This window comes from Achromobacter sp. GQ309 (assembly GCF_059759315.1).
In genome coordinates this window covers 397,739-513,081 of the sequence record NZ_JCAXDP010000004.1, presented here as the reverse complement: position 1 = coordinate 513,081, position 115,343 = coordinate 397,739, and the positions used below count along the sequence as shown (strand labels likewise).

Annotated in this window: 95 protein-coding genes, 1 pseudogene and 1 riboswitch (2 of these 97 running past the window's edge); of the genes and pseudogenes, 40 read left to right on the top strand and 56 right to left on the bottom strand. The window is 66.6% G+C overall.

Features of this window, described 5'->3' with window-relative positions; genetic code table 11:
- A protein-coding gene (hemL, locus tag AC6CIE_RS15555) for a glutamate-1-semialdehyde 2,1-aminomutase (RefSeq protein ID WP_498092751.1) crosses the window boundary here: on the top strand, positions 1-785 show its 3' portion. Its footprint begins 493 nt before the window's first position; 785 of the gene's 1,278 nt are visible here — the last part of the coding sequence; its start codon lies off the left edge, out of view; the stop codon is at positions 783-785.
- 35 nt (positions 786-820) lie between these two features.
- Here hemL and AC6CIE_RS15550 read toward each other — a convergent pair whose 3' ends face one another.
- Positions 821-1,564, bottom strand: a complete 744-nt coding sequence (locus AC6CIE_RS15550) for a lytic transglycosylase domain-containing protein (protein WP_175139624.1) — start codon at positions 1,562-1,564, stop codon at positions 821-823.
- A 271-nt stretch (positions 1,565-1,835) separates the two neighbouring features.
- Here AC6CIE_RS15550 and AC6CIE_RS15545 point away from each other — a divergent pair, with 271 nt between their 5' ends.
- Entirely contained in the window at positions 1,836-3,623 is a 1,788-nt protein-coding gene (locus tag AC6CIE_RS15545) for a flagellar assembly protein A (RefSeq protein ID WP_498092749.1), read from the top strand.
- A gap of 155 nt (positions 3,624-3,778) precedes the next feature.
- On the opposite strand, the gene AC6CIE_RS15540 is transcribed toward AC6CIE_RS15545, so the two are convergent.
- From AC6CIE_RS15540 to AC6CIE_RS15515, 6 genes are read right to left on the bottom strand one after another with little or no spacing between them, the layout of a single operon-like run.
- Positions 3,779-4,597, bottom strand: coding sequence for an SDR family oxidoreductase (locus AC6CIE_RS15540; RefSeq protein ID WP_498092747.1), 819 nt, complete (start codon positions 4,595-4,597; stop codon positions 3,779-3,781).
- 12 nt (positions 4,598-4,609) lie between these two features.
- The gene (locus AC6CIE_RS15535; protein ID WP_498092745.1) at positions 4,610-5,218 is read right to left on the bottom strand and encodes a cysteine hydrolase family protein; all 609 of its coding nucleotides are present in this window, start codon (positions 5,216-5,218) and stop codon (positions 4,610-4,612) included.
- Complete coding sequence (locus tag AC6CIE_RS15530) at positions 5,218-5,751, bottom strand: aromatic-ring-hydroxylating dioxygenase subunit beta (RefSeq protein ID WP_105237233.1); 534 nt, start codon at positions 5,749-5,751, stop codon at positions 5,218-5,220. The genes AC6CIE_RS15535 and AC6CIE_RS15530 overlap by 1 nt, the downstream gene beginning before the upstream one ends.
- Complete coding sequence (locus AC6CIE_RS15525) at positions 5,742-7,091, bottom strand: aromatic ring-hydroxylating dioxygenase subunit alpha (protein ID WP_175139629.1); 1,350 nt, start codon at positions 7,089-7,091, stop codon at positions 5,742-5,744. The genes AC6CIE_RS15530 and AC6CIE_RS15525 overlap by 10 nt, the downstream gene beginning before the upstream one ends.
- Positions 7,092-7,100: 9 nt before the next feature.
- Positions 7,101-8,345 carry a dienelactone hydrolase family protein gene (locus tag AC6CIE_RS15520; protein WP_175139630.1) on the bottom strand — a complete coding sequence of 415 codons (1,245 nt, stop codon included), beginning with the start codon at positions 8,343-8,345 and terminating at the stop codon, positions 7,101-7,103.
- 32 nt (positions 8,346-8,377) lie between these two features.
- Positions 8,378-9,568 carry an ABC transporter substrate-binding protein gene (locus tag AC6CIE_RS15515; RefSeq protein WP_498092743.1) on the bottom strand — a complete coding sequence of 397 codons (1,191 nt, stop codon included), beginning with the start codon at positions 9,566-9,568 and terminating at the stop codon, positions 8,378-8,380.
- A gap of 289 nt (positions 9,569-9,857) precedes the next feature.
- Here AC6CIE_RS15515 and AC6CIE_RS15510 point away from each other — a divergent pair, with 289 nt between their 5' ends.
- The gene (locus AC6CIE_RS15510; protein ID WP_498092741.1) at positions 9,858-10,844 is read left to right on the top strand and encodes an AraC family transcriptional regulator; all 987 of its coding nucleotides are present in this window, start codon (positions 9,858-9,860) and stop codon (positions 10,842-10,844) included.
- A 764-nt stretch (positions 10,845-11,608) separates the two neighbouring features.
- Here AC6CIE_RS15510 and AC6CIE_RS15505 read toward each other — a convergent pair.
- From AC6CIE_RS15505 to AC6CIE_RS15425, 17 genes are all read right to left on the bottom strand, one after another.
- On the bottom strand, positions 11,609-12,016 hold the full coding sequence (locus AC6CIE_RS15505; RefSeq protein WP_175125933.1) for a RidA family protein: 408 nt from the start codon (positions 12,014-12,016) through the stop codon (positions 11,609-11,611).
- Positions 12,017-12,065: 49 nt separating this feature from the next.
- On the bottom strand, positions 12,066-12,506 hold the full coding sequence (locus AC6CIE_RS15500; protein ID WP_191578240.1) for an acyl-CoA thioesterase: 441 nt from the start codon (positions 12,504-12,506) through the stop codon (positions 12,066-12,068).
- A gap of 25 nt (positions 12,507-12,531) precedes the next feature.
- A complete protein-coding gene (locus AC6CIE_RS15495) occupies positions 12,532-14,172 on the bottom strand; it encodes an AMP-binding protein (RefSeq protein ID WP_279975160.1) in 1,641 nt (546 codons plus the stop codon).
- A 62-nt stretch (positions 14,173-14,234) separates the two neighbouring features.
- Complete coding sequence (locus tag AC6CIE_RS15490; protein ID WP_175186077.1) at positions 14,235-15,404, bottom strand: acyl-CoA dehydrogenase family protein; 1,170 nt, start codon at positions 15,402-15,404, stop codon at positions 14,235-14,237.
- A gap of 2 nt (positions 15,405-15,406) precedes the next feature.
- Entirely contained in the window at positions 15,407-16,264 is an 858-nt protein-coding gene (locus AC6CIE_RS15485; protein WP_175139634.1) for an enoyl-CoA hydratase family protein, read from the bottom strand.
- A 42-nt stretch (positions 16,265-16,306) separates the two neighbouring features.
- Entirely contained in the window at positions 16,307-17,098 is a 792-nt protein-coding gene (locus AC6CIE_RS15480) for an SDR family NAD(P)-dependent oxidoreductase (protein WP_498092739.1), read from the bottom strand.
- Positions 17,095-19,446 carry a bifunctional salicylyl-CoA 5-hydroxylase/oxidoreductase gene (locus AC6CIE_RS15475; RefSeq protein ID WP_279975156.1) on the bottom strand — a complete coding sequence of 784 codons (2,352 nt, stop codon included), beginning with the start codon at positions 19,444-19,446 and terminating at the stop codon, positions 17,095-17,097. Before AC6CIE_RS15475 ends, AC6CIE_RS15480 begins: the two co-directional genes overlap by 4 nt.
- Before the next feature lie 1,160 nt (positions 19,447-20,606).
- Positions 20,607-23,183: a sensor domain-containing protein gene (locus AC6CIE_RS15470; protein ID WP_239216081.1), complete on the bottom strand. Its 2,577-nt coding sequence runs from the start codon at positions 23,181-23,183 to the stop codon at positions 20,607-20,609.
- Positions 23,184-23,222: 39 nt separating this feature from the next.
- The gene (gene siaD / locus AC6CIE_RS15465; protein ID WP_175125940.1) at positions 23,223-24,020 is read right to left on the bottom strand and encodes a biofilm regulation diguanylate cyclase SiaD; all 798 of its coding nucleotides are present in this window, start codon (positions 24,018-24,020) and stop codon (positions 23,223-23,225) included.
- The gene (siaC, locus tag AC6CIE_RS15460; protein ID WP_175139020.1) at positions 24,017-24,394 is read right to left on the bottom strand and encodes a biofilm regulation phosphoprotein SiaC; all 378 of its coding nucleotides are present in this window, start codon (positions 24,392-24,394) and stop codon (positions 24,017-24,019) included. Before siaC ends, siaD begins: the two co-directional genes overlap by 4 nt.
- Positions 24,395-24,431: 37 nt before the next feature.
- Positions 24,432-24,971 carry a biofilm regulation protein kinase SiaB gene (gene siaB, locus AC6CIE_RS15455; protein ID WP_056564586.1) on the bottom strand — a complete coding sequence of 180 codons (540 nt, stop codon included), beginning with the start codon at positions 24,969-24,971 and terminating at the stop codon, positions 24,432-24,434.
- A gap of 23 nt (positions 24,972-24,994) precedes the next feature.
- A complete protein-coding gene (siaA, locus tag AC6CIE_RS15450; protein WP_217469468.1) occupies positions 24,995-26,980 on the bottom strand; it encodes a biofilm regulation protein phosphatase SiaA in 1,986 nt (661 codons plus the stop codon).
- A 319-nt stretch (positions 26,981-27,299) separates the two neighbouring features.
- Positions 27,300-28,004 carry an ABC transporter ATP-binding protein gene (locus AC6CIE_RS15445; protein WP_175125965.1) on the bottom strand — a complete coding sequence of 235 codons (705 nt, stop codon included), beginning with the start codon at positions 28,002-28,004 and terminating at the stop codon, positions 27,300-27,302.
- A complete protein-coding gene (locus AC6CIE_RS15440; RefSeq protein ID WP_498092736.1) occupies positions 28,004-28,861 on the bottom strand; it encodes an ABC transporter ATP-binding protein in 858 nt (285 codons plus the stop codon). Before AC6CIE_RS15440 ends, AC6CIE_RS15445 begins: the two co-directional genes overlap by 1 nt.
- Entirely contained in the window at positions 28,858-29,820 is a 963-nt protein-coding gene (locus tag AC6CIE_RS15435) for a branched-chain amino acid ABC transporter permease (protein ID WP_175125944.1), read from the bottom strand. Before AC6CIE_RS15435 ends, AC6CIE_RS15440 begins: the two co-directional genes overlap by 4 nt.
- A 2-nt stretch (positions 29,821-29,822) precedes the next feature.
- The gene (locus AC6CIE_RS15430; protein ID WP_063953921.1) at positions 29,823-30,743 is read right to left on the bottom strand and encodes a branched-chain amino acid ABC transporter permease; all 921 of its coding nucleotides are present in this window, start codon (positions 30,741-30,743) and stop codon (positions 29,823-29,825) included.
- Positions 30,744-30,928: 185 nt separating this feature from the next.
- Positions 30,929-32,092, bottom strand: a complete 1,164-nt coding sequence (locus AC6CIE_RS15425) for an ABC transporter substrate-binding protein (RefSeq protein ID WP_175125945.1) — start codon at positions 32,090-32,092, stop codon at positions 30,929-30,931.
- Positions 32,093-32,330: 238 nt separating this feature from the next.
- Between AC6CIE_RS15425 and AC6CIE_RS15420 the strand changes: the two genes are divergently transcribed.
- From AC6CIE_RS15420 to AC6CIE_RS15390, 7 genes are all read left to right on the top strand, one after another.
- On the top strand, positions 32,331-33,224 hold the full coding sequence (locus AC6CIE_RS15420) for an alpha/beta hydrolase (protein WP_175125946.1): 894 nt from the start codon (positions 32,331-32,333) through the stop codon (positions 33,222-33,224).
- Positions 33,225-33,235: 11 nt separating this feature from the next.
- On the top strand, positions 33,236-33,730 hold the full coding sequence (locus AC6CIE_RS15415) for a MarR family winged helix-turn-helix transcriptional regulator (protein ID WP_056564603.1): 495 nt from the start codon (positions 33,236-33,238) through the stop codon (positions 33,728-33,730).
- Positions 33,731-33,790: 60 nt separating this feature from the next.
- The gene (locus tag AC6CIE_RS15410) at positions 33,791-34,831 is read left to right on the top strand and encodes a hypothetical protein (protein ID WP_175186019.1); all 1,041 of its coding nucleotides are present in this window, start codon (positions 33,791-33,793) and stop codon (positions 34,829-34,831) included.
- A gap of 142 nt (positions 34,832-34,973) precedes the next feature.
- Positions 34,974-36,200, top strand: coding sequence for a bifunctional glutamate N-acetyltransferase/amino-acid acetyltransferase ArgJ (gene argJ / locus AC6CIE_RS15405; protein ID WP_175125949.1), 1,227 nt, complete (start codon positions 34,974-34,976; stop codon positions 36,198-36,200).
- 6 nt (positions 36,201-36,206) lie between these two features.
- Entirely contained in the window at positions 36,207-37,073 is an 867-nt protein-coding gene (locus AC6CIE_RS15400; RefSeq protein ID WP_175125950.1) for an ATP-binding protein, read from the top strand.
- A complete protein-coding gene (locus AC6CIE_RS15395) occupies positions 37,066-38,028 on the top strand; it encodes a Nudix family hydrolase (protein ID WP_498092734.1) in 963 nt (320 codons plus the stop codon). Before AC6CIE_RS15400 ends, AC6CIE_RS15395 begins: the two co-directional genes overlap by 8 nt.
- Positions 38,029-38,224: 196 nt before the next feature.
- Positions 38,225-39,643 carry an amidase gene (locus tag AC6CIE_RS15390; RefSeq protein WP_498092732.1) on the top strand — a complete coding sequence of 473 codons (1,419 nt, stop codon included), beginning with the start codon at positions 38,225-38,227 and terminating at the stop codon, positions 39,641-39,643.
- Between the two features lie 39 nt (positions 39,644-39,682).
- On the opposite strand, the gene AC6CIE_RS15385 is transcribed toward AC6CIE_RS15390, so the two are convergent.
- The 7 genes and pseudogenes from AC6CIE_RS15385 to AC6CIE_RS15355 form a co-directional block, all read right to left on the bottom strand.
- Positions 39,683-41,221 carry an efflux transporter outer membrane subunit gene (locus AC6CIE_RS15385; RefSeq protein WP_367351380.1) on the bottom strand — a complete coding sequence of 513 codons (1,539 nt, stop codon included), beginning with the start codon at positions 41,219-41,221 and terminating at the stop codon, positions 39,683-39,685.
- A complete protein-coding gene (locus AC6CIE_RS15380; protein WP_498092730.1) occupies positions 41,218-44,331 on the bottom strand; it encodes a multidrug efflux RND transporter permease subunit in 3,114 nt (1,037 codons plus the stop codon). The genes AC6CIE_RS15385 and AC6CIE_RS15380 overlap by 4 nt, the downstream gene beginning before the upstream one ends.
- A complete protein-coding gene (locus AC6CIE_RS15375; protein ID WP_218342219.1) occupies positions 44,328-47,426 on the bottom strand; it encodes an MdtB/MuxB family multidrug efflux RND transporter permease subunit in 3,099 nt (1,032 codons plus the stop codon). Before AC6CIE_RS15375 ends, AC6CIE_RS15380 begins: the two co-directional genes overlap by 4 nt.
- Before the next feature lie 12 nt (positions 47,427-47,438).
- Positions 47,439-48,704: an MdtA/MuxA family multidrug efflux RND transporter periplasmic adaptor subunit gene (locus AC6CIE_RS15370; protein ID WP_218342220.1), complete on the bottom strand. Its 1,266-nt coding sequence runs from the start codon at positions 48,702-48,704 to the stop codon at positions 47,439-47,441.
- A 133-nt stretch (positions 48,705-48,837) separates the two neighbouring features.
- Positions 48,838-49,590: a cell division protein ZapD gene (gene zapD, locus AC6CIE_RS15365; RefSeq protein WP_175125956.1), complete on the bottom strand. Its 753-nt coding sequence runs from the start codon at positions 49,588-49,590 to the stop codon at positions 48,838-48,840.
- Positions 49,587-50,280: pseudogene (coaE, locus tag AC6CIE_RS15360) on the bottom strand (dephospho-CoA kinase). The gene zapD and the pseudogene coaE overlap by 4 nt, the downstream one beginning before the upstream one ends.
- A gap of 116 nt (positions 50,281-50,396) precedes the next feature.
- Positions 50,397-51,245, bottom strand: a complete 849-nt coding sequence (locus AC6CIE_RS15355; RefSeq protein ID WP_498092857.1) for a prepilin peptidase — start codon at positions 51,243-51,245, stop codon at positions 50,397-50,399.
- A 202-nt stretch (positions 51,246-51,447) separates the two neighbouring features.
- On the opposite strand from AC6CIE_RS15355, the gene AC6CIE_RS15350 reads away from it, so the two are divergent.
- Positions 51,448-52,236 carry a copper resistance protein NlpE N-terminal domain-containing protein gene (locus AC6CIE_RS15350; protein WP_175139033.1) on the top strand — a complete coding sequence of 263 codons (789 nt, stop codon included), beginning with the start codon at positions 51,448-51,450 and terminating at the stop codon, positions 52,234-52,236.
- A 245-nt stretch (positions 52,237-52,481) separates the two neighbouring features.
- On the opposite strand, the gene AC6CIE_RS15345 is transcribed toward AC6CIE_RS15350, so the two are convergent.
- The 4 genes from AC6CIE_RS15345 to AC6CIE_RS15330 form a co-directional block, all read right to left on the bottom strand.
- Positions 52,482-52,847: a response regulator transcription factor gene (locus tag AC6CIE_RS15345; RefSeq protein ID WP_498092728.1), complete on the bottom strand. Its 366-nt coding sequence runs from the start codon at positions 52,845-52,847 to the stop codon at positions 52,482-52,484.
- A 183-nt stretch (positions 52,848-53,030) separates the two neighbouring features.
- Positions 53,031-53,885 (bottom strand): pantoate--beta-alanine ligase, encoded by an 855-nt coding sequence (panC, locus tag AC6CIE_RS15340; RefSeq protein WP_498092726.1) that lies wholly within the window; start codon positions 53,883-53,885, stop codon positions 53,031-53,033.
- 35 nt (positions 53,886-53,920) lie between these two features.
- Positions 53,921-54,811, bottom strand: coding sequence for a segregation and condensation protein A (locus AC6CIE_RS15335; RefSeq protein WP_063956906.1), 891 nt, complete (start codon positions 54,809-54,811; stop codon positions 53,921-53,923).
- A gap of 17 nt (positions 54,812-54,828) precedes the next feature.
- Positions 54,829-55,017 (bottom strand): DUF3460 family protein, encoded by a 189-nt coding sequence (locus AC6CIE_RS15330; protein ID WP_056564661.1) that lies wholly within the window; start codon positions 55,015-55,017, stop codon positions 54,829-54,831.
- 99 nt (positions 55,018-55,116) lie between these two features.
- Here AC6CIE_RS15330 and AC6CIE_RS15325 point away from each other — a divergent pair, with 99 nt between their 5' ends.
- Both AC6CIE_RS15325 and glpK read left to right on the top strand, forming a co-directional pair.
- Entirely contained in the window at positions 55,117-56,571 is a 1,455-nt protein-coding gene (locus AC6CIE_RS15325; RefSeq protein WP_175139036.1) for a DHA2 family efflux MFS transporter permease subunit, read from the top strand.
- Positions 56,558-58,084 (top strand): glycerol kinase GlpK, encoded by a 1,527-nt coding sequence (gene glpK, locus AC6CIE_RS15320; RefSeq protein WP_498092724.1) that lies wholly within the window; start codon positions 56,558-56,560, stop codon positions 58,082-58,084. Before AC6CIE_RS15325 ends, glpK begins: the two co-directional genes overlap by 14 nt.
- A gap of 184 nt (positions 58,085-58,268) precedes the next feature.
- Here the strand turns inward: glpK and AC6CIE_RS15315 are convergent, their stop codons facing one another.
- Both AC6CIE_RS15315 and AC6CIE_RS15310 read right to left on the bottom strand, forming a co-directional pair.
- The gene (locus tag AC6CIE_RS15315) at positions 58,269-59,624 is read right to left on the bottom strand and encodes an IS110 family RNA-guided transposase (RefSeq protein ID WP_175139658.1); all 1,356 of its coding nucleotides are present in this window, start codon (positions 59,622-59,624) and stop codon (positions 58,269-58,271) included.
- A gap of 1,180 nt (positions 59,625-60,804) precedes the next feature.
- On the bottom strand, positions 60,805-64,419 hold the full coding sequence (locus AC6CIE_RS15310; protein WP_498092722.1) for an indolepyruvate ferredoxin oxidoreductase family protein: 3,615 nt from the start codon (positions 64,417-64,419) through the stop codon (positions 60,805-60,807).
- Positions 64,420-64,646: 227 nt separating this feature from the next.
- Here AC6CIE_RS15310 and mutY point away from each other — a divergent pair, with 227 nt between their 5' ends.
- Complete coding sequence (gene mutY, locus AC6CIE_RS15305; protein ID WP_239216100.1) at positions 64,647-65,729, top strand: A/G-specific adenine glycosylase; 1,083 nt, start codon at positions 64,647-64,649, stop codon at positions 65,727-65,729.
- A 77-nt stretch (positions 65,730-65,806) separates the two neighbouring features.
- Here the strand turns inward: mutY and AC6CIE_RS15300 are convergent, their stop codons facing one another.
- Positions 65,807-66,631: a helix-turn-helix transcriptional regulator gene (locus tag AC6CIE_RS15300; protein ID WP_239216102.1), complete on the bottom strand. Its 825-nt coding sequence runs from the start codon at positions 66,629-66,631 to the stop codon at positions 65,807-65,809.
- Positions 66,632-66,797: 166 nt separating this feature from the next.
- Between AC6CIE_RS15300 and AC6CIE_RS15295 the strand changes: the two genes are divergently transcribed.
- Positions 66,798-67,568 (top strand): class I SAM-dependent methyltransferase, encoded by a 771-nt coding sequence (locus AC6CIE_RS15295; RefSeq protein ID WP_239216104.1) that lies wholly within the window; start codon positions 66,798-66,800, stop codon positions 67,566-67,568.
- Position 67,569: 1 nt separating this feature from the next.
- On the opposite strand, the gene AC6CIE_RS15290 is transcribed toward AC6CIE_RS15295, so the two are convergent.
- From AC6CIE_RS15290 to AC6CIE_RS15275, 4 genes are read right to left on the bottom strand one after another with little or no spacing between them, the layout of a single operon-like run.
- On the bottom strand, positions 67,570-69,120 hold the full coding sequence (locus tag AC6CIE_RS15290; protein ID WP_239216106.1) for a mannitol dehydrogenase family protein: 1,551 nt from the start codon (positions 69,118-69,120) through the stop codon (positions 67,570-67,572).
- Complete coding sequence (gene manD / locus AC6CIE_RS15285) at positions 69,108-70,319, bottom strand: D-mannonate dehydratase ManD (protein ID WP_175125173.1); 1,212 nt, start codon at positions 70,317-70,319, stop codon at positions 69,108-69,110. The genes AC6CIE_RS15290 and manD overlap by 13 nt, the downstream gene beginning before the upstream one ends.
- Positions 70,320-70,370: 51 nt before the next feature.
- The gene (locus AC6CIE_RS15280; RefSeq protein ID WP_498092720.1) at positions 70,371-71,408 is read right to left on the bottom strand and encodes an L-idonate 5-dehydrogenase; all 1,038 of its coding nucleotides are present in this window, start codon (positions 71,406-71,408) and stop codon (positions 70,371-70,373) included.
- The gene (locus AC6CIE_RS15275; RefSeq protein ID WP_498092718.1) at positions 71,408-72,130 is read right to left on the bottom strand and encodes a FadR/GntR family transcriptional regulator; all 723 of its coding nucleotides are present in this window, start codon (positions 72,128-72,130) and stop codon (positions 71,408-71,410) included. Before AC6CIE_RS15275 ends, AC6CIE_RS15280 begins: the two co-directional genes overlap by 1 nt.
- Before the next feature lie 182 nt (positions 72,131-72,312).
- Here AC6CIE_RS15275 and iaaH point away from each other — a divergent pair, with 182 nt between their 5' ends.
- Positions 72,313-73,767, top strand: coding sequence for an indoleacetamide hydrolase (iaaH, locus tag AC6CIE_RS15270; protein WP_498092716.1), 1,455 nt, complete (start codon positions 72,313-72,315; stop codon positions 73,765-73,767).
- A 33-nt stretch (positions 73,768-73,800) separates the two neighbouring features.
- Here the strand turns inward: iaaH and metH are convergent, their stop codons facing one another.
- Entirely contained in the window at positions 73,801-77,574 is a 3,774-nt protein-coding gene (gene metH, locus AC6CIE_RS15265) for a methionine synthase (protein WP_498092714.1), read from the bottom strand.
- Positions 77,575-78,021: 447 nt separating this feature from the next.
- Here metH and AC6CIE_RS15260 point away from each other — a divergent pair, with 447 nt between their 5' ends.
- From AC6CIE_RS15260 to AC6CIE_RS15235, 6 genes are all read left to right on the top strand, one after another.
- On the top strand, positions 78,022-80,067 hold the full coding sequence (locus AC6CIE_RS15260) for a TonB-dependent receptor (RefSeq protein ID WP_175125168.1): 2,046 nt from the start codon (positions 78,022-78,024) through the stop codon (positions 80,065-80,067).
- Positions 80,068-80,241: 174 nt separating this feature from the next.
- Positions 80,242-81,120 carry a helical backbone metal receptor gene (locus tag AC6CIE_RS15255; protein ID WP_495603303.1) on the top strand — a complete coding sequence of 293 codons (879 nt, stop codon included), beginning with the start codon at positions 80,242-80,244 and terminating at the stop codon, positions 81,118-81,120.
- Positions 81,121-81,259: 139 nt separating this feature from the next.
- Positions 81,260-82,063 (top strand): thiazole synthase, encoded by an 804-nt coding sequence (locus tag AC6CIE_RS15250; RefSeq protein ID WP_175125167.1) that lies wholly within the window; start codon positions 81,260-81,262, stop codon positions 82,061-82,063.
- Positions 82,060-82,902 carry a bifunctional hydroxymethylpyrimidine kinase/phosphomethylpyrimidine kinase gene (gene thiD, locus AC6CIE_RS15245; protein ID WP_175125166.1) on the top strand — a complete coding sequence of 281 codons (843 nt, stop codon included), beginning with the start codon at positions 82,060-82,062 and terminating at the stop codon, positions 82,900-82,902. The genes AC6CIE_RS15250 and thiD overlap by 4 nt, the downstream gene beginning before the upstream one ends.
- Before the next feature lie 158 nt (positions 82,903-83,060).
- The gene (locus AC6CIE_RS15240; RefSeq protein ID WP_056327622.1) at positions 83,061-83,741 is read left to right on the top strand and encodes a protein-L-isoaspartate O-methyltransferase family protein; all 681 of its coding nucleotides are present in this window, start codon (positions 83,061-83,063) and stop codon (positions 83,739-83,741) included.
- A gap of 80 nt (positions 83,742-83,821) precedes the next feature.
- A complete protein-coding gene (locus tag AC6CIE_RS15235; RefSeq protein WP_175186039.1) occupies positions 83,822-85,153 on the top strand; it encodes a TolC family outer membrane protein in 1,332 nt (443 codons plus the stop codon).
- Positions 85,154-85,647: 494 nt separating this feature from the next.
- Here AC6CIE_RS15235 and rfaE2 read toward each other — a convergent pair whose 3' ends face one another.
- The 6 genes from rfaE2 to ubiE all read right to left on the bottom strand — a co-directional run bounded on the left by rfaE2 (position 85,648) and on the right by ubiE (position 91,558).
- Positions 85,648-86,136 (bottom strand): D-glycero-beta-D-manno-heptose 1-phosphate adenylyltransferase, encoded by a 489-nt coding sequence (gene rfaE2 / locus AC6CIE_RS15230; RefSeq protein ID WP_218342237.1) that lies wholly within the window; start codon positions 86,134-86,136, stop codon positions 85,648-85,650.
- A 19-nt stretch (positions 86,137-86,155) separates the two neighbouring features.
- Positions 86,156-87,034 carry a ferritin family protein gene (locus AC6CIE_RS15225; protein WP_175125163.1) on the bottom strand — a complete coding sequence of 293 codons (879 nt, stop codon included), beginning with the start codon at positions 87,032-87,034 and terminating at the stop codon, positions 86,156-86,158.
- Positions 87,035-87,215: 181 nt separating this feature from the next.
- A complete protein-coding gene (gene ubiB / locus AC6CIE_RS15220; protein WP_175125162.1) occupies positions 87,216-88,769 on the bottom strand; it encodes a ubiquinone biosynthesis regulatory protein kinase UbiB in 1,554 nt (517 codons plus the stop codon).
- Between the two features lie 3 nt (positions 88,770-88,772).
- Positions 88,773-89,411 (bottom strand): ubiquinone biosynthesis accessory factor UbiJ, encoded by a 639-nt coding sequence (locus tag AC6CIE_RS15215; protein WP_175125161.1) that lies wholly within the window; start codon positions 89,409-89,411, stop codon positions 88,773-88,775.
- A gap of 182 nt (positions 89,412-89,593) precedes the next feature.
- Positions 89,594-90,604 carry a Tim44 domain-containing protein gene (locus AC6CIE_RS15210; protein WP_175125160.1) on the bottom strand — a complete coding sequence of 337 codons (1,011 nt, stop codon included), beginning with the start codon at positions 90,602-90,604 and terminating at the stop codon, positions 89,594-89,596.
- Between the two features lie 177 nt (positions 90,605-90,781).
- Positions 90,782-91,558: a bifunctional demethylmenaquinone methyltransferase/2-methoxy-6-polyprenyl-1,4-benzoquinol methylase UbiE gene (gene ubiE / locus AC6CIE_RS15205; RefSeq protein WP_498092711.1), complete on the bottom strand. Its 777-nt coding sequence runs from the start codon at positions 91,556-91,558 to the stop codon at positions 90,782-90,784.
- A gap of 162 nt (positions 91,559-91,720) precedes the next feature.
- On the opposite strand from ubiE, the gene phoB reads away from it, so the two are divergent.
- The 9 genes from phoB (at position 91,721) to serA (ending at position 100,910) form a co-directional block, all read left to right on the top strand.
- On the top strand, positions 91,721-92,419 hold the full coding sequence (gene phoB / locus AC6CIE_RS15200) for a phosphate regulon transcriptional regulator PhoB (protein ID WP_006227196.1): 699 nt from the start codon (positions 91,721-91,723) through the stop codon (positions 92,417-92,419).
- Between the two features lie 12 nt (positions 92,420-92,431).
- Complete coding sequence (gene phoR, locus AC6CIE_RS15195; protein ID WP_175139426.1) at positions 92,432-93,739, top strand: phosphate regulon sensor histidine kinase PhoR; 1,308 nt, start codon at positions 92,432-92,434, stop codon at positions 93,737-93,739.
- A gap of 53 nt (positions 93,740-93,792) precedes the next feature.
- Positions 93,793-94,485, top strand: a complete 693-nt coding sequence (locus tag AC6CIE_RS15190; protein WP_175139427.1) for a heavy metal response regulator transcription factor — start codon at positions 93,793-93,795, stop codon at positions 94,483-94,485.
- Positions 94,485-95,873: a heavy metal sensor histidine kinase gene (locus AC6CIE_RS15185; RefSeq protein ID WP_498092855.1), complete on the top strand. Its 1,389-nt coding sequence runs from the start codon at positions 94,485-94,487 to the stop codon at positions 95,871-95,873. The genes AC6CIE_RS15190 and AC6CIE_RS15185 overlap by 1 nt, the downstream gene beginning before the upstream one ends.
- A gap of 118 nt (positions 95,874-95,991) precedes the next feature.
- Positions 95,992-96,432, top strand: a complete 441-nt coding sequence (locus AC6CIE_RS15180) for a cupredoxin domain-containing protein (protein ID WP_239216425.1) — start codon at positions 95,992-95,994, stop codon at positions 96,430-96,432.
- Position 96,433: 1 nt separating this feature from the next.
- Positions 96,434-98,155 (top strand): copper resistance system multicopper oxidase, encoded by a 1,722-nt coding sequence (locus tag AC6CIE_RS15175; protein WP_498092709.1) that lies wholly within the window; start codon positions 96,434-96,436, stop codon positions 98,153-98,155.
- On the top strand, positions 98,156-99,103 hold the full coding sequence (locus AC6CIE_RS15170) for a copper resistance protein B (RefSeq protein WP_498092707.1): 948 nt from the start codon (positions 98,156-98,158) through the stop codon (positions 99,101-99,103).
- Positions 99,104-99,144: 41 nt separating this feature from the next.
- Positions 99,145-99,603 carry a DUF411 domain-containing protein gene (locus AC6CIE_RS15165; protein ID WP_498092705.1) on the top strand — a complete coding sequence of 153 codons (459 nt, stop codon included), beginning with the start codon at positions 99,145-99,147 and terminating at the stop codon, positions 99,601-99,603.
- A 107-nt stretch (positions 99,604-99,710) separates the two neighbouring features.
- The gene (gene serA / locus AC6CIE_RS15160) at positions 99,711-100,910 is read left to right on the top strand and encodes a phosphoglycerate dehydrogenase (RefSeq protein ID WP_498092703.1); all 1,200 of its coding nucleotides are present in this window, start codon (positions 99,711-99,713) and stop codon (positions 100,908-100,910) included.
- Positions 100,911-100,967: 57 nt separating this feature from the next.
- Here the strand turns inward: serA and AC6CIE_RS15155 are convergent, their stop codons facing one another.
- Positions 100,968-101,843 carry a LysR family transcriptional regulator gene (locus AC6CIE_RS15155; RefSeq protein WP_343738849.1) on the bottom strand — a complete coding sequence of 292 codons (876 nt, stop codon included), beginning with the start codon at positions 101,841-101,843 and terminating at the stop codon, positions 100,968-100,970.
- A 151-nt stretch (positions 101,844-101,994) separates the two neighbouring features.
- Between AC6CIE_RS15155 and AC6CIE_RS15150 the strand changes: the two genes are divergently transcribed.
- Genes AC6CIE_RS15150 through AC6CIE_RS15135 form a run of 4 tightly spaced genes read left to right on the top strand, consistent with a single transcriptional unit; the run spans position 101,995 to position 104,955 of the window.
- Positions 101,995-102,426 (top strand): VOC family protein, encoded by a 432-nt coding sequence (locus tag AC6CIE_RS15150; protein WP_105237171.1) that lies wholly within the window; start codon positions 101,995-101,997, stop codon positions 102,424-102,426.
- Between the two features lie 24 nt (positions 102,427-102,450).
- The gene (gene pxpB / locus AC6CIE_RS15145) at positions 102,451-103,185 is read left to right on the top strand and encodes a 5-oxoprolinase subunit PxpB (protein WP_414631968.1); all 735 of its coding nucleotides are present in this window, start codon (positions 102,451-102,453) and stop codon (positions 103,183-103,185) included.
- Positions 103,182-104,174 (top strand): 5-oxoprolinase subunit C family protein, encoded by a 993-nt coding sequence (locus AC6CIE_RS15140; RefSeq protein ID WP_498092701.1) that lies wholly within the window; start codon positions 103,182-103,184, stop codon positions 104,172-104,174. The genes pxpB and AC6CIE_RS15140 overlap by 4 nt, the downstream gene beginning before the upstream one ends.
- A 13-nt stretch (positions 104,175-104,187) precedes the next feature.
- Positions 104,188-104,955 carry a LamB/YcsF family protein gene (locus tag AC6CIE_RS15135; RefSeq protein WP_498092699.1) on the top strand — a complete coding sequence of 256 codons (768 nt, stop codon included), beginning with the start codon at positions 104,188-104,190 and terminating at the stop codon, positions 104,953-104,955.
- Between the two features lie 14 nt (positions 104,956-104,969).
- Here the strand turns inward: AC6CIE_RS15135 and AC6CIE_RS15130 are convergent, their stop codons facing one another.
- Together AC6CIE_RS15130 and AC6CIE_RS15125 are read right to left on the bottom strand one after the other, a co-directional pair.
- Positions 104,970-105,641: a GntR family transcriptional regulator gene (locus AC6CIE_RS15130; RefSeq protein ID WP_498092697.1), complete on the bottom strand. Its 672-nt coding sequence runs from the start codon at positions 105,639-105,641 to the stop codon at positions 104,970-104,972.
- 159 nt (positions 105,642-105,800) lie between these two features.
- Positions 105,801-106,439 (bottom strand): trimeric intracellular cation channel family protein, encoded by a 639-nt coding sequence (locus AC6CIE_RS15125; RefSeq protein WP_056564767.1) that lies wholly within the window; start codon positions 106,437-106,439, stop codon positions 105,801-105,803.
- A gap of 224 nt (positions 106,440-106,663) precedes the next feature.
- Here AC6CIE_RS15125 and AC6CIE_RS15120 point away from each other — a divergent pair, with 224 nt between their 5' ends.
- A complete protein-coding gene (locus AC6CIE_RS15120) occupies positions 106,664-107,527 on the top strand; it encodes a universal stress protein (protein ID WP_105237166.1) in 864 nt (287 codons plus the stop codon).
- Positions 107,528-107,584: 57 nt separating this feature from the next.
- Here AC6CIE_RS15120 and AC6CIE_RS15115 read toward each other — a convergent pair whose 3' ends face one another.
- The 4 genes from AC6CIE_RS15115 to AC6CIE_RS15100 form a co-directional block, all read right to left on the bottom strand.
- Complete coding sequence (locus AC6CIE_RS15115) at positions 107,585-108,865, bottom strand: muropeptide transporter (protein WP_414631322.1); 1,281 nt, start codon at positions 108,863-108,865, stop codon at positions 107,585-107,587.
- Positions 108,866-108,953: 88 nt separating this feature from the next.
- Positions 108,954-109,568, bottom strand: coding sequence for a methionine biosynthesis protein MetW (gene metW, locus AC6CIE_RS15110; protein WP_175125146.1), 615 nt, complete (start codon positions 109,566-109,568; stop codon positions 108,954-108,956).
- Positions 109,565-110,824, bottom strand: coding sequence for a homoserine O-succinyltransferase MetX (gene metX, locus AC6CIE_RS15105; protein ID WP_175139434.1), 1,260 nt, complete (start codon positions 110,822-110,824; stop codon positions 109,565-109,567). Before metX ends, metW begins: the two co-directional genes overlap by 4 nt.
- Positions 110,814-110,895: riboswitch (SAM riboswitch) on the bottom strand. It overlaps the preceding gene by 11 nt.
- Before the next feature lie 26 nt (positions 110,896-110,921).
- The gene (locus AC6CIE_RS15100; RefSeq protein WP_498092695.1) at positions 110,922-111,677 is read right to left on the bottom strand and encodes a GntR family transcriptional regulator; all 756 of its coding nucleotides are present in this window, start codon (positions 111,675-111,677) and stop codon (positions 110,922-110,924) included.
- A 182-nt stretch (positions 111,678-111,859) separates the two neighbouring features.
- On the opposite strand from AC6CIE_RS15100, the gene AC6CIE_RS15095 reads away from it, so the two are divergent.
- The 4 genes from AC6CIE_RS15095 to AC6CIE_RS15080 all read left to right on the top strand — a co-directional run.
- On the top strand, positions 111,860-112,141 hold the full coding sequence (locus AC6CIE_RS15095) for a UxaA family hydrolase (RefSeq protein ID WP_056327564.1): 282 nt from the start codon (positions 111,860-111,862) through the stop codon (positions 112,139-112,141).
- 28 nt (positions 112,142-112,169) lie between these two features.
- Positions 112,170-113,345 (top strand): UxaA family hydrolase, encoded by a 1,176-nt coding sequence (locus AC6CIE_RS15090; RefSeq protein WP_175125143.1) that lies wholly within the window; start codon positions 112,170-112,172, stop codon positions 113,343-113,345.
- A 158-nt stretch (positions 113,346-113,503) separates the two neighbouring features.
- Positions 113,504-114,517 (top strand): Bug family tripartite tricarboxylate transporter substrate binding protein, encoded by a 1,014-nt coding sequence (locus AC6CIE_RS15085; RefSeq protein WP_175186047.1) that lies wholly within the window; start codon positions 113,504-113,506, stop codon positions 114,515-114,517.
- Between the two features lie 37 nt (positions 114,518-114,554).
- On the top strand, positions 114,555-115,343 hold the 5' portion of the coding sequence (locus tag AC6CIE_RS15080; RefSeq protein WP_498092692.1) for a hydroxyacid dehydrogenase. Its footprint extends 147 nt past the window's final position; the window shows 789 of its 936 coding nt (coding positions 1-789); its start codon is at positions 114,555-114,557; its stop codon lies off the right edge, out of view.

Here is a 115,343-nt window from a genome sequence, read left to right as displayed (position 1 = left end):
CGGCAGGCGTGCCGCCGGAATTCGTGTCGCACACGCTGACCCTGGAATACAACAATCTGGATGCCGTGCGCGAAGCCTTTGCGCAGCACGGCGCCGACATCGCCTGCATCATCGTGGAGCCGGTCGCCGGCAACATGAACCTCATCAAGCCGGCGCCCGGCTTCCTGGAAGGTCTGCGCGAGGTCTGCACGCAGCACGGCGCGCTGCTGATTTTCGACGAAGTCATGACGGGCTTTCGCGTGGGACCGCAAGGCGTGCAGGGCCTGACGGGCGTCAAGCCCGACATCACCACGCTGGCCAAGGTGATCGGCGGCGGCATGCCGGTGGGCGCCTTCGGCGGCAGCGCCGAAGTCATGAAGCACATCGCCCCGCTGGGCGGCGTCTACCAGGCCGGCACGCTGTCCGGCAATCCGGTGGCCGTGGCAGCGGGTCTGGCCACGCTGCGACTGATCGGCGCGCCGGGCTTCTACGAGAATCTGTCGGCGCAGACCGCCAAGCTGGCGCAAGGCTTGCAGGAACGCGCGCGCAAGGCCGGCCTGCCCTTCTCGGCGGACTCGGTGGGCGGCATGTTCGGCATCTACTTCAGCGACAGCATCCCGGCCTCGTTCGCGCAGGTCTCGGCCTGCGACACGGCGGCATTCAACCGCTTCTTCCATGCCATGCTGGACAACGGCGTGCACTTCGCGCCGTCCGCGTTCGAAGCGGGCTTCGTGTCGGCCACGCACGACGACACCGTCATCCAGGCCACGCTGGATATCGCGGACAAGGTGTTCGCAGAGCTTTAAGCGGTTGTCCGGAGCGGGCTTCGCGCCCGCTTGCTTCATGGCGCCTTGTACTGCTCGTACAGCGCCGTCACATTCTTCACATAGGCCTGGGTTTCCGCGTACGGCGGCACTGCGTCGTACTTGCGCACCGCGCCCTCGCCCGCGTTGTACGCGGCCAGCGCAAGATCCAGGCGGCCCGGATACCGGTCGATCAGCCGGCGCAGGTGGCGCGATCCGGCCTGCACATTGGTCGCCGGATCCACCAGCGCGCGTTCCACGTCATCCACCGACAGCAACGGCGCCGCCGTGGCCGGCATCAATTGCATCAGGCCCAGCGCGCCCTTGGGCGAGCGGGCATCGCTGCGAAAGCCCGATTCAATGGCGATGACGGCCGTCAGCAACGCCTGGTCGACTCCCGAATCCAATGCAGCGCGGGCGATCAGGTTGTCGTGCTTGGTCGTGGGTTTGACGGTGCTCCAGCGCAACGCCGGTTCGGCGGGCGCGCGTGTCACGCGGCGGGCGCCGTCACCGGCTTCCGGCTCACAGGTCAGGCACAATTTCTCGGCGCCGCCGCGGAGCGCGGTTCTTGCTTGCGCGCGCTTGTAGTATTTACCGGTGCCGGTTGGCACCTTCATCGTGCGCCAGACGCCGAACGGATCCTTGTAGCGGTAGGTGTCGGCGGCCTGCACGGGCGCGGCGGCCGCCAGCGCCAGAGCACCCGTCGCCAGCGCCGCCATCCCGCCGGCGCGCGCCAGGATGGCGCGCGTGGCCGAAAGAATGGAGGAAGGTGGTTGGGACATGGGACGGGGCTCCGGCGGCGTCCTGAGACGCGTTGGCGAGCCCTTATGCTGCTTGCGCCATCCCGGTCCTGTCTTTCCTGCCGATGATCTAGATCGCGATGGCGCGCACGTTTCCCAGGGAAAATCGGGGACGCGACTAGGCCATGCGGCCGATAAATTTTGGCTGTTACCGTCGGTAAAGATCGTCCCGGCAAAGAATATGACGTAATATTTCGTTCAATTACCAAATGATTGGACCGGCCGCTCGTGCCGGAATCGGAGAGAGGGTGAAATGGGCGCAGAAAACTTGCTCCAGTTGATACTGGATGCCGACACCAACGTCCTGACGGCGGTGTATACGCCGCCACCTCGTCCCGAATCCGCCGTCGCCGACGGCGCACCCGGCACAGCGAAAGCGGAAGGCGGCGACCCTGCCGATGCACCGGCTGGTTCACCGTCCTCCCAGACCAATGCCCAGACCGCCGACGAGGATGCCGACGTTGCGGTTGCCGACGAGGCCGACGCCCCGCCGGTCAACACCGACCTTCCGACGTGGGACGTGCTGGTCGCCGCCGCGGCCGCGCAAGGCTGGGGCCCCGATGCGCTCGACAATCACGCCATCGTCGCCTTCATCGACCTGTGCCGCACGGCCACCGAGCCCGTCCAGAGCCCCGTCGGCAAGGTCGTGGACGGCAGCTTCGACATCGAGCTGAACGCCACCCTCATGGCGGCAACGCTGACGCTGCACCCGCCCAAGGGCGGCAAGCCCATCACGCTGGAAGCGGTGCGCCAGGCCCTGGCGGATCAGGGCATCGTGCATGGCGTGCTGGACGGCGCGCTGGCCGAGGCCGTGGCGTTGGGACGCGCAGAAACCATCCTGGCCGCGCAGGGCACGCCGCCCACGCGCGGCACGCCCACCCGCTTTGAAAGCCTGCTCGACCGCCTGAAGCCTCGCGCCGAGGACATCGACGAATTGGCGCAGGTGGATTACCGCGATCTCGGCAGCCTGCTGCTTGTGTCGCCCGGCACGCCGCTCATGCGCCGCTTTCCGCCGCTGCCCGGCGTGGACGGCACCAACGTGCTGGGCGAGCCCGTGCTGCCCGACGAGTTGCCGGACACCCCGTTTTCCAAGGAACTGTCCGGCGTCGAGATCGATCCGGAAGATCCGCTGCTGCTGCGCGCGGCCATTTCCGGCACGCCGACGCTCATCACCCACGGCGTGCAGGTCAACCCCATGGTGGAGGTGGACGCCGTCAACCTGTCCACCGGCAACATCAACTTCGAAGGCTCCCTGCAGGTGCGCGGCGACATCGCCGCCACCATGGAAGTGCGCGTGACCGGTGACGTGGTCGTCAACGGCACGATCGAAGCCGCGCTGGTCGAGGCCGGCGGCAGCGTCACCGTCAAAGGCGGCATCATCGGCATGGCCGAAACCGTGCACGACGCCTCGGGAACGCCGCGCACCGCGCACATCGTCTGCGGCGGCACGCTGCGGGCCAAGTTCATCGAGAACGCCGTCATCAGCGCGGGCCAGGACATCGATGTCGAACGTGAAATCCGCCAGTGCAGCATCGCCGCCGGCGGCAGCGTGAACGTCGGCCCGCCCAACACGCAGCAAAGCGCCATCACGGGCGGCGAGACCCGCGCGCTGCTGGCAGTGCGCGCCGGCACCATCGGCTCGCCCGCGGGCATTCCGACGCTGGTGCAGGCAGGCCTGGACCCGCACGCCGACATCAAACGCTCGGCGCTCACGCGCAAGCGCCTGAAGATGAACGAGGAAAAGGCCAAGCTGGAACAACTGCTGATGTTCCTGCAGGCGAACCCGCAACGGGCCACGGGCGACGTGGTCGAACGCGCGCGCAACACGCACACCAAGCTCATCGGCGACCTGGCCGGGCTGGAAACCGAGGAAGCGCAACTGGCCCGCGACCTGCTGCCCCAGCAGAACGCCACCATCGCCGCCACGCGGCGGTTCTGTAGCGGCACCAAGATTCAGCTGGGCAACAAGATGCAGGAGTTCCTGGAAGACCAGGTGGGCGGCAAGGCTGGCCTGGAAGAAGGCGAGATCGTGATTCGCTGATGGGCGCGCGAGGGCGTTGGCAGCCGCGCAGCCCTCGTGCGGAACGGACATAGCACCCAATCGGGGGGCTGCCCCCTGCGGCTTTCCCCTCCGACCGGCTTAGGACTAAGTCGGGTGTCTGACACCCTCTCAGGCGACCCTCTCAGGCGACCCTCTCAGGCGCGGACGTCCGGCATCAATTCCTTGAACCACACGCGCGGCGAGATGCCGCGGTCCGGGCCCAGGATCGAGAAGCCGCCGTCCACGGGAATGTCGACGCCCGTCATCCACGATGCCGCGTCGGAGCACGCAAAACACACAGCAGCCGCGATCTCCTCGCCGGAACCCACGCGGCCCAGCGGATGAAAATGCGCGCCCACCGCATCGGCTGCCTGGCGCGATCCGCCCGACAGCTGTTCCACCGACGGCGACCAGGTCCACGCTGGCGACACGGCCAACACACGCACACCGGCCGGCGCCAATTCCACCGCGAAATTCTTCGTGATCTGCAGCAGCGCCGCCTTGGACGCCGGATACAGCGCGCGTCCGGCCGCGCCGAACTTGCCGCCCGTGCTGCCCAGATTCACGACCACGCCGCCGCGGGGCAGATGCGCAGCCGCCAGCTGCGTGAAGATCGCCGCCGACACGAGGTTCGTGTCCAGCGTCCGATGCCATTCCTCCCGCGACGATGCCAGCCCGCGGTCCGCATACTGGCAGGCGTTGTTGACCAGGAAATCCAGCCGGCCAAAGCGCGCCAGCGCGGCGTCGATGCAGGCCTGGATCTGGGCGTCCTCACCGATATCGGTTTCGCAGAACAGCGCGCGGTCGCCCAACGCCCTGGCCAGCGCCTCGCCTGCCTCGGCGTTGCGGCCGACCAGCACGACATTGGCGCCCGCCGCCGCCAGGCCGCGCGCGATATCCGCGCCCAGGCCTTGCGTACTGCCGGTGACGATGGCGGTCTTGCCCGCCAGGCCGGGAAAGCCTGAAAAATCCATGTGTATTCCTTGTCAGTTTGGCGCGGCGGCCCAGCGTACCGCGTCGTGCACCGAGCCCGTCTGCGCGATCAGCCGCATGCTGGCCAGCGACGCCTCGTGCACCGCCGGATCGGCCGACGCGCAGGCATTTTCGGCCACCATCACCGAGAAGCCGATATCCGCGGCATGGCGCACCGTGCCCTCAACCACCGAATGCGTCGCCACGCCCGCCACCACCAGCCGCCGCGCGCCCAGCAGCCGCAGGGTTTCCTCAAGCGGCGTGCCGTAGAACGCGCTGATGCGCGTGTGCTTGACGACGAACTCGCGCGCGCTGCCCGCCAGCGGATGCAGGCCATCGTAGAACGCGCTGCCCCACTGCCCTTCCGGCACCGCGCCGATCGTGGCCACGTTGCGGAAGATCTCGCAATTGGGCAGCAGGTCTGCGTAGTCAGGACGAAACGCGATGCGCACGTGCACGATGGGCAGCGCGTGCGACCGCGCGCCCTCCAGCAATGCCGCGGCGTTGTCCAGCAGGCGCTGGCGCGCTCCGCTATCGGCATCCAGCCCGACGCGGATCTTGCCATCCGGATGCAGCACATCGTTCTGATAGTGCAACGCCAGCACCGCCACGTCCGCGTTCATCACACAAACACCTCGAACGCGTCGTGCGCATCGTCGCAGTTCACGAGGTCCACGCGCTTCATGCGGATGCGCCAGCCATCGCCCTCGGCGGCCAGCTTGTGCGTATAACGGCCTGCAAGCTGGCGCGGCTGCCGCTTGCGCCATTCGGTCATCTGAAAGACCGAGTGCACCACCAGGTTGCCGGCCGCATCCACACCCTCGACCTGCACGCCGCCCACCAGCCGCACGCTGCGCGTTGGCGGTTGCTGCGACCAGTTGCGCGGATGCTCCAGGCGCCGGATGCGCACGTCGCGCAGCATGCGGTCTTCCCAGAAGATCGAGATGAAGTCGTACGGACTTTCCTGGCCATGCTTGCGCGGCATCCAGTACATGCCGTCCTCGGTCCACAGCGCCTGCCACTCGTCATAGCGCCGTTCGTCCAGCAACCGCGCCTCGCGGTACAGGAACTGCGCGATGCGATGGTAGGCGTCGGCGGGCACGTCGGCCGGCGCAAGATTCGCGGTGCCGACGTCGAAATCCAGATCTAGCAGCATGCGCCGTCTCCCTTGGCCGTGGCGTCTGCGCTGGTCCCGGCGCCCGCCTCCATGTAAGCCTTCCACGCGCGGAACTGATTGCGCATGGGCAATTCGCTGGTACCGTTCACGGACACCATGCCGTCGGGCTCGACGCGGTCCGTGCCGTGATAGCGGTGCATGCTGACCCAGTCGCCGCCCCGCGTCGCGTTGCCTTCCTGGCAGCGGTTGTAGAGCTCGATGTCGTCCGGCATCACGTTGGACGACGGCGAATTGATGACGTTGGCGTACAGCATCGCGCGCTTGAACACGCCCTCCGGCGCGCCCTTGCAGCGAAACGTCTGGATCTCGATCAAGGTGCGATCCACCGCCACCGGCCGGATCACGCGGAACTGCTGGAACACCGTGTGGGGCGAGCCGCTGCCGTAGATCACGGTGTTGTGGCGGTTCATCCCCAGGATCTCGCGAGCGCGCTGCTCGCCATAAGCGCCGGTCAGCGACTCGAAGTGCGCGCGCGACACCGGATCGCGTTCGGCGGCGCCCGGATTGAAGATGCCCTCCATGTAGCCGTGGCCGTTGTCGTAGGCGCGCAGCTCCAGCTTCTCCCAGAACTCGTAGGGCTCGCCGTTGCCGTCCATGATGTGCAGCTCGAGCGGCATCTCGCCCATTTCCTTGGCCTCGTCGCGCGCCGCCGCATACGACGATTCATGCGTCACGCGCGCGTGCATCGTGTCGTGCAGGTTCTCGTAGAACACCTTCCAGTTCGACCGCTGCATCACGCGGAAGATGCCGCCCGCGACTTCCACCTCGCCCACCGGCGAACGGTCGCACAGGTTGTCGATGGACGAGCGCACGCCGCCCAGAAAATCCACAAGCGGCTGCCCTTCAGCGGATTGGCTCGCGAACACGAAGCCGCGGTAGCTCTCGACGCGCGGCAACCGCCGCATCGAGAACGACGGATCCGTGGGATCGTACGACGTGCCTTCCAGCCCTTGCTTGAGCGGCACCCCCAGATGGCTGCCGTCCAGCTTGAACGTCCAAGCGTGGTACGGACAACGGAAAAACTTGCCCGCACAGCCTTCGCCGTCGGCCACCACCTTCGCCCCTTTGTGCGGACAGCGGTTGTACAGCACGTGCACGCGCCCATCGGCCGCGCGCACCATCAGCACGTCCTGATCGCCCAGGCGCGTCGTGTGATAGTCGCCCGTCTTGGGCACCTGGCTTTCGTGGCCCACGTAGATCCACGCGCGGCCGTAGATGCGCTGCATCTCAAGGTCGAAGATCGCCGGATCGGTGTACAGGGCCCGGTGCACGCTGTCGCCGCGCACCAGCCCCGCCAGTTGTTCGTCGGTATATGGCATGTCGTCTCCCTACTTGTTCGCGCTGTCCTTCCAGCGCGCCATCAGCGTGTTGGAAGGCAGGGTTTCGTCCAGCAGCTTGGCCGCCGTCTCGCGGCCCGCGGTGGGCAGACCGGCCGGATCCAGCAGGCCCACCTGCACCAGCACGCTCGCCTGATCCCAATAGATGTGCTCGTGATAAAGCTTGTCGCCGCGGAACTTCACGATGGCCACCAGCGGGATCTCCACATACTTGCCCGTCGGCGCGACGCCCGGCAGCATCCAGTCGATCTCGGTCGTGTGGGTAAAGCAGAACAGCAGCTCGTCCACGATCTGCGTCGCGCCCACCGTGCGCGACAGCGGCACCAGCCGCGTGTCCGGCGGGTTGCTGTTCACGAAATGATGCTGATAGAAGCGCGACAGCTCCTTGTAGCCCACGCCGCCCGTCATCGTCGGGATGTGGTTGACGTAAGGCTCGGCCACCATTGTCGCCATCGTCGCCGCCACGTCGCGCGTGCCGAATTCATATTCGCAGTGCTTGTCCCACAGATACGAATAATCGAACTCCGGCCCGATCGTGCGCTGCAGCGCCGCCATGCTGCGCTGGTGCGCCATCAACGCCGACGGCTTGTCGTAGTGATCGCCGCCCGTGCGTGCAAACGCATGGTCCACGCCGGGATACACGTACAGCTCCACGCCCGGCTTGCCGCCCAGCGCTTCCAGGATGCGCTTGCGAGCCTCGGGCGGACAGAACCCGTCCTGCTCGGCAATGTGCAGCACCAGGCGGCCACGCAGATTGCCGGCTTCCTCAAGGCTGTCCTCGATGCCCACGCCGTAATATCCCACCGCCACATCCGCGTCCGTGCGGCACGCCGCCAGATAAGCCAGCTTGCCGCCCAGGCAATAGCCCAGCACGCCAGCGCCGCCCTCCTGTTCGGGCAGCTCGCGCAGCACCGCCAGCGTCGACGCAATGTCCTTGATGCCCAGATCCACGTCAAAGCCCTTGTACAGCTCGAACGCGCGCGGCATGTCCGCCGGCCCGTCCGTCAGCTGGATGCCCGGCTGCTGACGCCAGAACAGATCCGGCACCAGCACCACATAGCCTTCCTCGGCCAGCAGTTGCGCGCTGCGCCGCATGAAATCGTTGACGCCGAAAATCTCCTGGCACAACACCAGGCCCGGGCCTCGGCCCGAGGCCGGCACCGCCAGATAGGCGCCGAAGGACTTGCCATCGTGCGAGGCGATCGTCACCTCGCGCGTCGTAATGCGTTCAGTCATGCGTATCTCCTGTATTGCAAAGCTGCGGCGGCCTACTTCATCTGGCACGCGGCGGCGAAGGGATCCTGGTATTGCGTCAGCACCGTGCCCGACAGCTTGTTCGACAGCTTGCCGCTGGCGTCCGCCTCGACCACGCGCAGGTAATAGTTCTGCACCGGGTACTGATTGCGGTTGAACTTGAAATCGCCACGCACCGACTTGAAGTCCGCACGCCGCAACGCCGGACGCAGCGCCTGGGCATCCAGCTTGCCGCCCGTCTGGCGCACCGCGCTGTCCAGCAGCATCGCCGCGTCATACCCCTGCGACGCATACAGCGACGGGCTGCGGTTGTAGGTCTTCTTGAAATCCTCAACGAACTTGCGGTTGGCCGGGTTGTCGAGTTCGGCCGCCCATTGCGCCGTATTGCGCAGGCCCTTGATCGGCGCGCCCACTGCCGCGATCGTGTCTTCATCCCCGGAAAATCCCGGCGCCAGCAGCGCGATGTCCTTGGACAGCCCCGCGCCGTTGAACTGCTTGATGAAATTCACGCCCATGCCGCCCGGCAAAAAGAAAAACACCGCGTCCGGCTTGCTGGCGCGCAGCTGCGTAATCTCCACGCCATAGTCCAGCTGGCCGAGCTGCGTGTAGATCTCCTCGGCCACGCCACCCTTGTACAGACGCTTGAAGCCGTTCAGCGACTCGCGCCCGCCCGGGTAATCCGGCGCGATCAACGCCACGCGCTTATACCCCTGATCGGCCGCGTACTTGCCCATCGCCGCCGGAATGTCCTCGTTCTGCCAGGCCACCGCAAAGAAATTCGGATTACAGCCCGCGCCCGCATAGTTTTCCGGGCCCGTATTGGTGCTGAGATAAATCGTGTCCGACTGCAGAATCGCCGGCATCACAGGCAGCAGCACATTCGAAAACACGATGCCCGTCATCACGTTCACGCGGTCACGCTTAAGTAGACGTTCCACCGCCTGACGCCCGGTATCCGCCTTCTGCTGGTCATCGGCCACCACCACTTCCGCCGCCAACCCGCCCAGCTTGCCGCCTGTATGCTGCAGCGCCAGATTGAAGCCGTCCCGGATCTCGTTGCCCAGCGCCGCGCCCGGCCCCGACAGCGTCGTCAGCAGCCCCACCTTCACCTTGTCGGCCGCCGACGCCACACCCGGCGCGCCCACCGCAGCGCCCATGCAAACCAATGCCGCCAGCGCGCGCCGGCTCCATCCATTTCGATTCATGTGCCACCCCGTATTCGCCGCCAGCCACGCTGGCGGAAAGCTGACAGAACCCGTCTGCCGTCGGTACACGCATGCCGCCGATCCAAGTCGCCCAGCTTACGCGCCGCGGCGCCTCCATTCCAACAGGCCCGCCCACCGTGCACGCGCCTCCCGGCAAGATTAGGCCCGCGCCCACCCGCGCTCTATCCGAATTCCGCCAGGCTTATCCGGGATTCACTTAATTCCCAATGAAGCGCGATTCCATTACGCTGCCCGCAGATACGGGATCGGTCCCGTCCCGGAGGCTTCCATGCACGGCTGGTCCCGACTAGAGCTGGCGCCCTTGCTGAAACGGCGCGTCTTCAGCTCCACGCAACAGGATGAGACCCGCGCCCGCGTGTCCGAAGCCCTCAAGGACCACCGCCTCACCTGGAAAGGCGGCCGCGTCGACGCCGAACTGAACCGCGGCCGATTCGGCTCCCTCACCGTCTGTACGTTGCGCTACGGCGCCGAAGTCCACATCGAACCCGACCGCCTCCAGGACTTCATGCTGGTGCAGGTCCCCCTACGCGGCCGCGCCCGCATCGAATGCGGCGACGAAGGCGTCAACGCCGACCCCGACTGCGCCGCCGTCATCGCCCCCAACCGCCGCCTTCGGCTGCACTGGGAAGCCGGCTGCGAACAACTGCTGCTAAAGATCCCAAGAGGCAAACTGGAAGCCATGGGCCAACGCGCCTTCGGCGACGCCGCCGCCCGCCCCCTGGATTTCAGCCCCGCCCTGCGCCTGGACACCCCCATCGGCGCCGCCTGGCGCAGCATGATGGGCAGCCTGATCCACTTGCTGCCCACCTTGGACGACGGCGCCCGCCGCCCGCCCGCGGCGTGGCTGGAGCACCTGGAAGACACGCTGGTCCTGCACCTGCTCTACAACCAGCCCAATACTTGGCAAAACCACGCGGGCCAACCCAACACGGTCCCGCGCCGCCTGAGCGTCGCCGAGGCCTTCATGCGAGACCGCCTGGGGGCTCCTCTAACGCTGAACACCATCGCCCGCCACGCTGGGGCGAGTGCCACCGCGCTGACCCGGCTTTTTCAGGAACACCGGAATACGACGCCGATGAATGCGCTACGCGCGTTTCGGCTGGACGCGGCGAGGAGCCGGCTGAAAACGCAGCCGGATGCGAGCGTCACGGAGGTGGCGCTAAGCGTGGGGTTTGGGCATCTGGGGAGATTCTCGGAGTATTACCGGGAACGGTTCGGGGAACTGCCGAAAGAGACGCGACGCGCGGGCGGGTGATCCCGGATTGCGGTGTATGACACCCGAATCTGCCTTAAGCGCTTGTAGTGGTGTCTGACACCGGAATCTGTCCTACGTGCCTGCGATAGGCGTCCGACACCGGCATCAGCCCTACGCGCGCCGCAAGCGCGCAGCGCAGACCCGTGGACGCAAGACACAGCGTAGGCCCCACCAGGCCGCCCGCGCGGCCGACGTGGGGCGGGCACCGCAAGACGCTTCATGCCCGAGCAACCGCAGCCAAGAACCTCAAGAACTCAATCCCCCCCGCCGCCCGACAAGCTGAAACCTCCCGAGCCCGGCGTGGCGGCGGTCTGGGGCGCGCGGGGCGTGTAGATGCGCCCGAGGGAATCTGAAGGCAGTCGCCGAAGGCGACAACGAAGATGACGAAGGGGCAGTCCGGAGCGAAGGCTCCGGACCGCAATCGTAGCCCCGCGCGCCCCAGACCGCCGACGCGCCGGGCGTCTTAAAAACCGCGACCGACGCACCATCGGCCAGTGTCAGACCTCGAGCTAACAGCCCAACGCACTGCGCGCGGTGTCAGACACCCGAATCAGTCCTACGCATCGCGCACGGTGTCAGACACCCGGCGAATACCGCCGCGCAATGACGACTTTCTCATGCGGGTGTCAGACACCTGACTTCAGCGGCATGCTCACAAGAAAATCCGCCCCACAAGCACCGAAGGCCCGCCGCCCTCGCCCCCCGGTGCCGGCCGGGAAGCAAATGCGGCGAACCTTCGATACACCGTCAAACCAAATAAACCCCTACTGCGCAGGCACCACCGCAGTCACTTCAATTTCAACCTTCGCGCGATCCTCCACCAGAGCGGCAACCTCCACCGCCGTCATCGCCGGAAAATGCCGACCGATCAACTCCCGGTAGTGTTTACCAATGCCCGGATAAGCAGCGACGTACTCCTTCCTATCCGTCACATACCAAGTCATCCGCACGATATGCTCAGGCTTCGCCCCACCCTCGGCAAGAATCTGCACGATGTTCAGCAGCGCCTGACGCACCTGGTCCGCGAAGTCATCGGACTCGAACTGCTGCTGCCCGTTCCATCCCACCTGTCCGCCCACAAACACGATCTTGCTGCCCACCTGCATCTCGGTCAGCACACCATTCGAATAGCCCCGGGGCGCCATCCAATCCGGCGGTTGCAGAATCTTCATAACGTCTCATCCTATTGATCAAATAAACAAACCACAGGGTGGCGCCCGCTTATGCCGCGGTTGCCAGAAAATGCTGCATGCGTTCCCGCAGATCCGCAGGCAGCGGCATCGACTTCATCGTCCGCAGATCCACCGTCACGATCGTCAGCGTCGCCGACAGCCGCAACTGCCCGTCCGGCCCTTCAAACCGCACCAGCGCCTTGAACGATGCACCACCAATGCGCTGCACCGACAGCGTCTGCCGCAGTTTCTCGTGCCACCGGCTCGGCGCGCTGAAATCGCACGTCACCGACGCCATCGGCGTACCGATGTGCCGCTCCACATGCAGCGCATGAAACGGCAACCCCATTCCCTTGTCGAACCACTCCTCGACGAAATCATTGATCATCTCGAAATAGCGCGGATAGAACACGATCCCCGCCGGATCGCAATGGCGGAATCGGACTTCTACCTGACTCACAAAAGGAGCCGTCGTAATGGGTGCTGCCATGATGTTTCCTTGAAGCCTGCGATGCCTATGCCATCTTGCGCAGCGCAAACCGCTGCAACTTGCCCGTCTCGGTCCGCGGCAACGTATCCACGAACTCGATCGCGCGCGGATATTTGTAGGGGGCAATATTCGCCTTCACGAACGTCTGCATCGCCGTCACCAGCTCTGCGCTTGGCGCAAACCCCGGCTTCAGCACCACAAACGCCTTCACCACCTGACCGCGCTCGTCGTCCATCGCGCCCACCACCCCGCACTCCGCCACCGCCTCATGGCGCAGCAGAGCGTCCTCGACTTCCGGACCCGCGATGTTGTAGCCCGCCGACACGATCATGTCGTCGTTGCGCGCCTGGTAGAACAGATAGCCGTCGTCATCCTGCACGAACGTATCGCCCGGCAGATTCCAGCCGTCTTGCACGAACCGGCGCTGGCGCTCGTCCGCCAGATAGCGGCAGCCCGTCGGCCCCTTGATCGCCAGCCGACCCACCGTCCCGTTCGGCACCGGCTTCATCTCATCGTCAACGATCTGCGCCACATACCCCGGCACCACGCGGCCAATCGCACCGCGGCGCACCGACTCCGGCGGGCTCGACACGAACACGTGAATCATCTCCGTGCCGCCGATGCCGTCGATCATCTCGATCCCCGTTGCGTCCTTCCAGAGCTGACGCGTCGCATCCGGCAGCGCTTCGCCCGCCGACACGCTCTTCTTCAGCGACGACAGATCGAACTTGCCCACCAGCGCCGCCATCTGGCGGTAGAAGGTCGGGGCCGTAAACACGATCGTCGCGCGGAACTCCTGGATCAGTTCCAGCAGGCTTTCGGGCGACAGCTTCTCGGCCAGCACCGTGCTCGCGCCCACTCGCAGCGGGAAGCACAACAACCCGCCCAGCCCGAACGTGAACGCCAGCGGCGGCGTGCCGCAGAAAATGTCATCCGGCCCAGGCTTGATCACATGCTTCGGGAAAAGGTCGCACATCGCCAGCACATCGCGATGAAAGTGCATGCAGCCCTTCGGCGAGCCCGTCGTGCCGCTGGTGAACGCGATCAGGCACACATCGTCCGCCGCCGTATCGCACGCCTCGAACGTGTCAGGCTTGCCGGCCGCCAGCGCGTCCAGGGCATCGGCCGCCGAATCGTTGAAGTACATCACCTGCGCCAGACCCGGGCAGTGGTTCTCGTGATCCGGCTGCGCGCAGAACTGCGCCTCGTCCTTCAGGCGCACGTCGCACAGCACCGCCTGGATCTGCGCCTTCTCGATGATCTGCTTCAGTTCCTTCGAACGCAGCAGCGGCATCGTCGGCACCGTCACCAGACCCGCCTTGATCGCCGCCAGCCACGAGGCCGCCATCATCGGATTGTTCGGGCCGCGCAGCAGCAGGCGGTTACCCGGTACCAGCTTCATGTCCTCGGTCAGCACGCGCGCGATGCGGTTCGTCAGCGCGGCCAGTTCGCCGTAGGTCATCGTTGCCGGCTTGCCGTCCTGGCGCCAGCGCAGCGCCACGCGATCGCCGTGGCCTCGGCCGACCATCGCGTCAACCAATTCCACCGCGCAATTGAAACGCTTTGGATAGGCCACGTCGGGGCCGTCCAGCAGGAACTCAGGCCATTGTTCGCCCGGGGGCAGGTTGTCCCGGGCAAAGGTGTCGATGTGGGCGGATACTTCCATGAAAATTCCCCTTGGCTGTGCGATGCGGTTTACGTTGCAAAAAGCAGGCGCTCGATGGCCCTTTATGCCTTCAGCAATTCACGGGCGATGATCAACTTCTGCACTTCCGTGGCGCCTTCGTAGATACGCAGCGCTCTGATTTCCCTGTAAAGCTTCTCCACCGGCATCCCCGACACCACGCCAGCGCCGCCGAACATCTGCAACGCCCGGTCGATCACCGTCTGCGCCGACTCCGTCGCCGTCATCTTGGCCATCGCCGCTTCGCGCGTGGTGCGTAGCTTCTGCACGTCGCGCATCCACGCGGCGCGGTACGTCAGCAGCGCCGAGGCGTCGATGGCGGTTGCCATGTCGCCCAACGCGGCTTGCGTCAGTTGCAGGTCGGCCAGCGTCTGGCCGAACATGCGGCGCGACTTGGCGCGCGCCAATCCTTCATCCAGCGCCCGGCGCGCAAACCCCAGCGCCGCCGCCGCCACCGACGCGCGGAAGATGTCCAGCGTCATCATGGCCAGCTTGAAACCTTGCCCCGCGTCGCCCAACCGGTGCGTCACCGGGATGCGGCAGTTGTCGAACGTAATGGTCGCCAGCGGATGCGGCGCGATCAGGTCGATGCGCTCGGCCACCTCGAACCCCGGCGTGTCCGCATCCACCACGAACGCGCTGATGCCCCGCGCGCCGGGAGCTTCGCCTGTGCGCGCGAACACCACATAGAAGTCGGCGATGCCGCCGTTCGAAATCCACGTCTTGGCGCCATTCAGCACATAGTGATCGCCATCCAGCTTCGCCTCGCAGGCCAGCGCCGCCACGTCCGAGCCCGCATCGGGCTCCGACAGCGCAAAGGCCGCAATCGCCTCGCCGCGCGCCACGCGCGGCAGGTAATGCTGGCGCAGCGCATCCGAGCCCATCAGCGAAATCGCGCCGCTGCCCAGGCCCTGCATCGCAAACGCAAAGTCCGCCAATCCTTCATGCCGGGCAAACGTCTCGCGCAGGATGCACACCGCGCGCGAGTCCACCTCCGGCAGCGCGCCGCCCCACGCCCCATCCGGGCCGCCCGCCACCGCGTAGCGCAGCCAGCCGGCCTGGCCCATGGCCTTGACCAGCTTTTTGCATGCCGCATCTGCGTCGTGATGGTCCACGTCGCCCAGCGACTGCTCGCACCAGGCGTCCACGTCATGCGCCAGCTTGCGATGCGCGTCGTCGAAAAAGGGCCAGTCCAGCCAGCTCGCGTCGCGCATCATCAGTTCCCCTCGAAAACGGGCTTCTGCTTGGCCACGAAGGCCTCGTAGGCGCGATGAAAATCGCGCGTCTGCATGCAGATGGCCTGGGCCTCGGCTTCGGCCTCGATGGCTTCGTCCACACCCATGTTCCATTCCTGGTGCAGCAGCTTCTTGGTCACGCCGTGTGCGAAGGTCGGACCTGCGGCCAGTTGGGCCGCCAGCGTCTGCGCCGCTTCCAGCAGCTTGCCGGACTCGTGCAGCGCATTGAAAAACCCCCAGCTCGCGCCCTCGTCGGCCGTCATCGCGCGGCCGGTGTACAGCAGTTCCGAAGCACGGCCCTGACCGATCATGCGCGGCAGCAACGTGCACGCGCCCATGTCGGCCCCCGCCAGCCCCACGCGGGTAAAGAGGAACGCGGTCCGAGCGGCGGGCGTGCCCAAGCGCATATCCGACGCCAGCGCCACCATCGCCCCCGCGCCCGCGCACACGCCGTCCACGGCCGCCACGATGGGTTGCGGGCAAGCGCGCATGGCCTTGACCAGATCACCCGTCATGCGCGTGAAATCCAGCAGTTCCGGCATGCTCATCTTCGTGAGCGGGCCGATGATCTCGTGCACGTCGCCGCCCGAGCAGAAATTGCCGCCCGCGCCCGTCACCACCACCACCTTGATGTCGGTGGCATACACCAGCGACCGGAAGAAATCGCGCAGTTCCGCGTACGAATCAAACGTCAGCGGATTCTTGCGCTCGGGACGGTTCAGCGTAATGGTGCCGACCTTGCCGTCGTCCGACACCTGCCACAGGAACGTCTTCGCCTGGTGGCCGGCGATGGGACGCTTGTGATGCTTCATGGTGTGCTCTTCGGGCTGGGTGCTCATGGTGTCTCCGTTCATGAATGCTGGGTGGATGGAACGCCGGCCTCAGCCGGTCATCACTTCGCCGCCGTCGACGGCGATCGCCTGGCCGTTGATCGAAGCGGAGGCCGGCAGCGCCAGCCACGCGACCGTCTCGGCCACTTCCTCGGGCTGCACCAGGCGGCCCTGCGGATTGCGCTCCGCCAGTTTCAGGCGGGCGGCTTCCGGCGTCATGCCGGTCTTCTCGACAATGTTGGCGACGGCGCCGCGCACGATGTCGGTCTCGGTATAGCCCGGGCAGACTGCGTTGACCGTCACGCCCTTCTGCGCCGTTTCCAGCGCCAGCGACCGGGTCAGCCCTATTACGCCGTGCTTTGCAGCGCAGTAGGCGCTTACATACCCATAGCCGATCAGCCCTGCGGTGCTGGCCACGTTGATCACGCGGCCCCACTTTTCCTGCAGCATTCCCGGCAACGCCGCCTGGATGCAATGGAAGGTGCCCGTCAGGTTGACGGCCAACATCTGGTTCCACAGCGCGGCGTCCGTGCGGTCAAAGCGCTGGCTGACCGCCTGCCCCGCGTTGTTCACCAGGATCAGCACCGGGCCGAACTCGGACTCGGCCTGCGCGAAGGCCGCACGCACCGAGGCTTCGTCGGCAATGTCCGCGCTGACTGCCTGCACCTGACCCAATCGGGCCAGGTCGTCGGCGGCCGCGTCCAGCGCGCCGCCATCGCGGCCCAGCAGCGTGACGCGGGCGCCGCGCTGAAGCAGCGCCCGGGCGGCTGCCAGGCCGATGCCGCGCGCGCCCCCCGTCACTAGGGCGTGACGCCCGGCGAGCGGCAGCGATTGTGCGTTCATTTGATATCCAGTTGCGCCATCGCGGCGGCGCGTTCGAAGTTGGTCTCAAGCTGGCGCTTGCCGGCGAAATACTGGCTCGGCCACGACACATCAACATAGCCCACGCGCGCCGCTTCGCGCAGCGTCCAGGAGGCGTCAGCCAAATGGGGACGTGCCAGCGCGCAGAGGTCTGCACGGCCCGACGCGATGATGCCGTTGGCGTGATCCGCCTCGAAGATGGCGCCCACCGCAATCGTCGGGATGCCGGCTTCGTTGCGGACGCGGTCGGCAAACGGCGTCTGGAACATGCGGCCGTACACCGGCTTTTCTTCCTTGCTGACCTGACCGGACGAGCAATCGATCATGTCGGCGCCCGCCGCCTTGAAGTGACGCGCGATCTCGACCGCATCGTCCGCGGTGATGCCGCCTTCCACCCAATCGCTGGCCGAGATCCGCACCGACATCGGCTTGTCCTCGGGCCACACCGCCCGCACCGCATGGAACACCTCCAGCGGGAAGCGCAGCCGGTTTTCCAGGCTGCCGCCGTATTCATCCTCACGCCGATTGGTCAGCGGCGAAATAAAGCTGGACAACAGATAACCGTGCGCGCAGTGCAGCTCCAGCCAGTCGAAGCCCGCAGCCGCCGCGCGGCGCGCCGCCGCCACGAAGTTGTCGCGCACTTCGTCCATATCCGCGCGCGTCATGGCGCGCGGCGTCTGCGACACGCCTTCGATGTACGGCAGGGCCGACGCCGACACCAGCGGCCAATTGCCCTCTGCCAGCGGATGATCGATCTTCTGCCAGCCGAGCTGCGTCGACCCCTTGCGGCCCGCATGACCCAACTGCATGCCGATGCGCGCATCGCTGTTGCCGTGCACAAAGTTAACGATGCGGGCAAACGCCTGCTGCTGCTCGTCGTTCCACAGCCCCGGGCACCCCGGCGTGATGCGGCCATCGGGCGACACGCAGGTCATTTCCACCATCACCAAGCCGGCGCCACCCATGGCACGCGCGCCCAGGTGAACCAGATGGAAATCCCCCGGCACGCCGTCCGTGCACGAATACATGGCCATCGGCGACACCAGGATGCGATTCTTCAGCCGCACGCCGCGCACCTGATAAGGCGTCAGCATCGGAATCGCCGGACGCCGGCCCTCGGGCGTGGCCGCGCCGGCGCGTTCCGCGATCCAGCGCTCAAAGCCTTCCAGCCAGGCCGGATCGCGCAGGCGCAGGTTCTCGTGCGAAATGCGCTGCGAACGGGTCAGCAACGAATACGCGAACTGCTCGGGTTCCAGGTCGGCGTAGCGCTCGACGTTCTCAAACCATTCGGTGGAGTTGCGCGCGGCGTTCTGGATCTTCAGCACCTCGACGCTGCGCACTTCCTCGTAATGATGCAGCCCGGCCTCGACGCTGCCTTCCGCGCCGCTCAGGCAACGCGCCAGCTCGATCGCGTCTTCCAGCGCCAGCTTCGTGCCCGACCCGATGGAAAAGTGCGCCGTGTGCGCGGCATCGCCCATCAGCACGACCGGCACGCGGCGCTCGCCACGGGCGGTGTCCAGCTTGTTCCAGTGGACCCACGTATTGCAGATGACACGCGGGAAACGGATCCAGATCGCCGAACCACGCAGGTGCGACGCATTGCTGATCAGCGGATTGCCGTCCAGCCAGGGCGCAAACAACTTCTCGCAATAGGCGATGCCCTCTTCCTGGCTCATCTGCTCGATGCCCGCAGCCTGCCAGGTTTCCTCCGGCGTCTCGACGATAAACGTCGACATGCCGTCCTCGTATCGGTAAGCATGCGCCTGGAACCAGCCGTGCTCGGTCTGCACGAAGGCAAAGGTGAAGGCGTCGAAGACCTTCTTGGTGCCCAGCCACACGAAGCGGCAGCGGCGCTGGTCGATGTCGGGATGGAACGTATCGGCGTACCGGGTGCGAATCTGGCTGTTGATGCCGTCCGAGGCAATGACGAGATCGGCGTCGTACTCACGGGCGATGGCCTGGTCGTCCTGGACGAAGTTCTCGAACACGAGCTTCACGCCCACGTCTTCGCAACGCGCCTGCAGGATGTTCAGAAGCTTCTTGCGCCCAATGCCGATGAAGCCGTGGCCGCTGCTGCGGATGGTGCGTCCCTTGAAATGGATGTCGATGTCATCCCAATGGTTGAACGCATCGCCAATGGTTTGCGCCGATACGGGATCGGCCTCACGCAAATTCTGCATGGTGGCGTCGGAGAAGACCACGCCCCAGCCAAAAGTGTCATACGGACGGTTGCGTTCGATGACGGTGACTTCGTTGGCGGGGTTCTGCAGTTTCATCAGCAGACCGAAATACAGGCCGGCGGGACCGCCGCCGATGCAGACTATCTTCATTGCCGTATACGCTCCAAGTACGCGACAGTCGCTCTGTGGTGCTGGAGCGGAAGCCGCAGATATTTAGGTCTGGATAGTTTAGGCTTGAAATATATATCGGAAGTGGTGGGTGTGCAAATGAGGGAAAGTATTTAGTGATGCTGGAGGGGAGGGGAAATGGGGACGATTGGAGGTCGGGTGTAGAGGCGGGGTATAGGTGTGGGTGCAGAGGAGCGTACGGGGTGTCGTTGAGGCCGCTTTGACCGTTGGTTCTGGGTTGGCGGTTGCTGCGTTCTTCTCCCGCCCCTCGGCACGGGCGACAGGGGGCCGAGCGCCCACGATTGCGGTCCGGAGCCTCCGCTCCGGACTGCCCCGTCGTCATCTTCGTCCGCCTTCGGCTCCCTTCAGATTCCCTCGGGCGCATCGACGGCGCTCGGCCCCCTGTCGCCCGCACCGAGGAGCTGCGGTGTGCATAATTCGGGGCGCTGCTAGAGCCGTGGTCAGGGACGAGTCTTGCGGGGCCCGCCGAGTCGCGGCCGCGCGGGCGGCCACGATCGGCATACGCGTTGTGGGTCGTCGTGGAGGTAGACGCTTCCGCGCTTGCGGGGAGCGGGGTTCTAAAGCTCCAGCATCACCGTGGGGAGGGCCGTGATGGGCGGCGCGGCGACGGTTCGCCACAGCCTGCCGACCGGTTCGCGCCGCCCATCGGGCACGTGAGTTCAAGTGACGATGAATGGCGGCCGGAGTGCTTCTTGGTGTCTGACACCCGATTTAGTCTTACGAGTCCACTGGTGTCTGACACCCAAACGCTACCTACTCGCGAAGCGTCATCACCACGCCGCAAGACGCCGCGTAAGTCTCCGGAGGCCGCCCGCGCGGCCGAACGGAGACGGGCAACGCAAGATGCTTCTGGCCCGAAGTGCTCTGCGCAAAAATGCCAAGCACGCCGACCGCCCCCGCTGCCTGAAAACTCGAATTGCCAGAGTCCGGTGCGGTGGCGTCCCGGGGTGCGCGGGGCGTCGATAAGCCCGAGGGAATCTGAAGGGAGCCGAAGGCGGACGAAGATGACGAAGGGGGAGTCCGGAGCGAAGGCTCCGGACCGCAATCGTGGCCCCGCGCGCCCCGGGACGCCACCGCGCCGGACGCCTCAAGAACTCAACCCGGCAAAGGAAGCGAACCAATCACCCCCGGGCCCGCAACCACTCCTCAAGATCCCCCGCAGGCAACGGCGGCGAAAACAGAAACCCCTGCCCCGCCGCGCACCCTTGCTCGATCAGAAACCGCCGCTGCTCTTCGTTCTCAACGCCCTCAGCCACAACCGGCAGACTCAAGCTTTCCCCGATCCGAATCACAGCGCTAGTCAACGCCCGAGCCGCATCATCGCTCTCCAGCCCCTGCACGAAACTGCGATCCAGCTTCAGCTCATCCACGATCAGGCGCCGCAAATGCCCCAGGCTGGAATATCCAGTCCCGAAGTCATCCATCGACAGCCGTACGCCCAACCGATGCAGTTCAGCAATCGTGCGCAACGTCCCGGCCGTGGCATCCAGAACCACGCCCTCGGTAATCTCCAGCATCAAATCCGCAGGCGCCAACCCGAACTCAGCCAACGTCGCCGCAATCATCCGCGGCAGGTTCAGATTGTGGAAATTCGTCGCCGACAGGTTCACCGACACCGAAGGCACTCGCAGACCGTTATTGCGCCAGATCGCCAATTGCGAGCAAGCCTCGCGCAACGCCCAGTCGCCCAGATCTCCGATCAGACCGCACTCTTCCGCCAGCGGCACAAACCGCGCCGGCGAAATATCCCCCAGCGTCGGATGGCGCCAACGTGCAAGCGCCTCCACCCCGTACAGGCTGCCGTTCTTCAAGCCAACCTGCGGCTGATAGTGCAAACGCAACGCCTTCGCTTCCAACGCATCCCGCAGCGCCGCTTCCAGCGCCAACCGTTCCTGCGCCTGACGATTCATCTCCGCGCTGAAGAACGAAATGCGATTGCGCCCCGCCGTCTTCGCCTGGTACATCGCCATGTCCGCATGGCGCAGCAGCGTATCCATGTCCCGGCCGTTCTCCGGGAACACGCTGATGCCGATGCTCACCGACGGGTTCAGCGTGATGCCGCCCACCGAGAACGGCTGCGCCAGCGCCACCAGGATATGTTCCGCCGCCGCAGTCAGACGGCCATGTTCGAACTCCGGCATCAGCATCACGAACTCGTCGCCGGAAAGCCGGCCCACGATATCCGTCGCCCGCGCCAACCGGCGCAGACGCTGCGCCACATCCCGCAGCAGCGCGTCTCCGATCGGATGACCCAGCGTATCGTTCACCTGCTTGAAGCGGTCCAGATCCAGGAACAGCACCGCCACCCGCTTACGCTCCGGCTCCGCCCGCGCAATCGCCTGCTCTGCCTGCGCCAGCAGCAGATTGCGGTTCGGCAGACCCGTCAGCTCGTCATAGAACGCCAATTGCCGGATGCGGGCGCGCGCTTCCTCGCGTTCCAGCGCCAGCGCGCACAGGTACACGCACACGTCCACCAGGCGGTGATGGAAATCATCAGGCAGCCGGCGCTCGCGGAAATAGAAACCGAACGTCCCGATCACCCGGCCATCGCTCGACTTGATCGGCGACGACCAGCACGCCTTGTATTCTTCCGGCAGCGGCAGATGGCGGTAATCGTCCCACAGCGGGTCTGTTGCAATGTCCGGCACGATCACCGGGCGCCCCAGAAACGCCGCCGTGCCGCAGGCGCCCACCTGCGGGCCGATCGGCACGCCTTCCAGCGCGTCCGAATAGCCCTGCGGCAGGCTCGGCGCCGCCAGCGGGCGCAACAGGCCCGCATCGTCCACGCGAACCACCGACGCCGCCACTTCCGGCGCCAGGCGCTCCACCTCGCGGCACACCATGTTCATGACCTCGACCACCGAGGCCTCGTTCACCATCGCCTGCAGCACCCGGCGCTGCAGCACCTCGTGCACCTTCGTCGGCGTAATGTCCGTCAGCACGTCCACGATATTGACCAGCGTCCCGCGCTCGTCGAACACCGAGTTGGCCATCACCGACACCCACAGCGGCTTGCCGCCACGGTCATAGACCAGCACGTCCTTGTGGTAACCCTCGCGACAGGCCACGCGGCGGTGCAGTTCCTCGCGCGTGCCGCCGTCCGCGCGGCCGCCGGAGAGCAGTTCGCCCAGATCCTGGTCCAGCGCATCGCTACGGGAAAAGCCGAGCATCCGCTGAAAGCCGTCGTTCACGTAGACGATGCGGCCATCGGAACCCGACACCGCCACCGCGTTGCCCGTTTCGTTGATGCCCAGCATCAGCAGGCGGATTTCTTCCTGGCGCTCCGCGTCCGCGATCGACTTGCGCGAAATCACCGTCACGCGGCCCACCTCGCCCGCGTCGTTCAGCAGCGGCAGGTAGGTCGCCTCGATCCACAGCGAGCTGCCATCCTTCTTGCGGTAGCGGCAGGTGCCCGAAAAGTGCTGGCCGCGGCGCAGCCGGTCCCAAACCTGTTCGCCGCTGCGCGTACCCTTGCCTTCGTCCATGCTGTCGCACAGCAGCTCGTGGCGCAGCGTCAGCGCCTCTTCGCGGGTGTAACCCACCGCGGCCAGGAAATTGGTATTGCCGTTCAACAAGGAGCCGGCTGCGTCGAAATCGAACAGCAGCAAGGCGCGGTCCATCGACGTCAGATAATTGCCCACATGCCACGCGGCGCCTTGGGGGTTCGACTGCGACCCGCCAAGATGAGAATCAAGCATAAGGGGCTCCAACCCGGATAACAGCTGTTCCGGTTTCATTCAGCGCCTCGGAAAACCAAGGGCGACGCGATCGCGTCCGTCCTGCTTGGCCAGATACAACGCCTGATCCGCCCGGCTGAGCGTCTCCGAAAACGTTTCGCCCAACTGGTGATACGCCATGCCGATACTGACCGTCAGCCGCAGGACTTCGTCGCCGGCCGGCATCGCCAGCCCCCGCACGTCGCTCACCAGGCGGTCCATGACCGCCTGCGCCGCGTCCGGGTCCGTATGGGGCAGCAGCACGAGGAACTCCTCGCCGCCCCAGCGGCCGCACAGATCGTATTCGCGCAGGCTTTCGCCCAGCACGCCGGCCAGTTCGACCAGCGCGCGGTCGCCCGTCTCGTGGCCGAATCGGTCGTTCACGGCCTTGAAGTGATCCACGTCCAGCATCGCGACGACAAAGCTGTCGCCGCTGCGCGCAGCGCGCTGGACTTCCTGCTTGATCATCTCCATCAGCGCGCGCCGGTTCAACAGGCCCGTCAGGGGGTCGCGGCTGGACGTTTCCTCGAGCGCGCGGTTCAGGTCGCGCATCATGTTCTGGTAGTGATCCGAGATCCGCGCGATGCGGGTCAGGCGGCGCAGCTGGCGGTCGAACTGGTCGCACAGGCCCAGTTCACGTTCGTGCGCCATGCTTTGATAGGCGTCCGAAAGCTGCGTGACGCGCTGAATGCGCGCCATCTGTTCCTCGGTGTGCCGCCAGAGCGCTTCCAGCGCGTCGCGCAGCGGATGGCCGGCATGCGCCGGATCCGCCAGCAGCTCGGCGATACGCTGATCCAGTTCGGCGGCGCCCGGTTTCATTGGCGGCCAACCACCGAGAACGGGAACGTGCAGTCTTCCTTGAACTCTTCAGCCAGTTCGCCCACGCGCTCGTTGCGCATGTCGTAGAACCAGGTGACGCCGACCTCGCGGCCCTTGCGGTGCGCGGCTTCGAGCACATCGAAGATGTCCATGACGGACTTGATGCTGCTGGTGTTCAGGTACAGGAGTTCCAGCTCCAGCTTCAGCGGCGTGTCGCGATCCTGCAGGTACGTCTCGACCCATTCAATGACCGGGCCGAACAGCTCGAAGGAATTCTCGGGATAGGAGTCGCCGCGCATCGCCAGCACGCCGGCGGCAGCGTCGGCGGTGATGGCGGGCGTGGACTGGGTCCCGGGAATGTTCAGGTCTTTCATCAAATACTCCGAAAATAATCCTGTTGAGCGCGCGTCCTCAGACCACCACGCTCAGGCTGAAGAAGGCCTTGCCCGGCTGTGCAGCGGGGGTCAGGCTGGCTTCCAGCGGCGCGCCGGCGCGGCGCGCGATGTCAATGAGGCCCAGGCCCGCGCCCGACGCGACGCCCTGCGTACGCGGCTTGTGCAGTTGGGCCTTGTATTCGGCTTTCAGGGCCGGCTTGTCCAGCGCGGCCAGTTCCTGGATGCGGGCGACCAGGCTGTGGCCGTCTTCCGCGCTGACCAGATTGCCCGCCGACACCACGTAGCGGCTTTCGTCGCGGCGGCCGATCACCACCGTGGCGGAGGCGTCCGCGTCGCCGTTCTGCGCGGCGTACTGGCGGATGTTCTGGATCATCTCGATGTAGACCGAGAACACGTCCATGGCTTCAGCGGGCCGGACGTGCTCGGCGTTCAGGTAGTTCTTCAGCGCATTGCCGATTTCCTCGATCAGGCTGCGCGAGATCGGCCCGTTGAAACACAGCAACGTGCGGTTCTGGTCGAATCGCGCGCCCAACGCGTAAAGATCGGAGGCATTCATGGAGGGTACCGCCTTGATAACGATTATTCGAAACGGAAAGACAGCAAGGTGATGTCGTCGCGCTGGGGCCGGCCACCTTGGTACTCGGCGAGCGCCTGGCTGAACGCGGCCGCCTGTTCGGTTAACGGCCGGCGCGCGTGTGTCTTGAGCATGTCCGCAAAGCGCGTATTGCCAAAACCGAACCCATGCTCGCCGCCCGCCTGATCCAGAAAACCGTCGGTCGCCAGGTAATACGTCCAGCCCGGCTCCATCTGCAGCGTGTTGTTCTCGTAAACCCCCATACGCTTGTCGCCCAGCGCACGCCGGCCGCCGGGAACCTCGTGCAGGTTTTCGCCGTCGCTTGCGTACAGGCTGATCTTCGCGCCTGCGTACAGCAGCCTGCCGGCTTGCCGGTCAATATATACCAGCCCCGCATCGGTATTGGTTGCCAGGGCCCGGGGCAACTGCGCGTCGGCCAGCATGGCCCGGATGGCGTTGTCGGTACGCGTCAGAATGCCCGCGGGATCGCCCGGTCCGACCTCGGTGATCGCCAGATCGATCGCCGCACGCGCCAGCATCGTCATCAGCGCGCCGGGCACGCCGTGACCCGCGCAGTCCATGATGCCCAGCAGGCAGTTGGCGCCGTCCTCGCGGAACACGTAGAAATCGCCGCCAACCACATCGCGCGGCTTCCACAGCACGAAATGGTGGGCGCCCAGCGACTGCGTCAGCTGGCGATCCGGCAGGATCGCGCGCTGGATCAGGCTGGCGTAGTCGATGGAGTCGCCGATCTTCTTGTGCGCCGCGGCCATGGCGCGGTTGGCGTCTTCCAGTTCCGAGGTGCGTTCGCGCACCTTGGTTTCCAGTTCGGCCGTGTGCTTGCGCACCTTGTCGGCCATCACGCCGAACGCCCGGCTCAGGTCGCCGATCTCGTCCTGGCCGCCCGGCGGCAGGCGCACGTCGTAGCTGCCGTCCGCGATTGCCCGCGCGGACTGCTGCAGGCGGCGCAAGGGGCGCAGCATCAGGCGCTCGATGGCGTAGCCGAAGCACAGCAGCATCGCCGCAAACAGCACCACCAGGCCGATCGCGGCCGGCCACAGCCATCCCGTGTCCAGCACCCGGGCCGCGCCCAGGTCGACCACGGTCAGCACGTGCCAGTGCAGCTCGGGCATGTACGCCACCGAAACCAGCTGGCGCACGCCGTCCATCTTGACCCAGGCCGATTGCACCGACTGCGGGTCCGCCTGCGCGGCATGCATGGCCGACAACAGCTCGGCGCGGCCTTCGCCCTGATCCAGCAGGCTGAAGACCATGCCCTTGCCGCCCGCACCGCCCGCGCCCGAGTTGTAGGCGATCAGCGCGGGGTTCATGTGCGCCTGAATCGCGCCCTCCTCGTCCACGATGATGGGCGTGACGCCGGGCTGGCCGCTGTTCACGAATTCCTTCAGGAACCCGCCCACGTCCAGACCGGCGCCCGTCAGCCCCATGACCGTCTCGCCGTCGCGGATCTGTACGTTGATCCAGACCTTGGTGGTCTTGAGCTTCAGGTCCGGATTGACGTTGATGTTGTAGCGGGCGGGCGACTTGATCGTGGCGTAGAACCAGCCGTCGTCGGCCGCGCTGGGGCTGAGTGTGTAGCGCGGCGTCTCCGACAACGGCTTGTCGTCGTTGAAGTAGTAGTTGCCGGAACTGGCGCTGGCGATGAAGTACGCGCCGCCGAGCAGATCGCGCCGGTAGCCGTCGGCCTCGCGGAAGAACAGCTCGCGCGCGGCGGGATCGTTTTCATTGCGGAGCCAGCGGCGCGTGACCTCGCTGTCGGCCAGGCGCTGCGACAGCGCCAGTTCGCGCGACACGGGCGCCAGGATGCGCTGGCGGTTCAGTTGCGTGAAGTTGTCGGAAAAGGCGCGGCCAAAGTGCTCGCGGACGCCGTCCAGCACCTGCCAGCCAATCAGCGCGGCCGGCGCCAAGGCGACCAGGCACGCCAACAGCAGCGCCATCAGTGATTTCCTGCGCAATCCCCATTTCGCCATGCAAAATCTTCCTGACAACTTGATGCGATGCCACGCGCGAAAAAGGGGACGCAGATAGGACGCGCTGACCTTACGAGGCGCCGTACCCGTGCTTCGCCCCGCCTTTTGAGCCATGAGCCTGAACGCCGGCGCCCCGTGCGGGCAACCGGCGCGGCTAGTGTAGATGCCAGGGGGGTTTATTGATACAGGTGCAAACGTCTGGATGCGTTCGAGACACCTTAAGTTTCACCGCAGCAATATATATCGTGATTTATTGCGTTTTATATCAGCGGCTGTTACGCCTGGCAGGTCCGAATTGCAGCTTTATTACGACACGTTGTTAGACGCCCAGATAGCGTTCCCAGAGGCTGCGGTCGGCGTCCAGGGCCTGCGAGTCCCCGGTCCACACCACTTTGCCGCGCTCCAGGATGACATGGCGATCCGCCAGGCTGAGTAACCTTTCGACATATTTGTCGATCACCAGGATCGTCTGGCCGGCCTGACGCAGACGCGCCAGGCAGTTCCAGATCTCTTCCCGGATTTTCGGGGCCAGCCCTTCGGTGGCTTCGTCCAGAATCAGCAGCCGGGGATTGGTCACCAGGGCGCGGCCGATGGCCAGCATCTGCTGCTCACCGCCCGACAACTGGTTGCCCATGTTTCGGGCGCGTTCAGCCAACCGGGGGAAGAGTTCGAAGACGCGATCGGGCGTCCACGGTTCGCCGATCTCCGGGTTGCGCCCGGCCACGAAGGCCGTCAGGTGTTCGCGCACCGTCAGATTGGGAAAGCACTGGCGCCCTTCCGGGACGATGGCGACGCCGGCCCGCGCGATGCGGTCCGGGCTCCATCCGCTGATGTCCTGCCCCGCGAAATGGATCTTGCCGCCGCGCAGCGGCAACTGGCCGAACAGCGTACGCAGCAGCGTCGTCTTGCCCATGCCGTTGCGGCCCAGCAGCGTCACAACCTGCCCCGCGCCAATCTCCAGGTCCACGCCAAACAGCACCTGGCTGGCGCCGTAGCCGCTCTTGGCTGATTCGATGGTCAGCATCATGCGGTCTCCTCGTCGCCCAGGTAGGCCTGGCGCACTTCGGGGTTGGCGCGGATCTCGTCCGGCGTGCCCGAGGCAATCACCCGCCCGTACACCAGCACGGACAGGCGGTCGGCCAGACGGAACACCGCCTGCATGTCGTGTTCAACCAGCAGCATGGCGGCGCGTCCCCGCAAGGATTCGATCAGTTCGGTCAGGCGGACGGTCTCGTCGGGCCCCATGCCTGCCATGGGTTCGTCCAGCAGCAGCACTTTGGGCCGGGCGGCAAGCGCCAGCGCGAATTCCACCTTGCGCTGCTCGCCGTGCGGCAGCGTGCCCGCGGCGCGGTCGAGCAGGCTGGCGTCGATGGCGCATTCGCGGGCCAGCTCGCGCGCCTGTTCGTACAGCGCCGATTCCGCGGCGCGCGGCTTCCAGAAGCGGAAGCTGCTGCCGGCGTGGGCCTGCACGGCCAGCACCAGGTTATCCAGCACGCTGGACTGCTTGAAGATGTTGGTGATCTGGTAGGACCGCGACAGGCCCGCCGCCACGCGCTGGTGCGCGTTCATTGCGGTGACGTCGCGGCCGTCGACTTCCAGAGTGCCGGCGCCGGCGGACAGCGTGCCCGACAGCAGGTGGATCAGCGTGGACTTGCCCGCGCCGTTGGGGCCGATCAGGGCATGGATCTCGCCCGGCGCCAGCGACAGCGATACGTTGTCGGTGGCCACCAGCGCGCCAAAGCGCCGGACCAGTCCGCGCGCCTGCAGGGCGTGCGTCACCGGGGCGTGTGTCCCCGCGGGTTGTGTCCCCGAGCGGTGCGTCCCCGCGGGTTGCGTCCTATTCGCGGCTGCGCCAGTCGTGGCATTCATCGGATTGCTCATGAGCCCACCTTGCCGGATTGCGGCGCAGCGCGCCCGCTGAACAGCGGCCCGAACAGGCCGACCAGGCCGCGCGGCGCGCCAAACACCACGCAGAGCAGCAGCACGCCCAGGGGCAGGTGCCAGTATTCGGTCCACAGGCGCAGCACTTCTTCCAGCGTCAGCATCACGACCGCACCGGCCACGCCGCCATAGCGCAGGCCGATGCCGCCCACCAGCACCATGATCAGCAGGTTGGCCGACTGGGTCCAATGCATCAGGCTGGGCGAAATGAAGAGGTTGTGGTTGGCCAGCAGCGCGCCGGCCAGCCCCGCTGCCGCACCGCTCAGCGTGAACGCCATCAGCTTGATGCGATACACGGGATAGCCCATGGACTCCATGCGCGATTCGTTCTCGCGGATGCCCTGCAGCGCCATGCCGAAGCGCGAGGCGACGACGTGACCGAAGGCCCACATCAGCAGCGCGAACAGCGCCAGCACCAGGTAATAGAAGCTGACATCGTGGGCCAGGTCGATGCCCGGCAGGGTGGAATACCCCGGCAGGTTCAGGCCGTCCTCACCGCCGTACTGGCGCAGCGAGATGAAGATGTAGAACAGCATCTGCGCGAACGCCAGCGTGATCATGATGAAGTACACGCCTCGTGTGCGCAGCGAGATCGCGCCCGTGATGCAGGCCAGCACGCCGGCCAGCAGCATGGCCACCGGCCAGGACACCAGCGCGGACGTGACGCCCGACATGGACAGGATGCCCACCGCATAGGCGCCCGCGCCGAAGAACGCGGCGTGACCCAAGGCCACCATGCCGCCATACCCCAGGATGAGGTTCAGGCTGGTTGCCGCCAGCGCGTAGATCAGCACGCGCCGCACGAAGGAAATGTAGAAGTCCAGGCCCAGCATGGGCGCGACGAGTGGGAACACCGCCAGCGCGGCCAGCAGGACCACGGTCCAGATCTTGGTTTTCATGGTCAGCCCCGCGCCGGAAAGAGGCCAGAGGGCCGGAACACCAGCACTGCCGCCATCAACACGTAGATGGCGATGGCCGCCAGCGTCGGACCGACGCTGGAGGCCACGGCCGGCGAAAACACCTGGCGCAGCAGCATCGGCAGGAACGCCCGGCCGGCGGTGTCGACCATGCCGACCAGCAGCGCGCCCACGAAGGCGCCCCGGATCGAGCCGATGCCGCCGATGACGATGCACACCAGCACCAGGATCAGGATTTCTTCGCCCATGCCCACCTGCACCGAGGTGATCGGCCCCAGCAGCGCACCCGCCACCGCGGCCAGCATCGCGCCCAGCACGAACACGCCCAGGAACAGCAGCGGCACGCGCACACCCATCAGCGTGGCCATCTGGCGGTTCGACGCGCCGGCCCGCACCAGCACGCCCGCACGGGTCCGCGTCACGAACCAGTACAGGCCCGCGGCCGCGGCCACGCCGAAGACGATGATCATCAGGCGGTAGGCGGGATACATCAGGTCGGGCAACAGGCGCACGGGACCGGACAGCATCGCGGGCATGTTCAGCATGACCGGCGCCGGACCCCAGATCATCTTGACCAGGTCATTGGCGATGAGGATGACGGCGTAGGTGCCCAGCACCTGGGCCAGGTGGTCGCGCAGCGCCAGGCGGCGGATGAGCGAGAGCTCCAGCACGATGCCGACGATGCCCGTGGCAACCGCCGCCACAAGAACCGCGGCGGTGAACGAGCCGGTGCGTTGCATGGTTTCGGCGGCGACATAGGCGCCAGCCATATAGAGCGAGCCGTGAGCCAGATTCATGATGTCCATGATCCCGAACACCAGGGTCAGCCCGGCCGCAATCAGAAACAACATCAACCCAAACTGCAGACCGTTCAGCAATTGCTCGACGATCAGCGTAAACGTCATGAAAACTTCCCCCTTGCCGCGCGCCGCCGAAGGGCCCCCGCGATCAATTCACCAAAGCTATCCCACCTGCATCAGCGACGCATCCCCGCGCCCAAGCCGCCGCCCCCAAGCGGGGTCGCGCGGATCCGGCTTCGCCGGTCCGCTGCGACGCCCCCTGGGGGGAAGCGCGCAGCGCTTCGGGGGGATCAGAGCTTGCAGTCGCCTACGTACACGTCCTGGTACTTGTCGAAGACCTTGCCCACCAGCTTGTTGGTGATGCGGCCGCTGCCGTCTTTCTCGACGACGCGCAGGTAGTAAGCCTGGATCGGGTAGTGGTTCTTGCCGTAGGTGAAGCTGCCGCGCACCGAGGGGTAGTCGGCCTTTTCCAGCGCCTTCACGATGGCATCACGGTCGGTGGCCTTGCCGCCGGCCTGCTTGACGGCGGCGTCCATGGCCATGATCACGTCGTACGCCTGGGCGGCGTACACCGACGGGTAACGGCCGTTGTATTCCTTGCGGAAGGCCTCGACGAAGGCCTTGTTCTGCGGCACGTCCAGGTCATGCGCCCATTGCGCCGTGTTGTACATGCCCAGCATGGGGTCGCCCACGGCCTGGATCACGTCCTCGTCGGCCGAGAAGCCCGGGCCGATCAGCTTGACGTTCTGCGACAGGCCGGCGGACACGAACTGCTTGACGAAGTTGATGCCCATGCCGCCCGGCAGGAAGATGTAGACGGCGTCCGGCTTGGCGGCGCGGATCTGCGCGATCTCTGCGGCGTAGTCGATCTGGCCGAGCTTGGTGTAGACCTCGTCGCCCGGAGCGGTCTTGTAGCCGCGCTTGAAGCCGGTCAGCGCATCCTTGCCGGCCGGGTAGTCCGGAGCCATGATGAACATCTTCTTGAAGCCGCGGTCGGCCGCGACCTTGCCGGCCGCTTCGTGGAAGGCGTCGTTCTGGTACGACGTGCCGAACCAGTAGTTGTTGCACTGGGCGCCGGCGAACTGGCTGGGACCGGGGTTGTTGGACAGGTAGGGCACCTTCGCGGCGAACAGCGCGGGGCCGACGGCCAACGCGACGTTCGAGCCGATGGGACCCGTGAAGAAGTCGACCTTTTCGCGCTGAATGTAGCGCGTGACGAGCTGGCGGGCCTGGTCCGGATTGCCGCCCATGTCGGTTTGCAGGAATTCCGCGGGCTGGCCGCCCAGCTTGCTGCCCAGTTGCTTGATGGCCAGGTTGAAGCCGTCGCGGGCTTCGGCGCCCAGCGCCGAGAACGGGCCCGAGATGTCGTTGGCGATGCCGACCTTGACGGTGTCGGCCTGTGCCAGGGCCGGAATCAGGGCGGCGGCAGCCAGGAAGGAAGTGATCAAACGCATGGTGGTGTGCTCCGTGCGCGAGCCCGCGCAGAGGGTGTTCTTTTTGAAAGTGCGATGCGAAAGACTTCTATGCCCGGCCCGCTGGCGCGATGGTCGCCGCCGTCAGACCGGTGCCTGCAGAACGTATGCTCTGCAACGCCCCAATCCCCTTATGCAGCACAGGGAAAACTGGCGTGGTTCATAGTTTAGGTTTAAAGTAATCGGCAAAACAAGTCTAGGGTTTTTACCACCTGCCGCCATGGTCACCCTCTACCGCAACTACGATCGCGCCGAACTGGACGTCCAGTACAACGCTCGCGCGACAGTACCCGACATCCAACCGATACTCAAGAAATACGCCGAGGACAGCGCCACGGCGCGCAGCACGCTGGAATGCGCGCTGGACGTGCCTTTTGGCGATCATCCGGATGAACTGCTGGACATATTTCCAGCCGCGGCCGGCAAGTCCGGCGCGCCCGTCTTCGTGTTCATACACGGCGGCTACTGGCGCCTGTTGTCCAAAAACGAATCCAGCAACATGGCGCCCGCGTTCACGCAGGCGGGCGCGGTGGTGGTGTCGGTGAATTATTCGCTGGCCCCCGCCGTCACGCTGGACCGTATCGTGGACCAAAACCGGCGCGCGCTGGCCTGGATTCACCACCACATCGCCGAGTACGGCGGCGACCCGTCGCGCATCCACATCTGCGGCAGCTCGGCGGGCGGTCATCTGGTCGGCGCCCTGCTCGCCGGCGGCTGGCATGCCAGCTACGACGTGCCGCCCGGCGTCGTCAGGGGCGCCGCGCCCCTGTCGGGCCTGTTCGACCTGCGCCCGCTGGTGCACACCCACATCAACGAATGGATGCGCATGAGCGAAGCCGATGCCATCCGCAACAGCCCCGCCTTGCATTTGCCGCAGGCGGGCTGCCCGCTGGTGGTCAGCTACGGAGAATCCGAAACCGACGAATTCAAGCGCCAGAGCGATGATTATCTGGCCGCATGGCGGGCGCGCGGTTTTCCCGGTAGGTATGTACCAATGCCAGGCACCAATCATTTTGATATTGTCCTGACGCTCAACGATCCGAACAGCCCGCTGACCCAAGCCATCTTCGAACAGATGGGTCTGGCGCCCTCTTCACCCCCGCATTCCCGGTAATCTTCCGAGCCATGACCGATACCCCCGACCTGGAATCCCGCGCCGCGCCCGACGACCATCACGCGCTGCGCCTGTGGCTGCGCATGCTGACCTGCGCCAACCTCATCGAAGGCGAGATCCGCAGCCGCCTGCGCAACGACTTCGACACCACCCTGCCGCGTTTCGACCTGATGGCGCAGTTGCAGCGCGCCCCCAAGGGCATGAAGATGGGCGAGCTGTCGCGCCACATGATGGTCACCAACGGCAATATCACCGGGATCACCGACCAGCTCGAAAAAGAAGGCCTGGTGGTGCGGACCAAGGTCGAGTCCGACCGCCGCAGCTCGCTCATCAAGCTGACGCCGCAAGGCAAGAAGAGCTTTGCGCGCATGGCCCGCGCCCACGAGAACTGGGTCAAATCCATGTTTGCCGAACTGCCCGAGGCCAGCCGCAACGCCCTGTTCCAGGCGCTGGGCGAACTGAAGCTGCAGGTGGTGGCCACGCGCTCGGCGGCGGCCCGCGACTGAGGGCGGACCAGGACTTTTTCGCGACGGTCCGGCCTGCCGGATTGGCGCATAATTGCCGCCATGATTCCGGTTTCTCTTCCTGGCGGTAATTTCTATGTGCTGATGGCGGCTTCGCTCGCCTGCCTCGCCACGCTGTTCACCTGGCTGGCTGCACTGGCCACCTCGCCCGGTGCGCGAGACTGGCTGTCCGGCCACCGGCGCGCCGGCACCGTCCTGATGGCCGTGCTGGCCGTCATCGGCGCCATCTTCCCGTATCAGCAGTTCAGCCAGTGGTTCTCGGTCCAGCGCGAAGCGCAGGCCGACGATGCGCGCAAGACGGTGCTGTCACAACCCACGCAACTGGCCGGCGTCCAGATGCCCACCGGCACCACGCTTCGGCTTGCCACGCCCGGTGAACTGGCGTCATTCGACCGGGCCGTCTTTCCCGAATCCCACCCGGCAGACATTAACGGCGTCGCCGCGACGCGCCTGTTCCGTTACCCCGCCACGCCCAAGCAGCCCGAAACCCTGTCCGCCGAGATCGCGCGGGACCAGGCGCTGGAAGGCTGGCTCTGCGCGCACGGCCATCGCATCGAATTCGTGGTGCAAGGCGGGCATCCGCAGTTTTCCAGCTGCCACCTTGCCATCGGCAATACGCTGGACCAGCAACCGGTGCCCGCGGGCGCTTGGCTGAAGGTCGACCCCGCCGCCCGCGGCACGCCGCTGGACAAGACCGGCACGGCGCCCCGCTGGCTGCTGCGCACCGAAGGCAGCGACGCCCTGACCGTCGCCGGGATTCCCTTGCTGAAGGTCGACCTGCAACTGGACGCGCAGCGCCGGATGCTGGGCTTCGAGGGTCTGGCGGCGCGCGACACCGTCCTGGGCGAAATGACCTACCCGCCGGGCACGCGCGTACTGGCCGCCAACCCGCGCCTGCAGGGCGCCCAGCCCGGCGATCTGCTGTTCTCGCCGTCCCGTGGGCGCTCGGCGCGCCGGGCCGGCGGCGAAGACGTCCCGGCCGGCAAGTCGGTGCTGCAGGCGCCCGACGGCACGGTGCGCAGCGTGCTGAGCAACCGCGAAGCCGGCGTGCTGGACGTGGCCGCCATGCGCATGGCTCCCTGAGGCCGGCGCCTGGGGCCGCCTCCCCTCGGGTTGCCGAGGGGACCGGCCACCCCCGCCGGATCCGGTGGGATAATACGAACCTTTCCCGCGCGCCGCCGTGCCTGGCGGCGGTTCCGTCCCGCTCACACCAAGAGACGAAGTCATGGCCGTTAATCTGCAGATCCCCTCCGAGTCCGAAATTTTTCCTGTTGCCGGCGTAGAAATCGGCGTCACCGAGGCCGGCATCCGCAAGGCCAACCGGCGCGACCTGACGGTGTTCCGCCTGGCCGAAGGCACCAGCGTGGCGGGCGTCTTCACGCGTAACCGCTTCTGCGCCGCCCCGGTGCAGGTCTGCCAGGCCCACCTGGCCGCCGGCGGCCCGATCAGCGCGCTGGTCATCAACACGGGCAACGCCAACGCCGGCACCGGCGAAGAAGGCCTGAAGAAAGCCAAGGACACGTGCGACGCCCTGGGCAAGCTGCTGGGCGTGCCCGCCGCGCAGATCCTGCCGTTCTCCACCGGCGTCATCCTGGAACCCCTGCCGCTCGACCGCCTGGTCGCCGGCCTGCCCGCCGCCATCGCCGACCTGGCCGCCGACCACTGGTCCAGCGCCGCCCACGGCATCATGACCACCGACACGCTGCCCAAGATTTCGTCCGCCAAGGTGCAGATCGATGGCAAGACGGTCACCTTCACCGGCATCAGCAAGGGCGCGGGCATGATCCGTCCCAACATGGCCACCATGCTCAGCTTCCTGGCCACCGATGCCGGCATTGCCCAGCCGCTCCTGCGCAAACTGGCCGTGGAAATCGCCGATGCCTCGTTCAACCGCATCACGGTCGACGGCGACACCTCCACCAATGACTCCTTCATCATCGCCGCCACCGGCAAGTCGGGCGTCAACGTCAACAGCGAATCCGACGCCGCCTACGCCGCCGTGCGCGAGGCCCTGACCGCCGCCGCGCTGGAACTGGCCACCAAGATCGTGCGCGACGCCGAAGGCGCCACCAAGTTCATGACGATCCGCGTCGAAGAAGCCGGCACCACCGAGGAAGCCCTGAAGGTCGCGTATGCCGTGGCGCACTCGCCGCTGGTCAAGACCGCGTTCTTCGCATCCGACCCCAACCTGGGCCGCATCCTGGCCGCGGTCGGCTACGCCGGCATCGACGACCTGGACGTGTCCAACATCCGCCTGTGGCTGGACGACGTGCTGGTTGCCAAGAACGGCGGCCGCAACCCCGACTACCAGGAAGCCGACGGCCAGCGCGTGATGAAGCAGGCCGAGATCTCGGTGCGCATCGCGCTGGGCCGCGGCCAGGTCAGCGACACGGTCTACACCTGCGACTTCTCGCACGAGTACGTGTCGATCAACGCCGACTACCGCTCCTGATCGACCATGACGGCTAACGAGTTCACCACGCTGATCCAGCGCGCCGAACGCGTGCTGGCGCAGCTGGAGGCCTTCCTGCCTCCCGCCCCGCCCGATATCGACTGGACCGCCCACGCGTTCCGCTGGCGCAAGCGCGGCGCGCGCGGCTGGCTGGACGCCGTGCGCCACGTGGCGCGCATCGACATGCAGGACCTGCAGCACATCGAGCGCCAGAAGGCCACCATCGACCGCAACACGCTGCAGTTCCTTGAAAAGAAGCCCGCCAACAACGTGCTCATGACCGGCGCGCGCGGCACCGGCAAGAGCTCGCTGGTCAAAGCCATGCTGGCCGCCTACGGCGACCGCGGCCTGCGCCTGATTGAAGTCGACAAGTCCGACCTCGGCGACCTGGCCGACATCGTCGAACTGGTCGCGGCGCGGCCCGAACGCTTCATTGTGTTCTGCGACGACCTGTCCTTTGAAGAAGGCGAGGCCGGCTACAAGGCGCTCAAATCGGTGCTGGACGGATCGGTGTCGGCCTCGGGTGACAACGTCCTCATCTACGCCACGTCCAACCGGCGCCACCTGATGCCGGAATACATGAGCGAAAACCTGCAGGCCAAGCACCAGCCCGACGGCGAAATCCACCCCGGCGAAACCGTCGAGGAAAAGATCTCGCTGTCCGAGCGCTTCGGTCTGTGGCTGTCGTTCTACCCGTTCAAGCAGGACGACTACCTGGACATCGTGTATCACTGGCTGCGCGAGCTGGGCTGCCCTGAGCAGCACATCGAACCCTCGCGCACCGAGGCGCTGCAATGGACCATCGAACGCGGCTCGCGTTCGGGCCGCGTGGCGTATCAGTTCGCACGCGACTGGGCGGCCCGCCATGTCTGAAAAGATCGTCGACGTGGCCGCCGGCTTGATCCTGCGCCCGGACGGCAAGCTTCTGCTGGGCCAGCGGCCCGAAGGCAAGCCGTGGTCCGGCTGGTGGGAACTGCCGGGCGGCAAGCTCGAACCCGGCGAGACCGTGCTGCAGGCGCTGGCCCGCGAGCTTCAAGAAGAAATCGGCATCCGCGTCACGCAGTCGCGCCCGTGGGTCACGTACGTGCATGCCTACCCGCACACCACGGTGCGCCTGGCCTTCTGCCACGTCACCGGCTGGGAAAGCGAGCCCCAAAGCCTGGAAAATCAGCGGCTCGAATGGGTGGATCCGGCCAATGCGGCCTCGGTGGGCGACCTGCTGCCCGCCACCCTGCCTCCGCTGCGCTGGCTGCAATTGCCCACCACCTACGGCATCAGCGCCATCGGCTCGCGCGCGGGCATCGCGCCGTTCCTCGGCCGCCTGGACGCCGCGCTGGCGCGCGGCGTAAAGCTGGTGCAGTTCCGTGAACCGCAATGGCCGGACGGCGTGGGCGCCAGTTCGCTGCACGAAGTGCTGCAACAGGTCATCAAGCGCTGCCGCGCCGCCGGCGCGCGCGTGCTGGTCAACAGCATCCATCCCGTTGCATGGTGGAAAGAAGCCGACGGCGTGCACCTGCGCACGGCAGACGCGCTGCGCCTGACCGCCCGTCCGGAATTGCCCCGCAACGCGCTGGTCGGCGTCTCCGCGCATGACAACGCCCAGGTCGTCCACGCCCGCGAACTGGGCGCAGACTTCGCCGTGCTGGGCCCCGTGCTGGAAACGTCCAGCCATCCCGGTGCGCCGACGCTGGGCTGGGAAGGGTTTGTGGAAGGCAACCGGGATGCCGGCATACCGGTGTTCGCGCTGGGCGGTCAATCCACCCAGACCGTCTCGCAAGCCTTGCGCCACGGCGCGCACGGCATCGCCGGGATCCGCGGCGTGCTCTGACGCGCATCGCACTTCGCCTGGCCGTCCGACGGCCCATGCCCCGCATGGGCCGTTTTGTTTTTGACTCGCGCGGGAAAGCGCGCATAGACCAAACCCCCGCGCCGATGCACCCTACATGCCGAGACCGGCCGCCATCACGCGGACGGGGTTGCATGCGCCTGGCAGACAGACGCATGGCATCGCATCGAGGGAATCCATGTCTGACATCGCATTTGCCACCCTGGCCGATCTGGCGGATGGCCTGGCACAGGGCCGCTACAGCTCGGTGGAATTGACGCGCCACTTCCTGGACCGCATCGACCGGGCAAATCCCACGTTGGGCGCTTTCATCAGCGTGGACAACGCGGGTGCACTGCGGCTGGCCGAAGCCGCCGACGCGCGGCGGCGCGCGGGCTACGGGCTGCTCAGCCCGCTGGACGGCGTGCCGGTGGCGGTCAAGGATTTGTGCGACATCCAGGGCCACATCACCACGGCGGGGTCCGAGGCCTGGCGCGAACGCCGCAGCGGCGTCACCGCCACCGCAGTCACGCGGCTGCTGGACGCGGGGATGGTGATGCTGGGCAAGACCCATATGGTGGAATTCGCCTTCGGCGGCTGGGGCACGAATCCTGTCATGGGCACGCCGCGCAACCCCTGGGACCTGGAGCGTGCGCGCGTGCCCGGCGGCTCATCCAGCGGATCCGGCGTCGCCGTGGCGGCCGGCCTGACGCCTGCCGCCCTGGGATCGGACACCGGTGGTTCGGTCCGGATCCCGGCCGCACTGAACGGCATCACGGGCCTGAAGACCACGCGCGGTCTCATCAGCCTGCACGGCGCGGTAGCGCTGTCGACCACGCTGGACACCTTGGGCCCGCTGAGCCGCGACGCCCGCGACGCGATGCTGCTGACCGCACTGATGGCCGGCCACGACACTCAGGACCCGTTGACGTTCGGCATCCCCGCGTTCGACTACCGGGAGCCGGCCGGCGGCGCGCAGCCTCTGCGCGGCGTACGCATCGCAGTGATGCCGACGGCACAGCATCCCATCGCCGTGGACGCCGACGCGCTGTCGGCGCTGGACGACGCGCGCCGCGTGCTCGCCGCGCTGGGTGCGGATGTGGCCGAGACGCCCCTTCCCTTCGACTTTCGCGAGATGATGCAGCGCAACGGCCAGATCATCTCGGCCGAAGCCTACGCGCTGCATCGCGGCTACATCGAGGACCCTGCCAAGCCCATCGGCCAGTATGTCCGCGCCCGCGTGCTGTCGGGCAAGGGGATCTCGGCCGCCGACTACATCGCGGCATTGCAGGCGCACGCGCAGGCGCGCCGCGACTGGTTGGACTGGATGCAGGAGTTCGACGCCGTGCTCACGCCAGCCGCCCCGTTCGGCGCGCGTCCGCTGACCGAGGTGGACGAAGCGGCCACCCCGCTCGCGGCGTTCACCCGCCCGGGCAATTACATGAATGCAGCCGGGTTGGCGCTGCCCGCGGGCTTCACCAGCGACGGCTTGCCGCTAGGCGTGCAGTTGCTGGGCAAGCCCAACGCGGAAGGCGTGCTGGGCAAGATCGGCATCGCATTCCAGGCGGTCACCGAATGGCACCGCCAGCGGCCGGATCTGAAGGCGGTTGGCTTGTAAGGCCACCGCCTGGCGCAGGGGCGCCGGCCCCGCGCCAGGTTACTGCGCCGGCGTTTGCGCGGCAGGTGTTTGCGCGGCGGACGTCTGCGTCACGGCCGGCCCGGCGCCGTCAGCACGCGCCGTCTCGACCGGCAGTCCTTCCCAACCGCCACCCAGCGCAACGATCAGATTGACGCTGGCCACCAGCCGGTTGCCCAACAGGCTCAGCGCATTGCGCTCGCTGCTTAGCGCGGTGGCGTCCACCACGGCCACGCTCAGGTAATCGACCAAGCCCGCCTTGTACTGGTTCTGGATCAGACGCAGCGATTCGCGCGCCGATTCCAGTGCGCGGCGCTGCACGATCTGCTCCTGCTCCATCACGCGAAGCTGGATCAGGTAGTCCTCGACCTCGCGCAGGCCGGTCAGCGCCGCCTGCCGATAGGCCGCAGCCTGCGAGTCGTACGAGGCACGGGCCTGCTCGACCTGGGCCTCGCGCGCACCGCCGTCGAAGATCGTCAGCGCCAGCGCCGGTCCCAAGGACCAGAAGCGCGCGGGCGCCGTCAGCAGTTCCGCGAATTCGCCATTGCGAAAACCGCCGTCGGCCGACAGCGTCAGGCTGGGGAACCACGCGGCCTGCGCCACGCCGATCTGCGCGTTGGCGGCTGCGGCGCGGCGTTCGGCGGCGGCCACGTCGGGACGGCGCTCGAGCAGCTCGGAGGGCAGGCCCACCGGAATCTGCGGAAGCCGCAACGTGAACACCGCGGGCGGCAGGCTGAACTGCGAAGGCGCCTGGCCCATCAGCACCGCGATCGCGTGCTCGTACTGGCCGCGCTGCCAATCCAGGTCGATGGACTGCGCGCGGGTGCTTTCAAGCTGCGTGCGCGCGACGGCCACGTCGGCCTGTCCCGCGACGCCGACTTCGTAGCGGTTCTGTGTGAGCTGCAATGACTTTTCGTACGCGGCCACGGTGGCGTCAAGCAGGCGCTTCTGTTCGTCCAGCACGCGCAGTTGCAGATAGGTTTGCACCAGCGCGGCCTGCGCGCTCAGGCGGGTCGCGCCCAGGTCGGCCAGGCTGGCGGCGGCGCTGGCTTCAGAGGACTCGACGCTGCGGCGCACCCGGCCCCAGACGTCCAGTTCCCAGCTGACGCTGCCCGTCAGGGAATACTGGTTGGACACGTTGCTGCCGGAACCCGTCGACGAACCGCTCTGCCCGCCGTTGCCGCCTCGGGTCATGCCCGCCCCGGCGCCCACGGTGGGGTAGAAGCCCGAACGCGCGCCGCGCACCAGACCGAGCGCCTGGCGGTAGTTCGCCTCGGCCTGCGCGATGGTCTGGTTGGACGTGTTCAGCCGGTCTACCAAGCCATTGAGCGTGGGGTCGTCATAGACCTTCCACCACGCGCCGCGGTCGGCGTCGTCGCGCGGCTGGGCCGGCTTCCAGCCGGGCACCTCGACCTGGCCTTCCTTGTAGGCCGCGCCCACGTCCAGCGCCGGGCGCTGATAGTCGGGCCCGACCGCGCAGGCGCCCAGCAGCGCGCAAAGCGCGAGCGTGGCCGCGGCGCGGGCAAGAGTGGCGGAGGAATACGGCTTGGTACGGATCATGTGTGTTCTATGGAAGCGGAATTCCCGCCCCGCGAAGCGCGCCGGCGCGCGGCCCACAGGCGGAAGCGGTCCAGATAAAGATAGACCACGGGCGTGGTGTACAGCGTGAGGATCTGGCTCAGCACCAGGCCGCCCACGATGGTAATGCCAAGCGGCTGGCGCATCTCGACGCCGACGCCGGTGGCCAGCACCAGCGGCAGCGCGCCGAAGATGGCCGCCATCGTCGTCATCATGATCGGACGGAACCGCGTGAGGCACGCCTGGAAGATCGCGTCGCGCGGCGTCATGCCGTGGTGGCGTTGGGCGTCCAGCGCAAAATCCACCATCATGATCGCGTTCTTCTTGACGATGCCGATCAAGAGAAACACGCCGATCAGCGCAATCAGCGTGAAGTCGTATCGCACCAGCAGCAGGGCCAGCAGCGCGCCCAGCCCCGCCGACGGCAGCGTGGACAGGATGGTGAGCGGGTGGATGAAGCTTTCGTACAGAATGCCCAGCACGATGTACATGGTGACCAGCGCGGCCAGGATCAGCCAGGGTTGCTGCGCCAGCGTCTGCTGCAACGCGGCGGCGGTGCCCTGAAAGCCCGCCTGGATCTGGTCAGATGGCAAGCCCAGGCGCGCCACGGCATTGTCGATCGCGGTGGTCGCCTGCCCCAGCGACACGCCGGGCGCCAGGCTGAACGAGATGGTGTCGGCCACGAACAGGCCCTGGTGACTCACGCTGAGCGGCGCGTTCGCGTTTTCAAGCTTGGTGAACGCCGACAGCGGCACGCGGGCGCCGTCCGCGGTGATGACCTCGACCTGGCGCAGCGATTCGATGTCCTGCGCGAACTTCGGGTCCACGCCCAGCACCACGTGATACTGGTTGAGCGGCCCGTACATGACCGACACCTGGCGCTGGCTGAACGAGTTGTTCAGCACCGTGGAAATGGTGGCCATACTGATGCCCAGCCGCGTCGCGGCTTCGCGGTCGATGACCAGGTTGATCTCGCGGCCGCGGTCCTCGACGTCGGCGTCCACGTCGGTGATCTCCGGAATCTTGGCCATCGCCTGCTGCACCTTGGGCATCCAGGTGCGCAGCAGTTGCAGATCGCCCGACATCAGGGTGTAGTCGTACGAGCCCTGGCTTTGGCGGCCGCCGATGCGGATGTCCTGCTGCGACACGAGGAACAGGCGCGCGCCAGGCATGTTCTGCAGCTTGGCGCGCAGGCGATTGATGACGACGTCGGCCGAAACCTGGCGCTCGCCCAGCGGCTTGAGCTGGATCTGCATGAAGCTGCTGTTGCTGCCGCCGCGCCCGCCCGCGTATCCGGTCATGCTTTGCACGGCCGGGTCGTCCAGCACCACCTTGCGCAGCGCTTCAAGCTTGGGCAGCGTGGCCTGGAACGACGTGCCCTGGTCGACACGGAAAAAGCCAAGCAGCTGACCCGTGTCCTGCTGCGGGAAAAAGCCCTTGGGCACCACGGTGTACAGATAGACGTTCAGGCCCACGGCGATCGCCAGCGTCAGCATCATCAGGCGGCCGTGCGCCAGCGCCCAGCCCAGCGAGCGGCGATAGCCGTCCTGCATGGACTGAAAGCCCCGTTCGGTCCAGCGCGCCAGCCGGCCCGGCGGCTTGGGATCCTTGGGTTCGGGCCGTAGCAGGCGCGCGCACATCATGGGCGTGAGCGTCAACGACACCACCAGCGACACCAGGATGGCGGCGGACAAGGTGACGGCAAACTCGCGGAACAGACGCCCCACCACCCCGCCCATCAGCAGGATGGGGATGAACACCGCCACCAGCGACAGGCTCATCGACAGCACCGTGAAACCGACCTCGCGCGAGCCGCGCAAGGCGGCGCGCATCGGCGACATGCCGTTCTCGACGTGGCGCATGATGTTTTCAAGCACCACGATCGCGTCGTCCACCACGAAACCCGTGGCGACGATCAGCGCCATCAGCGAGATGGTGTTCAGCGTGTAGCCGCACAGGTACATGATGCAGAACGTGCCGATCAGCGACACCGGCACCGCGACGCTGGGAATGATGGCCGCGCGCCAGCGCCGCAGGAACAGCAGCACCACCAGCACCACCAGCCCGACGGCGATGATGAGCGTCAGCTCGGCCTCGTGCAGCGACGCGCGGATGCTGGGGGTGCGGTCCTGCGCGACCGTCATGTTGACGTCGGCGGGCATCAGCGCCTGCAGCACGGGCAACTGCGCGCGCACGGCGTCTACGGCTTCGATGATGTTGGCGTCGGCCTGCCGCCGCACGACCATCAGGATGGCGTTGCGGTCGTTGAAAAAGCCGGTCTGATACAGGTCTTCGACCGAGTCTTCCACCTTGGCCACATCGGACACGCGCACCGGCCGGCCGTCGCGCCAGGCGACGATCAGCGGCCGGTATTCTTCGGCCCGGCTGAGCTGGTCGCTGACCATGATCTGCCAGTGGTAGCGGTCGTTTTCCAGTACGCCCTTGGGGCGGTTGGCATTGGCGTTGGCCAGCGTGGCGCGCAGTTCGTCCAGCGACACGCCCTGGTTGGCCAGCGCCCCGGGCAGCACCGTCACGCGCACCGCCGGCAGTGAGCTGCCGCCCACCGTGACCTCGCCCACCCCGTCCACCTGCGACAGCTTCTGCGCCACGATAGTGGAGGCCAGGTCGTACAGCTGGCCCTGGCTGAGCGTGTCGGACGTCAGCGCCAGCGTCAGGATCGGCGCGTCCGACGGATTGGACTTGTTATAGGTGGGATTGCTGCGCAGGCCGGTCGGCAATAGCGAACGCGCCGCGTTGATCGCGGCCTGCACGTCGCGCGCCGCGCCGTTGATGTCGCGCGACAGGTCGAACTGCAGCGTGATGCGCGTGGAGCCCTGCGAGCTGCGCGAGGTCATTTCCGTGACCCCCGCAATGCTGCCCAGCGAGCGTTCCAGCGGCGTGGCGACGCTGGATGCCATGGTCTCGGGACTGGCGCCCGGCAGGCTGGCCGACACGGAAATAGTGGGGATGTCCACCTGCGGCAGCGGCGCCACGGGCAACAGAAAGAACGCAAGCATGCCGGCCATCACGACCGCCAGGCTCAGCAGCGTGGTCGCCACCGGCCGGACGATGAAGGGGGCCGACAGAATCATCGCGCGTCTCCGGCGGACGGCGCACCCGCGCCGCGCCAACGGCGGGACATGCGATCGAACATCAGGTAGATGACCGGCGTGGTGAACAGCGTCAGCACCTGCGACAACAGCAGGCCGCCGACCATCACCAGGCCCAGCGGCTGGCGCAGTTCAGCGCCGGTGCCGGTGGACAGCATCAGCGGCAAGGCGCCGAACAGCGCGGCCAGCGTGGTCATCAGGATGGGCCGGAAGCGCAGCAGCGCGGCCTCGTGGATGGCCTCGCGCGGCGCGAGTCCCCGCTTGCGTTCGGCGTCCAGCGCGAAGTCGATCATCATGATCGCGTTCTTCTTGACGATGCCGATCAGCAGGATGATCCCGATGATGCCGATCATGTCCAGTTCCGTGCCGCTGATCAGCAGCGCCAGCAACGCCCCCACGCCCGCGGACGGCAGCGTGGACAGGATGGTGATGGGGTGGATGTAGCTTTCATAGAGCACGCCCAGCACGATGTACATCGTGACCACGGCCGCCAGAATCAGCCACAGCGTGCTGGACAGCGAATTCTGGAACGCCAGCGCCGCGCCCTGGAAGCGCGTTTCGACACTGGACGGCATGCCGATTTCGGCTTCGGCCGCCTTGATGTTTTCCACAGCGTCGGACAACGAGGCGCCGGGCGCCAGGTTGAACGACACGGTCACCATGGGGAACTGGTCAAGCCGGTTCACGGCCAGCACCGTCCGGCCTTCGCTGATGTGCGCGACCGACGACAGCGGCACTTGCGCGCCCGTGGACGTGGGCACGTGGATCTGCCCCAGCGCGCTGGGCGACATCTGGAACTGCGGCAGGACTTCCAGCACCACGCGGTACTGATTGGACTGCGTGAAGATCGTGGAGATCAGCCGCTGGCCGAAGGCGTTGTACAGCGTCTCGTCGATGACGGCGGCGGTGATGCCCAGCCGCGAGGCCGCGTCGCGGTCGATCTCCACCCACGTCTGCAGCCCGTCGTCCTGCAGGTCGTCGGCCACGTCCATCAGGCCCGGCACGGCGCGCAGACGCTCGACCAGCTTGGGCGTCCATTCGCTCAGCACCTTCAGGTCGGGGTTGGACAGCGTCATCTGGTACTGCGTGCGGCTGACGCGGTCTTCGATGGTCAGGTCCTGCACCGGCTGCATGTAGACGGTCAGGCCGTCCTGCTTGTTCAGGCTTTCCTGCAGACGGGCCATGACGGTGCGCAGATCGCCATTGCGCTCGGCCTGGGGCTTCAGCGAAATCTGCATGCGGCCGGCGCTGAGCGTGGCGTTGCTGCCGTCCACCCCGATGAAGGACGACACGGCCTGCACGTCGGGATCTTCCAGCACCAAGCGGGCCGCCGCCTGCTGGCGCTGGGACATGGCGGTGAACGAAATGGACTGCGGCGCCTGCGTGATGGCCTGGATGAGGCCGGTGTCCTGCTGCGGGAAGAAGCCTTTGGGCACCACCAGGTAAAGCAGCACGGTCAGCGCAAAGGTGGCCACCGCCACGATCAGCGTCAGCGTCTGATGGCGCAGCACGACCTGCAGCATGCGGTCATAGCCGGCGATGATGCGGTCGATGAAGGCGCCCGTGGCCTGATGAAAACGCCCGTGCTTCGTTTCGGATTCGGCGCGCAGCAGGCGCGCGCACATCATGGGGGTCAGCGTCAGCGACACCACCAGCGAAATCAAGATGGCCACCGCCAGCGTGATCGCAAATTCGCGGAACAGCCGGCCCACGACCTCCGTCATGAACAGCAGCGGAATCAGCACGGCGATCAGCGACAGGGTCAGCGAGATCAGCGTGAAGCCGATCTGCGATGCGCCTTTCAGCGCGGCCTGCATCGGCTTTTCGCCTTCTTCGATGTGGCGAGCGATGTTCTCGATCATGACGATGGCGTCGTCCACCACGAAGCCGGTGGCGATAGTCAGCGCCATCAGCGTCAGGTTGTTGATCGAGAACCCGGACAGATACATGATCCCGAAGGTGCCCACCAGCGACAACGGCACGACGACGCTGGGAATCAGCGTGGCCGTCAGGCTGCGCAGGAAGATGAACGTGACCATGACCACCAGCCCGACGGCCAGCAGCATTTCAAACTGCACGTCGGCGACCGAGTCGCGGATGGTCTGCGTGCGGTCCGACACCACCGTCACGTCCAGCGTGGCGGGCAGCGCGGCGCGCAACTGCGGCATCAGCGCCTGGATACGGTCGACCACGTCGATCACGTTGGCGCCGGGCTGGCGCTGGATGTTCAGCAGGATGGCGGGTTTGTCGCCGGCCCACGCGGCCTGGCGGGTGTCTTCGGCGCCTTCGACCGCGCGCGCCACGTCGGCCAGCCGCAGCGGCGCGCCGTTCTTGTACGCAATGATCAGGCTGTTGTAGTCGGTGGGCGACTTGAGCTGGTCATTGGCGTTGATGGTGGTGGAGCGCTGCGGACCGTCCAGGTTGCCCTTGGGCTGGTTGACGTTGGCGCCGACGATGGCGGTGCGCAGGTCGGCCAGCGACAGGCCATTCGCTGCCAGCGCCTGCGGATTCACCTGGACGCGCACGGCCGGGCGCTGCCCGCCCGCCACGCTGACCAGGCCAACGCCCGGGATCTGCGACAGCCGCTGCGCCACGCGCGTATCGACCAGGTCGCGCACCTGCGGCAGCGGCATGGTGGGCGACGTGATCGCCAGCGTCAGCACCGCCGCGTCGGCCGGGTTGACCTTGTTGTAGGTGGGCGGCACCGGCAGGTCGGACGGCAGCAGGTTCGACGCCGCGTTGATGGCCGCCTGCACCTGCTGTTCGGCCACGTCCAGCGGCAGCGTCAGGTTGAATTGCAGGGTGATGACCGAGGCGCCGCCCGAACTGGTGGACGACATCTGGTTCAGGCCGGGCATCTGGCCGAATTGCCGTTCCAGGGGTGACGTGACCAGCGATGTCATGACGTCGGGACTGGCGCCGGGATACAGCGTCACGACCTGGATCGTTGGATAGTCGACTTCGGGCAGCGCCGAAACCGGCAGGAAACGGTAGGCGATGAGGCCCGCGATCAGGATGGCCACCATCGACAGGGTGGTGGCCACGGGGCGCAGAATGAAAAGGCGCGACGGGCTCACGGCGTTCTCGGCTTACTTGGACGCGGGCGTGGTGCCGGCCGGCGCCCCCGCGCCCAGCGTCTTGTCGCGGGTGGCGGGAATGACTTCGGCGCCGCCCAGGATTTCCACCTTGGCGCCAGCGCGCAGGCGGTCGGTGCCTTCCGTGACGACGCGGTCACCCGGCTTCAAGCCTTCGTTCACGGCGACCATGCCGCTGTTGATGGCGCCCAGCTTGACCTGGCGCACCGCGATCGTGTTGTCGTCCTGCACCAGGAAGACGAACGCGCCGGCCGAGCCCTGCTGGACCGCCGCCGTCGGAATGGCGGTCACGTCCTTGCGGGTCAGCACGTGCAGGCGCACGTTGACGAACTGGTTGGGGAAAAGCGCGTCGTCGGCGTTGTCGAAGCGGGCCTTGAGCTTGAGCGTGCCGGTGGTCACGTCGATCTGGTTGTCCAGTGTCTCGAGCGTGCCGGTTGCGATGCGGCGGGTGTCGGCGCGGTCGTAGGCGTCGACCGTCAACGTCTTGCCGGCAGCAAGTTCCGCGCGCACTTCGGGCAACTGCGTCTCAGGCAGGGTGAAGACGACGGAAATCGGCTGAGTCTGGGTGATGACGACCAGACCGTTGGTGTCCGCGCTGGACACGAGATTGCCGCGGTCCACCTGGCGCAGACCCAGACGGCCGCTGATCGGCGCGGTGATGCGCGCGTAATCGAGTTGCAGCTTGGCGTTGTCGACATTGGCCTGATCGCTCTTGACCGTGCCTTCGTACTGGCGCACCAGCGCGGCCTGCGTGTCGACCTGTTGGCGGGCAATGGAATCCTGCTTGAAGAGGGCCTGGTAGCGCTGCAGGTCGCGGCGGGCGTTTTCCAGCTGGGCCAGGTTCTGCATCTGCGTGCCGCGCGCCTGGTCCAAGGCCACCTGGAACGCACGCGGGTCCACCTGCGCCAGCAGGTCGCCGGCCTTGACCTGCTGCCCTTCCTGGAAGGCGACGTCGACGAGTTCGCCGCTGACGCGGCTTCGGACGGTGACGGTGTTGTAGGCGGTGACGGTGCCCAGCGAGCGCAGGAAGATGTCGATGTCCTGCTGGGCGGCGGTGGCGATTCGCACCGGCACCGGCAAGTTGGCCATGGCCGCCATGGGAGGCCGGCCGCCGGCACGTCCGCCGGGACCACCCTGCTTGGCCGAGGGCCGGAGCACCAACCACGCGATCGCCGCCACAACGAGGAGCAGCAGACCCAAGCCGACCACGCGGCGACGGCTCCAGCGGGAGGGTGGGGATACAGGACGGCTATCGGACATGGAAACGGTTCCGGCACACTCGGAAGGAAAGCCGTATTGTCTACTAGACCGTCCCGATTTCGGCCCTGATGACCGTCATGCTGAAACTACCCGCAACAGGAATCCGGGCAGCGAAACCCTGCGTAACTTCAGCCTAAGAGCTACAGAGGGTCATCTGGAATGACACATCACGGGCCACCTGCTGGGGTTTGAACTCCCCGTCCTGGGTGGAAAAACGTATCCAGATCATGTACTTATTGGCGCTGATCTCGGGGAAGACGCCGTGGGTGGGGTCCACCCAGACGCGCAGCAGCTGGAACTGTTTGCCGCCCAGCATCTGCTGATAGGCGCCCTGCTCGGCCACGATGTCGGTTTTGCGTCCGGACTCGCGCAACAGGCGCAGCGCCAGGGTCAGGCCATCGTAAAGGGGAATGAAGGGAGACACCCACGCCTGCAGGTCCGCGCAGCGCGCGGCCTCGGGCTTGTTCTGCCAGGCATAGTACGAAGGCATGTCGACCTGCGTGGCGCTGCCGGGCACCGACAGTCGTCCGCGCAGGCTGGTCAGCCATTCGTTCTCGCGCAGCGACTGGCCGGTCTTGCCAGGGGCAGCCAGCGCACTGGCCACCTTTTCCATTTCGCGCAGCATGCCTTCCAGCGCGTCCTGCGCCACGCCGGGATGGTCGCGCAGCCCGACCAGCGCCAAGCGCTGGCGTTCGAGGTCTTGCAGGACCGCGCCTTTCACGTCGGTGCGTTCGCACGCGTCGAGCAGATCGAAAAGGGAGGTGACGGCAACCTGATGCTGGCGTGAGTCACCCTCGCGAGCAAAGAAGAAGAGCCTGTCGAACAGGTATTCCAGCCGCAGATAAGCACGGATGCGCTCGTTGAAGGGATATTCGTAAACGATCACGCTTTTTTACAGGCCCTATCAAGTGGTTGGCCGGCGGGCCAAGAATTTTCAGGGGTGCCGGCAGCCGCTGGCTTACCGGCCCGTGGTGGTCGCCAGCGCCAGCCAGCGGTCATGCAGGGTCATCGCCCGCGCGCGCAACTGTTCCGGTGTTGTCGTTGCGTCGTTGAGTATGACGTCGTCCGCGACCTCCAACCGGCGTGCCCGCGCAGCCTGTGCCGCCATGATACGCCTGATGTCCTGCTCCGTCAGCCCGCTGCGCTGCTGCACGCGAGCGACCTGCGTTTCGGGATCGCAATCGACCACGCAGATACGATCCACGCGGTCACGCCAACGGTCCAGGGACTCAACCAATAGCGGCACCACAAAGACCAGATACGATCCGCGCGCGGCCGCCGCCTGCCGCTGCGTTTCGCGGCCGATGGCCGGGTGCAGCACGGCCTCCAGCCGCCGCCGCACCTGCGGATCGGCGAACGCCTGCGTGCGCATCCACGCGCGGTCCAGCGCGCCGTCGGGCGTCAGCGCCTGCGGTCCGAACTCGTGTTCGATCGCGGGCATGGCAGCGCCGCCGGCGGCGGTGAGCGATCGCGCGATCTCGTCGGTGTCGACCAACGCCGCGCCCCACTCCGCCAGCATGTCCGCCACGCGGGACTTGCCCGAGCCGATGCCGCCCGTCAGACCAATGTTGAACATGCTGCCTTTCCTTTGTCTCTTGCTTAGTGCCGTTGCATGGCCGTCGATGCCGGCGGCCCTCGGCTGGCCGATCATCGTGACCGGCCGTCCTGACTGGTCGTCCTGACTGGCCGTCCCTAGTTCATGAACTGCCACATGCCTTGTTCGCCGCCCAGCAGCAGCATGACCAGGCCGGCCAGCGCCAGGTACGGCCCGAAGGGCAAGGGCTGGCCGCGGCTGGCGCGGCCGGTGAGCGTCAGCGTTCCGCCGATCAGCACGCCCACCAGCGACGCACTGAGCAGCAACATCGGCAAGGCCTCGACACCAAACCACGCGCCCAGCGCGGCCAGCAGCTTGAAGTCGCCTTGCCCCATGCCTTCGCGCCCGGTCAACAGGCGGAACACATGAAAGATAACCCACAGGAAGAGATACCCGGCTGCCGCGCCGACCACCGCCGTCTGCACGCTGGTGAACGCATCAAACAGGTTCACCAGCAGGCCCGCCCACACCAGCGGCTGCGTCAGAACGTCGGGCAGCAACGTCGTTTCGAAGTCGATCCATGCCAGCGCCACCAGCATGGCCGACAAGCCCATGGCCGCCAACGCGATCGGCGTCGCGCCAAAGCGCAGCGCGCAGGCGGCGAACAGCGCGCAGGTCAGGAGTTCAATGACGGGATAGCGCCAGCCGATGGGCGCGTGGCACGCCGCGCACCGGCCGCGCAGCAGCAGCCAGCCGAGCACGGGAATCCGGGCCATTCTTTCGATGGGCGCCTCGCAGGCCGGGCATTGCGAGGCCGGCGACAGCAGGCCATAGTGTCCGGCGGGCCGCGGCTTGCCGGCGGCGTCCAGGCACTGCGCGTGCCATTCGCGCTCCATCATGCGCGGCAGCCGATGGGTCAGCACCGTCAGCCAGTTGCCCACGAACAGGCCCGCCAGCGCCGCCGCGCCGATGAAGACGCCAAAGGGTAGATCAAAGACGTGCCACATCGGCGTCATCGCCCCTTGCGGTCCGGACGCGCCTGCCCATCCGACAAACCGGCGATGGCGCAAGGAATGAGGAGCCGCGCGCGGCCGTGTCGTAATTTGTGCATAAAGTGCCGGGATGCCCGGGAACGGCTAAGGGGAACGTATCGAATCTTCGCATAAGTGCGTAAAATCGGAGACAGACTCAATTCACGGATAAGCTGCCATGGCCGCGCGCGTAGAAATCGTTTCCCGCTCCCGCAAACTCAGCGTCATGGGGCTGCTGCTAGCGGGCACCGTGATCGCCGCAACCGGCTGCGCCAAGCAGAAAGCTGAAGGCTATTACGACCTGCCGGCCGAAAGCACCGTGACCGACGCCCAGTACCAAGGTTCCGGCGCCGGCTACCGCACCGTCATTCGCGCCCCGTCGCAAGTGCAGATCGAGCTCAAGCCCGACGCGCGCCGTCAACAGAACCAGAATCAGCAGGCGGTTGCTGCCGGCCAGACCACCGAAGACGGCCAGTCCGTGCCCGAAGGCGCAGAAAGCGGTGCCGGTGGCTCCGGGGGCGCCGGCGGCTCGGCGCCCGCCCCCGTGGCCCCTGCCCCTGCGGCCAACGGCATCACCCACAGCCTCGTTCCGCAGCCGCAAACCTACATGGGCACGCTGCCGTGTTTTTCGCCCGCCATGCAGTGCACGGCCCAGCGCGTGACGCTGACGCTGGCGCCCAATGGCCGCTGGCGCGGCCGCACCGCCTACCTCGACAACGATCCCAAGAAGGGCCCGCCCGTTTCCGAGCAAGGCTGCTGGGACGCCACCGAAGAACGCCCGCCGCGCGTCATCCTGATGGACGGCCAAGGCAATGTCCGCGTGGAATTCGTGGTCGCAGCCAACAACGTGCTGCGCGTGCGCTCCATTGGCGGCCAGACGCCCAACCTGAACTACAACCTGACCCGCCAGCCGGATCTGGACCCGATCGACGAACTGGCCAGCGCCGCAGCGCCCAAGTGCCCTTGATCGAAGGGATGTCCGCCCACGGCGCTTGAGCGCCGCAGGGCGAACACCGCAGCACCCCATCCGGGCCTGACGAACACCTTGTTCGTCAGGCCCGAATTCTTTTGCCGGCAGCCATTGGGCCCGGTGAAAGGCACGCGCGACGGAAAGCGGCTGCCCCCACGGCAGCACGCTATGGCGGAGGATTTTGGCTGCGAAGCACGCCTTGCCTTACGTGTGCGCACAAGACCGCCGGCACCAAATCGCCATCAGGGCGGAACATCGGGTTTTACCGGGCAGTCGCCGTATTCGCTGGCGGGCTCGTGCAATGCCTGGGCTGGCGCGCCAGGGCGGACGAAAGGCGGCATAGTGCGGGACGGCCAGTGCGCGCCCGGAACGGGCGATGCGCCGGACTGCCCGTGCGCACACAGCCGGCAGGCAAGTTGCATGGCGTTGCGGGCGCCGAGTTTGGCGAAGATGCGGGCGCGGTGGGCTTCGACCGTGCGCAGGGAAATGCCCAGGTCGATGGCGATGACCTTGTTGGCGCGCCCAGCCGCCACGTAGTCAACAATCTGGCGTTCGCGGGCGGTCAGGGCTGAAAGGGCGGCGTCGAGTTCGGGGTGAGGAAAGGGCATGGAAGCTCGTTTGCAATGTAGGATTGCAAACAGTCTGCCCCGCCGGCCGGGCCGCCGTAAGCTGGCAATTCTGCTAGGGGCTGATGAAAACGCCTCGCCTCAATTGCCCTATCAAGCGCCTGTACCAGGCGCCTTGCACCGAGCGCCCCGCATCGCGCGCCCGGATGTCACCGCCACGCCGCTTCAGGCCGTGTAGACCAATTCCAGATTGTCGATCAGTCGCGTGGCGCCCAGCTTGGCCGCGGCCAGCACGACGACGGGTTCGCCCGCCTGCAGGTCGGCGGCCTCGGGGCGCTTCAAATCGCGCTGGCGGCGCAGGGCCACGTAGTCGACCTTCCAGCCGCGCTGCGTCAGCCGCTGGGCCGCGTCGTTTTCCAACGCAGCAGCATCGCGCTCGCCCTGGGCCAGGCGGCGGCCGATCTCCTGAAGCTCGGCGTACAACGCCGGCGCCTCGGCGCGCTCGTCGTCGGTCAGGTAGCGGTTGCGCGACGACAGCGCCAGGCCATCGTCCGCCCGCACGGTTTCATGCGCCAGCACCTCGACGGGCAACTGGAACTGGCGGCACATGTTGCGCACGACCATGAGCTGTTGGTAGTCCTTCTTGCCGAACACCGCCACGCGCGGCTGTACGCAGGAAAACAGCTTCAGCACGACGGTGCTGACACCGGCAAAAAAACCGGGACGGAACTCGCCTTCCAGGATGTCGCCCAGGTCATCGGGCGGCTGGATGCGGAAATTCTGCGGCTCGGGATACATCTCGCGCTCGTTCGGCGCGAACAGCACGTAGACGTCGCGCGCCGCTTCAAGCTTTTCGATGTCGGCGGCCAGGGTACGCGGATACTGGTCGAAGTCCTCGTTCGGGCCGAACTGCAGGCGGTTCACGAAGATGCTGGCCACGACGGGATCGCCGTGCTGGCGCGCCAGCTTCATCAGCGACAGGTGGCCTTCATGCAGGTTGCCCATGGTGGGCACGAACGACACGCGGTTCTGTCCGCGCAGGTGATCGCGCAATTCCTGGATGGTGTGTACGACTTTCAAGGGAATCTCCGGGGTGGGCAGGAGCCCGGTCAGGATCAGGCCGCGACGGCTGCCACGCTGGTGTACGCCAGGCGGACGTAGATGGGCGCATAGGGCTCGGCCTGCGTGATTTCCAGCAGCGATTCGCGCGCCAGTTCGAGCATGGCGATGAAATGCACGACGACGACCGCGGCGGGCGCGCCCTCGCGGACGCGCTCCATGAAGAGGTCGCCGAATTCCATGAAACGCACGTCGTTCAGGCGGCGCAGGATGTGCGTCATGTGATCGCGCACGGACAGTTGCTCGCGCGTGATGTGGTGATGCTGGTTGAGCTTGGCCCGCTTCATGATGTCGGCCCAGGCCGCGCGCAGGTCGTCCACGCTGACGTCGGGCAGCGCGCGCTCGACGCTGAGGTCGGCCACGGCCTGGCTGCTGACGAAATCGCGCCCCAGTTGCGGCATCTTGTCGAGCTTCTGGGCGGCCAGCTTCATCTGCTCGTACTCGAGCAGGCGGCGGACCAGTTCGGCGCGGGGATCTTCGGGCTCTTCGCCAGTGTCGGTCTTCTTGACCGGCAGCAGCATGCGCGACTTGATCTCGATGAGCATGGCCGCCATCAGGAGGTATTCGGCGGCCAGTTCCAGATTGGTGATGCGGATCTGGTCCACATACGACAGATACTGCCGCGTGACATCCGCCATGGGGATGTCCAGAACGTTGAAGTTCTGCTTGCGGATCAGGTAAAGCAGCAGGTCCAGCGGCCCTTCGAACGCCTCGAGGAAGACTTCCAGCGCATCGGGCGGGATGTACAGGTCCGTCGGCATCTGGAACAGCGGCTCGCCGTACAGACGCGCAAACGCCACGCTATCGATGGTGTCGGGCGTGCTGTCGACGGACGGTTCCACTAGCTTGGCCAGGGCATCGCCTGGCACCGAGGGGTTCTGAACCATGTTTGCCGAGAAGGGTATCAGTCGGCCTGATACACGTACGGCCTTTGCGCCACGCGTGCCGCGCGGAAGCCTTCGAGCAGCTCTTGATCCTGCGGTTTGTCCCAGAGGCGGGCGCGTCCCTCGCGCTGGCGCTCTTCGGTGCCAGGGTGGGATTTCTTGAAGTCCTTGAGGAACTGGGTAATCTCGGATTCGTAGTTGGTCGCCATGACGCCAATTTCATTAGGTTGCAGATGTCTCGAGTTTACTTCACGGCGGCCATATCCCCGGCGTTACAATCGTCAGGCTTCCACCGCAGCCCGCCCGACATGTCCGCAGAATCCGCCGCCGCAGCCAATCCCGCTCCACCGTCAACCCCGGATGCGGTGCGCGCGGCGCGCATGATCCCCTTCATCGTCGGCTGCGCGCTGTTCATGCAAATGTTGGACGCGACGGTCGTGGCGACCGCCCTGCCCGCCATGGCACGAGCCCTGGGATCCACCCCGGTGCGGCTCAATGTGGCCATCACCTCGTACCTGTTGGCCGTCGCCGTCTTCGTGCCCATCAGCGGCTGGGCGGCTGACCGCTACGGCGCCCGGCGCGTATTCATTACCGCGATCGGCCTGTTCACCCTCAGTTCCGTCGCCTGCGCCATCTCGCAGGACCTCCCCCAACTCGTATTGGCCCGGATCGTCCAGGGCATGGCCGGCGCCATGATGGTGCCGGTGGGCCGCATCATCCTCCTGCGCACCGTCCCCAAGCAGGATCTGCTCAAGGCCATGTCCTTTCTGTCGATCCCGGCACTGCTGGGACCGGTGATCGGACCGCCGCTGGGCGGTTTCATGGTCACGTATATGTCGTGGCACTGGATCTTCCTGATCAACATCCCGATCGGGTTCCTGGGCATCTTCCTGGTGCTGCGGTACGTCACCGAAATCCGCGAAACCGGCACGCCGCGGCTCGACTGGATCGGCTTTCTGCTGAGCGCCGGCTGCCTGGCCACCCTGGTCACCGGCTTCGAGGCCATCGGCCGCGACGTGATGCCGCTGCCCATGCTGCTCGGCCTCATCGCCGTTGGCATCGTGTGCGGACTGCTGTACGGCGTGCACGCACGGCGCACCGAACATCCCATCATCGATCTGTCCCTGATGCGGATTCCCACGTTCGCCATCTCCACGCTGGGCGGCAACCTGTGCCGCTTCGCGGTCGGCGCCACGCCGTTCCTCCTGGCCATGCTGCTGCAGGTGGGTTTTGGCCTTTCGCCGTTCTCGGCCGGCCTCATCACTTTCGCCAGCGCCGCCGGCGCGCTGCTGATGAAGTTCGTGGCCACGCCCATCGTGCAACGCTTCGGCTTTCGCCGCGTGCTGACCTTGAATGCGCTACTGACGGGCGGTTTCATCATCGTCTGCGGCGCCTTCAACCCGGCCACGCCCGTATGGCTGATGATCGCCATCCTGCTGGTGGGCGGCTTCTTCCGGTCGTTGCAGTTCACGGGGGTAAATACGCTAACCTATGCCGACATCCCGCCCGCCAAGATGAGCCGCGCCAGCAGCTTTTCGGCCATGGCCCAGCAATTGGGCATCACGCTGGGCGTCGGGGTGGCCGCGGTCACGTTGAACATCAGCATGTCGCTGCGCGGCGCCGAAACGCTGGCCATCAGCGACGTGGTTGCCGGCTTCATCGTCATCGGCCTGCTGTGCATGGCATCGACTTTCTCCTTTAGACGCCTCGACCCGCTGGCCGGGGCACACCTGAACGGCGCGAAAAACAGTGACGACGAATGAATTTGTCCTAGCCCTGGACCAGGGCACGACCAGCTCCCGGGCCATCGTGTTCGACCGCGACGGCGTGGTCCGCGGCGTCGGCCAACGTGAATTCCGCCAGCACTATCCGCGTCCGGGCTGGGTCGAGCACGACGCCAACGAGATCTGGCACAGCCAGCTCGACGTCGCCCGCGAGGCCTTGCGCAACGCGGGCGCGGCGGCGGCAGACATCGCCGCCATCGGCATCACGAACCAGCGCGAGACCACGCTCATCTGGGAACGCTCGACCGGCCGCCCGCTGGCCCGCGCCATCGTCTGGCAGGACCGCCGCACGGCCCCGATGTGCGACCAGCTCCGCCAGGACGGCCACGGCGACTTCCTGCAGGCGCGCACGGGCCTGGTCGTCGACGCCTACTTTTCCGGCACCAAACTGGCCTGGCTGCTGGACCACGTGCCCGGCGCCCGCCGCCTGGCCGAACGCGGCGAACTGGCCTTCGGCACCATCGACACCTGGCTGATCTGGCAGCTGACCGGCGGCGCGGTACACAGCACCGACCCCAGCAATGCCTCGCGCACGATGCTGTTCGACCTGCACACGCAGGACTGGAACGACGACATCCTGGCGCTGCTCAACATCCCGCGCAGCGTTCTGCCGCAGATCGCGCCCAGCAGCGCCATCGTCGGCGAGGCGCTGCCGGAATGGCTGGGCGGCTCCGTGCCCATCGCGGGCGTGGCGGGTGACCAGCAGGCCGCGACCTTCGGTCAGGCCTGCTTTACCCCGGGCATGGCCAAGAACACCTACGGCACCGGCTGCTTCATGCTGATGAACGTGGGCGACAAGCCCGTTGAATCGCGCAACAACCTGCTGTCCACGGTCGGGTGGGGCCTACCTCAAGCGGGGCAGGACAAATGGAAGCCGGCGTACATGCTGGAAGGCGGCGTCTTCGTGGCCGGCGCTGCGGTTCAATGGCTGCGCGACGGGTTGGGCATCATCCAGCGCTCCGAAGAAATCGAATCCCTGGCCGCCAGCGTCTCGGACACCGACGACGTTTTCATGGTCCCGGCCTTCGCCGGTCTGGGCGCACCGCACTGGGATCCCTACGCGCGCGGCACCCTTGTTGGCCTGACTCGCGGCACCACACGCGCCCACATCGCGCGCGCGACGCTGGAATCCATCGCCCTGCAAAGCGCTGAACTGCTGACGTGCATGAATGCGGACAGCGGCATCGCTTTGACGGAATTGCGCGTCGACGGCGGTGCTGCCCGCAACGATTTGCTGATGCAGATGCAGGCTGACATTCTGGGCGTTCCGGTTGTCCGCCCCCGGGTTCCCGAATCGACTGCACTCGGCGCAGCGGGCCTCGCCGGCCTGGCTGTAGGCTTCTGGTCGGGTCCGGATGAATTTGCATCGAAGTGGCAGGCTGAACGCACGTTCACGCCTGCGTGGCCTCAGTCCGTGAGAGATGCGCGGATGAAGCGGTGGCGGCAGGCAGTGGAGTTGTCTAAGGGGTGGTCGGCAGGGGCGGCTAAGTAAGGCAATCGGTCGTTGTTTGGCGTTGGTGTCAAACCTCGTTGTGCGGGGAGCCGGTTCTCCGTAGGTCGCCCGACGCCGCGGTCACCGGGGAGGCGATCGCCCACGATTGCGGTCCGGAGCCTTCGCTCCGGACTGCCCCGTCGTCATCTTCGTCCGCCTTCGGCTCCCTCTCAAGAAACTCCTCCTAAGCTGTTGATATTTCATTGGCCTTTTCTGGGGTGGCCAACGGTACCAAGCTGTAGCCCATGGTCTCTGCGCGCTTTGTCAGGTGGTGCAGGACGCGTTGGCGGTGGCGTTCTTCGTAGTACAGCTCGCCTTGGTCCACGTACTCGGCCCCTTTGGCCAACAGGGTGTAAATCAGTCGAGCCAACTTGTGTGCGGCTGCGGTGATGGCGCGCCGCTTATCCAGGCGGGCGCACAGCCTTCGGTAATAGGCGCCTAAGGCGGACTGGCTGTGGCGCAGCGCCATGGCCGCCAGACGTAGGGCTTGCGCAGCGCGGTTCGGTGAGCGTTTGGTGGCGCCGTTCAGAACCTTGCCCCCGGAGATGCGTGTGCCCGGGCACAAGCCTAGCCACGAAGCGAAGTGCTTGGCCGAAGGGAAGCGGCTCATGTCCGGGCCGACCTCGGACAGGACGGTGAAGGCGGTCATTTCGTCGATGCCGTTGATGCGAGTCAGGTCCACGCCGCACATGGCAAATAGATGCGTGCGCAGATCGAAGGCCATGGCTTTCTTGGGCCAGCGGCGCTGCGACTTACCCGGATCGCCGTCATGGCGGTGCAGTTTTTGCAGTTCAGCCTGGATGTGCTGGTTGCATTCATTGAGCAGTTGTTGATAGGTGTCGTACAGGGCCAGCGCTTGCCGCAGCGCGAACAGGTGCTCATGACGCCAGTTGCCTTGCAGCGCGGCAGCGATGTCGTCCTCGCTGGCCTTGACCTGACGCTTCTTCAGGCGGGCCAGCACGTGCGGATCGCGCTCGCCGTCGACGATGGCGCGGATGATGGCCTGTCCGGTGACCCCGACCACGTCCGACAACACGTGCGTAAGCTGGATGTTCATCTGGGCCAGCGCCTTCTGCATGTGCTGCACGTGACGAACCTGCGAGGCCAGCAGCATCTCGCGCTGGCGCGAGAACTCGCGCAGGACGCAGATCTCGTCAGAGGGACGGAAGGCGCCGGCCAGCAGGCCATAGCTCATGAGCTGCTGCAGCCATTGGCAGTCCAGCACGTCGGACTTGCGGCCCGAGACGTTCTTCACGTGCCTGGCGTTGACCAGGTAAACGGTGAAGCCCTGGCTATCGAGCAGCTCGTAAAGCGGGATCCAGTAAACGCCGGTGGACTCCATGGCCACGGCGGTGATGCCGCAGTCCTTGAGCCATTGCGCCAGGCGATACAGGTCGGCGGTAAAGCTCTTGAACTCGCGGACAGGTTGTTCGTCGCGGTCGCTGGGGACAGCGACGAAGTGGCTGGCTGATCCGATGTCGATGCCTGCGGCATCGGGATGGGCCAGGCTTAGGGTTGCATCGGACTTGCGAGGTGACATGGCTTGCTCCATCATCGCTAACGGAATGCCGCCAGGCATGGGTACGTCGTTGTACTCACTCTCTCAAACGGGATGCACGCGCTAAGCGTGTGCTCACCAATGTCGGTGACGTCACCCGGGGCCATGCTTCAGTACGGGCGTGGGCTAACACGCACCACTGGAAGGTCGGTCTTTACCTGAGCGGCATTCCACCTTGCCACAGTGCGGCCACGAAGACAGTTTCTTCGTCACGGGTGTCGTGCAGGACGACTATTGAGCTTCAGATTCCCTCGGGCGCATCGACGGCGCTCGCCTCCCCGGTGACCACGACGCCGTGCTACGAGGGTCTTTGGTATGAGGCGCTACAAGACCTGTGGTCAGGGCAGGAGATCTGCGGGGCCGCCGGAGTGCTGCCGCCCGGGCGGCGGCACCCCGGCATCGGGTCGGTGGGTCGTCGTGGCGGTATTCGCTTGCGCGCTGGTGACGGCTGGTTTGCTAATGGCCGCCGTCACGGTAGGTGGAGCCGTGATGGGCGGCGCGCGTCGGACACGGAGGTTCAACTAACGGTGATTGCCATCTCCGCCTGCACCCGGCCAGAGCGCCTGCCGCTGCCGGTGTCTGACACCCTCGGGAGACGTTCTTGGTATGACGCTAATCTCACTTGGGTGTCAGACACCTGGGGCTGAAGCAGCCACACGCGAAGCGTCATCGCTACGACGCAAGACGCCGCGTAAGTCACCGGAGGCCGCCCGCGCGGCCGAACGGTGACGGGCGCCGCAAGCTGCTTCTATCTCACACGAATGCGTGCAAGAACCTCAAGAACCCAATCCGCCCCAGCGCCCGTAAAGCTTCCACAGTAAAGCCCGGTGCGGCGTCGGCCTGGGGCGCGCGGGGCGTGTAGATGCGCCCGAGGGAATCGGAAGGCAGTCGCCGCAGGCGACAACGACGATGACGACGGGGAAGTCCGGAGCGAAGGCTCCGGACCGCAATCGTAGCCCCGCGCGCCCCAGGCCGACGACGCGCCGGGCGTCTCAAGAACTCCACCCTCGGCATTACCACGGCTCCGGGGAGGCGTCTCAAGAACTCCACCCTCGGCAACAACGCGGCACCGCGAGGCGTCCCAAGAACTCAACCCCGGCAATAACACGGCACCGAGAGGCGTCCCAAGCACTCACTGCCCGGCAACACCAATAAAGCACCATCAAGCCGCCCGAACCCCAATCGCCACCACCCTCGCAGTAAACCCCTTCAACAACTCCTCCCGCATCGCCTCGGCCCGCACCATCGACGCCTCCTTCACGTGCCCGTACCCGCGGATCTCCTCCGGCACGCTAGCCAACGCTACCGCCTTATCCAGATTCCCGCGATTCAACTTCCCCAGAATCGCCGTCACAGTCTCCCGATACTCCTTGATCAATTCCCGCTCAGCCCGCCGCTCCTTCGTATACCCGAACGGATCAAGCCGAGACCCCCGCAAGACCCGCATCCTTGCCAGCACCCGAAACACCTTCAACATCCCCGGCCCGTAAGACCGCTTCACCAGATGCCCATCCTTGTCCCGCCGTGCAAACAAAGGCGGCGCCAGATGAAAGCGCAGTTTCCAATCTCCCTCGAACTGCTCGCCCACCCGCTTCAAGAACTCCCCATCCGAATACAACCGAGCCACCTCGTATTCGTCCTTGTAGGCCATCAGCTTGAAGTAATACCGCGCCACCGCCACCGCCAGCCGGTTCGTGCCCGTCGCCTCCCGCTCTGCATGCAGCACCTTGTCCACCAGATCCGTGTACTGCTTGGCATAGTCCGCGTCCTGATACTGCGTCAGGAACGCCTTGCGCACCGCCACCATCTGCGCCAACTCACTGGCCGGCTTCCTTAGATCCACCACCGGACTTGCCGCCCGCGGCCGCGTGATTTCGATGATGTCTTCCGGCTGCGCGGCAGGCACACCCCCATTGGCCATCAAACGCGCCACCGCCGCGGGTTCATGCGCCGCGCGCCGTCCCCACGCAAAGGCTGCGAGATTGTTCGGCACCTGTTGGCCGTTCAGCTCGATCGCCCGCAGCAGCGCCTCGCGCGACAGCGGAATCCAGCCCTTCTGGAATGCGTAGCCCATCATCAGCGGATTCGAATAGATCGCATCGCCCAGCAGCACCACCGCCATGGCTGCGGCATCCACCGCGTCAAGATTCTCCTTGCCGCAGGCGCTCTGCAGATCTGCCGTCAGGTTCGCCCCCGGCAATGTCCAGCCCGGGTTCGACACGAATGCGGCCGTCGGCGCCGTATCGCTGTTCAGCAGCACATGCGTGCGTCCTGGACTCACGCGCGCCATCGCCTCCGCGCTCGTCGCCACCACCAAGTCGCCCGCGAGCAGCAGATCCGCCTCGCCCATCGCCACGCGCGTGTTCAGCAGATGGTCCGGCGAGCCCGCCAACACCACATGCGAAAACACCGCGCCGCCCTTCTGCGCCAGTCCCGCCATGTCCAGCACCGAACAGCCCTTGCCCTCCAGGTGCGCCGCCATGCCCAGCAGCTGCCCGATCGTCACCACGCCCGTGCCGCCCACCCCCGCGATGAAGACGCCATAAGGCACATCCAGACTGCGCAAACGAGGCGCCGGCACATCCTCGTCCGGCGCGCCGCCCGATTGCGCCAACGCGGGCGGCTTCTTCAGTTTGCCGCCCTCTACCGTCACCAGGCTCGGGCAAAAGCCCTTCAGACAGGAGAAGTCTTTGTTGCAGCTCGACTGGTTGATCTTGCGCTTGCGCCCGAACTCGGTCTCCAGCGGCTCCACCGACAGACAGTTCGACTTCGACGAGCAATCCCCGCAGCCCTCGCACACCCGTTCATTGATGACCACGCGGCGCGCCGGGTCCGGATAGGCGTTGCGTTTGCGGCGGCGGCGCTTTTCGGTTGCGCAGGTCTGGTCGTAGATCAGCACCGACACGCCGGGATGCTCGCGCAGCTCGCGCATCACCGCGTCCAGCTCGTCGCGATGGCGCACGGGCACGTCCCGCGCCAGGTCGGTCACGTCCACATACTTGCCGGGATCGTCCGTCACCACCACGATCTTCTCGATGCCCTCGGCCGCCACCTGGCGCGTGATCATCGGTACGCTGATCGGGCCGTCCACCGGCTGCCCGCCCGTCATCGCCACCGCGTCGTTGAAGAGGATCTTGTACGTGATCGGCGCCTTGGCCGCCACTGCTGCCCGAATCGCCAGCAGCCCCGAATGAAAGTAGGTGCCGTCGCCCAGGTTCGCGAACACGTGCTTTTCCTCGGTGAACGGCGCCTGCCCCAGCCACGGCACGCCCTCGCCGCCCATCTGCGTGAAGACGTCGGTGCTGCGGTCCATCCATCGCACCATGTAGTGGCAGCCGATGCCCGCCATGCCGCGCGAACCTTCCGGCAGGCGTGTCGACGTATTGTGCGGACAGCCCGAGCAGAACCACGGCTTGCGCTCTTCGACCACGCGCGGGCGCGCCAGCGCCGCTTCCCGCGCACGGATGAATTCCACCCGCGCCTCGATCCCGGCGCGCACGTCGTCCGGCAACGCGAACCGCAACAGGCGCGCCGCGATGGCCTTGGCGACCATCGCGGGCGAGAACTCGTAATGCGCCGGCAGCAGCCAGTTGCCCTGCGGCACGGACCACTCGCCGCCGTCCTTGTCGTCAAACTTGCCCACCACGCGCGGAATCTTCTTGCCGCTGCCGATCCAGCTGAACAGTTCCCCTTTCAGCTGATATTCCAGCACCTGGCGCTTTTCCTCCACGACCAGGATCTCGTCCAGCCCTTCGGCGAACCGCTGCGTGCCGGCGGACTCCAGCGGCCACACCATGCCCACCTTGAAAAGACGCAGGCCGATGCGCCGGCACACGTCTTCGGACAGGCCCAGGTCCGAGAGCGCCTGGCGCGTGTCCAGGTAGGCCTTGCCGGACGTCATGATGCCGAAGCGCGCATCGCGCTGTGGCACCTCCCAGAGTTCGCGGTTCAGCCCGTTGGCGCGCGCATAGGCCAGCGCGGCGTACAGCTTGTAGTCCAGCAGCCGCGCTTCCTGCTGCAACGGCGTATCGGGCAACCGGATGTTCAGGCCGTCCGGCGGCAGCTGGAAGTCCTCGGGCAGCACGATGCGCACGCGGTGAGGGTCCACGTCGACCGATGCCGACACCTCCACGATGTCGGTGATGCACTTCATGCCCACCCACACGCCCGCGTAGCGGCTCATCGCCCAGCCGTGCAGGCCGAAATCCAGCACTTCCTGCACGCTGGACGGGAACAGCACCGGAATCATGCAGGCCTTCAGGATGTGATCGCTCTGGTGCGGCAGCGTCGAGGACTTGGCGGGGTGGTCGTCGCCCGCCACCACCAGCACGCCGCCGTGGCGCGCGGTGCCGGCTGCATTCGCATGCTTGAAGACGTCGCCGCAACGGTCCACGCCAGGACCCTTGCCGTACCACATGCCGAACACGCCGTCGTACTTTGCGCCGGGAAAAAGGTTCACCTGCTGCGTGCCCCACACCGCCGTGGCCGCCAGGTCTTCGTTGATGCCGGGTTGGAACTCGACGTGGTGCGCCTTCAGATGGGCGGCGGCCTTCCACATGTTCTGGTCGACGCCGCCCAGCGGTGAACCCCGATAGCCCGATACGAAGCCCGCCGTGTTCAGCCCTGCCTGCGCGTCGCGCACGCGCTGCATCATGGGCAGCCGCACCAGCGCATGGATGCCGCTCATCCACGCGCGGCCGGATTGCAGGGTGTATTTGTCGTCGAGCTGGACGGATTCAAGCGCCGCGCGGACGGCGGGCGTAAGGGGGGCATTCATGTCTACTCCAACATCGGATGCCCCCACCAGCGTCGCGCCTCTTGCCAGAACGCACGCGGGCCAACAAGGGCCGTGAAAGTGAAGTCCTGATGCGTTCGCGCCTCTGCGGGCGGAATCGCGCTTGCCGCACCCGCCGCTCCGAAAAAACGGGGCCGGCTGGCGTTAGTCCTTTCGGTTGTAACCCCTGGCCCTCGGGCGGGCAATAGGGCGATGCGATAATTGCCGGCATGGACTTCGCCCCTCGCATCGTCGCCTGGCAGCGCCAGCATGGCCGCCACGATCTCCCCTGGCAGAACACCCGGGATCCCTACCGGATCTGGCTTTCCGAAATCATGCTGCAGCAGACGCAGGTGGCCACCGTCATTCCCTATTACGAGCGCTTTCTGCAACGCTTTCCGGACGTCGCGGCGCTGGCCGCCGCCTCGCAGGAAGACGTGATGCCCTATTGGGCCGGCCTGGGCTACTACGCCCGCGCCCGCAACCTGCATCGCTGCGCGCAGGAGATCGTGCGCGACTGGAACGGCCGCTTTCCGCCCACCGCCGAGGCCATCGCTACGCTGCCGGGCATCGGCCGGTCGACTGCCGCGGCCATTGCCGCGTTCTCCAACGGCGAGCGCTCGCCCATCCTGGACGGCAACGTCAAGCGGGTATTCACACGACACTTCGGCATTGCCGGGGATCCCGCCAAGCGCGAGGTCGAGCAGCGTCTCTGGGCGCTGGCGCATGCGCAGGTGGACGCAGCGCCCGGGTTGGACATGGCGGCCTACACGCAGGGGCTGATGGATCTGGGCGCCACGCTCTGCACGCGCGGCAAACCCGCCTGCGACAGATGTCCGGTGGCGGAGACCTGTGTTGCCCGCCGCGAAGGTCGACAGGCCGAACTGCCCACGCCCAAGGTGCGCAAGGCGATCCCCGAACGCGAGACCTGTATGTTGGTGCTGCGGCACCAGGGCGCGTTCCTGCTGCAACAGCGTCCCGAACCCGGCATCTGGGGCGGGCTGTGGAGCCTGCCGGAGTTTGATGCGGCGGGTGATCCCGACACCGCGTCGCGCGCGCTGGGGCTGGAGCCGGAACAGCGCTTCGAGTTGGCTGCCTTCGCCCACACGTTCACGCATTACCGCCTGCACATCCGGCCCTGGCTTGTGCCGGTGCGCGCGGTTGCCCTGCGCGAACCGGCGTTGCCGGAACGCTGGGTGCCTGCAGACAAGCTGGGGATGATGGCGCTGCCGGCGCCCGTCAAGAAACTGCTGCAGGGGCTGGTTGATGCCGGGATGCAGGACAGCCTGTTCGGCGAGGAAAACGCGGCGTAGCGATTCGGCGGGTTAACCGGTGTGAGCTTGAGCGGTGTCAGACACCGGTCAAACTACGACGCCGCCTCATTGAGGTTTCAGACACCCGCCCCGCTCAGCAGCATCACCAGCTTCAAATCCGGATGCGTCGCCAGCCGGAACGTGATCTGCTGGTACGCCAGCTTGCCGCGCTGCGGATGCTGGAATTCGCGCAGGCCGCCTTCGCGTTCCACCACGGCGTGCCGCGTCCACCAATGCGAGAAAACCACGCTTTGCCGGCTCAGGCTGTCCAGCAGCGCCAGCACCGCCGGTTCGTCCAGATGCGCGCCCGCGTCGGCGCGAAATTCAGCCACCACGCGGCGGGCGCGTTGGTCCCAGTCGACCACCAGTTCACGCGCCGCGGGATCCAGGAAGATGTAGCGCAGGAGGTTGGGCTCGGGATCGCGCTCGGGCCAGTGGTCGAACAGGTCGACCAGCGGCGCGTTGCAGGCCAGCACGTTCCAGGCGCGGTCCAGCACATAGGCGGGCGCGTTGATCGCGTTCACGCATTCCTGCAGCGGGCCCGGCGCGCCGCCGGCGTCGTCGCGGGCGTGCTGCGGGTCGGCGCAATCAGCAAGATCGAAGAGGTACGCACGCTCGGCCCGCGCCAACTGCAGCACGCCCGCGATGCGCGACCACACCGAGGGCGAGACCGACACCTCGCGTCCCTGCTCGATCCATGTGTACCAGGTGACGCTGATTCCACACAGCTGCGCCACTTCCTCACGCCGCAGGCCGGGCGTGCGGCGGCGCGATCCCTCGGGGAGACCCGCCATCTGCGGCGTGATGCGCGACCGCGCGCTGCGCACAAATTCGCCCAGCGCGTGACGGCGCAGATGCGAGCCTTCGTGGCCGGGGGTGACGGGCTGGGGGGAAGTGTTCATACCAGGATGAGTAATGGGCTTGTACGTGTATACGGGCCCGCCTATCTTAGCGCCTGCATCCTTTCGCAATCCCGAAAGGAATTCCGACAACGATCTCGACAGCATTCCCGGCAACATTCCGGCCAGGATTCCGCCCCCAACAGCCTTTCCGACACGAGGACCCCTCATGACCGCCAGCTCGCACGACGCCGCCGTCGACCGCCAATTCAGCCCCCGCGCCGCCGCCTACCTGACCAGCGCCGTCCACGCCCAGGGCGAAGACCTGCTGCAAATGGCCGCGGTCGCCGGCCAGCACCCGGACGCGCGCGTGCTGGACCTGGGCTGTGGCGGCGGGCACGTGAGTTTTCACGTGGCGCCAAAAGTGGCGCATGTGACCGCCTACGACCTGTCGCAGCAGATGCTGGACGTCGTCGCCGCCGAAGCCGCCAAGCGCGGGCTCGCCAATCTGGTGACCTGTCAGGGCAAGGCCGAGTACCTGCCTTTCGGCGACGCCGAATTCGACCTGGTGATGTCGCGCTATTCCACGCACCATTGGCAGGACGCCGGCCGCGGCCTGCGCGAGGCTTTCCGCGTGCTCAAGCCGGGCGGCATTGCCGTCTTTGCCGACGTGGTGTCGCCGGGCGAACCGCTGCTGGACACCTGGCTGCAGACCATAGAAGTGCTGCGCGACACCTCGCACGTGCGCGATTACTCGGTGGCCGAATGGACCCGCATGCTGACCGAAGCGGGCTTCACGCTGCAGGAACTGGCGCCGCGCCGCCTGCCGCTGGAGTTTCAGTCGTGGGTCACGCGCATGCGCACGCCCGACACGCTGGTGGCTGCGCTGCGCCACATGTTCGGCATCGCGCCGGACGTCGTGCGCGCGCATTTCGACGTGCGCGAGGACGGGTCTTTTACGAGCGACACGGCGACGATTGTGGTGAGAAAGCCGGGCTGAATCAGTCCACTCTCGACGGCTCCATCGCGGCCAGCGCCCCCACCACGCCCAGGCTGCGCAGCAACTGCGCAGCCGCGCCCACCGCCCGCACAAACCGCGGCTCCTGGCCGAGGTCACCGAACACCGGCTCAAACCCCGTCATGACGCCCGCCCACGCCAGCATCGCCGCGGGCCCCTCGCCCGCCTGCTCCGCCGCCCGTTCGGCCTGCTCATACCGATGCGCCAGCGCTTCGGCCAACGGGTCCTGGACCTCATAGACACGCCCGGCCTCATCCTGTCCGCGCAGGAAAAGCAGCCACCCGGCCACGGCCAACGCAAGACCCGGCATTGGCGCATCCGCCGCCAGCCGGTCGCGCACCGTCCCCAGCAGCCGCTGCGGCAACTTCTGTGAGCCGTCCATCGCAATCTGCCGCGTCTGATGCCTGAGCGCCGGATTGGCGAATCGCTGCAACAGGCCTTGCCGGTACTTCTCGATATCCAGCCCCGGCAACGGCGGCAGCGTCGGTTCGATCTCCTGGCCCATCAGCGCGCCCAGGAACCGCCGCATGCCGGGCCGCGCCATCGCCTCGTCCACGGTGGCCCACCCCGCCATCACCGACAGATACGCCAGCGCGGAATGCGCGCCGTTGACCATGCGCAGTTTCAGCGTCTCGAACGGCGCGGCGTCCATCACGAAACGCGCACCGCCCGCGGTCCAGTCCGGCCGGCCCGCCGCGAAGCGGTCTTCGACAACCCATTCCAGATAGGGCTCGGCCACCACAGGCCACGCATCGCGCACGCCCAATGCCGCGGCGATCTCGTGCCGATCCGCGTCCGTCGTGCGCGGCACGATGCGGTCGACCATCGAGCAGGGAAACGCGCACGCCGATGCAATCCAGTCCGCCAACGCCGGGTCGACGCGCGCCGCGAACGTCAGCACCAGCGCCCGCAGCAAGTGGCCGTTGGCGGGCAGGTTGTCCAGCGACATGACCGTGATCGGCGGCAGGCCCATCGCGCGGCGGCGTTGCAGGCCGTGCACCACAAAACCGATGACGCCACACGGCGACTCGGGATTCGCGAGGTCATGCACGACGTCGGGATGATCCAGATTCAGCCTGCCGCTGGCGGGATCATGGCAATAGCCCTTCTCGGTGACCGTGATGCTGACGATGCGCGTGCCGGCGGCCGCGATGCGCGCCAGCACGACCTGCGGGTCCTCGGGCGCCACCAGCGTTTCAAGCAGGCAGCCGATGACACCCACACGCTGCCGCGACGCGCCGCTGCCGTCGGCATCGCGCAACGCCAGCGCATACAGGCCGTCCTGCGGCGCCAGCGCGTCGCGCGTGTCGGCGTGGCGCAGCGAGACGCCGCAAATGCCCCAGTCCGGCCCCGCTCCGGCGCGCAGCGCCGCATCGTTGACCGCTGCCAGATGCGCACGCGCGAATGCGCCCAGGCCCAGATGCACGATGCCGATGCCGAGCGCGTCCCGGTCATATCCCGGCCGCGCGACATGCGCGGGCAGGCCATCCAGCGCCCCCGCATTCAGCCGGCCGCCTTTGCCTACCAGTTCCATAGCGTGCCGTCGTGCTGCAGCCGGTTCACGGGCAGATACGCGCGCTGATACGGATATCGCGCCGCCAGCTTCTCGTCGATATCCACGCCGTGGCCCGGCGCCTCGCCCGGATACAGCATGCCCTGTTCGAACGTATAGGAGTGGGGAAACACGGCATCGGTCTCGTCGGTATGCCGCATGTATTCCTGAATGCCGAAATTGGGCACCCACAGGTCGAAGTGCAGCGCCGCCCCCATGCAGACCGGCGACAGATCCGTGGCGCCATGGCAGCCGGTGCGCACCTGATAGAGCGACGCCATGTCGGCAATGCGCCGCAGATGCGTGATGCCGCCCGCGTGAACGACCGTGGTGCGGATGTAGTCGATGAGCTGGTTCTGCACCAGGTCCTTGCAGTCCCAGATCGTGTTGAAGATTTCGCCCACCGCCAGCGGCGTGGTGGTGTGCTGGCGGATCAGCCGGAAGGCCTCCTGGTTCTCGGCGGGCGTGGCGTCCTCCATCCAAAAGAGGCTGTACGGCTCCAGCGACTTGCCCAGCCGCGCGGCCTCGATGGGCGTCAGGCGGTGATGCACGTCGTGCAGCAGATGGTGTTCGAAGCCCAGCTTTTCGCGGATGCGTTCGAACAGTTGCGGCGCGTGGCGCAGGTATTTTTCGGTGGACCAGTCGTGCTCGCTGGGCAGGTCGGCGTCGGCGGGCTCGTAGAACAGCGTGCCGCGGCCCACGCCATAGACCTTTTCCAGCCCCGGCACGCCGCTTTGCGCGCGGATGGCGCGATAGCCCATGTCGGCGTAGCGCAGCACCTCGTCGACCGTGTGCTCGATGTCGGAGCCGTTGGCATGGCCGTAGACCATCACGCCGCTGCGGCTCTTGCCGCCCAGCAGCTGATACAGCGGCAGGCCGGCGGCCTTGGCCTTCAGATCCCACAGCGCGGTGTCCACGCCGGCGATCGCGGTCATCGTGACCGGCCCGCGCCGCCAGTACGCGCCCTTGTACAGGTACTGCCAGATGTCCTCGATCTGATGCGCATCGCGCCCGATCAGGCAGGGGATGACGTGCTCGGTCAGGTAGGCGGCCACCGCCAGTTCGCGCCCGTTCAGCGTCGCATCGCCAATGCCGGTCAGGCCCTGGTCGGTTTCGATCTTCAGGGTCACGAAGTTGCGGCCCGGAGAACAGACAATCACGCGTGCATTCGTAATCTTCATCTTGGACTTCCGGCTACAGGAAAGGGACGGCCGCACAACGCGGCCGCAGGATCAGAACGTCACCATCACCTTCATCGCCTGGTTGCGATCACCCGCCAGCGCAAAGGCGTCATGCACGTGCGCGACGGGCACCGCCGCCGTCAGCAGCGGCGACACATCCACCAGGCCGCGGGCCAGGCAATCCACGGCCATCGCGTATTCGTCCACAAAGCGGAAGCTGCCGATGCACGACAGGCTCTTGACCATGATCTGGTTGAACGGGCAATCCGCGCTGCTGCCGGACAGCGTTCCCACCGTCACGACGACGCCACGCGGACGCGCCGCGCGCAGGCAGCTTGCCAGGCCGGCATAGCTGCCCGACGCCTCGAAACACACGTCCACCGTGCCCTTGCCCGCGGCCAGCGCGCCCAGGGCGGCCGGGTCCGTGGCCGCGTTGATGGTTTGCGTGGCGCCCACCCGGGCGCACGCCGCCAGTGTCTGGTCCACAATGTCCACCACGATGACCCGGCTGGCGCCCGCCAGGCGCGCGGCCATCAGGATCAACGCGCCGATCGGACCCGCGCCGACCACCATGGCCGTCTTGCCCAGCAACGATCCCGCGCTGCGCACGGCATGCAGGGCGACGGCCAGCGGCTCGCCAAACGCAGCCAGTTCATACGACAGCGAATCCGGCACGGGCACACACTGCCGCGCGTCGACCACCACCTCTTCGCGCATCGCGCCCTGCATGTGCGGAAAGCGGCTGGCGCTGCCGAAGAAATGCACCGACTCGCAATGATTCGAATCGCCCTGCCGGCAATAGCGGCACACGCCGCACGTGCGCGCCGGGTCCAGCGCCACGCGGTCACCGGGCCTGACCGCCGTCACGTCCGCACCCACTTCCAAAACCTGCCCCGACGCCTCGTGACCCGGCGTCAGCGGCTCGCGGATGACGAAATCGCCCACCCGGCCGTGCCGGTAGTAATGCAGGTCCGATCCGCAGATGCCCACGGCCTTGACGCCGACGCGCACTTGCGACGGTCCCAAGGGCTGCGAGTCCGAGGTGTCCAGGCGCAGGTCCTGCGCCCCGTGGATCATGCAGTTCAGCATCAGCGCCACCCCTGTGCAAATTCGCCGATCACGCGTTCCAGGTGATCGCGCATCGCCTGCCGCGCCTCCTGCGCGTCGCGGGCCACCAGCGCGCCGAAGATGCGCTGGTGATCGGCCTGCGACGCCTGGCGCAACGCCTGCGTATGGAAATGCTGTTCCATCTTTTCCCAGACCGGCCCCCGGGCCTGATCCCACATCGACGTCACCGTGGCCAGCAGCACGCTGTTGCCGGTGGACTGGGCAATGCACAGATGAAAGCGGCGGTCCGCCTCGGCGTTGGCGTCCTTGTTCGTCATCCGGTCGCGCATGGCCGTCAGCGCCTCGAAAATGCGGTCGAGGTCCGCGTCGGTACGGGTGGAAGCTGCCAGCGCGGCGATCTCGGATTCAATCAGGCAGCGGGCGCGAAGGAGCTCGAAGGGGCCGGCGCCCGCCTCCGGCATCGCGGACGGTCGGTTCGCGTCCGGTTCGCAGACATAGATGCCCGAGCCGCCCCGAACCTCCACCACGCCCTGCAGCTCTAGCGCAATGATGGCCTCGCGCACGGACGTGCGGCTGACGTCGAAGCGCTCGGCCAGCGCGCGCTCGGCCGGCAGGCGCTGGCCCGCGGCAAATTCCCCCTGCGCCACCAGCGCATGGATCTGCGCGGCCAACCGCAAGTAACCGCGGTCTAGTGCGACACGGCCGGCGGGGACTTCGGGCTTGGAAAGCGAATGCAACGTCATGGCGCCTCAAATTGGTCTGACCAAATCGTATTTGGTCCACCAATTTCCGCCATCGTGGTTTTCCACTACGCGCCGACCGGCAACGTTCGGGCAACGCCCAGACAACCGCCGGATCGCCTCTCGACAGCCCCCGCGCGGCCCCTGTATAGATACGGATCGAACGACAGCCAAGGAAAAGCGACATGCCCAGCACAACCGACCAGCCCTTGCCCGCCAATCTGGCGGACCTGACCGTCACCGAGGCGGCAGCACACATCCGCGAGGGCCGCCTCACCAGCGTTGCGCTGACGCAAGCCAGCCTGGACCGCATCGACGCCCGCCAGGACCTGAACGCGTTCATCACGGTCGACCGCGACGGCGCGCTGGCGCAGGCGCGCGCCTACGATGCGGCGCCCGGCCACGGCCTGCTGGGCGGCGTGCCCGTCGCCATCAAGGACAACATCCACGTCGCGGGGCTGCCGAACACCGCTGGCACACCAGCGCTGAAAGACTTCCGCCCCGCCGAGGACGCGCCCGTCGTGCAGCGGCTGCGCGAGGCCGGCGCCGTCATCCTGGGCAAGACCAACATGCATGAACTGGCGTTCGGCGTGTCCGGCTTCAACACCGCCTTCCCCGGCCCGGATGGCGATGGCACGCGCAACGCCTACGACGCGCGCCTGATCGCTGGCGGCTCGTCGTCCGGCAGCGGCGCGGCGGTGGGCGCGCGGCTGGCGCCCGCCGCGCTGGGCACCGATACCGGCGCCTCGGTGCGCCTGCCCGCTTCGGTGAACGGCGCCGCCGGATTCCGCGCCACCGTGGGCCGCTACGACGGCGCGGGCATCACCCCCATTTCTCACACGCGCGACACACCCGGACCCATCGCCAACGGCATGGCCGATATCGTGCTGCTGGATGCGATCCTCACGGGCCAGACCGAGCCGCTGGCGCCCCTGCCGCCCGAAGGCATTCGCCTGGGCCTGGCCGCGTACTTCTGGGCCGACCTCGATCCCGACGTGCAGGCGGTTTCAGAAGCTGCCTTGAACACGCTGCGCGCGGCCGGGGTGACGCTGGTGGACATGGACATGCCCGACCTGCCCGCCGCCAACGCGGCGGTCGGCATGCCGCTATGCCTGTTCGAGCAGAAGCCCGATCTGACGGCCTATCTGGCGCGTTATCACGTGGGGGTGAGCTTTGATGAGGTAGTCGCGCAGATTTCCAGCCCCGACGTGAAGGGCATTTTCGACAACCTGATCGTGCCGGGCGTGCTGCCCACGCCGGACGGCCAGCTCCTGCCGTTGCAACCGCTGTACGAACAGGCCATCGCAGGCGGCCGGCGTGAGCTCATCGACGTCTATCGCCGCGCCTTCAAGGAACACGCGTTGGACGGCCTGCTGTTTCCGACCGTGCCGGTCCCGCCGCCCGCGTCCACGCCCGAAGCCAGCAGTTTCGAAACCTTTGCCCGCCTGGCGCGCAATGTGGATCCCGGCAGCAACGCCGGCCTCCCTGGCCTGAGCGTGCCGGCCGGGCTGTCGAATCAAGGCCTGCCGGTGGGATTGGAGATCGACGGCCTGCCGGGCGAGGACCGCAAGGTGCTCGCGATTGGCGTGGCCATCGAAAAGATATTGGGGCGCATCGCTGCGCCCCGGGTCCAGCGTTAGCCTCAGCCTGGGCTTTCGCGGCAGTCAGCCGCGTCAGCCCAGGTTGGGCGCCAGCGTGCGCTTCAGGTCTTCGATGCTGCGGCCGCTGCGGCGGGCGTAGTCTTCGAGCTGGTCTTCGCCGATGACGCCCACGTTGAAGTATTGCGACTGCGGGTGGCTGAAGTAAAAGCCCGACACGCTGGACGCCGGGTACATCGCGTAGCTGTCCGTCAGCATCATGCCGATGTCCTCACCGTCCAGCACGCGGAACATGTCGGTCTTCACGACGTGTTCCGGGCAGGCCGGGTAACCCGGCGCCGGGCGGATGCCCACGTACTTCTCGGCAATCATGTCTTCGTTGGACAGGGCCTCGTCGGGCGCGTAGCCCCACAGGTCCTGGCGCACGCGCGCATGCAGGCATTCGGCGAAGGCTTCGGCCAGGCGGTCCGCCAGCGACTTGAGCATGATGCTGGAATAGTCGTCCAGCGCCTTCTCGAATTCCGCTTCCTTCTTTTCGATGCCCAGGCCGGCCGTGACGGCGAACATGCCGATGTAGTCGACCTTGCCGCTGGACTTGGGCGCGATGAAGTCCGACAGCGACTTGTTGCTGACGCCTTCGCGCTTGGCGCCCTGCTGGCGCAGGTTGCGGTACGTGAACAGCACTTCGCTGCGCGTCTCGTCCTTATAGACCTCGATGTCTTCGTCATTGACGGTGTTGGCGGGATAGAAGCCCACGACGCCATTGGCGGTGAGCCAGCGGCCTTCAACGATGCGCTTCATCATGGCCTGGCCGTCGGCAAAGACCTTGCGCGCCTGCTCGCCCACCACCTTGTCTTGCAGGATGGCGGGATACGGGCCGAAGAGGCTCCAGGTCTGGAAGAACGGGCCCCAGTCCACGTACTTCGCGATCTCGGCCAGGTCGTAGCTCTTGAAGGTGCGGCGGCCGATGAACTTGGGGCGTGGCGGCGTGTAGTTGTCCCAGTCGATCGCCGGACGCGAGGCGCGCGCCTCGGCCAGCGGCAGGATCGGCGTCGCCTTGCGGTTGGCATGGCGGCGGCGCACGTCTTCGTACTCTTCGGCCAATTCCGTCAGGTAGGCTTCCGACTGGTCGGACATCAGGTTGGTGGCCACACCTACCGAACGGCTGGCGTCCGGCACGTAGATCACCGGGCCTTCGTAATTGGGCGCGATCTTGACGGCGGTGTGCACGCGGCTGGTGGTGGCGCCGCCGATCATGAGCGGCACCTTGCGGCTGCGGAAGTACTCGTCGCGCTGCATTTCCGACGCCACGTACGCCATCTCTTCCAGGCTGGGCGTGATCAGGCCGGACAGGCCGACGATGTCGGCGTTCTCTTCCTTGGCTTTCTCAAGGATCTGCGCGCAGGGCACCATCACGCCCATGTTCACGACTTCGAAGTTGTTGCACTGCAGGACCACCGACACGATGTTCTTGCCGATGTCGTGCACGTCGCCCTTCACGGTGGCGATGACGATCTTGCCCTTGGCGCGCACGTCGCCGCCCGCGGCCGCGATCTGGCGCTTTTCTTCCTCGATGAACGGAATCAGGTGCGCCACGGCCTGCTTCATGACGCGGGCGGATTTCACGACCTGCGGCAGGAACATCTTGCCTTCGCCGAACAGGTCGCCGACGACGTTCATGCCGTCCATCAGCGGGCCTTCGATCACTTCGATGGGACGGCCGCCGCGCGCTGCGATCTTCTGGCGCACCTCTTCGGTGTCTTCCACGATGAAGGCCGTGATGCCGTGGACCAGCGCGTGCGACAGGCGCTGCTCGACCTCGGCATTGCGCCAGGCCAGGTCTTCTTCCTTCTTGGCGCCGCTGCCCTTCACGCTGTCGGCAAACTGCACCAGGCGTTCGGTGGGCGTGCGCTCGTCGTCGGCTTCGGTCTTGCCGACGGGTTCCGGCCGGTCCAGCACCACGTCTTCCACCAGATCGCGCAGCTTGGCGTCCAGGTCTGCGTACACGCCCAGTTGGCCGGCGTTGACGATGCCCATCGTCATGCCTTCCTTGACCGCGTAATACAGGAACACGGTGTGGATGGCCTCGCGCATCGGCTCGTTGCCGCGGAACGAGAAGCTGACGTTGGACACGCCGCCCGAGATGCGCGCGTGCGGCAGATTCTCGCGGATCCAGCGCGTGCCTTCGATGAAGTCCACGGCGTAGTGGTTGTGCTCGTCGATGCCGGTGGCGACCGCGAAGACGTTCGGGTCGAAGATGATGTCTTCCGGCGGGAAGTTTTCTTCCTCGACCAGGATCTTGTAGGCGCGGCCGCAGATTTCCTTGCGGCGCTCCAGTGTGTCGGCCTGGCCGAGTTCATCGAACGCCATCACCACCACCGCTGCGCCATAGCGGCGGCACAGGCGGGCGTGATGGCGGAAGGGCTCCAGCCCTTCCTTCATGGAGATCGAGTTCACCACCGCCTTGCCCTGCACACACTTCAGGCCGGTCTCGATGACTTCCCACTTCGAGCTGTCGATCATGACCGGCACGCGCGCGATGTCGGGCTCTGACGCGATCAGGTTCAGGAAGCGATGCATGCAGGCCACCGAATCCAGCATGGCCTCGTCCATGTTGATGTCGATGATCTGCGCGCCGTTCTCGACCTGCTGACGGGCCACGGCCAGCGCCTCGTCGTATTTTTCTTCGCGGATCAGGCGGGCGAACATCTTGCTGCCCGTCACGTTGGTGCGTTCGCCCACGTTGACGAACAGCGTGTCTTCGTCGATGTTCAGCGGCTCCAGGCCCGACAGGCGGGTCTTGACGGCGATCTCGGGCACGACGCGCGGCGTCAGCGCCGTGACCTTCTCGGCAATCGCGCGGATGTGGTCCGGCGTGGTGCCGCAGCAGCCGCCCGACATGTTCACCAGGCCCGCGCGCGCAAATTCCTCGAGCAGCGCCGAGGTGTCGGCCGGGGTCTCGTCAAAGCCGGTCTCGGCCATGGGGTTGGGCAGGCCGGCGTTGGGATACACGCAGACGTAGGTGTCGCAGATCTTGGACAGCTCGGCCACGTAGGGGCGCATCAGCGCCGCGCCCAGCGCGCAATTCAGGCCGATGGTGACGGGACGCGCGTGGCGCACCGAGTTCCAGAAGGCTTCGACCGTCTGACCGGACAGGATGCGGCCGGACGCGTCGGTCACCGTGCCGGAGATCATCACCGGCAGGCGGATGCCGCGTTCCTCGAACACTTCCTCGGTCGCGAAAATGGCGGCCTTGGCGTTCAGCGTGTCGAAGATGGTTTCGATCAGGACGATGTCGATGCCGCCGTCGAGCAGGCCGTTCAGTTGCTCGATATAGGCGACACGCAGTTCGTCGAACGTGACGTTACGCGCGCCCGGGTCGTTCACGTCCGGCGAAATGGAAGCCGTCTTCGGCTGCGGGCCCAGCGCGCCCGCCACGAAGCGCGGCTTGTCGGGCGTGCTGTAGGCGTCACAGGCTTCGCGCGCGAGCTGCGCCGACACCAGGTTCAGCTCGTAGGCCAGTTCGGGCAGGTCGTAGTCACCCTGGGCGATCGTGGTGGCGCCGAAGGTGTTGGTCTCGATGACGTCGGCGCCCGCGTCCAGGTACTGGCGGTGGATTTCCGAGATGACGTCTGGCCGCACCAGCGACAGCAGTTCGTTGTTGCCTTTCACGTCCTTGCCGTGATCGGCAAAGCGCTCGCCGCGGAAGTCCGCTTCGCCCAGCTTGTAGCGCTGGATCATGGTGCCCATGGCGCCGTCCAGGATCAGGATGCGCTTGCCCAGCAGGCGGGCAAAGTCGCCGCCGCGGGTATAGGCTTCGGGAGGGTACGGCAGGCGGGGATACGACACGATCAGGTCCGGATTAGGTTGGCCACGGCAGCGCGGATGTGGCTAAAACGCGAAAAACGCCGAAAAAACAAGCCCTGATCGTAACAAAATGGGCCTTCGCGCGCCTCACGGTGATACAGTTTCGGCCCCGAACCGGTGCTTTCGGCGCATCAGGTTGGGCAAGCACGCAACACTTGCCCGCCGCGAGCGAAAGATAAACGGGAAACAGGAAGACGCCCCCGCAGTGCCGCGCCGCCCGCAAGGCCGCCGCAGCGCCGCCCGTCCAGCCTGTGCTGCCCCCGCAACGGTCCCCATGCGCGCCTGGCGCCCATGGCAGCCCGATACCGGCCTGTTCGCTCGTCAGGATGCCTGTTTCCCGCCACGCGGCCTTTCGGCTCGCCCGGCGCGCCGGCATCCTTCCCATCGTGAATGGCCTGCGGGGTCGCGGGCTGCACCGAGGTCTTGTAGATGAAAGCCCGCTCCATCCGGCGCTATGCCGGCGCCCTGCTCTGTTCCGCTCCGGCCATCGCCGCCGCCCAGCAAACCGCTCCCGCCACGTCCGAACTCGACAGCATCACCGTCACCGCCCAGCGCGTGCCCACCGACGGCCGCACGCTGCCGGTGTCGATCTCGGTGATCACCGCCGAGGACATCGCGGCCAGCAGCGCGCGCACCATGCAGGACCTGCTGTCCACGCAGGCCGGCATCAACCTGATCAACACCACCAGCTCCAGCGACAACGCCATCGTCGACCTGCGCGGCTTCGGCATCACCGGCGCCAGCAACACGCTGATCCTGATCGACGGCGTCAAGCAGAACACCAACGACCTTTCGGCGCCCAGCCTGGGCGTGGTGCCGCTGGATCAGGTCGAACGCATCGAAATCGTGCGCGGCAGCGGCTCCGTGCAGTACGGCGGCGGCACCACCGGCGGCGTGATCAACATCATCACCCGCTCCGACTTTGCCAAGGAACCGGTCACCGCCCGCGCCACCGCCACGTTCGGCAGCTACGGCCTGCGCCAGTACGACGCCGCGGTCGCGATGAACAACGAGAAGGTGGGCGTTGACGCCTACATGCAGTCGCTGCACAGCGACGGCTACCGCGACAACAGCGGCGAGCGCCGCGAAGGCGGCGGCGGCGGCATCACCTTCCGCCACAACGACGGCTCGATTCGCCTGTACGGCCGCACCACCACGCAGAAGCTGGAACTGCCCGGTCCGCGCACGATCAACCCGTTCACGGGCGTGAACGAATTCCAGGACGATCCGCGCGGCTCGAAGAACGACGTCGATTACGTCAAGACCACGACCACCACGTTTGGTCTGCAACTTGAGCAGGCCATCGGCGCCGGCGTGCTGTATTCGGACCTGTCGACCCGCGAGAAGAAGCTCAGCGGCCTGACTTACGACGGTTTCGGCGACACGCTGCGCGACCAGAAGCTGGAAGAGAACATCGCCAGCGTGCGCTACCGCCTGCCGATCAACGGCGGCCACAGCGTTGTCTTCGGCGCCGATGCGCAGGAAGCCAAGACCACCGCCGACCAGAACGCCTACTACGACTTCGAACCGTCGAAGTGGCAGTCGCGCCAGCATCAGTACGGCCTGTTTGCCGAAGGCCAGATCCGCGCCACCGACAGCACCTACATCACGGCGGGCGTGCGCCGCCAGTACGCGTCCGACGACCTGGAAGTGATTTCGGGCTCGGGCACGCCGTCCGACCGCAGCCACCACCTGACCGCGTGGCAGTTGGGCGTGCGCCAGGACCTGTCCGGCGGCTTCGGCCTGTACGGCAAGGTCGGCCGCAGCTTCCGCCTGCCCAACGCCGACGAACTGCTGTCGGTCCAGTCGCCGCTGGCCCCGCAGACGTCCACCGACAAGGAAATCGGCGTCACCTGGCAGTCGGCCAGCAGCAGCGCGCGCCTGTCGTACTTCCACTACGACCTGACCAACGAGATCCAGTACAACCCGCTGGCCGACGGCCTGTGGGGCCCGGGCACGGGCGCCAACACCAACCTGGATCCGACCCGCCGCCAGGGCATCGAGCTTGAAGGCCACACCGCGCTGTCCAGCAGCGTCACCGTGGACGCCAACCTGACCTGGATGGAAGCGCAGTTCCGCTCCGGCACCTATGCCGGCGTTGATCTGGCCGGCAAGACCGTGCCGCTGGCGCCCAAGTGGCTGGCCAACGCCGGCGTGACGTGGCGCCCCACCGATGCGTTCCTGTGGAACGTGTCGGCGCAATACGTGGGCAAGTCGCGCATGGACAACGACCAGGCCAACCAGTTCGACAAGGAACTGGACGCCTACGTGCTGTTCAACACCAAGGTCGCGTACAAGTTCACCCGCAACATCGAAGGCGCGGTGGGCGTGAACAACATCTTCGACCGCCAGTACGCCACGTACGGCATCCGCGGCGGCAACGCCTCGTTCGAGATGCTGGGTCCCGTCGCCAACTACAGCCTGTACCCCGCCCCCGGCCGCAACTTCTACGCGTCGCTCACGCTACGCTACTGATTGCCGCCTTGCGGACTGGGCCTGCCGGTCTGAGCCTTTGTTGAGGCTCAGGGTCTGCGCAGGCCCTTTTCTACATTTGTGCCCACCCGACGGAGCCGCTGCATGACCTTTCGACGCGTCCTGACGACTGCCGGCGTTGCGCTGAAGCTGACCCTGACGTCGGCGTCAGGGTTGATGCCGACATTTGTGCCGATCGTGGCATTGACCCTGGCGCTGTCTCCGCGGCTGTCCCACGGCGCCCCCGCCATCCAGGTCCAGGACGACCGCGGCCGCACCGTCACGCTGGACGCCCCCGCCCGGCGCGCCGTCACGCTGGCGCCCCATGCCACCGAACTCATCTACGCCGCCGGCGCGGGCGGATATATCGTCGGCACCGTCCTCGGCAGCGATTATCCGGCCGCGGCGCGCGCGCTGCCCGTCATCGGCGACGGCACGCAGCCGGACGTCGAGCGCGTGGCCGCCGCCCGGCCCGATCTTCTTATCGCCTGGCAACCGTCCGCCGCCGAACCGCTGACGCGCGTGATGGACAAGCTGGGCGTGCCCGTCTTCTACAGCGATCCGCTGACGCTCGCCGCCATCCCCGGCGCCGTCGAGCGCATGGGCCAGCTGTTCGGCACCGAGGCCGTGGCGCAGGCCGCCGCGCAGGACATGCGCGCCCGGCTGGATGCCCTGAAGGCGCGCTATGCCGGCCGCCGCCCGGTGCGGGTCTTCGTCCAGGCCGGCCTGGACCCCATCTACACCCTGAACGACAGCAGCATCGTCAGCGACGCGCTGCGGCTGTGCGGCGGCGTCAACGTCTTCGGCCAGGCGCCCATCGTCGCCCCGCAGGTCACGCTGGAAGGCGTGCTGGCGGCCCGGCCCGAGGCCGTGCTGGCCGGCGTTTCGCGCCCGGAGGACACGGCCAGGAACCTGGCCGCCTGGCAGACGATGGGCCTGCCGGCGGCGCGACAGGGCCACGTCTATGGCGTCGATGCCGACGCGCTGTACCGGCCCGGCCCCCGGCTGATCGACGCGGCCGAGACCCTCTGCGCCGACCTGGACCGGGTGCGCTGACGCGCGCGATCCGCAAATAGTGGAACGCGCGGGCCAGTGCCCGGCCCTGCCGTCCGGCGGACTGCTTTATCATTCGGCATCAGTCAGCCAGTCCCCCGCGGGCCTCGCATCGTGCGCGCCCGCCCTTTGAAGCACCGCCATGACCACACAAGACACTCTCACCATCGCCGGCCGCGCCTATTCGTCGCGCCTGCTCGTCGGAACCGGCAAGTACAAGGACTTCGAACAGACCCGCGCGGCCCTGGACGCCAGCGGCACGGAAATCGTCACCGTCGCCATCCGCCGCACCAACATCGGCCAGAACGCCGGCGAGCCGAACCTGCTGGACTACGTCCCCACCTCGAAATTCACGCTGCTGCCCAACACGGCCGGCTGCTACACCGCCGACGACGCCGTGCGCACGCTGCGCCTGGCCCGCGAACTGCTGGACGGCCACGACCTCGTGAAGCTCGAAGTGCTGGGCGACCCGCACACGCTGTTCCCCAACATGCCCGAAACCCTCAAGGCCACCAAGACGCTGGTCGATGAAGGCTTCAAGGTCATGGTCTATTGCACTGACGATCCCATCCAGTGCCGCATGCTGGAAGACATGGGCGCCGTGGCCGTCATGCCGCTGGCCTCGCTGATCGGCTCCGGCATGGGCATCCTGAATCCCTGGAACCTGCGCCTCATCATCGACCAGGCTCGCGTGCCGGTCGTGGTCGATGCCGGCGTGGGCACCGCGTCCGACGCCGCCATCGCCATGGAACTGGGCTGCGACGCCGTGCTGATGAACACCGCCATCGCCGGCGCGCGCGACCCCATCCTGATGGCCAGCGCCATGAAGAAGGGCGTGGAAAGCGGCCGCGAGGCCTTCCTGGCCGGCCGCATGCCCAAGAAGCTGTACAGCGGCGCGCCCAGCTCGCCCACCGAAGGCCTGATCACCGGCGGTCCCGCAAAATGAATTCCCGCCAGCCGGCCGCCAGCGGCCGTCCGATCCCCAACGCGCTGACCATCGCCGGCGTCGACCCGTCCGGCGGCGCCGGCATCCTGGCCGACGTCAAGGCCATGAGCGCGCTGGGCGCCTACGGCTGCGCCATCATCGCCGCGCTCACCGCGCAGAACACGCAGGGCGTGACCGGCATCTCGCCGGTGCCGCCCGCCTTCGTCGGCCTGCAGATCGACACCCTGTTCACCGACGTGCGCATCGACGCGGTCAAGATCGGCATGCTGGGCCAGCGCCCCGTCATCGAGGTCGTGGCCGAAAAGCTCGCCAAATGGACGCCCGCGCACATCGTGCTGGACCCGGTCATGGTCGCCAAGAGCGGCGACCTGCTGCTCGAGAACGATGCCGTCGGCGCCATGCGCGAAGCCATGCTGCCGCTGACCACCCTGCTCACGCCCAATCTTCCCGAAGCCGGCGTGCTGCTCGAAGAGCGCCCCGTCGAGACCGTCAAGGAAATGCGGCGCGTCGCCGAGCGCCTGCGCAACAAGCTGGCGCATTCCGGCGAACGCTGGGTGCTCGTCAAGGGCGGCCACCTGCCCGGCAGCGAAACCATCGACCTGCTGCATGACGGCGACCGCATGATCGAACTGCCCGGCCACCGTATCGACACCGCCAACACGCACGGCACCGGCTGCACGCTGTCGGCCGCGCTGGCGGCGCTGCTGCCACAAATCGGGGACGTACCGGAATCCGCCAAACGCGCCAAGGCCTACCTGACTGAAGCCATCCGCCACGCCGAGCGCCTGTCGGTCGGCTCGGGCCACGGCCCGGTCCACCATTTCCACGGCTGGTGGTAACGTCCCTTTCCGGCTGAGCTCAACGGCGCCCCACGGGGCGCCGTCTGCTTTTCCGGGCTCCGCGCCGCGCCTGAAACATCTGCCGCACGGGCGCGCCGTCACAGGACGCTACGAATCGGTACAATGGCCCGTTGATTCCTCTGTTTTTTCTGACCGTCATGAACGCTTCGACCCTGCCCGACGTAGAACAAGCCCGCTTCAATATGGTGGAACAGCAGATCCGCCCGTGGGACGTCCTGGACGCCAACGTGCTGCAAGCGCTGTTCGATGTGCGCCGCGAACAATTCGTTCCGCCGGCCCTGCGCGGCCTGGCGTTTTCCGACCTGGAGCTGCCGCTCGAGATCAACGCGGTCAACACCCGCGAGAACATGCTCGCCCCCAAGGTCGAAGCACGCCTCGCGCAAGAACTGCTGCTGACCAAGTCCGACTGCGTGCTGGAAATCGGCACCGGCTCCGGCTACCAGGCCGCCCTCCTGGGCTACCTGGCGCAACAGGTCACCTCCGTCGAAATCGACAGCCGCCTGGTGACCTTCGCGCAGCAGAACCTGCAGATGAACAACGTCACCAACGTCAAGGTCGAAACCGGCGACGCCCGCAATGGCTGGGGCTCCACCGAATACGACGCCATCCTGGTCACCGGTTCCGTGCCGGTCGTGCCGGACGCGCTGAAGTACCAGCTGCGCGTGGGCGGCCGCCTTGTCGTGGTGGTTGGCCAAGCCCCCATCATGACCGCCTGTCGCATCACCCGCACCACCGCCGCCAGCTTCGAAACCGTCAAGCTCTTCGAAACGGTCATCAAGCCGTTGCGCGGCGTCACGGTGTCGCAGTTCAAGTTCTAACTCCGCGACCTCGCCGCCTTTTGCCCGGCCCCCATGGGGCCGGCGTCACGTCCGGCGGCCCGGCGTATCGTTGAAAGATCATGCGCGTCCGCTCACTTACGGCTTTACTGGTTTTCACCTGCGCCGCAAGTGCCGGCCCGCTGACCGCGTCCGCCCAGAACCTGGTCCAGGTCTGGCAGGCCGCGCTGGGCAATGATCCCACCTACGCCGCCGCGCGCGCCAACTACCGCGCCGGCCTCGAAAAAGAACCCCAGGCCCGCGCCCTGCTGCTGCCCCTGATCACCGCCGAAGCCGGCGGCGCCTACCAGGAAACCCGCAGCACCCGCGGCCTGTCCTACGCCTACAGCGGCGGCCGCGGCGTGTGGGACCTAGCGCTCACCCAGCCGCTCTTCGACTGGGGCCGCTGGCAGAACTTCGAGCAATCCAAGCTCATCGTCGCCGACGTCGAAGTGCAACTCCAGCAGGCCTATCAAGACCTCTTGCTGCGCGTCGCCGACGCCTACTTCAACGTCCTGTACGCCCAGGACACCTTGACCGCCACCGAAGCCGAAAAAACCGCCGTCGCCGGCCAGCTTGAATCCGCCAAGCGCAACTTCGAACTCGGCAACGCCACCATCACCGACACCTACGAGGCCCAGTCGCGCTACGACCTCGTCGTCGCCCAGGAACTGCGCCTGCAGAACGACCTGGAAGTGCGCCGCGACGAACTCGCCAAGATCATCGGCACCCAGCCCGGCGCCCTGGCCGAACTGCCCTACGGCGTGCAACTTCCCGCCCCCCAGCCTGCCCGCATCGCCGACTGGAGCAACCAGGCCGAAACCTCCAGCCTCGAAGTCCTGCGCGCCCAACTCCTCACCCGCATCGCCGGCCGCGAAATCCAGATCGCCAAGAGCGGCCACTACCCCACCCTGAACCTGCGCGCCACCAGCGGCAGCGCCAGCGACGCCGTCATGCGCAACGCCGCCCCCGGCAAGCCCATCGACAACACCATCGGCGTGGTCCTCTCCATCCCCCTGTACTCCGGCGGCGGCGTGTCCTCGCAGGTCACGGAAAAGGTCGAACTGGAACAGAAGGCGCGCTACGACTACGAAACCGCCCGCCGCCAGGCCGTCCAGGCCACCCGCCAGTACTACACCGGCGTCACCAGTGGCCTGGCCCGCATCCAGGCCCTGGAAGCCGGCGAAAAATCCAGCCGCGCCGCGGTGGAAGCCAACCGCACCGGCTACGAAGTCGGCGTCCGCATCAACCTGGACGTCCTGAACGCCCAGCAACAGCTCTACGCCACTCAACGCGACCTGGCCCTGGCCCGCTACAGCACAGTGCTCTCCAGCCTGCGCCTGAAGGCCACCAGCGGCATCCTGGCGGAATCGGACCTGGAAGCGATCAACCGGCTGCTGCGCGCTCCGCGCTGAGGGCGCAAGTGGCGACGGGTGACACCCGAGCACCGGTGACGCGCCAAGGTCGCGCCACCGGTGTCTCCACCAGCGCGCGAGCGCACACCGCCACGACGCCCACCGCCTCGATGCCGATTGCCGCCGCCCGGGCGGCAGCAATTCGGCGGCCCCGCAGATCCCCTGCCCCGCCCACAGGTCTTACAGCGCGCAAACCAAAGACCCTGGCAGCACGGCGTCGTGGTCACCGGGGAGGCGAGCGCCGTCGATGCGCCCGAGGGAATCTGAAGGGAGCCGAAGGCGGACGAAGATGACGAGGGGGAAGTCCGGAGCGAAGGCTCCGGACCGCAATCGTGGGCGATCGCCTCCCCGGTGACCGCGGCGTCGGGCGACCTACGAAGACCCGCGGCACAACTCAAAAAGCCGTCCGGCAAAACCACCAAAACCCCGAGCGCAAAAGAAAAGACGGCCATCAAGGCCGCCTTCCATTCATCCGATAGACCAATCCAAGCTAATCACCCGCCCTGAATCTTCTTCACCAACGCCGTCGTAGACCGCTCAAACTCAAATGGAATCGCAACGGCACGTCCGCCCCAGGTCTTCACCAGCGCAGTCTCCGGCAACGTCTCCATATCGTAATCGCCACCCTTGACGATCAGATCGGGCTTGATCTCTCCGATCAGCGCCTCAGGCGTGTCTTCATGGAAGGACGTGACTACGGTCACGAAACCCAACGCCGCCAGCAACGCCGCCCGATCTTCCACGCGATTTAGCGGACGCTCCGAGCCCTTGCCCAGCCGCCGCACCGACTCATCCGTATTCACGGCGACAATCAACGTCGCCCCCAACTGCGCCGCCTGATCCAGATACGTCGCATGCCCGCGATGCAGGATGTCGAACACCCCGTTCGTAAACACCAGCGGCCGCGGATAACGGCCAGCAGCAACGGCAGCGACGAGTTCGTCGCGGGACAGGACCTTGGATTCGAAGCGGGCGGCAGGCATGCGGCGATTATAGGAGGGATCAGGCGCCGCCCAGGATGATCTCTTTGTCCTTCGGCACGATCAGCGCCGACACTTCCTTCCGGTAGCGGTTCAGATCCTTCACCGTCTCGAAGCTGCGGTCCATCAGCTTCGACAGAATGTGCAGAATCCGCGTCGCCACCTTCTGCTCCCACACCCCGTCAAAACGGATCTGCGTATCCAGCCAGTGCTCCAGCCAGCCCGGCTCCGGCAGGCGCGACTGCACCGTATCGTTCGGGAACAGATCCTTGTTCACGTGCAGATTGGTCGGATGCAGCGCCTGCTGCGTGCGGCCCGCCGACGCCATCAGCACCCCGATCTTCGAGAACGCCAGACGCGCCTCTGCGCTCGTGTCCTGTCCGCGATCATGCAGCGCGCGGCGCATGTATTGCAGATAGGCGCCCGCGTGGCGCGCCTCGTCCTGCGCCACCGTCTTGTAGATCGCCTTGATCACCGGCTCCGTGTGCCATTCGGCCGCGCGGCGGTACCAGTGGTTCAGGCGGACCTCGCCGCAGAAGTGCAGCATCAGCGTTTCAAGTTCAGGGGCCTTGTCGAATTCAAAGCGCACGTTGTGCAGCTCTTCCTCGGTCGGCACCAGGTCCGGGCAGAAGCGGCGCAGATACTCGATCAGCACCAGCGAATGCTTTTGCTCTTCAAAGAACCAGACCGACATGAACGCGCAGAAATCACTGTCGCCGCGGTTGTCGCGCAGGAACATCTCGGTGGCCGGCAGCGCCGCCCACTCCGTGATGGCGTTCATCTTGATCGTGTGGGCTTGTTCGTCCGAGAGCTTGCTGCGGTCGAAATCGCCCCACGGAATATCGTGCGCCATGTTCCATCGCACGGCTTCCATGGTCTTGAAGAGTTCTGGATAAAGCATATTCTGCCCTTGTATTCGTCCCGCTAGTGGGGCTATGAAAATTGATGAATGGCGCGCGCGTTCTTATAGGCGTGGGCGCTGCTTGCCAATTGCGCAGCGCTATTTTTCGCCGTCTCCCGCGAAGCTATGATGACCGTTTCATGAATGAAACATGACAGTAAGGTCTAGATCATCGCGCCGCCTATCGGGTCAACGCCCATATCGCGACCCCGACTGCCAGCGCCAGCACGCCAACCAGCGCTGCAACCAGCCGGTTGTTCTGCTCTTGTGCGCGGCGTAACTGCATCATCTCGGCCAGCATCGCGGGCGAGACATTGGGTCGGCTCAGATGGTCATGGACCAGCCTGGGCAGGGCGGGCAGCATTTGCGACCACTGCACGGCCTCTTTTTCCAGGCTTTTTCGCAAGCCCTGGAATCCGACACGCTGACGCATCCAGCGTTCCAGATAGGGTTTTGCGGTCTTCCAGAGATCGAGGTTGGGATCGAGCTGACGGCCCAGTCCCTCGACGTTCAGCAGGGTCTTCTGCAACAGGACCAGCTGCGGCTGGATTTCAACGTTGAAACGGCGCGAGGTCTGGAAGAGCCGCAGCAGCACCTGCCCCAGCGAGATTTCCGACAGCGGCCGGTCAAAATACGGTTCGCAGACGGCGCGCACCGCGCCTTCCAGCTCTTCCTCGCGCGTATCCGGCGGCACCCAGCCCGATTCGATATGCAGTTGCGCCACGCGGCGATAGTCACGATGGAAAAAGGCCAGGAAATTCTGCGCGAGGTAATTCTTGTCGAACTCCGACAGCGAGCCCACGATGCCGAAGTCCAGCGCGATATAGCTGCCCAGTGTGCCGGGGCGGTCCGACACGTAGATGTTGCCCGGGTGCATGTCCGCATGGAAGAAGCCGTCGGTGAACACCTGCGTAAAGAAGATCTCCACGCCCGTACGCGCCAACGTCGGAATGTCGATGCCGGCTTCGCGCATGCGCTCGACCTGGCCCACGGGCATGCCGTACATGCGCTGCATCGTGAACACGGTGGAGGCCGTGTATTCCCAGATCACCTCGGGCACGATCAGCATGTCGCCACGGCCGGACTCCGGGCCGAAATTGCGTCGCAACTGGCTGCAATTGGAGGCCTCGCGCACCAGGTCCAGCTCGTCGTGCAGGTACTTGTCGAACTCCGCGACAACCTCGCGCGGCTTCAGGCGCCGGCCATCGGCGCCCAGGCGCTCGATGATGCGCGCCACGACCTTCAAGAGCGACATGTCCTTTTCGATAATGCTGAGCATGCCCGGACGCAGCACCTTCACGGCGACCTCGCGGCCATCGTGCAGCACCGCGAAGTGAACCTGCGCGATGGACGCCGAGGCCACCGGGTCCACGTCGAACTGCGCGAACAGCTTTTCGGGCGGTGCACCCAGCGCCGCCTCGATGCAGGCAGCCGCCTGGGCGGACGGGAACGGGGGCACACGATCCTGCAGCAACGCCAGTTCGTTGGCGATGTCGGCGGGGATCAGGTCCCGGCGGGTGGACAGCACCTGCCCGAACTTCACAAAGATGGGACCCAGCGATTCCAACGCCAGACGCAGGCGCTGCCCGCGCGGCGAGCGCGGACGCGTGCCCAGGCGCATGACGCGGAGCAGGCACGTGGCCAGCGGATGATTCAGGCTGGACAGGACAAGTTCGTCCAGGCCGTAGCGCAGCGAGACGACGATGATGCGAAAGAGGCGCAGCAAGGGGAACATGGATCAGGCGCCCCGCTTTGCGCCGGCCGAGGCCAGGCGGGTTTGCAGCGCAGCCGCCGATCGCGCCAGCGCATCCGCGCGCGCGTTAAGTTCGGCCAGGTCCAGGCGCCATTGCTCCAGGGCCGGGCGGCCCGCCAGCACACCGCTTTCTTCGGACAGGTATTCAGAGACATTCTCGGCCAGCCGCTGACCCGCATTGCGAGCCCCGCCGGCCACCGCGCGCGCGCCGCCCACGATGCGCAGCGCGGCGATGTCGCCCACCACACGGGCAAGCGCGTCTTCGGGGTCGAACCGCAATTGCTTGGACAGATCTGCGACCACCTGCGCCAGCGCCGCGTCGCCAGATATATGCGTAGCCTCGGCGAAGTCGGGCTTGTCGTGCCCCGCGCCCAGACGCGGCAACGGCAGCTTGTCTGGCGACACGGTCAGCGTGACATCGGGCACCACGGCCGGATCGGCCTGGTCCGCCAGCCCGTCGCTATCGATCGAAAGGCCCAGTGTGAAGCCGCCCATGACGAAACGCACCGTCTTGCCGGCATGCCGCGCCAGGCGTTCGCGCGCCCAGTCCTCGCGCCGCAACAGGGCGTTGAGGGCGCTGACGGCCAGGCGCTTGGGGGTGGGCAGGAACGAAAAAGGCAGCATGAGCGGTTGCAAGGACCCAGGAGGGCTTGCCGAAGTTGATGGGTAAATCGGGAGTGTAACGGGTTAGATGGGAGCCTGTTTTGCGGAAGGCACATGGAAAAACCGGCCCTTTGGGGGCCGGTTCATGCGGACGCCGTGACGGCGTCCGCGGCAGAGAGCCGGTCGAGCCGGACCGCCAGGGTTTAGCTGGCGTGTTCCACCGGGATCTGCTGGATGCCGGCCAGCAACCAGCCGCCATTGGCCGGCTTGAACAGGTTCCAGACTTCTTCGAAGCGGAAAGCCTCGGCGCCCGGGGCCTCGCGCAGCATGCCGGAGAAGCGCACGCTGGCCAGGTGACCATCGGAGACGGTTTCGATGCCCAGCATCTCGGCGTTCAGCAGGACCACTTCGGTCTTGTTGGGCGCCGCGCCGCGCTCGGCCAGTTGCGGCTTGAGTTCGGTGATCAGGTCGTCGGTCAGGAATTCACGCAGACCGTCGGTGCTGCCGCTGTCCCAGACGGCCTGGATGCGGACGAACTGTTCCTTGGCTTGCTTCAGGAAGGCCGGCGTATCGAAATCGCCCGGCACGAACCAGTTGTTGTCATCGCCCGCCTTGGGCAGGACGGCCGGCGGCTCGATGGGAGCGGCGGCCACCGGTGCGGCGGCTGCGGGCGCGGCGGCGCCCGGCTTCAGCGCTTCACGCCACATCGGCTGCTGTTGCTGCTGGCCCGAGGCGTTGTTGTTGCCGCCAAATGCGCCCTGGGTGGCAGTGCGCGGACCGGCGCCACGCAGGCGGCGGATGATGAACATGACGGCAAAGACAACAGCGGCGATCAGCAGCGCGGACGACAGGAATTCCAGGAATGCGCCCGACAGGCCCATGCTGGAGAGCAGCGCGGCGATACCCAGACCGGCGGCGATACCGGCGATGGGGCCCAACCAACGAGAAGCGCCGCTCTTGGCGGCGGCGCCCGCTGCGCCGGCCGTTGCGGCACCGGCGGCTGCCGGCGCGGCGGTGGCGCCTGCGGTGTTGCTGTTGGCAGCCGGCGGCGTGGTGGCCTGGCGCTGCGTCGTGACATTGGAGGATTGACGGCCCACGCTGGCGCCGCCGCCGGCGCGACGGGCTTCGGCGTCAAACGACGCCGTCACCAGCGCAGCGCCCGAAACGGCGATGAGCGCTGCCGCGACAAAGCGCGAAAGACAGAATTTGGACATAGATTTGCTCCCTCGTACTCGCGCCCCCGCTGCCCCGAGCAACGGGAGGGCCTCGCAATACGCGAAACCATCTGCGCGACTTTTCTTACAGTAATCTGAATGGCGTAAGAATAACGGACAAGCCGCCGCCCCACAAGTTCCCCGCGGGACGGCGAAATCCGCCGTGGTCGCCGGGCGTCAGCCCAGACGGACGCCTTCGTGCAGCGCGGCGATGCCCGCTGTCAGGTTGAAATATTGCACCCGCTCCAGGCCGGCGGTGCGCAGCATGTCGGCCAGCGTCTCCTGGTCGGGGTGCATGCGGATGGATTCGGCCAGGTAGCGATAGCTGGCCTCGTCCTTGGCGATCTTCTTGCCCAGCCACGGCAGGACGTTGAACGAATACCAGTCGTACGCGGGCGACAGCGGCTTGGCGATGCGCGAGAACTCCAGGACGAGCAGCTTGCCGCCCGGCTTGAGCACGCGGGTCATTTCGGCCAGGGCGCGGTCCTTGTGGGTCATGTTGCGCAGGCCGAAGGCCACGCTGACGCGGTCGAAGTAAGCGGTGGGGAACGGCAGGCGCTCGGCGTCGCAGACGGCGGTGGGCACCAGCAGGCCGGCGTCAGTGAGACGATCGCGGCCCACGCGCAGCATGGAATCGTTGATGTCGGTCAGCCAGACCTCACCCGTGGGGCCGGCACGCTTGGCGAACGCGCGCGCCAGATCGCCCGTGCCGCCGGCGATGTCCAGCACCTTCATGCCGGGGCGGATGGCGGCGCGGCCGATGGTGAAGGCCTTCCAGACGCGATGCAGGCCCGCCGACATGAAATCGTTCATGACGTCGTAGCGCTGGGCGACTGAATGGAAGACTTCGGCGACCTTGCGGGCCTTTTCGCCTTCGGGGACCGACTGGAAGCCGAAGTGCGTGGAGGTCGAGCCGGAACCGGCGGATTGTTGCGATTCGGAGGGGTTTTGCATGGTGAATTCCCGATATATCGGTCAATGGTAGCCTATCGGGCGCGCGCCTGCGGCGTGCCGGACCCGCCGAATGACGCGCTGCGGTCACATACCTGAAATATTGCGGCCATACTATCGCAATGTTCGCGCCGCGCCGGCGCTCAGAAGTGTGCCCAATTCGATATGTCCAGCACCATCCTCGTCGTCGAAGACGAACCCGCCATCCAGGAACTGATCGCCGTCAACCTGTCCTTCGCTGGCCACAAGGTGCTGCGCGCCTTCGACGCCGACCAGGCCCAGACGCTGATCCGCGCCGAGCTTCCCGATCTGATCCTGCTGGATTGGATGCTCCCGGGAACCTCCGGCCTGGCCATGGCGCGCAAGCTGCGCAACGACGAGCGCACCCGCGCCGTCCCGGTCATCATGCTGACCGCCAAGGGCTCCGAGCAGGACAAGGTGGACGGCCTGGAGGCCGGCGCCGACGACTACATCACCAAGCCCTTCTCGCCCAAAGAGCTGATGGCCCGCATCAAGGCCGTGCTGCGCCGCCGCGCGCCGCAGCTGACGGACGACGTCATCGACGTCGGCGGCCTGAAGCTCGATCCGGTGACGCATCGCCTGTCGGGCAACAGCCAGTCCCTGCAGATCGGCCCCACCGAATTCCGTCTGCTCCACTTCTTCATGACGCACCCGGAGCGCGTGTTCTCGCGCTCGCAGCTGCTGGATCAGGTGTGGGGCGACCACGTCTTCGTGGAAGAACGCACGGTCGACGTGCACATCCGCCGCCTGCGCAAGGCCCTGGAACCCAGCGGCCATGACGCGCACGTGGAAACGGTCCGCGGCAGCGGCTATCGGTTTACGGCACAGCTCCCGACGCGGTAAAACTGGCGCACGATGATCTGGCTGCGCACGCTTATATTTGTCGCCCTGTGGGCGGTGGTTGCCTTACTGGCGCAATGGCTTATTGGAGACCCCGCGGGCTGGGTCGTGTTTTCCGCTTCGCTGACCGCCATGCTGTTGTGGCGCAGCTGGCGGCTGACGCTGGTTTCCCGCTGGGCCAATCAACCCGACTCCGCCCCGCCCGCCTCTGTCGGCCCCTGGGACGACATTCTTGCTCCGCTCTATCGGTACACCCGCGCCCGCGCACGTGAACTGACTGAAACCCGCGACACCATGCAAGGAATGCTGGCTGCCGCCCAGGCCCTGCCCGACGGCGCCGTCACGCTGAACGAAGACTTTCAGATCGATTGGTGCAACCGCATGGCGCGCCAGCATCTGGGTCTGCGCTTGCCGGCCGATCGCGGACACAACCTTCTGAACCTGCTGCGCGCGCCGGAATTCGTGGAATACGCGCATCGCCCGTCCTGGCCCGAGCCCATCCTGGTGCGGCTGGGCCAGCAAGGCCAGGAACGGCTGATGATGATGCAGCTGACGGCCTACGCCAGCAACCAGCGTCTGCTCATCACCCGCGACGTCACCCAGATAGAGCGCCTGGAAACCACGCGCCGCGATTTCGTGGCCAACGTCTCGCACGAACTGCGCACGCCATTGACGGTGCTGGCGGGTTTTCTGGAAACGCTGCGCGACATGCCCGACGACGCGCTGCCGCAGGAGCAGCGCGAGCAATACATCGACATGATGCACGAGCAGGCGCACCGCATGCAGGCCATCGTGGAAGACCTGCTGACGCTGTCCACGCTGGAATCGTCGCCGGGCAGCGATCCGCGCGCGGTCAACATGGGCGCGCTGCTGCAAAAGGCGCGCCAGCAGATCGAAGCGCTGTCGGGCGGCCGGCACCAGCTGGTCTGGCACATCGACGAAACCCTGGACGTGCTGGGCGCCGAAAACGAGCTGACCTCGGCCCTGTCCAACCTGCTGACCAATGCCGTGCGCTACACGCCGGACGGCGGCACCATCACCGTGCGTTGGGAACGCGAACCCGAAGGCGGCGCGTGCTACAGCGTGCAGGACACGGGCATAGGCATCCCGGCGCGCCATCTGCCGCGCCTGACCGAACGCTTCTACCGCGTGGACCGGGGCCGGTCGCGCGCCGTTGGCGGCACGGGGCTGGGCCTGGCGATCACCAAGCACATCGCCATGCGGCACGACGCCGAACTGCTGATTACCAGCGAACCCGGCAAAGGCAGCGTCTTCTCGCTGCGCTTTCCCGCCGACCGCATTGCCATCGCCGAAACGGCCTGAATTCCGCCCGCGCGGGCGCCTGAGTGCGCCCCGCCGGTGGTAAATTTTTGGCCATGCGCATCCTGGTCATTGAAGACGAACCCAAACTGGCCGACTACCTGAAGAAGGGACTGTCGGAACAAAGCCACGTCGTGGACGTGGCGCGCGACGGCGTCGATGGCCGCCATCTGGCGCTGGAAGGCGCGTACGACCTCATCGTGCTCGACGTCATGCTGCCCGGCGTGGATGGCTTCGAGGTCCTGGCCTCGGTGCGCGCGCACAAGGACACGCCCATCCTGATGCTGACCGCCCGCGACGCGGTAGAAGACCGGGTCCGCGGCCTGGAGGGCGGCGCCGACGACTATCTCGTCAAACCCTTCGCTTTCTCCGAACTGCTGGCCCGGGTGCAGGCGTTGCTGCGCCGCGGCCGCTCGCAGGAGCCCACGCTGCTGCGCCTGGCAGACCTGGAGCTGGATCTTGCCAGCCGGCGTGCCCAGCGCGGCGGCCACCGCCTGGACCTGACCGCCAAGGAATTCAGCCTGCTGGCCCTGCTGCTGCGCCGCCAGGGACAGGTGCTGTCGCGCACGACCCTGGCCGAACAGGTCTGGGACATGAACTTCGACAGCGACACCAACGTGATCGACGTCGCCGTGCGGCGCCTGCGCGGCAAGCTGGACGATCCCTTCGACTCGAAACTGCTGCACACCGTGCGTGGCATGGGGTATGTGCTGGAATCGCGCGTCGCCCCGGGTGGCAGCCCCCGATGATCCGCCTGCGCGTGCGGTCCATGCAGGCGAGGCTGACGCTGCTGTTGGGCGCCATCGCGCTGCTGGTCTCAAGCCTTGCCGGGGCGACCCTCTTCTGGGCGCTCAAGCGCGAGGTCGAACGTCAGGAGATCACCGAAGTCAGCGGCAAGCTCGAACTCATCGACCACCTGATCGACATGCAGAACAGCGCCAGCGGCCTGCACGATCTGGCGGCCACCTTCGACCAGATGCGCGCGGGGCAGGGCCAGCTCGGCATCTGGATCGTCGACGCGCAAGGCAAGGCCGTCTATGGCGGCACGCCGCCCGAGACGCTGGCGTCGCCGGACGGTCGCCAGGTCCTGCTGGAAACGCCCGATGGCGGCCGCATGCGCGGCCTGCGCGTCGCCATGAACGATCGCATTCTGCCTGGCGCGCAGTTGACGGTGGCGGTCAGCACCCGGACCAGTTCGCAATTTCTTTACGCCTACGGCACGGCCCTCGCGCTGATCTGCGCGCTGTGGGTGGGCGCCACCGTCGTGCTGGCGGCCTGGGCCGTGCGGCGCAGCATGGCGCCGGCGCGCCGGCTGTCCGAACAGGCCGCGGGCATCCAGCCCGATAACCTGGCGCGCCGCCTCCCGCTGGAAGACACCGACCGCGAATTGCATGACCTGGTGCGCTCCTTCAACCGCACGCTGGACCGGCTGCAGGCGGCCTACCAGCAGATGGAGGGATTCAACGCCGACGTGGCGCACGAACTGCGCACGCCGCTGGCGACGCTCATCAATGGCACGCAGGTCATGCTGTCCGCGCCGCGCGACGCCGCCGAGCTGCGCGACGCGCTGGAATCCAATCTGGAGGAGCTGGAAGATCTGAAGACGCTGGTCAACGACATGCTGTTCCTTGCCCGGGCCGACCGAGGCGAACGCGCGGCCGATCTGGCTCCGGTGTCACTGGCCGCGGAAGCGCGGCGCGTTGCCGAATACTACGAAGCCACGCTGGAAGAACACGGCGTGCAGCTGCGCTGCGAGGGCGACGCCACCGTGGCCGCCAACCGGGGACTCGCGCGACGCGCGCTGGCCAACCTGATTTCCAATGCCATCAAGGCCACACCACCCGGCGGCGGGATCGTGGTGGCCTGCGCGCGCATCCCCGGCGGCGCGCGCATCGCGGTCCGCAACCCCGGGCCGCCCATCCCGCCCGCAGACCTGCCCCGCATCTTCGACCGCTTTTTCCGCGCCGGCCCGACGCGCGCCCCGCGCAGCGAAGGCCACGGCCTGGGTCTTGCCATCGTGCGCGCCATTGCGCTCATGCACGGCGGCGAGGCCGATGCAGTGTCAGACACCACCGGCACTGTCGTCGGCATCACGCTGATGGATCCGGCGGCAGGGCCGAACATTACAAAAACGTAATCTGCGCGACAGGATCGGGGCACCCCCGGTTTCTTAAAGTGCCATCACGCTCATTCCCTCTGCAAGGATTCTCGTGAAAGGCACTCTGCTACGCACTTCGTTCGCCGCCCTGGCGCTCATGCTGTCCGGCGCGGCGTTGGCCGCAGGCGACCACGCGCATGGCAGCCACGCGCAGCCCGCCGCCGCAGCGCCCATCGGCACACCGGGCGATCCGGCCCGCGTCACGCGCACGGTCGAGATCGACATGAACGACGCCATGCGCTTTTCGCCTGCCACCATCGACGTGAAGGCCGGCGAAACCGTCCGCCTGAACGTGCACAATTCCGGCAAGATCCGGCACGAGCTCGTACTGGGCACCGATGCCGACCTGCAGGCGCACTACGCCATGATGCTGAAAGATCCCGGCATGCGGCACGAGGAACCCAATGCCGTGTCGCTGGAAGCCGGCAAAAGCGGCCAGATCGTGTGGCGCTTCGACAAGGCGGGCACGGTGTCGTTTGGTTGCCTGGAGCCCGGCCACTATGCCGCGGGGATGAAGGGTTCCGTCTCGGTGCTGTGACATGACGGCGCCCTCATTCACGACCCGCCGCCGCTTCGTGCAGGGCCTGGCCACGGGCGGCGCACTGGCCGCGCTGGGCGGCTGGCGCCATGCGCTGGCCCGGCCCGCCACCGTGCCAACGGCCGAACTGCGCGGCACTGAATTCCATCTGCAGATCGGCGAGACGCCGGTGAACTTCACGGGGGCCGCGCGCGTGGCCACCACGGTCAACGGCAGCCTCCCCGCGCCACTGCTGCGCTGGCGCGAGGGCGATACGGTCACGCTGCATGTCACCAACCGCCTGCGCGAGCAGACGTCGATCCACTGGCACGGCATCCTGTTGCCCAGCAACATGGACGGCGTGCCGGGCCTGAGCTTTGCCGGCATCGATCCCGGCCAGACCTTCACGTACCGGTTCGATGTTCGCCAGAGCGGGACCTACTGGTATCACAGCCACTCGGGTTTCCAGGAGCAGACGGGCCTGTACGGCGCCATCGTCATCGAGCCGCGGCGCCGCGATCCCATCGCATCCGATCGCGACTACACGGTGCTGTTGTCGGACTGGACAGACGAAGACCCGATGCACGTGTTCACCAAGCTGAAGGTGATGCCCGACTACTACAACCGCATCCAACCCAGCGTGCAGGGCTTGTCGCAAGATGCCCGCGACCGCGGCTGGCATGCGGCGCTGGGCGAGCGCCTGATGTGGGAACGCATGCGCATGAACCCGACGGACCTGGCGGACGTGTCGGGCGCGACCTACACCTACCTCACCAATGGCGCCACGCCGGCCGCCAATTGGACCGGGCTTTTCACGCCAGGCGAGCGAGTGCGGCTGCGATTCATCAACGGCTCGGCGATGACGTACTTCGACGTTCGAATCCCGGGCCTGAAGATGACCGTCGTGGCCGCCGACGGACTGGACGTGCGGCCCGTGGACGTCGAGGAATTCCGCATCGGCGTCGCGGAAACCTATGACGTCATCGTCGAACCTCTGGAAGACCGCGCCTACACGATCTTTTCGCAGGCGATGGACCGCTCCGGCTACGCGCGGGCCACGCTTGCGCCCCGTCCGGGCATAGAGGGCGACGTGCCCGAGATGGATCGCGTGCAGGTGCTGGGCATGATGGACATGGGCATGGCGCATGACATGGGCGGATCGCAGGCCATGCAGGCCGGGCACGGCGATCATGGCGCCGGCGCGGACCAGGGCGGCATGGTCGAGGTCAGGCACCCCTACCCCGCCGAGCGCGGCGTGGGCAATTCCATGCTGCCTGACGTGGTGTCGACCCGCCTGGACGATCCCGGCCCCGGACTGCGCGACAACGGCCGCCGCGTGTTGACCTATGCGGACTTGCGGTCGGTGCGGGAGCCCGACGACAACCGCGCGCCCTCGCGCGAGATCGAGCTGCACCTGACGGGCAACATGGAGCGCTACATGTGGTCGTTCAACGGCGTGAAGTTCTCGGACGCGCGGCCCATCGTGCTGCGCCACGGCGAGCGCGTGCGCTTCGTGCTGGTCAACGACACGATGATGACGCATCCCATCCACCTGCACGGCCTGTGGAGCGACCTGGAGTCCCCAGATGGCGCATTCCAGGTCCGCAAGCACACGATCTCGCTGAACCCGGCGCAGCGCATCAGCTATCGCGTCAGCGCCGACACGCGTGGAAACTGGGCCTACCACTGCCATCTGCTGTATCACATGGAGGCCGGCATGTTCAGGGCGGTCGTGGTGGAGTAAATGATGAAGCCGATCAGTTTCCAGAAACACGCGCCGGCCCTTTGCGCAATCGCCCTTGCGCTGGCGCCCCCCCTGGCCGCGGCTCAAGCGGCGCAAATGGATCATGCCGGCATGACCGGGATGGACCACGGCTCGATGGACCACGGCCAGGCGCGGTCACCGGACAGCCCGGAAAGCCACCAGGGTATGGACCATGCAGATACGAACCATGACGCGCCCGCCGCAGACGCCCCGCCCGTCGGCAGCCTGCCCGCAAGTGATGGCGAAGGCCCGCGCGGCTACGACAGCTACGGCATCCATCCGCACATGATGGACAACGCGCCCACGTGGCAGGTGCTGTTCGACAAATTCGGCGGATCGCGCAATCGCGATGGGCGGAACGCGCTCGAATGGGATGGCCGCTTCTGGTTCGGCACCGCCACCGACCGCCTGCTCGTCAAGAGCGAGGGCGAGCGCGAAAGCGGCGGCGGGTCGGACGGCAAGGTCGAGGCCTTCTGGAGCCACGCCATCTCGCCATTCTGGGATCTGCAACTGGGTGCGCGCCGGGACATCGGCGCAGGCCCCAAGCGCAACTGGGCCGCGGTCGGCGTCGAAGGCTTGCTGCCCTACAACATCGAACTGACGGCCACTGCCTATGCAGGCCCGTCAGGCCGCAGCGGCCTGGCGCTGAAGGCTGAGTACGATCTGCTGCTGACCCAGCGCCTGATATTCACGCCCGAACTGCAAGCCAGCGTCTACGGCAAGAACGACCCGCAACGCGGCATCGGTTCCGGTCTGTCGCAGGGATCCCTGTCCCTGCGCCTGCGTTACGAGGTGACGCGCGAATTCGCTCCCTACGTTGGCGTATCCTTTGAACGGAAGTTCGGCCAGACGGCAAGCTATGCCTCGGACGCCGGCGAGAGCCGGTCGCAGGCAGCCGTCATCGCGGGCGTGCGGTTCTGGTTCTGACCGGCCCGCGCCAGAACATCCCCTTTATCCCCCGGAGCATCATGAACGTTTCCCGTCTTACGCGCCGCCTCGTCCTTGCCGCGGCCCTCAGCATCCCCGCGATTGCCGCCGCGCAGGTGCCCGTCAAAGTCGAAGTCTGGAAAACGCCCACCTGCGGCTGCTGTGAAGACTGGGTCAAACACATGCGCGACAACGGCTTTGAGGTCGTCACGCACGACGTCGACGACACCGGCCCCATCCGCCGCAACGCGGGCATGGCCAACTACGGTTCCTGCCACACCGCGATGGTGGATGGCTACGCGATCGAAGGCCACGTGCCGGCCAGCGACGTGCGCCGGCTGCTGCTCGAAAAGCCGGACGCGGCGGGTATTTCGGCCCCCGGCATGCCGCTGGGGTCCCCGGGCATGGACGGTCCGGAATATGGCGGGCGCAAGACGCCGCACGACGTGGTGCTGGTCGACAAGCGCGGCGGCGCCAAGGTTTTCCAGGCTTACCGCTGAGCCGCGCCTGAAACAATTCACCCACACCGTCTCAATGGCTACTCCTTGCACTGCAGCAAAAATGGTCCACAATAAATAATTGCGTTTCTCACCAACCCTTGGCAGTCATGGCACAAATCGTCCTGTTCGAGAACATCCACCCGAGCGCCCGCGCCGTCTTCGAGGCCGCCGGCTACACCGATATCGTCACGCATGCCGCGGCCCTGCCGCCGGCGCAATTGCACGACGCCCTGCGCGGCGTGCAAGTGGCGGGGATCCGTTCTCGCACGCACCTGGACGCCGCCCTGCTGTCCGGCAACCCCGATCTGCGCGTCGTCGGGTGCTTCTGCATCGGCACGAACCAGGTCGATCTGGACACCGCCATGCAGCGCGGCATCCCGGTCTTCAATGCGCCGTTCTCCAACACGCGTTCGGTCGCCGAACTGGTGCTGGGCGAGGCCATCCTGCTGCTGCGCCGGATTCCCGAAAAGAACGCCCGGGTCCATCAGGGCCATTGGGACAAAAGCGCCGCGGGCGCGTTTGAGACGCGCGGCAAGACGCTGGGCATCGTCGGCTACGGCAACATCGGCTCGCAGATCAGCACCCTGGCCGAAAGCCTGGGCATGCGCGTCATCTATCACGACGTCGAGGCCAAGCTGCCGCTGGGCAACGCCCGCCCCGCCGGCACGCTGAACGAACTGCTGGAACAGGCCGATGTCGTGACGCTGCACGTCCCCGGCGGCAAGTCCACCGAAAACATCATGAACGCCGAGACCATCGGCCGCATGCGCCGCGGCGCCATCCTGATCAACGCCTCGCGCGGCGCGGTCGTCGACATCGACGCGCTGCACGCGGCGCTGAAATCCGGCCACCTGGCCGGGGCCGCGCTGGACGTGTTCCCCACCGAGCCCAAGAGCGCCGACGAACCGCTGGCCAGCCCGCTGATCGGCATGCCCAACGTCATCCTCACCCCGCACATCGGCGGCAGCACGCAGGAATCCCAAGAGAACATCGGCCGCGAAGTCGCCGAAAAGCTCGTGCGCTTCCTGCAGGCCGGCACCACCAAGGGCGCGGTCAACTTCCCCGAGTTGCCGTTCCTGGAACAGGCCGGCGGCACGCGCATCCTGCACGTGCACCGCAACGCGCCTGGGGCGCTGGGCGCGCTGGACAACCTGATGGCACAACACGGCCTGAACATCGTCAGCCAGACCCTGCAGACGCGCGGCCAGATCGGCTACGTGATCACCGACGTGGAGGGCCAGGTCGACGACATCGTCATGACCGCCTTGCGCGATCACCCGATCACGGTCCGCTGCGACCGGCTGTAAAAGCAAAAGCCCCTTCGGGGGCTTTTTTGTTGAGCGACCGGCTGGCGTGGAATGGCGTCAAACCCCTGCCGAATCACCCGCCGCCCGATGCAGGCATTGCGCGATCTTTTCGCGGACGCTGCCCGGGTCGAACGGCAGGCGGCCGATGATGCCTATTTCGCGGTGAAACGCGTGTTCGTCCAGGGGCAGCAGCCGCAGCCCCGTCATGTCCAGACGCCGCAGCCGGGGCAGCAGCGCCACGCCCAGCCCGTGACGGACCATCCCCGCGATGGCCTCGATCTCGTCGAGCTCCACGGCCTCATGCACGGTGATCCGGTGCTTCTTCAGGAATACATCCACCACCCGCCCGCCGAACGAAGCGCGGTCGTAGCGGATGAAGGGCTGGGTCGCCAGCAATTCCCGCCAAGGCGCGACCGGCATGGATTCCGGTATGGCCAGCATCACCGGCTCGCTCATCAACGGCTGCCATCCCAGTTCGGGCGGCAAGGCGAACGGCGGGCGGATCAGCACGGCCAGGTCCACTTCGCCCGCGTCCACCTGACCCAGCAGCGACAGCGACACACCGGGCACGATGCGCACGCGCACATCGGGATAGACCGCGCGGAATTCGCCCACCGCGTGGACCAGCAGATCCTGCTGCACGGACGCAATCGCGCCGATGCGCAGCAGTCCGCTGACATGGGCGCCGCCGGCAGAGGCCGCCATGCGATCGGCCATGGCGACCAGCTCTTCGGCCTGGGGCAGCATCTCGCGGCCCTGCGCGTTCAGCAGGGCCGCGCGCGGACTGCGGTCAAAGAGCGCGACGCCCAGATACTCTTCCAGGCGCCGGATCTGGGCGCTGACGGCGGACTGCGTGAGTCCCAGTTGCGCCCCCGCCCCGGTGAAGGTGCCGTCCCGCGCCACGGCAATGAAGGTCTTGAATTCTTTGAGCACAATCAATTTTTTCGATGCTAAGACTCGAAAAATATCGTTTTGCTGTAAAAAAAACAATACTTAAACTACGTCCTGGTGCTAAAGCCGACGCGACTGCGGCGGCCGCCGGCCCCGAACGCTCATCTTTCCTTTGCCTGACCCGGAGCCTTGCATGTCCGCTCAAACCAACCTGCCGCCGTTCCACCTGGCCTTCCCCGTGCGGGACCTGGCCGAAGCCCGCGCCTTCTACGGCGAAAAGCTGGGCTGTCCGGAGGGGCGCAGCTCCTCCGAATGGATCGACTTCAATTTCTACGGCCACCAGATCGTGGCTCACCTGGCGCCCAGCGAGTGTGGCCACAAAGCCACCAGCGCGGTCGATTCGCACAATGTGCCCGTGCGCCATTTCGGCGCCGTGCTTTCCATGGAACAATGGGAAGCCATGGCCAAGCGCCTGACCGACGCCAAGACCGAGTTCGTGATCGAACCCTACATCCGCTTCAAGGGCGAGGTCGGCGAACAGGCCACCATGTTCTTCCTGGATCCGTCGGGCAACGCGCTGGAATTCAAGGCGTTCAAGAACATGGATTCGTTGTTCGCCAAGTAACCCGTCACTACAGGTTTCGTGCCGTTGAACGTAAATTCAGACCCGCTTTCTCCGGCCGAAACCCGCTGGCGCATCCTGCCCCAGGGTGACCGCTGCCTGATCATTTCCTTCGGCGAACACATCGACGCCGCCATCGGCCGCACGTGCCTGGCGGCGGCCCGCATGCTGCGCGACGCACGGCTGCCGGGCGTCACCGATGTGGTGCCCTCCTTCGTCGCCGTGGCCGTGCATTACCGGCCCGGCGGACAGGGCGAAGGCCCCACCTACGCCTCACTCTCCGAACACATCCAGGCTTTGCTGGCCGGCGGCATTCCGACCGGCGATGCGGGCGGACGCGAGGTCGACATCCCCGTCTGCTATGGCGGTGAACACGGTCCCGACCTGGCCGAGGTCGCCCGCGCGGCGCGCATTTCGCCCGACGCCGTCATCCAGTTGCACAGCGAACCGCGCAGCATGGTGTTCATGCTTGGATTTGCCCCCGGACATGCCTATCTGGGCGTGCACGACGAAAAACTGAACATTCCCCGCCGCCCCTCGCCGCGTACCGCCGTACCGCCGGGCGCCGTGGCCATCGCCAACCGCCAGACCGTGATCTACCCAAACCGGTTGCCGGGCGGCTGGAACATCATCGGCGCCACGCCGCTCGTCATGTTCGACCCGGCGCGCGAACCCGCCGCCCTGCTGCAGCCCGGTGACACCGTGCGCTTCGTGCCGATCGCGCCCGACGAATTCGACCGCATCCGGGGGAACCGGCCATGAGCGTGACGGTGATCAAGCCGGGCATGCTGTCCAGTTTCCAGGACCGCGGGCGCGACGGCTATCAGCATCAGGGCATTCCGGCGGCGGGCGCCATGGACGAGCGCGCCCACCGGCTTGCCAATGCCTTGGCGGGCAACGAAGGCGACCCGGCCACGCTGGAAATCACGCTGACCGGCCCTACGCTGCGTTTCGACGTGCCGGCCTGTTTCGCGCTGGCGGGCGCCGACCTGGGCGCCACGCTGAATGGCCAGGACATTCCCCTGCTGCGTCCGCTGATCGCGCGCGCTGGCGACGTGCTGGCCTTTGGCGCGAGGCCCGCCGTCGGCGTGCGCGCCTATCTGGCCGTGCATGGCGGGTTTGCGCTGACGCCCGTCATGGGCAGCGAAACCACGTACCTGCGCAGCGGGTTCGGAGGCTTTGAAGGACGAGCGCTAGCCAAGGGCGACGTCGTCCCCCTGCGCCGGCCGCTGCCGCCGGACCGCGATGCCGCCGCCTTGCAGAAGGCGCTGTGGGACGTGCGCGTCTATCTGCCCGCGACGCTGGGCAACAAGCAGCGCGAATTCATCCGCTTTTTGCCCGGCGTGCACTGGCCGGAGTTCTCGCAAAGCAGCCGCCGCGCGTTTGCGGAGTCGGATTTCCGCATCAGTCCGCAGTCGGACCGCATGGGTTACCGACTGGTCGGCCGCCCGCTCGCCATGAACCAGCCGCGGCAGATGCTGTCCGAAGCGGCCTGTTTCGGCACCGTGCAGGTGCCTTCGGGCGGCGAGGCCATCATCCTCATGGCCGACCGGCAGACCACCGGCGGCTATCCCAAGATTGCGCAGATCGCCACCGTGGATCTGCCCGCCCTGGCGCAGTCCGCGCCCGGCCAGACGCTGCGTTTCCAGCGGATCGAGCTGGAAGAAGCGCAGCGCCTGGACGGCGAGCGCGAGCGCGCGTTTGCCCAACTGCACGCCGCGCTTGAACCGCTGCGCGCGCTGCTGGCCTAGAAAGGAATTCGTTATGACCACCCGCATCGACCTCAATTGCGACATGGGCGAAAGCTATGGCGCCTGGACCATGGGCAACGACGCGGCAGTGCTGCAGTTCGTCAGCTCCGCCAACATTGCCTGTGGCTTTCACGGCGGCGACCCGGCCACCATGCGCAAGACCGTGGCCGCGGCATTGGCGCGAGGGGTGGCGCTGGGCGCCCACCCCAGCCTGCAGGACCTGGCGGGATTTGGCCGCCGCGTCATCCAGATCAGTCCGGACGAGGCCTATGACATCGTCGTGTACCAGATCGGCGCACTGGCCGGCGTGGCGGCCTCGCAGGGCGCGCGGCTGCATCACGTGAAGGCGCACGGCGCCCTCTACAACATGGCAGCCAAGGACGAACCGCTGGCAAAAGCCATCTGCCAGGCGGTCAAGGACGTGGACGCCTCGCTGATCCTGTACGGGCTGGCGGGCAGCAAACTGATCGATGCGGCGCGCGCCGTTGGGCTGTCGGCCGCCAATGAAGTCTTCGCGGACCGCTCCTACCAGAACGACGGTTCTCTTACCCCGCGCACGCGCGCAGGCGCCATGATCGAAGACGTGGATGTGGCCGTCGCGCAGGTGGTGCGGATGGTGCGGGAAGGGTTGGTGCGGTCGGTGGACGGCAAGGATGTGCCGGTGCAGGCCGACACGCTTTGCATCCATGGCGACCAGCCCAACGCGCTGGTCTTTGCCAATGGCATCCGCAGCGCGCTGGAGCAGGCGGGCATCGAGGTGCGCACGCCGCCCCGCGGCTAAGGCGGGCGCAATAGCTAGGCGTCCTCGAGCGATGCCTCGCGGTACGCCCGCACGATGTCGGGCAGCACCTGCACCACGTACTTGCGCGTCAACGCCGCGGCGTGGTCGAAATCCCGGACGCGCAGGGCCTGGATGACGCCTTCCGTATAGATCGGAATCCTGTTGGCCTCCAGTGACCTGCTGGCCAGCATGTGGCGCAACGGCTCGATCTGTTCGTACACCTTGCCGAGCATGCTGGTCAGCGGCGCATTGCCGGTAAAGCGCGCGGCGGCCAGGTAAAAATCGCGCGAGGCGGCAATGAAGCCGCGCCCATCGAAGCGGCCCATCGCGGCGACGATCGCCTCATGCTGTGTGGTCAGTTCGGCCACCAGCGCGCTCAGATCGGGCATCTCGGCGACCTGCCGGATGCAATAGGCTTCCAGCTCCGCGCGCAGCATGTACAGATGGCGGATCTGGGTTTCGGTGTAGAGGGTGACCCGGAACCCCTTGCGCTGGATGTGCGTCACCAGCCCGCTCAGTTCCAACAGACGCAGCGCTTCCCGGATGGGGCTGCGGCTGGTGCCGAAGCGCTGTTCCAGTTCCTGTTCCCGTAACGGCTGCCCGGGCCGGATAGTGCCGTTCACTATCAACTCACGAATCTGTTCCTGTAGGAAATACGGAATCGTGGCGGGCGCTTTGACGTCCAATCGGCTCCCCTTTTACTGCGTATGCAAGCTATGAGACCCAGACAAGATACTAGAAATCTATTGAAACAGAAATAGAAATAATGTTTCACACAATAGACACGGCATCGCATGGCCGTCTGCGGGCAGGGCGGGAAGGATGAATTTGACCGCCTGGCGCGGTCAGTCCCAGTCGTCGCGGTAGACGAATTTGGGCATTTGCCAGTTGAAGCGCAGGGCCATGAGGCGCATGGTCAGCCCCGCGGCCAGCGCGATGGGCACCGACGCGTTGGCCGACAGGCCGAGCGACATCGAGCCCAGATACAGTGCGCCGGTCACCAGCGACACGCTGGCGTAGAGTTCCTTGCGGAACAGCAGCGGCACCTCGTTGCACAGCACGTCGCGCAGCACCCCGCCGGCGCACCCGGTGATCATGCCGCTGATCAGCACGACGGTGATCGGCAACTGCATCATCTGCGCCACCTGGCAGCCGATGACCGTGAACGCCACCAGACCCAGCGCGTCAGCCAGCAGGAACACGCTGCGCAAGCGGCGCATGACCGGCGCGATCAGCGCGGTCAGGATCGCTGCCCCGCCCGTCATCCACAGGTACTCGGGATGCACGACCCAGGTCAGCGGATAGTGCCCCAGCAGCACGTCGCGCAGCGATCCGCCGCCCAGCGCCGTCACGCACGCGATGATGCAGACGCCCATCCAGTCCATGTCGCGCCGCCCCGCCGACAGTGCGGCCGTCATGGCTTCGGCAACGATGGCGACCAGGTACAGCGTGTGCAGCAGGGCGGGCGACAGATCGGTAAACATACGTGGGGGGGGTAGCTTGGGCAGGCCCCATTGTATTGAGCCTTGCCGGCGGGCGCGCCATTGCCTGCGCGCGCATCATCCCGTACCCTCAAACCTGCGTTGACAACGATCAACTCCGGTCTCGTTTCGCGGCGAGACAATGGAGACGTGCCCGACCGGGCGCTACTGGGCCAGGCAGCGCGGACGCGGGAGCCGCCCCTCTGGCCGTAACCGGGAGATTAGGTATGACCCAGCAAATTGGCCCCATCCTTCTGGCCACCGACCTGAGTGCGCGCGGCGACAGAGCCCTCGACCGCGCCCTGCAGTTGACCAAGGAACTGAACACCAAGCTGATCATGCTGCATGTCATGGAATCCCATGCCACGCCGCTCACCACCCCCGTCTGGCGCCGCCTGTCGCCGGACCACAAGGCCCTCGTCGAACGCGAACTCGCCGAAGACGTCGCCGCCGCCAACGTGCCGGCGGAAGTCGTGGTCACCAAGGGCGACCCCGTCGCCAGCATCATGGAAACCGCCGACGCGTATGGCTGCTCGCTGATCGTGGCCGGCATCGCCCGCCAGGAAACGCTGGGCCGCCTGCTGCTCGGCACCACGGTCGAAAAGCTGGCCCGCCAGGCGCGTCAGCCCGTGCTGGTGGTCAAGAACCGCCCCCGCCGGCCCTACCGCGACGTACTGGTCGCCACCGACTTCTCGGACGGTTCGCGCCAGGCGCTGCGCGCCGCGCTGCAACTGGTGCCCAATGCGGACATCACCTTGTTCAACGCGTATGAAGTGCCGTTCCAGAGCGTGAGCAAGCCGGACGACGGCGTCGTCGACAACCTGTATCGAACCGCCGAACAGTGCGCCGAGCGTTTCATCGCCGAAACGCCCGAACTTCCCAAGGGCCGCCCGACCAAGGTCGTGCTCGAAGCCGGCCAGCCCGAAACCGTGCTGTCCGACTACTCGTTCAACCACCGCTCCGACTTGGTCGTCACCGGCACCCACGGCCGCACCGGCATCCTGCGCACCGCCATCGGCAGCGTGGCCGAGCGGCTGCTGGAATCCCTGCCCAGCGACGTGCTGATCGTCCGGCTGAGCGGCGAAGAATAGGTTTTCGGCCAGCAAAAAGGCGGCGCTTGTGCGCCGCCTTTTTTTGCGATCGGTCGGCTACGACTCGCCCTGCTTTTCCATGGTCTCGATCGTGCCGCGCAGCTTGCGCAGCAGCACGAGTCCCGGCAGGGCAATGGCCACCGTCAGCAGGAAGAACCCGGGCCATCCCAGGTATTCGACCAGCGGCGGCGTCAACGGGCCGGCCAGATAGGTGCGGCCCACGGCCGACAGCGCCGACAGCAGCGCAAATTGTGTGGCGGAGAACCGCTGGTGGCACAGCGCCATCAGCAGACCCACGAATGACGCCGTGCCCAGGCCGCCGCACAGGTTCTCGATGCCCACGCCGGTTGCCATCAGCCACAGGTTTTTCGGGCTGACCGCGATCAGCCAGTACGCCAGATTCGACACTGCCTGCAAGAGGCCGAACGCCATCAGCGACCGGTACAGCCCCCAGCGCGCCATCAGCGACCCGCCCGCCAGCGCGCCAATGATGGTGGCCGCCAGCCCCAGCACCTTGTTCACGGTGCCGACCTCTGTCGGCGTGAACCCCGCGCCGCGGATCAGAAACGTGGTGGACAGGGCCCCGGCGAACGCGTCGCCCAGTTTGTACAGCACGATCAGCAGCAGCACTTCCATCGCGCCACGGCGCATGAAGAATTCGCGGAGCGGCTCATTCACCGCCTCGCGCAGGGTGCGCGGCGGACGCGCGATGTGCTCGGGCTCGGGCGCCCACAGCGTGGCCAGTGCGCATAGCAGCATCAGCCCGCCCATCACCATATAGGTGTTGCCCCACCCTATCCACTGATCCGCCATGATCAGCGCCAGACCGCCGGACGCGATCATGGCAAGCCGGTATCCCATGACCCGGATGGCCGCGCCCGCGCCGCGCTCGTCCTTGCGCAGCACGTCCGTGCAATAGGCGTCGAAGGCGATGTCCTGCGTGGCGGACAGAAAGGCAACCAGCACGGCCAGCACGGCCAGCGCCATCAGCGTGGACGACGGCGAAAGCGTGCCCATCGCCATGATGGCCACCGCCAGCAGCAGCTGCGTCACGAGCATCCAGCCACGGCGCCGGCCCAGCACAGGCGGCGCAAACCGGTCGACGAACGGCGCCCAGAGGAATTTGATGGTGTAGGCCGTGCCTACCAGGGTGAGGAAACCGATTTCCTGCAGCGGCACGCCTTCGACGGTGGCCCAGGCCTGCAAGGTGCCGCTGGTCAGGGCCAGCGGCAGCCCGCTGGCAAAGCCCAGCACCAGCAAGGGGGCAACGCGCGGGCTGGTGTAGACGTTGGATACAGCGGTGATGACGGTCTCCTGAAACTTGGCCAGCGGCGTCACGGGCGCCGGCCGCGGGCTTGCGGCATTTTAGGGCCTGTTGCCCCGCGCCGTCAGGAGGATGCGTGTCGGAATGTCAGGGGGATGATTGTCAGGGCGAAGCAAAGCGGTACACGGCCAGCGTGCTGCGCCAGCTGGGGAACGCCTTCACTTCCTTGCCTTCGTTGAAGGTGGCGCGTTCCAGGATGCGCAGGCCCACTTCGCCCGCAAGCTGTTCGAAATCGCGCAACGTGCACAGATGGATGTTCGGCGTGTTGTACCACTGGTACGGCATCTGCCCCGTCACGGGCATGCGGCCGCGCAGGATGGCCCAGCCGTGCGGCCAGTAGCCGAAGTTGGGAAACGACACCACGCCGTAGCGCGCCACGCGGGCCATTTCGCGCAGGATGTGCTCCGTGCGGTGCATGGACTGCAGCGTCTGCGACAGCACGACGGTGTCGAACTGCTTGTCGTCAAAGAGCGCCAGGCCGTCTTCCAGGTTCTGCTGGATGACCTCGACGCCGCGACGCACGCAGGCGATCACGCAGGTGTCGTCGAGTTCGACGCCGGCTCCCTTGACCTGGCGATGGTCGCGCAGGTGCGCCAGCAGCGCGCCGTCGCCGCACCCCAGGTCCAGGACGCGGCTGCCCGGCTCGATCCAGCCGGCAATGCGCGCCAGGTCGGGCCGCAGCGCGCTGTGGGCATAGCGGGGAGTCACGGAAGTCATTCGGAGCATCCTTCAATCGGGGCGGCGGCTTGCAGGCCCAGCTCGCGCGCGATGCGTTCGTAGTAGCCGCGCACCACCGCGTGATAGCGCGCGTCTTCCAGCAGGAAGGCGTCGTGGCCGTGCGGCGCGTCGATCTCGGCGTACGTGACGGGACTGGCGTTTTTCAGCAGCGCCCGCACGATCTCGCGCGACCGCTCCGGCGGGAAGCGCCAGTCGGTCGAAAACGACACCAGCAGGAAGTTCGACTTGGCAGGCGCCAGGGCGCGCGCCAGATCGCCGCCCGTGGTGCGAGCCGGATCAAAGTAGTCCAGCGCGCGCGTGATCAGCAGGTAGGTGTTGGCGTCGAAATAGCGCGTGAACTTCTCGCCCTGGTAACGCAGATACGACTCGACCTCGAACTCGACGTCGTAGCCGTAGCGGTACGCACCGTTCTCGGCGGGTGCGCGTTGGGCGCGGCCGAATTTTTCGGCCATGTCGTCGTCGGACAGGTACGTGATGTGGCCGATCATGCGCGCGACCGACAGGCCGCGGCGCGGCACGGTGTCCTGCGCGTAGTAGTCGCCGCCGTGGAAATCCGGGTCGGTGATGATGGCGCGGCGGGCCACTTCGTTAAAGCCGATGTTCTGCGCGGACAGGCGCGGCGTGCTGGCGATGACGATGCAGTTGGCCACGCGTTCGGGCAAGGTGATCGACCAGCTGAGCGCTTGCATGCCGCCCAGCGATCCGCCCATCACCGCCGCAAAGCGCTCGATGCCGAAGTGGTCCGCCACCCGCGCCTGCGCCCGCACCCAGTCTTCCACCGTCAGCACCGGGAACGCGGCGCCCCAGGGCTTGCCGGTCTCGGGGTTGATGCTGGCCGGCCCGGTCGAGCCGAAGCACGAGCCCAGGTTGTTCACGCCGATCACGAAGAAGAGATTGGTGTCCACCGGCTTGCCGGGACCCACCATGTTGTCCCACCAGCCCAGGTCGTTGGGGTTGTCCGCGGCTTGCCCAGCCACGTGGTGCGAGGCATTGAGCGCGTGGCAGATCAGCACGGCGTTCGTGCGCTGCGCATTGAGCGTGCCGTAGGTTTCGACGGCCAGTTCGTAGGACGCGAGCGATTGGCCGCTCAGCAGGGGCAGCGGTTCGTCGAAACGAATGAACGTGGGAGAGACAAGGCCGACCGAACCGGGATCAACGGTATCGGAAGTCGTGACGGTTGCGGGGACGAACCCGCTGGCCGAATCACCGGCCAAATGTTGGGCAGGAGTGGTCATACGGACCTCTTTAGCTGGATTTATTGGAAGGCGCCCGCAAGCGGATCAGGCAAATCGGCGCCGAAAATTGGGTAGTGCGGCAGGAATTCTAGCACTGCTACGTGCCGGCTTCCCAGGGCTCCTGTCCCAGATACTCGTAGCGTTCGGTGTTCACGCGGGACACGCGCCATTCCACCGGCTGGCGGTTGTAGGAGAACGCGATGCGGCGGATCTCCAGCAGCGCACTGCCCTCGGCCACGCCCAGGCAGCGCGCCTGCGTGCGTTCGGCCAGGCAAGTCCGCAGCCGCTCGTCGGTGGCGATGACGTTGACGCCAAACAGGTCCTGGTACAGCGCGTACAGCGTGCTGGTGCGCTCGCGCAGATGCGCTTCAGTCAGCCCCGGAAAGCGGGATTCGGGCAGGCACACCTCGTCGGCCATGACCACGTCGCTGTTGAGCGACAGCACATTCAGGAACTCGAACACATGGGCGCCCGCGGGCAGTTCCAGCTTTTCGCGTGCGACCGCCGAGGCCTTCACGCGCCGGAAGCGCAACAGCTCGGTGGTCGGATAGGACTTGCTGCCGTCCTGCCCGACGATGCGGAAAAACTTGAAGAAGTGATGGTTGCGCGTGTGCACCGCGACGTAGGTGCCGCGCCCCTGATGGCGCACCAGGATGTTCTCGGCGGCCAGTTCGTCGATGGCCTTGCGCAAGGTGCCGATCGATACGCCGAACCGTTCAGCCAGATGCTTTTCCGGAGGAATCGCGTCGCCCTGCTTCCACTCGCCTTGCGCCAGCGCGGCAAGCACGGCCTGCTTGACCTGTTCGTACAAGGGACTGCCCAGGGGCACAGTCGGTGACAGGCTGGTGTTCATGGGTGCATCGCAAAAATCAGGGACCTCCAGTGTAGCGGCGCGTCCGTCATTCGCTCAAGTCATGTAAGTCATCTATATGATTTAGTTGACTTTGAAAAAAGCCGGGCCTAAGATTTCCTGGCCGTTGTGATCCGCGCCGCGTGCAGCACCCGGGCGGCGCCCCTGACTCAGAGAGGAAGACAATGATTCACGCCGTATTGCACGATGCGAAGGACACGGTGGCGGTCGCCGTGGTGGAAGGCCTGACCGCCGGAACGGAGCTGAACGCCTGGATCATGGATGAGGACAAGATCATCCATGTACGCGCGTCGCAGGACATTCCCATCGGACACAAGGTGGCAATGAAGGACATGGCCGTGGGCGACACCGTCTTCAAGTACGGCGTCGACATCGGCCGCGTGGTGGCGCCCATCAAGGCCGGCCAGCACGCCCACGTGCACAACATCAAGACCAAGCGCTGGTAAGCGCCCGTCCATCGCACAGGAACCCACCATGTCCATCATCACTGCCCAGACCACCTTCCAAGGCTATCGCCGCGACAATGGCCGCGTCGGCGTGCGCAACCACGTCATCGTCCTGCCCGTGGACGACATCTCCAACGCCGCGGCCGAAGCCGTCGCCAACAATATCAAGGGCACCCTGGCCCTGCCTCATCCTTATGGCCGCCTGCAGTTCGGCGAGGATCTTGAACTGCACTTTCGCACGCTGATCGGCACCGGCTGTAACCCCAACGTCGCCGCCGTGGTCGTGATCGGCATCGAGGAAGGCTGGACCAAGCGCGTCGTCGACGGCATCGCCGCCACCGGCAAGCCCGTCATGGGCTTTTCCATCGAACTGCACGGCGACCACGACACGATCATGCGCGCGTCGCGCTGCGCCAAGGAATACGTGCATTACGCCACCGCACTCACGCGCAGCGAATGCCCCATCGCCGACCTGTGGGTCTCCACCAAGTGCGGCGAATCCGACACCACGTCCGGTTGCGGCGCCAATCCCACGGTGGGCAATGCGTTCGACAAGCTGTATGCGCTGGGCTCCACCCTGGTGTTCGGCGAAACGTCGGAGCTGACCGGCGGCGAACACATCGTCGCCGAACGCTGCGCCAACGACGCCGTGCGCGAGCGTTTCATGTTCATGTTCGACCGCTACCAGGCCATGATCGACCGCTGGAAGACCAGCGACCTGTCCGAATCCCAGCCCACCAAGGGCAACATCGCCGGCGGCCTGACCACCATCGAGGAAAAGGCGATGGGCAACATCCAGAAGATCGGCAAGCAATGCCGGGTGGATGGCGTCATCGACAAGGCCGAGATCCCCGATGGCCCCGGGCTGTGGTTCATGGACTCGTCCTCGGCCGCGGCGGAAATGGTCACGCTGTGCGCCGCCTCGGGCTACGCCGTGCACTTCTTCCCCACCGGCCAGGGCAACGTGATCGGCAACCCGATCCTGCCGGTCATCAAGATCTGCGCCAATCCGCGCACGGTGCGCACGATGTCCGAGCACATTGACGTGGACACCAGCGCCCTCCTGCAGCGCGAGATCGACCTGAACCAGGCCGGCGACAAGCTGCTGGAATGCATGCTGGCCACCGCCAACGGCCGTTGGACCGCGGCCGAGGCCCTGGGCCACCGCGAGTTCGTCCTCACGCGGATCTTCGAAAGCGCCTGACAGGCCTTTCCGGCGCCGGCGCGGTCAGGAGAACGCGCCGGCCGCCTTCGCGGCTTCATCGCAACATCAACGACAAGAACCTGCAGACCCGGGCGCAGTCCGCGGCAGCAAAGGCGTACGCATTCCTACCCGGGCGTTATCCCCAAGGAGGAAGACAGATGAGTAGCGAACCGCATTACCCCCTGCACGATGCGCAGCGCCGTCGCCTGCTGGGCGCCCTGGGCGCCGCCGGCCTCTGTGCGCTGGCCCCGTGGGAACGCGCGCTGGCGCAGAAAGGCGCGTGGCCCGAGCGTCCCATCAACTACGTGGTGCCTTTTCCGCCGGGCGGCCTGACCGACGTGGCCGCGCGCCAGGTGGGCAAGGCGTTGGCCGACGCCGAACGCTGGAACGTGGTGGTTGAAAACAAACCCGGGGGCAGCGCCAACATCGGCGCGGCGCATGTGTCGAACGCCGCGCCCGACGGCTACACCTGGCTGGCCATCACGCTGTCGCACGCGGCCAACGCCACGCTGTTCGCGGGCAAGGCCGGATATGACCTGACGCGCGACCTGACCCCGCTCGCCGGGCTGGCGTCGTCGCCGATCATGGTGGTCGTCAACGCCAAGAGCAACATCAAGACCATGGACGACCTGGCGCGCGCGGCCAAGGCCAAGCCGCTGTCGGCCGGTTCCAGCGGCAACGGCACCCCGCCGCACCTGACGCTGGCGCTGTATCAGAAGCTGACGGGTGTGCCGCTGATGCACGTGCCGTACAAGGGCGGCGCGCCGTCGCTCACGGACCTGATCGGCGGGCATCTGGACGTGGTGTTCTCCAACTACCCGGAATCGCTGGCGCACGTGAAGAACGGCTCGCTTCGCGCGCTGGCCATCACCACGCGCGAGCGCAGCAAGGACCTGCCCGACCTGCCCACCACGGCCGAAGCCGGCCTGCCGGACCTGATCGTCGAGAACTTCACGGGCGTGCTCGCGCCGGCCGGCACGCCACCTGAACTGGTCCAGCGCATCGGCGACGCCATCGTCAAGCAGGTCTCGCAGCCCGCCATGCAGCAGTCGTTGCTGCAACTGGGCTTCGTGCCGCAGCCGCGCGGCCCGAAAGAGTTCGGCGCGTACCTGAAGTCCGAGGTCGACCGCTGGGCCAAGATCATCCGCGACGCCAACATTCAGGTCGCCTGACGCGGCCAACCTGCCACCACGAAAAGGAGCCCGGCAGATGCGAGTTTTGATATCGGAGTTCATGGACGCGCCTGCCGTCCAGGCCCTGCAGCAGCGGTTCGACGTGCAGTACGCGCCCGAACTGGTCGAGCAGCGCGGCGCGCTGCTCGCCGCCGTCGCGGATGCCGACGCCCTCATCGTGCGCAACCGCACTCAGGTGAACGCGGAGGTGCTGGCCGCCGCGCCGCGCCTGGTTGCGGTGGGCCGGCTGGGCGTCGGGCTGGACAACATCGACCTGGCGGGATGCGAGACGCGCGGCATCAAGGTCATTCCCGCCACGGGCGCCAACGCCCGCGCCGTGGCCGAATACGTCGTCGGCACGATGTTGTCGCTGTTGCGCGGCGCCTATGGGTCCACCGCGGACGTGGCGGCCGGCGTGTGGCCCCGCAATGCGCTGTCGCAGGGGCTGGAAGCGCACGGCCGCACGTTGGGCGTGGTGGGATTCGGCGGCATCGGCCGCCTGGCCGCCCAGCTTGCGCGCGGGCTGGGCATGCGCATCGTGGGCAGCGACGCCGCCCTGCCGCCCGACCATCCCGCGTGGCAGGAAGCGGGCGCAGAATCGCTGTCACTGGACGATCTGCTTGCCCGGGCGGACGTCGTGACGCTGCACCTGCCGCTCACGCCCCAGACCCGGCATCTGCTGGACGCCGCGCGCATCGAACGCATGCGCGCCGGCGCCATCCTCATCAACACATCCCGTGGCGGCATCGTGGACGAAGCCGCGCTGGCGGCGGCGTTGCGGGCCGGGCGGTTGCGCGGCGCGGCGCTGGATGTCTTCGAGCAGGAA

Coding starts and splice junctions, on each gene's coding strand:
- manD (WP_175125173.1), bottom strand. CDS start 70,319: ATGAAGATTACGAATGCACGCGTGATTGTCTGTTCTCCGGGCCGCAAC.
- AC6CIE_RS15475 (WP_279975156.1), bottom strand. CDS start 19,446: ATGAAGATAGTCTGCATCGGCGGCGGTCCCGCCGGCCTGTATTTCGGT.
- AC6CIE_RS15165 (WP_498092705.1), top strand. CDS start 99,145: ATGAACGTTTCCCGTCTTACGCGCCGCCTCGTCCTTGCCGCGGCCCTC.
- AC6CIE_RS15530 (WP_105237233.1), bottom strand. CDS start 5,751: ATGCTGCTAGATCTGGATTTCGACGTCGGCACCGCGAATCTTGCGCCG.
- AC6CIE_RS15545 (WP_498092749.1), top strand. CDS start 1,836: ATGGGCGCAGAAAACTTGCTCCAGTTGATACTGGATGCCGACACCAAC.
- AC6CIE_RS15550 (WP_175139624.1), bottom strand. CDS start 1,564: ATGTCCCAACCACCTTCCTCCATTCTTTCGGCCACGCGCGCCATCCTG.
- AC6CIE_RS15380 (WP_498092730.1), bottom strand. CDS start 44,331: ATGATTCTGTCGGCCCCCTTCATCGTCCGGCCGGTGGCGACCACGCTG.
- AC6CIE_RS15260 (WP_175125168.1), top strand. CDS start 78,022: ATGAAAGCCCGCTCCATCCGGCGCTATGCCGGCGCCCTGCTCTGTTCC.
- AC6CIE_RS15125 (WP_056564767.1), bottom strand. CDS start 106,439: ATGTTTACCGATCTGTCGCCCGCCCTGCTGCACACGCTGTACCTGGTC.
- AC6CIE_RS15215 (WP_175125161.1), bottom strand. CDS start 89,411: ATGCTGCCTTTTTCGTTCCTGCCCACCCCCAAGCGCCTGGCCGTCAGC.
- AC6CIE_RS15445 (WP_175125965.1), bottom strand. CDS start 28,004: ATGCTGACCATCGAATCAGCCAAGAGCGGCTACGGCGCCAGCCAGGTG.
- AC6CIE_RS15435 (WP_175125944.1), bottom strand. CDS start 29,820: ATGAAAACCAAGATCTGGACCGTGGTCCTGCTGGCCGCGCTGGCGGTG.
- AC6CIE_RS15520 (WP_175139630.1), bottom strand. CDS start 8,345: ATGACTGAACGCATTACGACGCGCGAGGTGACGATCGCCTCGCACGAT.
- phoR (WP_175139426.1), top strand. CDS start 92,432: ATGATCTGGCTGCGCACGCTTATATTTGTCGCCCTGTGGGCGGTGGTT.
- AC6CIE_RS15315 (WP_175139658.1), bottom strand. CDS start 59,624: ATGTCACCTCGCAAGTCCGATGCAACCCTAAGCCTGGCCCATCCCGAT.
- AC6CIE_RS15510 (WP_498092741.1), top strand. CDS start 9,858: ATGCACGGCTGGTCCCGACTAGAGCTGGCGCCCTTGCTGAAACGGCGC.
- AC6CIE_RS15095 (WP_056327564.1), top strand. CDS start 111,860: ATGATTCACGCCGTATTGCACGATGCGAAGGACACGGTGGCGGTCGCC.
- ubiB (WP_175125162.1), bottom strand. CDS start 88,769: ATGTTCCCCTTGCTGCGCCTCTTTCGCATCATCGTCGTCTCGCTGCGC.
- AC6CIE_RS15425 (WP_175125945.1), bottom strand. CDS start 32,092: ATGCGTTTGATCACTTCCTTCCTGGCTGCCGCCGCCCTGATTCCGGCC.
- AC6CIE_RS15100 (WP_498092695.1), bottom strand. CDS start 111,677: ATGAACACCAGCCTGTCACCGACTGTGCCCCTGGGCAGTCCCTTGTAC.
- AC6CIE_RS15470 (WP_239216081.1), bottom strand. CDS start 23,183: ATGCTTGATTCTCATCTTGGCGGGTCGCAGTCGAACCCCCAAGGCGCC.
- AC6CIE_RS15485 (WP_175139634.1), bottom strand. CDS start 16,264: ATGAGCACCCAGCCCGAAGAGCACACCATGAAGCATCACAAGCGTCCC.
- AC6CIE_RS15090 (WP_175125143.1), top strand. CDS start 112,170: ATGTCCATCATCACTGCCCAGACCACCTTCCAAGGCTATCGCCGCGAC.
- AC6CIE_RS15310 (WP_498092722.1), bottom strand. CDS start 64,419: ATGAATGCCCCCCTTACGCCCGCCGTCCGCGCGGCGCTTGAATCCGTC.
- AC6CIE_RS15295 (WP_239216104.1), top strand. CDS start 66,798: ATGACCGCCAGCTCGCACGACGCCGCCGTCGACCGCCAATTCAGCCCC.
- AC6CIE_RS15150 (WP_105237171.1), top strand. CDS start 101,995: ATGTCCGCTCAAACCAACCTGCCGCCGTTCCACCTGGCCTTCCCCGTG.
- metX (WP_175139434.1), bottom strand. CDS start 110,824: ATGACCACTCCTGCCCAACATTTGGCCGGTGATTCGGCCAGCGGGTTC.
- AC6CIE_RS15085 (WP_175186047.1), top strand. CDS start 113,504: ATGAGTAGCGAACCGCATTACCCCCTGCACGATGCGCAGCGCCGTCGC.
- AC6CIE_RS15525 (WP_175139629.1), bottom strand. CDS start 7,091: ATGCCATATACCGACGAACAACTGGCGGGGCTGGTGCGCGGCGACAGC.
- AC6CIE_RS15135 (WP_498092699.1), top strand. CDS start 104,188: ATGACCACCCGCATCGACCTCAATTGCGACATGGGCGAAAGCTATGGC.
- AC6CIE_RS15300 (WP_239216102.1), bottom strand. CDS start 66,631: ATGAACACTTCCCCCCAGCCCGTCACCCCCGGCCACGAAGGCTCGCAT.
- AC6CIE_RS15330 (WP_056564661.1), bottom strand. CDS start 55,017: ATGGCGACCAACTACGAATCCGAGATTACCCAGTTCCTCAAGGACTTC.
- AC6CIE_RS15140 (WP_498092701.1), top strand. CDS start 103,182: ATGAGCGTGACGGTGATCAAGCCGGGCATGCTGTCCAGTTTCCAGGAC.
- serA (WP_498092703.1), top strand. CDS start 99,711: ATGGCACAAATCGTCCTGTTCGAGAACATCCACCCGAGCGCCCGCGCC.
- siaD (WP_175125940.1), bottom strand. CDS start 24,020: ATGAAACCGGGCGCCGCCGAACTGGATCAGCGTATCGCCGAGCTGCTG.
- AC6CIE_RS15390 (WP_498092732.1), top strand. CDS start 38,225: ATGTCTGACATCGCATTTGCCACCCTGGCCGATCTGGCGGATGGCCTG.
- AC6CIE_RS15345 (WP_498092728.1), bottom strand. CDS start 52,847: ATGCCCTTTCCTCACCCCGAACTCGACGCCGCCCTTTCAGCCCTGACC.
- AC6CIE_RS15535 (WP_498092745.1), bottom strand. CDS start 5,218: ATGAACGCGGACGTGGCGGTGCTGGCGTTGCACTATCAGAACGATGTG.
- ubiE (WP_498092711.1), bottom strand. CDS start 91,558: ATGCAAAACCCCTCCGAATCGCAACAATCCGCCGGTTCCGGCTCGACC.
- AC6CIE_RS15190 (WP_175139427.1), top strand. CDS start 93,793: ATGCGCATCCTGGTCATTGAAGACGAACCCAAACTGGCCGACTACCTG.
- siaC (WP_175139020.1), bottom strand. CDS start 24,394: ATGAAAGACCTGAACATTCCCGGGACCCAGTCCACGCCCGCCATCACC.
- AC6CIE_RS15410 (WP_175186019.1), top strand. CDS start 33,791: ATGATTCCGGTTTCTCTTCCTGGCGGTAATTTCTATGTGCTGATGGCG.
- AC6CIE_RS15175 (WP_498092709.1), top strand. CDS start 96,434: ATGACGGCGCCCTCATTCACGACCCGCCGCCGCTTCGTGCAGGGCCTG.
- AC6CIE_RS15430 (WP_063953921.1), bottom strand. CDS start 30,743: ATGACGTTTACGCTGATCGTCGAGCAATTGCTGAACGGTCTGCAGTTT.
- AC6CIE_RS15480 (WP_498092739.1), bottom strand. CDS start 17,098: ATGAACGCACAATCGCTGCCGCTCGCCGGGCGTCACGCCCTAGTGACG.
- AC6CIE_RS15280 (WP_498092720.1), bottom strand. CDS start 71,408: ATGCTGAACTGCATGATCCACGGGGCGCAGGACCTGCGCCTGGACACC.
- metW (WP_175125146.1), bottom strand. CDS start 109,568: ATGACTTCCGTGACTCCCCGCTATGCCCACAGCGCGCTGCGGCCCGAC.
- thiD (WP_175125166.1), top strand. CDS start 82,060: ATGAATTCCCGCCAGCCGGCCGCCAGCGGCCGTCCGATCCCCAACGCG.
- AC6CIE_RS15235 (WP_175186039.1), top strand. CDS start 83,822: ATGCGCGTCCGCTCACTTACGGCTTTACTGGTTTTCACCTGCGCCGCA.
- AC6CIE_RS15395 (WP_498092734.1), top strand. CDS start 37,066: ATGTCTGAAAAGATCGTCGACGTGGCCGCCGGCTTGATCCTGCGCCCG.
- siaB (WP_056564586.1), bottom strand. CDS start 24,971: ATGAATGCCTCCGATCTTTACGCGTTGGGCGCGCGATTCGACCAGAAC.
- AC6CIE_RS15225 (WP_175125163.1), bottom strand. CDS start 87,034: ATGCTTTATCCAGAACTCTTCAAGACCATGGAAGCCGTGCGATGGAAC.
- AC6CIE_RS15210 (WP_175125160.1), bottom strand. CDS start 90,604: ATGTCCAAATTCTGTCTTTCGCGCTTTGTCGCGGCAGCGCTCATCGCC.
- AC6CIE_RS15350 (WP_175139033.1), top strand. CDS start 51,448: ATGGCCGCGCGCGTAGAAATCGTTTCCCGCTCCCGCAAACTCAGCGTC.
- AC6CIE_RS15325 (WP_175139036.1), top strand. CDS start 55,117: ATGTCCGCAGAATCCGCCGCCGCAGCCAATCCCGCTCCACCGTCAACC.
- AC6CIE_RS15420 (WP_175125946.1), top strand. CDS start 32,331: ATGGTCACCCTCTACCGCAACTACGATCGCGCCGAACTGGACGTCCAG.
- siaA (WP_217469468.1), bottom strand. CDS start 26,980: ATGGCGAAATGGGGATTGCGCAGGAAATCACTGATGGCGCTGCTGTTG.
- AC6CIE_RS15370 (WP_218342220.1), bottom strand. CDS start 48,704: ATGTCCGATAGCCGTCCTGTATCCCCACCCTCCCGCTGGAGCCGTCGC.
- AC6CIE_RS15275 (WP_498092718.1), bottom strand. CDS start 72,130: ATGACGTTGCATTCGCTTTCCAAGCCCGAAGTCCCCGCCGGCCGTGTC.
- AC6CIE_RS15255 (WP_495603303.1), top strand. CDS start 80,242: ATGCCGACATTTGTGCCGATCGTGGCATTGACCCTGGCGCTGTCTCCG.
- AC6CIE_RS15490 (WP_175186077.1), bottom strand. CDS start 15,404: ATGCGCGACGCGAGCTGGCTGGACTGGCCCTTTTTCGACGACGCGCAT.
- AC6CIE_RS15290 (WP_239216106.1), bottom strand. CDS start 69,120: ATGGAACTGGTAGGCAAAGGCGGCCGGCTGAATGCGGGGGCGCTGGAT.
- AC6CIE_RS15240 (WP_056327622.1), top strand. CDS start 83,061: ATGAACGCTTCGACCCTGCCCGACGTAGAACAAGCCCGCTTCAATATG.
- AC6CIE_RS15335 (WP_063956906.1), bottom strand. CDS start 54,811: ATGGTTCAGAACCCCTCGGTGCCAGGCGATGCCCTGGCCAAGCTAGTG.
- AC6CIE_RS15170 (WP_498092707.1), top strand. CDS start 98,156: ATGATGAAGCCGATCAGTTTCCAGAAACACGCGCCGGCCCTTTGCGCA.
- AC6CIE_RS15500 (WP_191578240.1), bottom strand. CDS start 12,506: ATGGCAGCACCCATTACGACGGCTCCTTTTGTGAGTCAGGTAGAAGTC.
- AC6CIE_RS15415 (WP_056564603.1), top strand. CDS start 33,236: ATGACCGATACCCCCGACCTGGAATCCCGCGCCGCGCCCGACGACCAT.
- AC6CIE_RS15180 (WP_239216425.1), top strand. CDS start 95,992: ATGCTGTCCGGCGCGGCGTTGGCCGCAGGCGACCACGCGCATGGCAGC.
- phoB (WP_006227196.1), top strand. CDS start 91,721: ATGTCCAGCACCATCCTCGTCGTCGAAGACGAACCCGCCATCCAGGAA.
- AC6CIE_RS15505 (WP_175125933.1), bottom strand. CDS start 12,016: ATGAAGATTCTGCAACCGCCGGATTGGATGGCGCCCCGGGGCTATTCG.
- rfaE2 (WP_218342237.1), bottom strand. CDS start 86,136: ATGCCTGCCGCCCGCTTCGAATCCAAGGTCCTGTCCCGCGACGAACTC.
- mutY (WP_239216100.1), top strand. CDS start 64,647: ATGGACTTCGCCCCTCGCATCGTCGCCTGGCAGCGCCAGCATGGCCGC.
- AC6CIE_RS15250 (WP_175125167.1), top strand. CDS start 81,260: ATGACCACACAAGACACTCTCACCATCGCCGGCCGCGCCTATTCGTCG.
- AC6CIE_RS15120 (WP_105237166.1), top strand. CDS start 106,664: ATGACCCAGCAAATTGGCCCCATCCTTCTGGCCACCGACCTGAGTGCG.
- AC6CIE_RS15355 (WP_498092857.1), bottom strand. CDS start 51,245: ATGTGGCACGTCTTTGATCTACCCTTTGGCGTCTTCATCGGCGCGGCG.
- AC6CIE_RS15385 (WP_367351380.1), bottom strand. CDS start 41,221: ATGATCCGTACCAAGCCGTATTCCTCCGCCACTCTTGCCCGCGCCGCG.
- AC6CIE_RS15515 (WP_498092743.1), bottom strand. CDS start 9,568: ATGAATCGAAATGGATGGAGCCGGCGCGCGCTGGCGGCATTGGTTTGC.
- argJ (WP_175125949.1), top strand. CDS start 34,974: ATGGCCGTTAATCTGCAGATCCCCTCCGAGTCCGAAATTTTTCCTGTT.
- AC6CIE_RS15400 (WP_175125950.1), top strand. CDS start 36,207: ATGACGGCTAACGAGTTCACCACGCTGATCCAGCGCGCCGAACGCGTG.
- AC6CIE_RS15440 (WP_498092736.1), bottom strand. CDS start 28,861: ATGAGCAATCCGATGAATGCCACGACTGGCGCAGCCGCGAATAGGACG.
- iaaH (WP_498092716.1), top strand. CDS start 72,313: ATGCCCAGCACAACCGACCAGCCCTTGCCCGCCAATCTGGCGGACCTG.
- AC6CIE_RS15540 (WP_498092747.1), bottom strand. CDS start 4,597: ATGGATTTTTCAGGCTTTCCCGGCCTGGCGGGCAAGACCGCCATCGTC.
- AC6CIE_RS15495 (WP_279975160.1), bottom strand. CDS start 14,172: ATGGAAGTATCCGCCCACATCGACACCTTTGCCCGGGACAACCTGCCC.